A 115,343-nucleotide genomic window follows, 5' to 3' on the forward strand; every position below is an offset into this window, starting at 1 on the left:
TTTGGGATCCGCTTGATGGGGACATCGACCCGGCACAGCTGACGCAGGCGTTGGCGAAAGGGGCACGTGATGCGGGCGGACGGATCGAACGGTTCTGCCCGGCAACAGGCATCGAACGGGATGGTGATGAATGGATCGTCAAGACTGAAAAAGGTGATATCCGTTGTGAATATGTGGCCAACTGCGCCGGATATTATGCACAGCGTGTGGGCGAAATGTTCAAGCCATTTGGCGGACGAACGGTGCCCATGGTCGTGATGAGCCACCAGTATTTCCTAACTGACGAGATTCCAGAACTGGCCGAGTGGACCAAGGAAAAGGGCCACAAGATGCCGATGATCCGCGACGTGGACATCAGTTATTACCTGCGGCAGGATAAAAACGGCCTGAATCTTGGCCCTTATGAGCGCAATTGTAAGGCGCATTGGGTGACGCCTGAAGATCCGATGCCCGACGATTTCTCCTTCCAGCTTTACCCAGATGATCTAGAGCGCCTCGAGTTCTACATTGAAGACGCCATGGAGCGCGTTCCTGCTCTGGGCACCGCCGGAGTTGGTCGCAACATCAACGGACCTATTCCATACGCGCCTGACGGGTTACCGATGGTCGGCCCGATGCCCGGTGTGAAAAACGCCTTTGAGGCGCATTCGTTCACTTTCGGCATTGCCCAAGGCGGCGGTGCGGGCAAATGTCTCAGCGAATGGATCATGCATGGTGAGACCGAACTGGATATGTGGGCCGTCGATCCGCGCCGTTATACCGATTATGCGGATCACGACTATTGCCTGAGCAAGGCTATGGAAACTTATGGCCATGAATATGCGATGCATTTCCCATATCACGAGTGGCCCGCAGGACGGGACAAGAAACACTCGCCCAATCACGGCGCCTTGATCGCCGCGGGCGGCCAGATGGGGGCTTACAACGGGTGGGAACGCGCCAATTGGTTCGCCAAACCCGGTGATGATACTTCAGAAGCTGCGACAGAAACATGGGAACGTCAGGGACCGTGGACGCAGCGGGTCAAAGAAGAGGTTGAAGCCGTGCGTGATCGGGCTGGTGTTCTCGATCTGCCCGGTTTTTCAAGGTTTAAGATACGGGGTGCCGGGGCGGACGAATGGCTGCGCGGCCTCGTGACGGGTGCCCTGCCGAAGATCGGACGCGTCGGTTTGGTGTATTTCTCCAATGAACGCGGTCGGATCGTTACCGAAATGTCGATTACCCGTGAGGGCGAAGACAGTTTTGTTCTGGTGACAGCCGCACCGGCACAATGGCATGATCGAGAATTTCTCGAAGGGCATATGCCCGCTGAGTGCGCCTTTACTATTGAAGACTGGACCGATCGGATGTCGACCCTGATCGTGACGGGGCCGCAGTCGCGCGCGATGCTGTCTGGAATATGTGGTGCCGACCTCTCCTTGCCGTGGCTCAGCTTTCAGGAAACTGAGATTGCAGGCGGTTGGGTGGCCCTGCTGCGTGTGTCCTTTGCGGGAGAATTGGGGTGGGAAATTCATGCAATGAACGCCGATATCCCTGCAATCTACGATGCAGTCCTCTCTGCGGGGGCGACGCCCTTCGGTATGTATGCGTTGAATTCATTGCGGATCGAAAAAGGATATCGCACCTGGAAGGGAGATCTGTCGACAGATTACACTTTGCTTGAGGGTGGACTGGAGCGTTTCATTCGCTTTGGTAAGCCGCAAGACTTCCCGGGCAAAGCGGCCTTGCTTAACGAAAAGCAGAAAGGCTGCAAAAAGCAATTCGTCACGCTGGTTGTGGACGCCGGGGATCAGGACGCGCCTTACATGTCTCCGTTGTTTCACAATGGCGAGGTCGTTGGGGAAACGACATCAGGGGATTGGGGTTACCGGATCAATAAATCGGTCGCGCTTGGCATGTTGCGGATGGATCTGACAACGCCGGGGACCGAAGTAGAGGTCGAGATCTATGGAAAGCGGTGCAAGGCCACAGTTCAACCCGACGAGCCCCTGTGGGATCCCGACAACGAAAGACTCCGCGCATGAGCCAGATCACTCTTCTTGACGGGGGCATGGGACAGGAACTGATTCACCGCGCCGGGGACCGGCCCACACCCTTGTGGTCGACACAGGTGATGATTGATCATCCTGGTATGGTGCAGGGTGTGCATGCAGACTTCTTTGCCGCAGGCGCTACAATTGCCACGGCCAATACATATGCCATCCATCATGACAGGTTGGAAGGTACTGGTATGGAAGGACAGTTTGATCTGCTGCATCGCACAGCGCTTTCGGAAGCTAAAGCCGCGCAATCGGCACACGGATCAGGGCGGATCGCAGGCGCAATCGGCCCACTGGGTGCAAGCTATCAGCCTGATTTGCATCCTGCATCCGACGTGTCGGTGCCACTTTTTAAGGAAATCGCGCAAAATCTGGCTGATGATTGCGATCTGCTGATCCTTGAAACCGTTGCTTCGGTGGCGCACGCGCGGGATTCACTGGCGGCAACTCTAGAAACGAATTTACCGGTCTGGCTGTCGCTTACCGTGTCCGACACGGATGGTGCCCGTCTGCGCTCGGACGAACCACTGGAAGACGTGCTGGAAATCGCCGCACAGGCGGATGCGGTATTGATCAACTGTTCGGCACCGGAAGCGGTGACGCTGGGCCTGCCGATTATAGCACAGGCGGGCAAACCCTTTGGTGGATACGCAAATGCCTTCGAGTTGATCACCGAGGATTTTCTGAAAGAAAAGGCTACAGTAGACGTGCTCAAGGCCCGGCGCGACATGGGCCCCCGCGCTTACGCCGGATACGTCATGGAATGGGTTGGGCTGGGTGCCACAATCGTGGGGGGGTGCTGCGAAGTCAGCCCAAGCCACATCTCTGAAATCGCACACCGACTCGAAGCAGCCGGTCACACAATCGTTTGAAGGAAGACTGATATGGCTGTGCCACCGTCTCATGCGCGCGTCGTCATCATCGGGGGCGGCGTTATTGGCTGTTCCGTTGCGTACCACCTGACCAAACTGGGTTGGAAAGACGTTGTTTTGCTGGAACGCAAGCAATTGACGTCAGGCACCACATGGCATGCGGCGGGGCTGATCGCGCAGCTGCGCGCAACGGCCAATATGACCAAACTGGCAAAGTACAGTCAGGAGCTGTACGGCAACCTTGAGACCGAAACCGGTGTGGCAACGGGTTTCAAACGCTGTGGTTCGATCACCGTTGCCCTGACCGAGGAACGGCGCGAAGAAATTCTGCGTCAGGCCGCCATGGCACGCGCCTTTGGAGTGGATGTCGAAGAAATCTCGCCCTCAGAGGTCAAGACCCGGTATGAACATCTGAACATCGACGGGGTGACTGGTGCGGTTTATCTGGACAAGGATGGGCAGGGCGACCCGGCGAACATCGCACTGGCCTTGGCCAAAGGCGCGCGGCAACGCGGGGCACAAGTGCTGGAACGCACCAAAGTCACGCGAATCGTGCGAGACGGAAGTCGTGTGACAGGTGTGGATTGGGAGCAGGACGGCGACAGCGGTCACATCACGGCGGACATGGTGGTGAATTGTGGCGGCATGTGGGGTCATGAAGTGGGCCGCATGGCTGGCGTGAATGTGCCGCTGCATGCTTGCGAACATTTCTATATCGTGACCGAGGCCATCGCAGGTTTGAAACAATTGCCGGTTTTGCGCGTGCCCGATGAATGCGCGTATTACAAGGAAGACGCCGGGAAGATGTTGCTTGGGGCGTTTGAACCCAATGCCAAACCCTGGGGTATGAACGGTATTTCGCCCGACTTTGAATTTGACCAATTGCCCGAAGATTTCGATCACTTTGAGCCCATTCTGGAGGCCGCTGTCGAGCGGATGCCGATGCTCGCCGAAGCGGGCATTCATACGTTTTTCAATGGACCTGAATCATTCACGCCGGACGATGCTTATCATCTGGGGCTGGCGCCGGAGTTGGATAACTTCTGGGTCGCTGCGGGCTTTAACTCCATCGGTATCCAATCTGCGGGTGGGGCCGGTATGGCCTTGGCGCAATGGATGGAAGACGGGGAAAAGCCTTTCGACTTGGGTGATGTTGATATCAGCCGGATGCAACCGTTTCAGGGTAACAAAAAATACTTGTTTGAACGCTCCACGGAATCTTTGGGCCTGCTTTATGCCGATCACTTTCCATTCCGTCAGAAGGAAACTGCACGTGGTGTCAGACGCTCGCCTTTCCATCAGCACCTGATCAACAATGGTGCTGTGATGGGCGAACTTGCAGGCTGGGAACGCGCAAATTGGATCGCGAAACCGACGCAGACGGCGGAATATGAATACACATGGAAGCGCCAAAACTTCTTTGACAACGTTGCTGATGAAGTGTCAGCGATCCGCAACAATGTGGGCATGTATGACATGTCCTCTTTCGGTAAAATCCGGGTTGAGGGTCGCGATGCGGTGGCCTTTATGAACTATGTGGGCGGCGGGCAATATGATGTGCCCGCTGGCAAGATTGTTTATACTCAGTTTCTGAACGCGCGCGGTGGGATCGAGGCGGATGTGACCGTGACGCGGCTCACTGAAACGGCGTTTTTGGTGGTGACACCTGCGGCAACAAGGCTGGCGGATCAAACCTGGATGATGCGCCATGTGGGTGATTTTAACGTAGTGATCACCGATATGACCGCGGGCGAGGGTGTTTTGGCTGTTATGGGTCCACGTTCTCGCGAACTTCTGCAATTGGTGTCGCCCAATGATTTTGGCAATGATGTCAATCCGTTTGGGACCTCTCAGGAGATCGAATTGGGCATGGGCCTCGCGCGGGTACACCGAGTGACCTATGTCGGCGAACTTGGTTGGGAAATCTATGTCAGCAGCGATATGGCAGGTCATGCTTTCGAGACACTCATGGAGGCAGGGCAGACGTTAGATCTGAAGCTATGCGGCATGCATATGATGGATTGCGCGCGGATGGAAAAAGGGTTCCGCCACTTCGGTCATGATATCACCTGTGAAGATCACGTATTGGAAGCAGGACTTGGATTTGCGGTCAAGACAGACAAGCTGGATTTCATTGGGCGGGATGCAGTCCTACGCAAAAAAGAAGAGGGTCTCAAGAACCGGCTTTTACAGTTTAAGCTGAAGGATGCGGAGCCATTACTCTATCACAATGAACCGGTCATGCGGAATGGTGAATTGGTCGGGTATCTTGCCTCCGGGGCTTACGGTCATACGCTGGGCGGCGCGATGGGGCTTGGCTATGTGCCTTGCGCAGGAGAGACGGCAGCAGACGTATTGGCCTCGCAATATCATATCGACGTTGCAGGTACATTGGTGGAGGCGGAGGCCTCGTTGAGGCCGATGTATGATCCAAAATCAGAGCGCGTGAAGGTTTGAACCGGGGTGGCCTGAAGCCCACCCTACCTGCAATCGGGTAAGGTGGGCTTCAGGCCACCTTTGTTGTCGGGAGGCGAAAGGGTTGCGTATAGCCCCCTGTTCTGCGAGCAGATGGGATGAGTTCAAATTACTGCCCGCCTCAGGATCCAATCTCCGTATTGCATGAAGACGCAGAAGTCTTGCTGGTTGATAAACCTGCGGGGTTGTTGTCGGTGCCGGGTAAGGGACCAGATTTGGTGGATTGTTTGCTTGCGCGGGTGCAGAGTGCATTCCCGGACGCACTTCTTGTACATCGGTTGGATCGCGACACGTCCGGGGTGATGATCTTTGCACTTACACCACACGCGCAACGGCATCTGGGCTTGCAGTTCGAAAAACGCATGACCAAGAAGACCTATGTCGCGCGGGTTTGGGGCGTGCCCGCCGAAAAAACCGGTACTGTGGATTTACCACTGATTGTGGATTGGCCCAATCGCCCTAAACAGATGGTGTGCCATGATACTGGAAAGCCCGCGCAGACAGACTGGCGTGTGCTCAAAGACGAGGGTCAGACAGCGCGTGTGAGGCTGCAACCACATACAGGACGCAGCCACCAGTTACGTGTTCATATGCTGAGCCTTGGTCATCCCATTCTTGGTGATCCGTTTTATGCAACCGGCCCTGCGCGCGATTATGAGCGCCTGATGCTGCATAGCCAGGAACTGCGTTTCAATCACCCACAGGGTGGAAAATCTACCAAGGTCCGCGCACCGCTGCCATTCTAATTCCTCCACCAACATCGCTGTGAAAGATGCTTGACATGATACCATTTGGTTTCGTAAAAGAGATACCAATTAGTATCATAAAGGAGGACACATGGCCCTGCCACAATCGACATTTCGCGCATTGGCTGACCCTACGCGGCGCGACATTCTGGTGATGTTGCGCGGTCGCGATCTGACAATTGCACAAGTTGCCGACAATTTCGACATGACCCGTGCAGCAGTCAAAAAACACCTGACCGTTCTGTCTGATGGCGGATTGATTAGCGTCCGGACCAGTGGTCGCGAACGTATTAATACGATCAACCCTGATGGGATTGCGCCCGTCATCCAGTGGCTCAGGTACTTCGATGTCTTCTGGGATGATCGCCTCTCCAATCTTAAGACAGCAATAGAAAAGGACAAAAAATGACCGACCCCATTTTGCACAAAACCATCTTCTTAAAGGCCTCCCGCTCTGAGGTTTGGGCCTTTTTGACAGAGCCAGACAAGCTCGCCAAATGGTTCCACGCGCCTAAGCAGACGCTGGTGGCAGGCGGAAAACTTGAAATGTTTGGCACAACCAGCGGAGATCTATTGATCTGGGGAGAGGTCAAAGTGGCCCGCGCGCCAGAATATCTTGAACACACGTTTACTGTGAAACCGATGGGAGATGCCGTCAGCCTGGTTAAATGGACGCTTGTCGAGGTTCCAGGCGGCACGCAATTGTCATTGGAGCATTCGGGCCTGCCCGCCGCCGCAGAGGCTTTCGATCTGGTCCTGGCGCTCGACAACGGATGGGACAAACACTTCATGCAGATGCGCGAAGCGCTTCATGAACCGGTTCCCGCCTAAATCTCACTTGCGCCTTTCAAGAGACCCTGAGCTTTGACTGCGCCGCTTACACAAGCGGCGCGGTCGTCACCTCAAGTCAGGTAGCGGCGTAGTTTCGGTAGGCGAGACAGAAACAAAATATCCACTGCAAGCACCGTCAGCAAAGCAAGCCCAGCCATTGGAAAAGCCATCGAAACAGCGAGCCCAACCAGTACAGCGCCTTGCCACAAGGGTAATTCTTTGGGCATCGGGGGGGCAGCAAGGCGGGGCGTGTTCACCGGGCGTCGTTTCCACCAGAGCACAACCGAACTGACGCATAAAAACAGAACCGACAAGCAAACCACCGTATTTGCCAGGACGCTCCACAAACCCAAGGTACCCATGTGCAAGGCAATGCCAACAGCCATCGCTTTGCCAGCAAGTGAATAGTCCTCATACCGGACGTCTGCCAGAATGTTCCCGGTGTGTTGATCAACATGCACGGTGCGGTCGGACATCGGATCCGTGCTGTCGGTACTCATGGAATCGCGACTCAACGTCCACACGCCCGTCACAGATTGTGGTAGATTGAGTTGGTAACGTGCATCAAAACCGATTTCTCGCGCAAAGGCATCTATTGTATCTATTGTTACGGCAGTCCCGCTGACACCAGCAGTGCCTGAGGTGCTTCCAGAGGCGGGCATTGACGTTTGCTCCAATGCCCAGGGCACTTCGCGACGCTCGTGATTCATGCTGGCGTGGGTTTCATCGGACAAGGGCACATTATCCCATTTCTCGGCGGGAAACTGGCTCCAGGCCTGCACGATCTTGCCGCCCCAAATACCAGCCCAGGCCAGTCCGGAAATCAGGAAGAACACAAGGAACAGCGACATCCAAATGCCGACAACACCGTGCAGTGACTTCCACATTGCACGTCCACGCCCAAAACCTGGGATCAATGCCGCGCGCCAACCTGCCTCACCGGGCCACCACATATAGAGACCTGTGGCGACCAGTACGAGTGTCAGTGAGGCTGCTGTTTCCAACAGTCGATCACCTGTGACGCCAAGCATCAGTTCACTGTGCAAGTTGTCGGCAAAATCATACCATCCGCTGCGTCGGGGAAAGATCTCAATCACCTGAGCGGTGTAGGGATCAACCGCGACCATTGTTGCGTCTTCGCCATCATCCACGCGAAACAATGCAGCGACGTCCTCGGTGCGCGGCGCGACATATTGCATGAGTGTCCCGTCGGGAACTGCGGCAAGGGCCGCCTCGGCCTGCTGGGAAATAGGGGCGACCACTTCTTGGGGACTGACGCCGGTGCGCTCCCCATCACGCCCGTCGATCCATGCAATCCAGAGCATCGATGCCCCGGTGATTGCGAGGATCGCCAGAAAGGGGATGACGAACAGTCCCGCGTAAAAATGCCAGCGCCATGCTGCAAAGTAGAGTTTATTGGCGCCGCCATTGGGCTGCGCAGAAATATCAATTGATGTCATGTGTGGGCTCCAAGCCTTATTGACCGGCGACACAGCCGGGCATTGGTAAAAATTCAAATTGTTTGAATTCAGGCTGCTGGAGGCGCGCGCGAGAGGCGTGCGGAATCAAGCCCTTGGCTTTGAAGCAGAAGCTTGGCGACAAAGGAAAGAATGCGGGTTTTTTCGGACAGATCGAGCGGTCTGCCAAGGGGGTTGTGGGGCATCAGTGCTGCGCTAAGGAGCAAACAGGCTTCGCAGGTTTGACGCGACGTGCCATCTTGGTCCTCTGCGCCACCACAGATGTCGGTGAGAGAGCCTCCTGCGGCCAAATAGGCCGCCATTTCAGGCGTTGGTATCTTGCTGAAACCTATATGGGCAAAGCCAATTGTCGCCATCGCAAAGAGTAGCGAGAGGCTCACCAAAAAGCGCGAAACTGAGGCAAATACGACAGGCATTTTCAACCTTTACGGGATTTCTTGACGCAAAACCAGTTTCTGTGTGTCGCGTCCTGAGAACTATGCTGCGGCGATGGCGAATTTTTGCTTATGCGAAATCCCACGGTGATCGTTTGATGGTTGGTCAAAAGGCGGAAACCCATGTCGTATCTGACCTCCGCCTCTAGTAGTTGGTCAACGTTATTCAGCCGCCCATCCGGAAACAGCTTTGACTTCCAGAAATTCTTCGAGCCCAAAGGTACCGCCTTCGCGCCCATTCCCCGATTGCTTATAGCCCCCAAAAGGCGAGCCTTGTGCAAACCCTTGGCCATTGGTTTCAACCATCCCTGACCGCAAGCGACGCGCCACGGAGCGGCGTTTCTCGTCGTCTTCGGTCTGGATGTAGTTGGTCAGGCCGTAAGGGGTGTCATTGGCAATGGCGATCGCCTCTTCATCACTTTCAAACGGAATGATTGACAGGACCGGCCCAAAGATCTCTTCGCGCGCAATGGTCATTTGGTTTGTCACGTCAGCGAACACCGTTGGCTTGACGAAATATCCGCGGTTCAACCCATCAGGGCGTCCCAGACCGCCAGCAACCAGCCGCGCCTCGCCCATGCCTGTTTCGATCAGCTTCTGGATCTTGTTGAATTGCGCTTCGGACACAACCGGTCCGATGTGTTTTCCTTCTTCAGATGCAGGGCCCACATGCGTGTTGATCGCAACATCAGCCGCCATTTCAACCGCTTCGTCATAGCGCGATTTATGCACCAACATGCGGGTCGGCGCGTTACAGGATTGCCCGGTATTGCGGAAACAACGGACGGCACCGGATTTGGCTGCTTTGGGGTGCGCGTCCTCAAAAATGATGTTCGCCCCTTTGCCGCCCAACTCGAGGCTGACGCGTTTCAACGTATCAGCGGCGGCTTTGGAGATGGCGATGCCAGCGCGGGTCGAGCCGGTAAAGCTGACCATGTCCACTTCAGGATGGGCGGAAAGCTGGCTGCCGACGCCGACGCCGTCCCCGTTGACCATGTTGAACACGCCCGCCGGGAAGCCCGCCTCATGCACGAATTCCGCAAAGAGCAGCCCAGACAAAGGCGCAATTTCCGATGGCTTCAACACCATTGTGCAGCCTGTGGCCAATGCAGGAACAGCCTTCAGGACAATCTGGTTCATTGGCCAGTTCCAAGGTGTGATCAATGCGCAGACGCCGATGGGTTCCAAAAGGGTTTTTTCGGTCGACGTGAAATCACGCTCAAAGCTGAAATGCTCAAAGGCATTCAGGAAGCCTTCCAGGTGCCAACTACCCGCGCCAACCTGCTGTGCGCGGCTCAATGCCATAGGCGCGCCCATTTCCATCGACATCGCCTGCGCCATTTCTTCGGAACGCGCGTTGTAAATTTCGAGCAACCGGCGCAGCAATGCAGTGCGCTCTTCCTTGCTGGTTTGGGACCATCCCTCAAACGCGGCACGCGCAGCGGCAACGGCCGCATCAGTATCGGCTTGGCCGCCAAGTGAGATGACTGCGCATTGCTCTTCGGTGGACGGATCGATCACTGCAAAATCGTTCGGCATTGCGGGGGCAACCCACTGACCGTTGATGTAGAAATCACGTTTTTCCAACATGGTGTCTCTCCTGTTTTGGGGGTGCATTGCTTCGAATGACACCTGTAATTTTCGGCACTCTGTCACTGCGCGGGACCCTCCGCAAGAGAGGGGATGTAAGATGCAACAGAACACATTAAGTAAGCTAAACGAGTTACGCTTAGCATTGCACCGGAGGACACCATGGGCTTGCGCATCAACGACACTGTTCCGAATTTAAAGGTCGAAACGGATCAGGGAACCATAGAACTTCACGATTGGATCGGCGACAGCTGGGCGATTTTGTTTTCCCATCCAAAGGATTTTACGCCCGTCTGCACCACGGAGTTCGGTGCGGTTGCGCAATTAGCTGATGAATGGGCCAAGCGGGGCACAAAGGTGATTGGCGTTTCGGTTGATGGCGTGGAAGATCATAAGAAATGGAAAGGTGACATTGAAACCTTCGGTGGCGCCAAGGCCGGTTTCCCCATCATTGCTGATGACGCGCTGGAGGTTTCCAAAGCTTTCGACATGTTACCCGCTGAAGCCTATTTGCCCGATGGCCGCACGCCCGCGGACAGCGCGACGGTGCGTTCGGTCTTTATCATTGGGCCGGACAAGCAACTGAAATTGTCGATGACCTATCCGATGACGGTGGGGCGTAATTTTGCAGAAGTTCTGCGTGCGCTGGACGGTTTGCAGATGTCCACGGGCAAGGGTGTTGCAACGCCAGCCAACTGGAATGTGGGTGATGATGTGATCATTCCTGCGACGGTTTCTGACGAAGACGCCAAGGCAAAGTTTGGTGATTTCAAAAAGATACTGCCCTATCTGCGCACAACGAAAGCACCTGAATAGGTTTGTTTCATCACCTGTAAGTTGGGTAGTTCAGACGGCCATGTCTGCTTAAAGCGCATGCTTTTCCACGCGTTACGTTCGTGTGGAAAAGCAATTTTTCTTTGTGCTAAGCTTGGCGTGCCGCCTTGCGCTTTGCCACGACGGCAAAGCCGCCAAGACCTAACAGGATGAGCGGCAAGCCTGCGGGCAAAGGCACCGGTGCAGGCAATTGTGCATCGAGCGATGCGATGACACGCCGACCAAATTCTTCCTGCACAAATCCAGCTGGATGAACGCTGTCGCCAAAAAAGAAGTTTTCGGCGTTTTTAGGGTTCAACCCGATGATGTTGCCGTCAGGATCGGTTTCGTACACGCAACTGATGCCAGTGTCCGTGGTGAAAGAAGGTGTGCACGGTTCAAAAATGTTCTTCCCGTTGAGCAAGGAAGTCGCGGCGAAGTCCTCGAGGAACTCGTCCTGTTTGAAGATGCTGACGTGAAGGCTGTCATCCAGATCCGCAATCGCCATCTCAAGTGCTGCGTTGAACGCGAGTGATGCGGCACCCGCAAGTGTGTCGGGAAGAGCAGGATTAAGAGCGGAAGGTGCGAAAGTCAAAAAAGCCAATTGTGCTTCTGCCGCTGCGATTTGCGCAGCAAGTTCGGGCGAGGGCGTTGCACCGGGCGGTATGGATCCCTGCAATGCGGCCAATTGTTGTGTCGCAACCCCGATACCCCAGGGGCCAAAGGCGGGCGTCGAGCTGATATCGGGCAGATTCACAACCAGAAAATCGTCATATGCACTGTTGTTCGTGTTCAATTGGGTAATGCCGCCGACAATGCTGGCCACTGTGTTGTTGGCCAGAGTGTTGATGCCGGTTGTCAAACGTGCGGGGATGTCGCCCACATTTGTTGTGCTGACCGCATCTGCAAAAACGCCGGGCAATTGCTGGAAAATATCATTCGCGCCAAACAGGACGGACACGAGCGGATTGGTACCCGGATCGGGAACTGTGGCCGAAGCGATCTGCACCTGCCCATCAAATGTCGAAAGAGCCTGCAACTGTGCGAGCTGTGCGTCTTGCACGGGCGTACGAGGTGCCGGGAAAAACCCTTCGTAATTCGTGGTGTTGGTGCTGCCCGCAGTTGCGCCGCCAAGTGCATAATTGGCTGTCTGTTTGCCTGCTGCGGTGAAGACATCTGCGAGGTATTCCGTCCACACGCGTCCCGAAGAGAAACGACCGTCAAGGCTGGGGGGCGCCAGTTGTGGCAGCTTGTCGTCCTGGCTCAGGCTGTCGCCAAAGGCAAAATAACTTGTGTATGGGCTTGCCACCGGCCCGGCGGATGCAAATGACGCCATGCTGATGCTTATGGCCACGACTGCGGGTCTGATCATGTGATTATTCCTCCCTCAAAGAATCGGTTAACGATAGGCGCAACACGACACTCTTGCACGGGTTGACGTAAGGGAGCCGTAGTTTGACGTCACGTCGAGGGTGCTAAACACACAAAAAGGGCCCCGATTTTTCAACCGAGGCCCATATTTGGCAGATAGCGCAGCAGATTATTCGCCTGCGGGCGCTTCTTCTTTTTTGACTTCTTCGCCCGTTTCCTGATCGACAACTTTCATCGACAGGCGGACTTTACCACGGTCGTCAAAGCCGAGAAGTTTCACTTTCACTTCCTGACCTTCTTTCAGAACATCTGATGGATGGTTCAGGCGGCGGTTTTCGATCTGCGATACATGCACAAGGCCGTCGCGTTTCCCAAAGAAGTTCACGAAAGCACCAAAGTCGACGATTTTCACGACGGTACCAGTGTAGACCATGCCTTCTTCTGGCTCGGCCACGATGGAGTGGATCATGTCGTAAGCTTTCTTGATCGAATCGCCATTCGGGGATGCAATCTTGATGGTGCCTTCGTCGTTGATGTCGACCTTCGCGCCCGACACTTCCACGATCTCGCGGATGACTTTACCACCCGAACCGATCACTTCGCGGATTTTATCCGTTGGGATCTGCATTGTTTCGATGCGTGGAGCGTGAACGGAGAATTCCTGAGCGCCAGTGATGGCTTTGGCCATCTCGCCCAGAATGTGGATACGGCCTGCTTTGGCCTGATCGAGCGCTTTCTCCATGATCTCTGGCGTGATGCCTGCGATCTTGATGTCCATCTGCAAGGAAGTGATCCCGGCTTCTGTCCCGGCCACTTTGAAATCCATATCCCCGAGGTGGTCTTCGTCACCCAGGATGTCGGACAGGATCGCATAGGAGCCGTCTTCTTCAAGGATCAGACCCATCGCAACACCGGCAACCGGCGCTTTCAAAGGCACACCTGCGTCCATCATGGACAAGGAACCGCCACAGACCGACGCCATCGAGCTTGAGCCGTTGGATTCAGTGATCTCGGAGACCACACGTACCGTGTAGGGGAAGTCGGTTGCCGCTGGCAGAACCGCCTGCAACGCGCGCCATGCCAGTTTACCGTGACCGATTTCACGACGCCCGGGAGGGCCCACGCGACCCGCTTCACCAACCGAATAGGGTGGGAAGTTATAGTGCAGCAGGAAATTCGATTTGAAGTTACCATGCAGCGCGTCGATGAATTGCTCATCATCGCCGGTTCCCAATGTGGTCACAACCAGACCTTGAGTCTCACCGCGTGTGAACAAGGCCGAACCGTGCGTCCGGGGCAAAAGACCCGTTTGCGAAACGATGTCACGGATTTCATCGGTTTGACGACCGTCAATCCGCTTGCCTGTTTTCACAACGTCGCCGCGCAGAATGGAGCCTTCAAGACCCTTCATTGCGGAACCGAGATTTGGATCTTCTTTCTGCTCATCGCTGAGAGCAGCCATAATGGTGTCACGCGCGGCGGAAACGGCCGTGGTGCGTTCCTGTTTGTCCGAAATCGCAAAAGCGGCGCGCATTTCTTTCTCACCAGCCGCTGCGACTGCTTTGGACAGGTCAGAGTAATCAGCAGGCTGGAAATCAAACGGCTCTTTGGCTGCATCTTCGGCCAGATCAATGATCAGGTCGATGACGGGTTGGATCTGCTCATGGGCAAACTTCACCGCGCCGAGCATCTCTGCCTCGGACAGTTCGTAGGCTTCGGATTCGACCATCATGACGGCTTCTTTTGTGCCGGCGACAACCAGATCAAGACGTTGATCCGGGTTCAGGCGCAGATCTTGCATGTCATCCACGGTTGGGTTCAGGATGTATTCACCATCCTCAAAACCAACGCGGGCACCAGCGATCGGGCCACGGAATGGCGCGCCGGAAATGGTCAGCGCAGCAGAGGCCGCGATCATCGCGACCATGTCGGGATCGTTGACTAGGTCGTGGGAAAGAACGGTACACATCACCAAAACTTCGTTTTTGAAGCCGGGGACAAACAACGGACGCAAGGGGCGGTCAATCAGACGTGCTGTCAGCGTTTCTTTTTCAGTCGGGCGCGCTTCGCGCTTGAAGAAACCACCGGGGACCTTGCCCGCCGCGTAGTATTTTTCTTGATAATGCACGGTCAGCGGAAAGAAATCCTGACCGGGTTTTTGTTTCTTGGCAAAGGTGACGTTTGCCATAACGCTGGTTTCGCCCAACGTTGCAATCACCGAACCATCCGCCTGACGGGCCACTTTTCCTGTTTCCAGTGTCAGCGTCTCTTCGCCCCACTGTATGGATTTTTTCGTTTCGTTAAACATCTACGTTTCCTGTGTTGGCCCTTGGGCCATTGCATAGGGGGCGAATTCCCCCTGACCTCGGTATCTTATTTTGGCGGCGCTGAGGTCCGGGCGCCGGCTTTCAGATTGCGCGGTGTTACACGAGAATTGGCGTATTGAAAAGAGAGGCTTTAAAGGCTGTTCATGGTGTCAAATGCGGTCTTGTCGGGCATGATCAGAAAACAAGATGGATTGTTCCTGACCAGGGTATTGTCAGGGTGCATCGACAAGCCGCAAAATCGCGTGCGGTACATAATTGTAGAACCCCGCTAGAGGTTTTTTTCCTGCAAAATGCGCGAAAAAACCCCGACCAGGAACGCGGTTGTCATCCCGAACATGACCAGACCGGTTACTGAAATCATGGCTCCAAAAATGCGAAAAGCCGGCATCAGTACAACATCGCCGTATCCAAGGGCGGTGTACGTCACCAGTGTAAAATAGATGGGTTCTTCATAGCCCGGTAAGGCGCCCAGGAGCCAGAGCATGATGGCCCAGAGGTAGATTTGAATTGTATGGGAGCCCAGCAACACAATGAATAAGGCAGCGACAGCAAAAATCTGGTGTTTTGCCGACCGCTCTGAAGAAAAATGGCTGGACATATGTAACTTCAGGATAATCCGCGAAATGACAAATATATGAATAAAAGCGCAGAGAATCAGAATGAAACTGCCAAGAAATATCTGGAAAAGAACGCTCATTTTGGTGTTGTCCGGCCGGTTGTAGGAATAAACTAACGTTTAGGCTTTGTGCTTGGCCAAGTGCAACCGATTCAAACCTGCGAAAAAGCCGCAAGCGCGACAACGGACATCATGGAAAGCGCCATTGCGATGTTCACAGCACGTTGTGTTCGATGCGGCAAGTTCATGCGTTGCAAGGTAATTCCGAGCGCGAGCCAGGCCAAGTGTATTGGTATCCAAATGGCATTTGCGATCACAAGTTTGATGGTGATTTCCAGCATCAGGTTTTCAGGCATGAAGCCAAAGCCGGAAAAAAGCGCTGTATTCACCGCATAGGCTTTGGGATTGATAAACTGGAGGGTGATACCGCCCAACAGGCCGGGGGGTGCCGCGCGCTCAATAAAGGCGATTTTACTGCCTGCAAAAGCGATGCGAAGCGCCAGATAGCTTAAATAGCCAATCGAGGCGATAAAGAGGACCAATCTCAGGCGCTCATCCGCCAGAAGCGCCGCAGTGAGGCCGCTTACCACTGCGAAGAGCACTATATTGGAGCCGATGAACAGCCCGGTCACATATCTGAGGCCCGCCTGTTTGCCAAACGCAGCACCTACACCAGCCGTGGACAAAACGCCTGGGCCAGGTGTGATGATCAGGAAGAAAACAGCAGCGGCGAAGGTTAGCATTTTGCGATCATATATCGGGCTATCCAGGAGCGTAAAGCCCCGTCAAAAAGGAGAAAAACCGCACTTGGAAAGGCGCGGTTTTTACAATGTCACATGACAAAAAGTCAAATGTTGGGATCGGCATGCCATCGCAGTCGTCGATGGCCTCTCCGGGCGCGTTTGACTTAGCGGCGCAGACCCAAACGTTTGATCAGGTCCTGATAGCGCGCTTCGTCTTTGGCTTTGGTGTAATCCAAAAGCTTACGACGTGTCGCCACCATTTTCAGCAAGCCACGGCGACCATGGTTGTCTTTTTTATGTGTTTTGAAGTGCTCTGTGAGCGTTGCGATGCGCGAGGAAAGGATAGCAACCTGAACTTCGGGCGAACCTGTGTCACCTTCTTTGGTTGCGAAATCTTTCATGACGCGTGCTTTTTCTTCAGCAGTAATCGACATCGGGGTCTCCTTTTCAAAAGAGTTTCAGGAATGGCGCAGGCCGGGATGTCGTCCAGCTCAGGCCCATGGAGGGATCGTCAAGGCACATAAGAATCTCAACGATGATGCGGGCGTATAAGCAGCCCATGCAAAAATAGCAAACACTGAATCGCATCTCCCTAGGCAGGGTGCGATTAAAGAAAGCCTGTTATGTCTCAGCGGTCCACGGCTCAGGCATTTTGGCATAGGGCAAGTATAGCGGGTGGCGCGGATGTCCTTCTTTGGAAAGGCCCAAGTGGTGTAAAGGGATTCTTGCACCGCGCAACAGTGTTTCGACCTGCTTGCCTCGGGTCAGATGGGCGCCGTGCACGCCCCAAGCGACGATCACCTGATCCGCCCAAAGACCGGCCTGCACCAAGAAATCGTCGTTGTTCGGGCCCACCGGCGCCGGAGCACGGCGCATTTGATGCGGGTCGGTATCGCGCCAGGCGAAAATATTGGTCACCTGAAAGGCGCCAAACCCTAAATGTCGTGCACGGGCTTCGCACCGCGCAACGGTTGGATCGTTTTTGATTTCATCCGCTTTGGATGGGTTCAGCATCACGAAATTTACACGCTTGGCCGCTTCGTCCCATATGCGCGTCAGGCTGTAGCGATAGTTTTCACAGTTTGAGTAGGCCGCCTCAGACCAGGTAGTATCGGATTGATGAGTACGGATCAGCATGCCAGCCTCATGCCAGTGCGTCGGAGTATGAACAAGCAATCAGACGGAAAAAAGGCCGCTGGTTGCGCAGCGGCCCTTTGACGTTTTCAGGGGTGTTCTTAGCCGACTGCTAACATCCGTTTACGTGGCAATTCGAAAGTTTCGCCGCGCAATTCCAGAACCGCCGCCGCGACCAATGCGTAAACGATGTGCCCCCAGAGTGCGACCCAGGTGATGCCGGTGAAGCCCAGGAATGGTTTCATGCCAGCGACCAGATGCGCCATGCCGTAAAGTGCGAAGACCCAAAGGGCGATGCCGTAAACTGTGGCGGTGATGCTCCAATGCAGCTTTGGCAGCACTGCACGCTGGATTGGGCGGGCAATGGCATAATACCCGATGACGTAAAATATCAGACCAGTCAGCGTGTGCAGCAAGTGCGCGGCACCGGACGGCGCAGCGCCAAAGACTGACTTCAATGTGGCGCCTGCAAGCCCGACCGGGGCCAGTTTAGCATAGCCAAAGAGGGGGCTGAGTGCTTGTCCGAAAGCATCAAACGCGATGGTGGCAAAGGCGCCGGCGGTCAGTATCGTGAATATTGTACGTTGCATGTCAGTGTCTCCATGTTGGATCAGGTTTGTGCGTCTGACATCGATATGGCAGCCCAATTGCCCGTTGTGCAGGTGCCTCACACAAGGCTTACCGAAATGCGGATTTTCGTAACAATTTCTGTAACAAATCGCTGGTATCGCTGACATCGACGAGAGGATTGCGACAGATTGAAATATTTGGAACCGATCAGTTCTTAATGTTCAGAACCCGGGTCGGATGCAATTCACCTGATTTGTAGCGACCAATGGCGATCACCTGCCCGTCATAGGACGCCCAACACTCATCGCCGTACTCAATACCCTGCGCGATCACCATGCCAGGATTGCCGTTGCGCAGGCGTGTTGCCCCCTCTTGGGTCGCTTTAACTTCTGGCAAAGCGATGAAAGCTTCCTCAACCGGGCGCAGGTGGGTGTCGAGTTCTTCGCTGCGTGCCATCTCCTCGATTTGTGCCAGCATCAGGCCATGATCGGCCTCAAACGGACCGGACCAGATGCGACGCAATTCGCGCACATGGCCATAACAGCCCAACGCGGTACCTAGATCACGCGCGATGGAGCGCACATAGCCACCCTTGCCACAGACCATTTCCAGCGTGACGTGATCAACATCAGGGCGGTCGATCAGCAGCAGGCTGTCGACAAACAGCGGGCGTGCGGCAATATCCATGGTTTCGCCATCTCGAGCGCGTTTGTAAGCGCGTTCCCCGTCGATCTTCACGGCGGAAAACTGCGGCGGGACCTGTTCAATGTCACCGATGAAGGCGCTTAGGGCTTCTTTGATCTCATCATCACCAGGGCGCAAATCGCTGGTCGCAAGGATCTGACCTTCGGCATCGTCCGTATTCGTTGCCTGCCCCAGACGAACGGTGAATTCATATGCTTTCAGGGCGTCCGTCACATAGGGAACTGTTTTGGTCGCCTCGCCCAAGGCCACAGCCAATACACCGGTTGCGTCAGGATCAAGGGTGCCCGCATGGCCAGCTTTTTTGGCATCAAGCGCCCAACGGACTTTGTTAACCACTGCTGTGGAGGTCAGTCCGGCAGGTTTGTCGACAATCATCCAGCCTGAAATCTCTCTGCCGTTGCGTCTGCGTCCCATGATGTCCTCGTGTTTCGGTGCGACGGGTGCCATATCGAGTCCACCTCAGCACCGCCAGTCTTTTTTACGGAAACCGTTTCAGGCGACGGCGCATATCCCGGGCTCAATCAGCCGGCGCAACGACGCCAACGATTGGACCAAGCCGGAAACCGAAATCATTCCGGTTCAGATCAGGTGCGTAAAGACGAGAGATATTGCCATCAAAGTAGAGGGCGTTCGGCGTTTTTAGAACATCGCGGAACAGGAGCCCGAAGTCGTAAAAATTCACAGGCTCATCGGAGATGGCAAAAAATACACGCAGCCCATTATCCGATGTGCCCACACCATTGCGAATATACTTAGATGTCCCATCTTCCAAAAACCGGGGGTGCAACGCGCCATCGATGACGAGCATCGGGCCTGATTGGGTCGCGTCGTTGCATGGCGGAGCCTCGCGTACAAAGTCGGATGTCTCAAAGACGTCGGCGCGGTTCGAGCGGATGCAAAACACGCCGTTGGGCAGCAATCCGAAATTCCCCGGGCCTGCAGTCTCGATGACGCGCATGATTTCTTCGCCATCTTCCAGGTAATGCCCGACGGGCGCGCGGTCCTCATGGTACATACCCGCGTTCATTGCGAAGCTGAGTTGCTTGCCTTCTGCCGCCAGATTGCGATCGATCGTAAAGAACTGTCCGAGCAGAGTGTCGTCATCGTCATACAAGAACAGCTGTAAATCTTCTTGGGACGCATCCACTTCGCACACGGTATAAGGTGTGTCCGTATACTCCAGCGTCACACAATCCACGGCGGACGCACTCTGCGCCATACCCATAAGCAGTGCGGCCAGAGGGATCGCTCGCATCATTCCGAACCCTGTTCCTCAGGCGTATCAGATGCCGTGTCCCGGCGGACTTCATCCCGGCTGAGCATTTCACGGGTTTCATCCATGCGATCAAAGGTTTCATCCAATTGAAAACGCAGATCCGGCGCGAATTTTAGCGCCAGTTTCTTGGACACCATGCGGCGCAACTCGCCCTTGTTACGAGCCAAAAGCGCAATCACCTCGTCGCGCCCCTGACCGCCGAGCGGCAGCACATAGGCGGTTGCAATTCGTAAATCGGGTGACGTGCGCACTTCGCCAACGGTGATGGACAGACGGTTGAGATCCGGATCATGAACATCCCCGCGCGCCAAAACCTCTGAGAGTGCACGGCGAATGAGTTCCCCAACCCGGAGTTGTCGTTGTGACGGGCCAGCGCCCTCGTGAAATTTGTTCTTTCCCATGGATCCCATTTAAGCGGTCATCTGGGCTTTGCCAAGCAACTGCTGTCGCGATAAGCAGGGCGCGACGCAGCGCGGAATGGAGAACGCCATGGACAAGTCGATGGGAATTGTGGTGACCGGTGTTTCCGGTCGCATGGGTCAAATGCTCGTCGAGACCATCGCGGCCTCGGATCGGGCTCACCTCGTGGGTGCTGTTGAACGGGCGGGCCATGCTTGGCTGGGGCAGGATCTGGGTAGCGCCAGTGGCACAGCCCAAACCGGCATTATCGTGTCAGATGATATTACCAGTGCATTGCAAGGCGCGGATGTCGTCATTGACTTCACAGCACCTGCGGCGACCATCGCTTTTGCGCGCGCGGCAGCTCAATCCGATGTTGCGCATGTGATTGGCACAACGGGGATGACCGGTGATGAAATCGGCCAACTGCCGGATCCGGCTGAAGGCGCTTTGATCGTGCGCGCGGGCAACATGAGCCTTGGCGTCAATCTGCTGGTTCAATTGACCAAGAAAGTCGCAGCGGCGCTGGATGAGGATTATGACATCGAAGTCATCGAGGCGCATCATAACCAAAAGGTAGATGCCCCCTCAGGCACCGCTCTGATGCTGGGAGAAGCTGCCGCAGAAGGCCGGGGGGTTGCGCTGGACGATGTATCTGATCGCGGACGGGACGGTATAACAGGTGCCCGCGCTCGCGGGCACATTGGGTTTGCAGCGATACGAGGCGGAGATATTATCGGAGAACACGATGTGTTATTTGCAGCCAATGGCGAACGTATCACCCTGCGCCATGTAGCATCGGATCGATCCGTCTTTGCGCGTGGCGCACTAAAAGCTGCTTTGTGGACAGCGGGAAAAAGGCCGGGGCACTATGATATGCTCGACGTGCTCGGCCTGTCTGAACCAGCGATTAACCAAAATGTGTACTGATAGTGAACCGATAAGGCGGTTTCCGCGTATATAGAAGAAATGTCACTGTGGAGATTTCGGCCAATGCGTCCAGCTTTTGCGATTATCGCGACCATGTCCTTGATAGGTGCTACACCAGCAGCTGCCGAGTTCGCCAAGGTTGATAGCCAGAACGAATTCCTTTCCCTGATCTCCGGTAAAGAACTGAGGCGTCCGTTTGTGAGGCTAGAGGTTTCACCGCAGGGCGATATCTCTGGCATGGGTGCGGCGTGGGCAGTGTCAGGAAACTGGACCTGGCGCGAGGGATATTTTTGTCGGGAGTTGTTTTGGGGCGGGGACGCATTGGGATACAACTGTCAAGAAGTACAGGCACACGAAAATCGCATTCGCTTCACATCAGACCGCGGCGCAGGTGATTCAGCCGAATTTCGCATGAAGTAAGCGGGTGGCTTTGACCTGAATGGTCGGGCGTAATCTTTCGATGAATCTCCAGAACGACCGAATAGTAGTCGCGAGACTGCTAGAAATCGATGGCAAGGCCCTTTTTTTCCCAATCACCGTAGCGCACAGGTTCCGGTCCGTCTCGGCCTCCCAGTTCAGTTGGAAGATCAAGAGCCTTGGCTTTGGCGCGTCGTTCTTCTGCTTCTGCCAAAGCGCGTTGAGCGGCAGGGGGTAAGCCCTTCGCGTCGTGTGATTTGTCGGAGTCGTCAGTCATAGGTCGTTTCCCGGCTGTATCTGCCCTTGATATACGCCACTCTTTGGCGCAGACAACCCGCCAGCAACAATGGAGCTTGTCAGATGCCCGATACCGGCGTGCCAGCGCGTAGAAGTGCGGTTTACCTGCTTGATGAGATACTGGACGAGGGGCGGTTAATGTCTGAGTTGCTCGGGGCCGGAGTTCTCGACAAACTGCCGGTAGATGATCGCGCACGTGCCGCGCGTCTGGCGCAGGACACCTTGCGCGGATTAGAACGCGCTGATCGCATTTTGCAGAAACATCTGAAAAAATATCCGCCGACCACCGTACGGAATGCTCTGCGGGTCGGAACAATTGAACTGTGCCAGGGGGCCGCGGCTCATGGTGTGGTGAATGCGATGGTCGAACTGATATCGCGCCACAATCGGTATGCACACCTCAAAGGCCTCACAAATGCCGTGTTGCGCAAGGTCACAGCCGACGGGCCAGAAACATGGAATACCCTGCGCGTGCCACGATTGCCAAAGTGGCTGCGGGTGCCGCTAGTGCAAGCATGGGGGCCTGAGGCGATGGTTGCCATGGAAGCTGCACATTTCGCAGGCGCACCGCTTGATCTAACGGCCAAAACGGACGCGGATGCGGTGGCCAAGGCGACGGGTGGAACGCTGCTGCCATCGGGATCGATACGCATTGTTGACGCAGGGCAGGTCTCGGCAATGCCCGGTTTCGCAACGGGCGATTGGTGGGTGCAAGACGCCGCGGCTGCCTTGCCGGTTCAAGTGCTCGCACCGCGACTGGGCGAAAAGATCCTTGATCTCTGTGCCGCGCCGGGTGGCAAAACCATGCAGCTTGCGGCAGCGGGGGCGGAGGTCACGGCCGTGGACGACTCAGCGGGCAGAATGGCGCGGGTCAAAGAAAACCTGGCCAGAACCGGTCTCAGAGCGCGGCTGATCGTAGAAGACGCGTTGGAAACGACTGGTGAATATGACGCGATTCTACTGGACGCGCCATGTTCGGCGACGGGCACGATACGTCGCCATCCTGATTTGCCGTACGCTAAGGATGGGTCAGAGTTTGGCGCATTGATCGAACTGCAGGAGCAGTTGATTGATCACGCCTGGTCGCTGTTGAAACCGGGCGGGCGCATGGTCTTTTGCACCTGTTCATTGTTGCCCGATGAGGGTGAGGTCCAGGTGGACGAGGCGCTTTTGCGGCACTCCGACATGCAGGTGGATGAGGCCGCACTCGATTTGCCCGGCCTCAATGCAAATTGGCGTACCGTTGAGGGGGGCCTTCGCTTGCGGCCCGATTTTTGGTCGGAGCGCGGTGGTATGGACGGATTTTACATGGCTTGCCTGCGCAAGGCCGCATAAGTTTCATTGAGACAAATAGCGCATGCAGGCGTCGCCAATTAATCCGGTGACTCATCTGCTCGGTCGCGCTAACATGGCACAAAGCGCCGTCAGAGCGTCCTCAGGCAGAGTTTCCTATGTCCCAATCCAAGAATTTTGCGACCCGCAAGGTGCAGTTTCTCAATCGTTGGCATGCCATGCGCGCGGGCCGGATGCGCGCGCAGGCAGTCGGGTTTGTGTCCTCGCCAGAACCACGAACGATCGGTAGTTTTGCCAAGGGACGACAGCTATTAGCCGGTAACTTTATCTTCGCGGGCCATCTTTTGGAGCACAAAGACACGGACCTATGGGACTTGCCTGCCCCTAACGCAGATTATGAACAGGAAATTCAAGGGTTTGCGTGGCTTGACGATTTGGCGGCTGTCGGGGACGTGCCAGCAAGAAATGCCGCACAACGCTGGTTGTGGAGCTGGATAGATCAATATGGACGCGGGCGCGGTCCGGGATGGACGCCGGATTTGACCGGGCGGCGTCTGATCCGCTGGATCAACCACGCGCTCTTTGTGCTGCGCGGCAATGAAGCACCAGACAGCGATGCTTTTTATCGCAGCCTGCTGCAACAAACCCGGTTTTTAGCCAAACGCTGGCATGGGGCGGCCAGTGGTTTGCCCCGTTTTGAGGCGCTGACGGGCTTGATATATGCGGGTCTGTCTTTGGAGGGGATGGAGAGCGTCGCTATGCCAGCCGTTAAGGCGCTGGCTCGGGAATGTCGCACGCAGATCGACGATCAGGGGGGGCTACCGACGCGAAACCCCGAGGAGTTGTTGGAGGTCTTCACGTTGCTCACATGGGCGGCGGCGGCGCTGTCAGATGCGGGCCATGCCATTCCTGAGGAGCATCTGGAAGCCATCGAAAGGATCGCGCCGACCTTGCGCACGCTGCGCCATGCGGATGGATCGCTTGCACGGTTTCATGGCGGCGGGCGCGGGGCCGAAGGTTGGCTGGATCACGCTTTGGCGCAGGCGCAAGTCAAGACCCGACAACCCGATGGCTTGTCCATGGGGTTTGCCCGTCTGTCAGCGGGGCGCACCAGCGTCGTCGTTGACGCCAGCAAACCTCCAAAGGGACGCGCGTCTTATAATGCACATGCTTCTACCTTGGCGATGGAATTGACGTCCGGGCGCAGACCCTTGATCGTCAATTGCGGATCTGGGCGGTCATTCGGGCCGGAATGGCGGCGTGCCGGGCGCGCAACCCCGTCCCATTCGACCTTGTCATTGGATGGTTATTCCAGCGCACGGCTCGGAGAAGCCAATCGCGAAACCGGGCGTGAGCAACTGATTGAGGGTCCCACGAAAGTACCAATTGAAATTGGTCACGTCAGTGATGGATTGCGTTTTCAGGGCGGACACGATGGATTTGTAGCCACGCATGGTTTAACCCATGCGCGGACCCTGGAGATGACGTTTGACGGGCGTGCGATCGCGGGCGAAGACATGTTGCTGGCGCTGGATGACTCCGAAAAGCGGCGCTTTGATCTGGCGCTTGATGCGACGCAGTTGCAGGGCGTGTCCTATGACATCCGATTTCACCTGCATCCGGAAGTGGACGCGACGCTGGATCTGGGCGGGGCTGCCATTTCCATGGCGCTCAAGAGTGGCGAGATTTGGGTGTTTCGCCATGATGGTGGCCAGAATCTGACGCTGCAACCGTCAGTTTACCTTGAAACCGGAAGATTAAAGCCGCGCGGTGCAAATCAGATTGTCCTTTCGGGCAAGGCTATGTCATACGCCACGCGTATCCGCTGGTCCTTGTCCAAGGCGCAGGAAACTGCGATTGGCGTGCGGGACCTGAGTCAGGATGCGCTTGATCTGACTGAATAGCCTCAAAGGACCCTTATCCATGACCGACCTCGCCCCGCTGCGCCGCGCACTTCTTTCCGTGTCCGACAAGACAGGGCTGGTAGAACTGGGACAGGCACTCGCTATGCGTGGCATTGAATTGCTCTCAACAGGGGGAACGGCCAAAGCCTTGCGCGCCGCCGGGCTTGAGGTGCGCGATGTGGCCGATGCCACGGGGTTTCCGGAAATGATGGATGGCCGGGTAAAGACGCTGCACCCGGTTGTGCATGGCGGTCTTTTGGCCTTGCGAGACAATGATGAACACGTGGCGTCCATGCAGGCGCATGACATTGGTGCGATCGATCTGGTGGTAGTGAACCTTTATCCGTTTGAGGAAACAGTCGCCAAAGGCGCGCCATATGCGGAAGTCATTGAGAACATAGACATTGGCGGCCCTGCCATGATCCGGTCTGCTGCCAAGAACTATGGTTTTGTGACAGTAGTGGTGGATGTTGAAGATTATGCGACGGTGCTGGACGCACTGGCGGCAAACGACGGTCAGACGACATATGCTTTGCGTCAGCGACTGGCTCAGACGGCCTATGCCCGGACCGCAGCATACGACACTGCCGTCAGCACATGGATGGCGGCGCAAGTCGGTGAAACCCCGCGCCGTCGCACCTTTGGCGGCACGTTGGCTCAGACGTTGCGTTACGGTGAAAATCCACATCAATCTGCAGCTTTTTATACCGACGGATCAGCCCGCCCCGGCGTTGCTACGGCAACGCAGCATCAAGGCAAAGAGCTGAGCTACAATAACATCAATGACACTGATGCGGCATTTGAATTGGTAAGTGAGTTTGACCCCGCAGACGGTCCCGCCTGCGCCATCATCAAACACGCAAATCCTTGCGGAGTTGCGCGCGGAGCGACGTTGGCAGAGGCTTACAGTCGAGCTTTTGACTGTGATCGTACGTCGGCTTTTGGCGGCATCATTGCATTGAACCATCCGTTGGACGAAGCAACAGCACGTGAGATTGCTGGAATTTTTACTGAAGTTGTCATTGCGCCCGGCGCAGGTGATGCGGCCTTGAGTATTTTTGGCCAAAAGAAAAACCTGCGTCTTCTCACGACAACGGGCCTCGCAAATGCGCTGTCAGGCGGCGTCGCCCTGCGTCAAGTTTCTGGCGGGTATCTTGTGCAAGACAAAGACGTGGGGCGTGTGTCATTGGACGATCTGAAGGTCGTCACCAAACGTCAGCCTTCTGAACAGGAAATGGCGGATCTGTTGTTCGCGTGGACGGTGGCTAAACATGTGAAATCCAACGCGATCATCTATGTCAAGGACGGTGCGACGGTTGGGGTTGGTGCGGGCCAGATGAGCCGCGTGGACAGTACGCGTATAGCGGCACGAAAGGCGCAAGATATGGCTGAGGCGCTGGGTTTGCCCGCGCCTTTGACCCAAGGGTCGGTTGTTGCGTCAGACGCTTTTTTCCCTTTTGCGGACGGATTGGTCACGGCAGCGGAGGCTGGTGCCACAGCTCTTATTCAACCCGGTGGATCCATGCGCGATGAGGAGTTGATTGCCGCCGCAGATGATGCCGGATTGGCGATGGTTTTCACCGGCATGCGTCATTTCCGACACTGAGAAAGGACGCAAAATGCGCGCGCTCAGCCTCGCCGCTCTGGTGGCATTCATCATAGACCAGATCAGCAAGTATCTGGTGATCCATGTGATGGAATTGTGGCGCGTTCGTTCCATTGATGTGCTGCCGCCTGTGCTGAATTTCAGATACGGCGAAAACCGGGGGATCAATTTTGGGCTTTTCAGCGACGGGTCGGACGCAAGCCGTTGGATTCTGATCGCTCTTGCCGTGGTGATATGTGTCGCGATTGTGATCTGGGCCCGGCGTCAAGCGCTTGGGCTTTGGGCACAGATCGGGGCCGGAGTTTTGATCGGTGGTGCGCTGGCCAATGTGCTGGATCGATTGATTTATGGCTATGTGCTTGATTTTCTGAACATGTCTTGCTGCTATATCAACAACCCCTTTGTCTTCAATCTGGCGGATGTTTTCATATTTGCGGGTGCTATTGCCCTTGTGTTTCTGGCACCTGACCCCAAAAAACAGCCCAAAAAAGGCCAGTGACATTGCCCGCATGCATGGCGTATTAACACAGTGGACGCGAGGAGATCTGATATGAGCCGCATTTTGGCCCTCATTTTGATAACGGCAAGCCTGAGTGCCTGTGCCAATCAGGGACTGCGTGATCTGCGTTCAAATTCACGTGGACCAGATGAGTTCATTGTTGAGCCAAAAGCGGAATTACAGACACCAAGCGATCTGAGCGCATTGCCAACGCCAACGCCCGGTCAGGGTAACCTGACGGACATAAACCCGGTAAATGAGGCTGCAGTGGCATTAGGCGGTCGACCATCCAGCGGTACCGCCATTCCGGCCTCTGACGGCGCGTTAGTGACAGCAGCCAGTCGATTTGGTGTCACACCCAGCATACGCCAGAACCTTGCACAGGAAGACGCGGAGTTCCGCCGAGGGAAATCGCGATTTACGCAATACCGCATTTTCCGCGAAGACCTTTATGATCAGGCTTATCGGTCTGAAAGGCTGAATGCGGAAGCAACGGCGGAAAACTGGCGGCGCGCCGGAGCTAAGACACCGAGTTACCCGCCGCTGAATTAGCAGTTTATCAATATGCTGACCTCACATTTGTGACAGCGCACTTGAACCGAACGCCCCGGGGCGTATCTGTTCGCCAACGCTTCGTTAAAAATGACGCAAAGGATGGCTCATGATCCGACTTTCTGCTCTCGCCGCACTCATCGCATTTTTTCCCGGCCTTTTGCTGGCGCAAGAAGAGGCGGTTACCACTTTTGAGCTTGAAAATGGCATGCAAGTCGTTGTTGTCGAAGATCACCGCGCACCCGTCGTTCAACACATGGTGTGGTACAAGGCCGGGTCTGCAGACGAACCAAAAGGATCTTCTGGTGTCGCACATTTTCTGGAGCACTTGCTGTTCAAGGCGACTGACACGCTGGAAGCGGGCGAACTGTCCGCGACCGTCGCGCGCAACGGGGGGCGCGACAATGCTTTTACCTCTTATGATTATACCGCATATTTCCAACGCGTCGCCGCCGATCGCCTTGAGTTAATGATGCAGATGGAGTCGGACCGGATGAAAAATATCCGACTGACCGAAGAAAACATCGACACCGAGCGTGACGTAATCATCGAGGAACGAAACCAACGCACCGAGAATAGCGCCAGTGCGCTTTTTGGTGAACAGTTGAGTGCTGCGCAATTTCTGAACCACCGTTATGGCGTGCCAATCATCGGTTGGATGCATGAAATGGAAACTTTGGACATGGAAGATGCGCTTGGGTTTTACGACATCTACTATTCGCCAAACAATGCCATTCTTGTGGTGTCGGGCGATGTGACCCCTGAAGAGGTCCGCACACTGGCTGAAAAACACTATGGCGTGATTCCGGCCAATCCCGATTTGCCTGACAGGCTGCGCACGGAAGAGCCACCTCAAACAGCGGAACGTCGATTGATTTTCCGTGATGCGCGCGTGGCCCAGCCCTATGTCAGGCGGTCCTATTTGGCGCCGGAACGGGATGCTGGCGCGCAGGAGGCCGCAGCGGCGTTGACATTCTTGTCCGAGATACTGGGGGGCGGCACCACATCCTATCTGGCGGAAGCGCTGCAATTTGATACGCAGGTCGCCACATATTCCGCTGCATTTTACAGCGGTGTTCGACTGGATGACACGACGTTCAATGTCATCGTCGTGCCACGCCCGGGTGTTAGCCTGCAAGAGGCCGAAGACGCAATGGACGCAGCGCTGGATCAGTTCATGATCGACGGTGTTGATCCGGAACAGTTGGAGCGGATCAAGCTGCAAATCCGCGCTGACCAGATCTATGCACGGGATGATGTAGACCGGATTGCCAACCGTTATGGGCAGGCGTTGACCTCCGGTTTGACCGTCGAAGACGTCAAGGCATGGCCTGATATTTTACAGGCCGTTACGGCAGAGGACATCATGCAGGCCGCGCGAGATGTTTTTGACATGAGGGCCTCTGTGACGGGCTGGTTGATGCGCGAAGAGGTGACACAATGATCCGTTTTGTCTTGTCTTTGTGTGCCGTTTTTGCGTGGACGCTCCCCGCGAGTGCTGAGGTCGACATCAAGGAGGTTACCTCTGAGTCGGGTTTGACCGCTTGGTTGGTCGAGGACCATGCGATCCCTTTTGTGGCGCTGGAGATCCGTTTTCGTGGTGGTGCATCGCTGGATGCGCCGGGCAAACGGGGCGCCATCAATTTGATGACAGGGCTGCTTGAAGAAGGGGCCGCTGACATGGATGCACGTGATTTCGCGCGCGCCACAGAGGCGCTCGCCACGTCATTTGGTTTTGACGTAAGTGACGACTCTGTTTCTGTGTCCGCGCGTTTCCTGACGGAAAATCGCGACGCGTCGGTCGAATTATTGCGCGCTGCACTTGTTGAACCCCGGTTTGATGAGGATGCCATAGAGCGTGTGCGCGATCAGGTCCTGTCTGGTATCCGATCGGAAGCCAAGGACCCAAACGATATTGCGGGACGTGCCTTTGACGAGATTGTGTTTGGTGATCACCCTTATGCCACGTCTCTAAGTGGAACTGAGGAAAGCGTTGCTGCATTGACGCGCGAAGATTTGTTGGCGGCGCATCGGGCAGTGCTTGCGCGAGACAGGATCTATATCGGAGCCGTCGGTGATATCACGCCAGAAGAACTGTCAGCGATGATGGATGAGTTGTTGCGTGCGCTGCCGGCAGAGGGCGCACCTATGCCGCCTATGGCCGAAATCACCATTCCAGGTGGTGTGACGGTTGTTCCTTTTGAAACACCCCAATCGGTCGCTCTTTTCGGACAAAGAGGCATTACTCTGGAAAACCCGGACTACTTTACAGCGATTTTACTCAATCAGGTGCTGGGTGGCGGATCCTTTGAGAGCCGGCTTATGGATGAAGTGCGCGAAAAACGTGGGCTCACCTATGGCGTCTATTCCTATTTGGTTCCGAAAGATCTGGCAGCGACTTACTTGGGATCGGTCAGTTCGGCAAATGATCGCATTGCCGAAGCCATCGCCGTGATCCGCGATGAGTGGTCCCGGGCGGCGTCAGAAGGCGTCACGCAGGCCGAACTGGATGACGCCAAGACGTTTATGACAGGGGCCTATCCGCTTCGGTTTGATGGAAACGGACCGATTGCAAAAATCATGGTGGGCATGCAGATGTCAGGCTTGCCCATTGATTACATCCCCTCACGGAACGATCGGGTTGAAGCGGTGACGCTGGAGGATGTCAAACGGGTTGCGGGTGAGTTGTTGGATCCTGAAGGATTGCATTTCGTCGTCGTTGGACAGCCTGTAGGACTTGAAAGCACGCCTGCCAATTAGTCTTGTGTCTTGCTAAAAGGGGGCGCTGACGCGCCGCGCTATACCCTCGGCCCGATTGGGCCGAGTGCGGGTTACTGTATCAGAGGTTATTCGCCGTAAGGAACCCAGATGTTCTTGATTTCTGTTGAGGCTTCGAGGAATTCCTTGCCTTGGCCTGCGCTGCCCATCCAGTTGCGGAACATGCCATTGTTGACCCAAGTACGTTTGAGGTTGCCGGCACTGGCCTGTTCGATTGGCCCGCTCAGAGGTTGATCGCTGAAAGACCAAGCGGAATCGATGTCCATATGTGCGGCCATATGCGACGCAATATCCGCATGTGGTCCGGTTAAGATATTGACGACACCGGCTGGAACATCCGAAGTTTCCAATATTTGAATGAAGTCTGTCGCAGCGAGCGGGAAAGTCTCGGATGCAACAAGGATGATCCGATTTCCCATGGCCATAGCCGGTGCCATGCAGGAGATCAAACCAAGTAGGGGGGCTTCGTTTGGGCATATGGCTGCGATCACGCCAACGGGTTCTTTCATTGCCAAAGCGACGCCGCGCATGGGCACGCCGTGGATGTGGCCGTCATATTTGTCGGCCCAAGCTGCATAGCTGAAAAGTCGGTGAATTGTGGCTTCGACTTCCTTGTCGCCTTGTTTGCCGCCCGTCATATTGTTCAACCGTTTTGCAAATTCATCCGCGCGGGCCGAAAGGTTTTCCGCCAAGTAGTAGAGGATTTGGGCACGCAGATGTCCGGTGGTTCTGGACCATCCTTTGGCGGCTTGTGCAGCCTCAACTGCGTTCCGCAGATCCTTGCGATTGGCCAATGAAACATGGCCAAGCAAGTCGCCCGATTTACCCCAAACAGGGGCAGAGTAACCGCCATCGGGACGGGACTGTTTTCCGCCAACGTAAAGTTTTGCAGTCCTGTCTATTGGGTTCGCGATCATGCTTTTGCCCGAAAACGGTTTGAGAGGCTTCAGTGGTTTTTTCACACCCTTGCGACGTGTATATCCCGCAAGCCCTTCCCATCCGCCTTCACGCCCAAAGCCGCTCTCACGCACGCCGCCGAAACCCGCTGCGGCATCCATCAGATTGGTGCCGTTGATCCATACAATACCGCTGGCGAGCTTTGGGGCGATATCGAGGGCAAGGTTGATGTTTTCGCTCCAGACAGTGGCGGCAAGCCCGTAGCGGGTGTTGTTGGCTAATGCGACTGCATCGCTCGGTGTGCGGAACGTGGTTGACACTAACACAGGGCCGAAAATCTCTTCTTGCATCAGCCGATCTGCGGGGTTCAGGCCAGTGATCAGCGTGGGCGGGTAAAAGCTACCTTCAACGGGTAAATCCGTAGCCGCCACGTAGGTGGTGCCAGCGGTGTTTGAGGCCACTATATCGGAAATCGTCTTGAGTTGTGCGGGATCTACGATTGCACCGACATCTATGCTCTTGTCCAGTGGATCACCTATACGCAGTTTGTCCATCCGCGCGCGTAGTTTGGCGTAAAAAACCTCCGCAATGGGTTCATGTACCAATAGCCGTGATCCGGCACAGCAGACCTGACCCTGATTGAACCAGATCGCATCGACGAGCCCTTCTACGGCGCTGTCCAGATCCGCATCATCAAAAACGATATAGGGCGACTTTCCACCCAGTTCGAGCGTCAAGGCTTTGCCGCTGCCAGCAGTAGCTTCACGTATGCGACGACCTACTGCGGTTGAGCCGGTGAAGGCCAGTTTATCCACCTCGGCAGCAACGATCATTTCACCGACAGCACCATCACCGGTGACAATATTCACTACCCCTTTTGGCAAACCCGCCTGACGGCAGATGTCCGCAAAAAGCAAAGCTGTAAGAGATGTGTATTCAGCGGGTTTCAGTACAACTGTATTGCCCATCGCGAGGGCGGGCGCGATTTTCCAAGCCAGCATCAAAAGTGGAAAATTCCATGGGATAATCTGTCCGCAGACCCCAAGCGCTTCGCGGTCTGGCAGTTCTTCTTCCATCAGCTGGGCCATCCCTGCGTGAAAGTAGAAATGCCGTTGTGCCAGCGGGATATCAATGTCTCGGGCTTCACGGATCGGTTTGCCATTATCGAGCGTTTCCAGCACGGCAAAGAGACGGCTGTGTTTTTGCAAAAGACGGGCAATTGCGTAAAGATAGCGTGCCCTGCCGTGGCCTTTCAGGCCTTCCCATTTGGATTGTGCGCGCCGGGCTGCGTCGACTGCGGCGTCGACATCCGCCTGTGTGGCTTGCGAGAGTGTTGCGAGCACGTCGCCTGTGGCTGGATTGCGGCTCTCAAAGCCCTGTCCGGGGGCAGTGTGGCTACCGTCAATAAAATGACCAAATTGCCCGTCCTGATCTGCGATCCAATTTCGGGCCTCTGTCGCGCTTTCTGGTGCGACGCCATAGTCCATCGTTTCAAATATCTCGGAGACGGTCATGGCCAAGGGCCCTTTCAATCATATCAGCTGGTCGGATGACGGTAGCTTGCGGAATAGTTTCCGGTGACGTGATGTTCCAATTGGCGTTCAATGTCATTCAAGAGAGATGAGGCCCCGAAACGGAACAGATCTGGTCGCAACCAGCGGTCGCCCAATTCTTCCTTCATCATGGCGAGGTACGTGATCGCGTCCTTGGCTTTGGAAATGCCGCCCGCCGGTTTATACCCTACGCGAAATCCAGTGTGCTCATAATAGTCTCGGATGGCGCGGAGCATCACCAAAGTAACTGGGAGGGTCGCGTTCACGCTTTCCTTGCCGGTGGAGGTTTTGATGAAATCCGCCCCGGCCATCATGCAGATCATCGATGCGCGCGCCACGTTACGCAAAGATCCCAATTCGCCAGTGGCAAGGATGGCTTTTACATGTGCCTCCCCGCAAGCGCGGCGAAACGCGCACATCTCATCATAAAGGGCCTGCCAATTGCCCGACAAGACATGGCGGCGGGAAATCACAATGTCGATTTCGGCGGCACCGGCTTTGACGCTTTCCTCGATCTCGGCAATGCGCAGATGCAGGGGAGAAAGACCCGCCGGGAAACCGGTGCTCACGGCTGCAACGGGGATGCCGGATCCCTCCAGCGCGCGCAACGCCGCCGGGATCATATCGTGATAAACGCAGACTGCCCCTGTGGTAATCGGCCCCATGTCCAAGGCGTCCAGCAATGGCTGCGTCACAGGTTGGCGCGCTTTTGCACAGAGCCTTGCGACCCGATCTTCGGTGTCATCGCCCGACAAGGTTGTCAGGTCAATACAAGTCACAGCGCGCAACAGCCATGCGGCCTGATTCTGCTTTTTGACCGACCGTCGGGCGGGGAGATTGGCGGCACGCCGTTCAATGGCCGAGGTGTTTGCTTGCAGCGCACGCACCCAATCCATGTCCAAAGCCATACCGGGGTTTCTGGGTTCGGTCACTTGCGGCACAGGATGGCTGGTCACGGGCGAGAGCGGTTTATGGGTTTGGCTGAGCATTGCGGCATCCTTGGGGAGCATCTGGTCAAATTCGCATGGGTTGTGCGTCATGGCAAGCGCATAGCCGGAGGAGGATGCAGCGCATTTTGCACGTCTACTATGATAAAAAACCCATGCGTTTCTCTGTGTTTTGAGATGTGTCGCGGGGTCTCAGCGATGATTTTTCAGGCAAAAATATCAAATAGCGCTTTGCTTTTGCGAATTAGTCGCATTTGGCTTGACTTCTTGCGAATGGTTCTCATATTCGTTAATATGGATAAACCAAACTCTTCTTTTTATGTGACGCGACGCAGCCTGTTTGCCGGGCTCAGCGCGTCCGCGCTTTTGATCGGCCAACCGGCCTTGGCACAAACCACGGGACAAACCAGTGTTGTCGCAACCACCGGTATGATCGCGGATGCGGTACGGCGCGTTGGCGGTGATCTGGTATCGGTGAAGGCCTTGATGGGCGCGGGCGTTGATCCGCACGCCTATCGGCAGACGCGCAGCGACATTGTTGCCATGACGCGCGCTGATCTGGTGTTCTGGCACGGGCTCTACCTGGAAGCGCAGATGGAGAGCTTTTTTGAAGACCTGAGTCGCAAGGGTCGTGTTGTGCCCATCGCCGAGGGGTTGCCAAAGGACCAATTGTTGTCGCATGCGGACTATGACGGGCGATATGATCCGCACGTCTGGATGGATCCGGTCCTGTGGCGTGAAGTTGTCACTGCCGTTACCAGCGAGTTGAGCGTTTTGCGTCCCGGGGATGCCAAAGCATTTCGCGCCAATTCACAGGCGTTTGCATCTGAACTTGATGATTTGGCGGAATATGCTCGGACGTCTCTTGCCAAGGTTCCCAAGGAAAAGCGTGTTTTGCTGACAGCACATGATGCCTTCAGCTACTTCGGTCGCGCGTATGATTTCGAAGTGATCGGCATTCAGGGGATCTCAACCGAAAGTGAGGCGGGGCTGAACCGCATTTCAGAGCTTGTCGACGTTCTGGTGTCCCGCGACATCGGTGCCGTGTTTGTCGAAACCTCCGTGTCTGACCGCAACATGCGCGCTTTGATCGAAGGAGCTGCTGCACAGGGCCACATGGTAAGCATCGGGGGGGCTTTGTTCAGCGATGCGATGGGTGCCGATGGCACTTACGAGGGGACGTATCTGGGCATGATTGATCACAACGTCACGACGATTGCGCGCGCGCTCGGAGCAGATGTCCCAGAGGGCGGTCGTCTGGGCAAGCTGGCGGCAGGGAGCTGATATGAACATTGCACTGGCAACAAGCGACGGCGCGATAACCGCAGAAAACATCCATCTGTCGAACCCATTGGAGGTTCGCGGCCTGACCGTATCCTATGGGCAAAAACCCGCAGTTTTTTCGGTGGATATGACCATTGTCACCGGCTCCATGACCGCGATCATCGGGCCGAACGGTGCCGGCAAGTCGACATTGCTAAAAGCTGTTCTTGGGATCATCGACCCCCTAGCGGGTCAGACGACCGTGTTTGGCAGGCCCGTCGCACAGAGCCGCGATCGGATTGCATACGTACCGCAGCGCGCCAGTGTAGATTGGGATTTTCCGACGCGTGTGATCGATGTCGTCTTGATGGGTTTGTATCGTGAACTTGGTCTTCTAGGTCGCGTGACTTCCGCGCATCGTGACAAGGCAAGGGATTGTCTTGTGCGCGTCGGCATGGAGGGTTTCGCAACACGACAGATCGGCCAGCTTTCGGGCGGTCAACAGCAGCGTGTTTTCCTTGCGCGTGCTCTGGCGCAGGACGCAGACCTTTATTTGCTCGATGAACCCTTTGCGGGAGTTGATGCCGCCACTGAAAAAGCGATTATTGCGGTGCTGAAGTCGCTGCGCGATGCGGGCAAAACAGTTGTGGCCGTGCATCATGATCTGAGCACAGTGCATGAGTATTTCGACCATGTTTTCCTGATCAACAAGCGCCGCGTCGCCGAAGGACCAGTGCAAAGCACCTTCACCGAGGAAAATCTGCAATCCACCTATGGAGGTCGCCTCGCGGGCGCACAGGTGGATCAATTGAGTGGAACGCTGGGCTAAGCCGTGCTTCTTGACGCCGTGTTACTTCAACTTGGGTACAACGCGACCCTTGTGACACTGGGTGCGATGCTGTTGGGCATGGCCGCCGGCGTAGGGGGTACATTTCTTTTCTTGCGCAAGCGCGCACTTGTCAGTGACGCGATTGCGCATGCGACGCTTCCAGGCGTGGCATGCGCCTTCATGGTGATGGTGGGATTGGGCTGGGATGGGCGAAACCTGATTGGATTGCTGATCGGCGCTGGCGCTTCCGCCGCCATCGGGCTTTTGTGTGTCAGTTGGCTCAGTACAAAAACCCGCCTCGCCGAGGACGCAGCGATCGGCGCGGTATTGTCTGTATTCTTTGGGATGGGGATCGTCGGCCTGACGATTATTCAATCCATGACATCGGGCCAACAGGCTGGGCTCGAAGGGTTCCTGCTTGGATCAACGGCGGGCATGTTGCGCAGTGATGCTCTGATTATCGCTGTTTCGGCCGGATTGACCCTTACATTGGTCATGCTCTTGCGCCGCCCCCTGACGCTAGCGTCCTTTGATCCGGAATACGCGTCTGCGGCAGGACAGAATGTGGCGCGTACGGATTTAGCGATGATGGCTATTGTGCTGGCGGTGACAGTTGTCGGCCTTAAAATCGTGGGCCTGATCCTGATCGTCGCATTGCTCATTATCCCACCGGTGACGGCGCGTTTCTGGACAGAGCGCACGGATCATGTTGTGTTGATATCTGGTCTGTTGGGCGGTCTGTCAGCTTACATCGGGGCGTCGTTTTCTGCAGCATTGCCTGACCTCCCCACGGGACCGATCATTGTTCTGGTCGGGTTCGCCTTCTTCATGCTTTCCCTGATGCTAGCGCCGAAGCGCGGTGTGCTGGCTGCTGTTCTGAAACATCGCAAATTCCAGCATCGTGTGCATCTGCGCCAGGGTCTGTTGGCTCTGGCGCAAGGCCAACCAATTTATGAAAAACTGACATTGCGCTTGCTGAGAAGGGCCGGGTGGGCATTGCCGGACGGAGTGCCCACGGCTGAAGGGCGCGGGCGCGCAGGTAAGGCGCTGTTGGATGAAACGCGGTGGCAACTGATCCGGCGTGACCCGAGTTTTGAGGCTGCTGCAGCCCATTATGACGGGCTGACACCAATTGAGACTGTCCTGACCCCGGATCAGATCCATGAGATCGACCGGCGTATTCCCGCACCACAGGGCTTGCGCGGATGAGCGGTTCGGAATTTGTACCTCTGTCCCTGACGCCTTTGCTTATTGGGATCTGTGTGGCCATTGCCTGTGCCTTGCCGGGCAACTTTCTGGTGCTGCGTCGTCAGGCCCTGATTGGTGATGCGATCAGCCATGTCGTACTGCCGGGGATCGTGGTTGCATTTTTGATTACCGGGGTGATTGCCGCCTGGCCCATGCTGCTGGGCGCTGCGGGCGCGGCTCTCGTGGCGGTTGCCGCGATTGAGGCAATCCGGCGTTTGGGCAAGATTGAGCCGGGGGCGGCGATGGGCGTTGTCTTCACGACCATGTTTGCGGGCGGTGTTCTGCTGCTGGAACAGTCCGATACGTCCTCTGTGCATCTTGATGTGGAACACGCCCTTTTTGGCAACCTTGAAAGCCTGATCTGGTTGGATGCCTCTGGTTGGGGCTCCCTCCTGGATCCTGAAGCCTTGAGGGGGTTGCCGGTTGAATTGCCCCGTATGATGGCCGCCTTGGTTGCCGTGGCGTTGTTTGTTTTCGTGTTTTGGCGACCTCTGAAAATCTCAACCTTTGACGAAGGCTTTGCACAGACAATCGGCATGCGGACGCAGCCGCTTGGTCTGGGGCTGGTTGTTATTTCGGCGGTTTCGGCAGTTGCTGCATTTGATGCCGTCGGCAGTATCATTGTGATCGCGATGTTCATCTGTCCGCCCGCCGCCGCGCGTCTGATGACCAACCAACTGGAGCACCAGGTGGCCTGGTCCGTGGGTTTTGCGACGATGGCGGCCGTGCTGGGGTATGTCGCGGCGGGATATGGGCCGATCTGGCTTGGGTTTGCATCGTCCGTTTCCGCGGCGGGGATGATTGCGAGTGTGTCCGGCATTATTTTGGCCGCCACTGCGATCTTCGGGCCATACCGAAAACAAGGTGGCAGCACGCAGAAATTTTGAGGCGCGAAAGATACGAATTGAAACCCGTGACACGACGGTAGAGAGTAGTAACGATTTGCCATAGGAGAACCCTAGTGAACCGTTACCCTCGTGATTTTTCAGGCTATGGTGCCCACCCACCCGACGCCAAATGGCCAAATGACGCGCGCATCGCGGTTCAGTTCGTCGTGAACTATGAAGAAGGCGGGGAGAACTGCCTGTTGCATGGCGATGATGCCTCTGAGGCGTTTCTATCCGAAGTGATTGGCGCGCAGCCTTGGCCGGGTCAACGGAATTGGAACATGGAGTCAATGTACGATTACGGTGCGCGTGCCGGATTCTGGCGCCTGCATCGACTGTTTACGAGCGCGAATATCCCGGTCACGGTTTACGGCGTTGCAGCTGCTCTGGCACGCGCGCCCGAGCAGGTCAAAGGCATGCAATCGGCAGGCTGGGAAATAGCGAGCCACGGGTTGAAATGGATCGACTACAAGGAACATACCGAGGCAGAGGAAGGCGCGGACATGATGGAAGCGATACGCTTGCATGGTGAAGTGACGGGGGAAAGTCCGCGTGGATGGTACACCGGGAGGTGTTCGATGAATACCGTGGCGCTTGCGGCTGAGACGGGCCAGTTTGAATACATATCCGACACTTACGATGATGATTTGCCCTATTGGCGCAAGTTTGGACGCCGCAACCAACTGATCATTCCGTATACTTTGGATTGCAATGACATGCGTTTTGCAACCGCTCAAGGGTTCAATGCGGGCGATCAATTCTTCACCTATTTGCGGGATGCTTTCGACGCGCTTTATGCTGAAGGCATTGCAGGTGCGGGCAAGATGATGTCCGTAGGCCTGCATTGCCGCTTGATCGGCCGCCCGGGGCGGATACAGGCGCTGCGCCGGTTCATTGACTATATCCAAAGTTTTGAAGGGGTATGGTGCCCGCGTCGTATCGATATTGCTGAACATTGGCGCAAGGTGCACCCGCCAAAAAACCGCCCGCGCCCGTCGACGCTCAAGAAGCCAGATTTCATTGAGAAATTCGGAAACATCTTCGAGCATTCGGAGTGGCTTGCCGAGCGCGCATTCGACCTTGAGCTTGGTCCCGCCCATGATACTGCCACCGGGTTGCATTCCGCGATGGCGCGCATGTTTCGCAGCGCCACGCTGGAAGAACGCATGGACGTTTTACGCGCACACCCTGATTTGGCGGGCAAGCTTGCGGTGGCGAAGCGATTGACTGCTGAAAGTTCGGGCGAACAGGCCAGTGCTGGATTGGATGGGCTTACGGACGACGAAAATGCCACATTTGAAAAACTCAATACCTCTTATATGCAAAAACACGGGTTCCCTTTCATCATAGCTGTGAAAGATCACAACAAAGCAGGTATCTTACGCGCCTTTAAGAGACGGCTGGCGCAGGAGACTGATGCAGAATTTGATGAAGCCTGTAGACAAGTTGAGCGTATTGCAGAGATTAGGCTGGAAGCTGTTCTATGACTTGCGTGAGTAACCGCGACCCAATGGGAAACTGGTGCCGATCTCCATCTTGCCCGCAAAGCTCTGCTTATGAAAACCACGGAGGTTACAGTACCTTGCCGTTAAAATCGACATGGCGGTTCAGGATAGATCTCTGAATTTTCCGGATTCTATCAATAAGGTCCTGCTTGGAGCCGTACCCGTACATAGAAACAGCGCAGGTAACGGACGGTTTTTCAACGGTATGGCGGACTCTTTCCGTGCCGCGGGGCCATTACCTCGCCGTAGGGGGAGCTTTAAGCCAACTCTCTCGGAAATCAGGTTTCAGAATCGCGCACAAGCATGCTACTAGTTGTGGTATGAACTCTATCACCCCCAAGATAAGCCAATCACGGCCCGTTATTCGCCAACTGGATGAAGGCGCAGTCAATCGGATTGCGGCTGGCGAAGTGGTTGAAAGACCAGCCTCGGCGATCAAGGAACTGGTCGAAAATGCACTCGATGCCGGCGCGCGATGCATTGCAATTGACTACAGCGATGGCGGCAAGACCCTGATCCGGGTCACGGATGATGGCTGCGGCATGACAAAGGAGGACTTGCCGCTTGCTCTGTCACGGCATGCGACCTCAAAAATTGATGGGTCCGATCTTTTGAACATCCACACCTTCGGGTTTCGTGGCGAGGCGTTGCCTTCACTCGGCGCAGTTGGAAGGCTTACCATCGCCAGTCGGGCGGACGGCTCAGACGGGTTTGAAATTTCCGTGGACGGTGGGGTTAGCAAAGCTCTCAAACCTGCCGCTTTGAAAACTGGCACAACCGTGACTCTGAGCGATCTGTTTTATGCAACGCCAGCACGATTGAAATTTTTGCGCACGGATCGCGCGGAAGCGCAGGCAATCAGCGATGTGATCAAGCGTCTTGCGATGGCCGAACCCTTTGTCGAGTTTGTGTTGCGCGACGTTTCTGGCGAACGGAAAGATCGTGAAATCTTTCGTGCACCTTCCGAACAGGGTGATCTGTTCAGTGCGCTTCATGGCCGCCTGTCCCGCGTGATGGGGCGCGAATTTGCTGAAAACGCCTTGGCGATTGATGCTCAACGCGAAGGCTTGCATCTGACGGGATATGCGGCCCTGCCGACTTATTCGCGCGGCTCGGCTATTGCACAATATCTCTTTGTGAACGGTCGTCCGGTGCGCGACAAGCTGTTGATAGGCGCGTTGCGCGGGGCCTATTCAGATTTTCTGAGCCGTGACCGTCACCCGGCAGCGGCACTGTTTATTGATTGCGACCCGGCGCTTGTCGATGTGAACGTCCATCCCGCGAAATCTGAAGTACGCTTTCGTGATCCGGGTCTTGTGCGTGGATTGATTGTATCCGCCCTGAAGCACTCTTTGGCGGAGGCCGGGCATCGCGCGTCTTCTACTGTCGCGGACGCCACGCTGGGGGCCATGCTGCCTGAAGCGGTGGGCGCGCGCATCTATCAAATGGACAGACGCCCGGCACCAACCATGTCATCGCCAAGCTTTCAGGAAACGGCGCCGGTCTGGGGACGTGTGGAGAGCACTAAACCCTTGCAGGGGGACAAGGATGATGAAACGCCCGGCTATCCTTTGGGTACGGCGCGGGGACAAGTCCATGAGAATTACATCATCGCGCAGACAGAAAATGGCATGATCATTGTTGACCAGCACGCTGCTCATGAACGTCTGGTATACGAGAAACTGAAAAGACAAATGTCTGAGAATGGTGTGGCGCGTCAGGCCCTGTTGATCCCGGAAATTGTTGAACTTTCAGTCAATGACTGCGCGCGCCTGATAGAGATTGCAGACCAGCTTGAGAAATTTGGTTTAGTCATTGAACCATTCGGAGGCTCCGCCCTTGCAGTGCGTGAAACACCCGCGATATTGGGTCAGGTAGATGCGAAAGCGATCATATCGGATATTCTTGACGAATTGTCCGACCAGAATTGCTCCAACACCTTGCAAGTGCGTATTGAAGCGATCCTCAGCCGTATTGCTTGCCATGGCTCGATACGCTCAGGGCGCTGGATGCGCGCCGAAGAAATGAACGCGCTGTTGCGCGACATGGAGGCAACGCCGCATTCAGGTCAGTGCAACCATGGGCGTCCAACTTATGTGGAACTAAAGCTGAGTGATATAGAAAGACTGTTTGGTCGGACATGATCGAGATTGCAGGACAGGTTTTCGCGTTGGATGATCCGTTGGTCATCGCGGCTGCGGCGGGCGCAAGTGTTGTGCTTCTGTTCTTTGTATTGCTGATCATGGCCGTACGTGCGGCAGGTCAAAGTGCGAAAATGTCGGCGCCGCTCACCCAACAATTAGGTGTCTTAGGGCAGCACGTCCAACAACTTGGCGCAGGTCAGGAACAGTTGCGCGGCGGATTGCAAACCGTTTCGGACACGCAGGCCAACGCGCAAACTCAGGTCATCCAAACGGTCGAAGCGCGACTGGCTACAGTCCAGCAGCAGATGCAGGATCGCCTTGCAGACAATGCACTGCGCTCGGCACGTTCGCTTTCGGAGATGCAGGAACGTATGAAAGAGGCCCTTCATGGGTCCTCCAAGCAAACCACCACTTCTCTGACGCAATTGCAGGAACGCCTGGCTGCTATTGATAAGGCACAAGATAACATCACCAAACTGTCGGGGGATGTTTTGTCGCTGCAGGACATCCTAAGCAACAAACAGACACGCGGGGCATTTGGTGAAATTCAGCTGCACGATATAGTCTCAAAAGCGCTGCCAAAGGACAGCTTTTCGCTGCAGCATACCCTGAGCAATGGTCGGCGAGCGGACTGCTTGATCCATTTGCCGAATCCGCCCGGACCGATTGTGATTGATAGCAAATTCCCGCTGGAGGCCTATGAAGCGCTGCGAGCGGCCGAGACTGATTGGGATCTCAAAGAAGCTATGGCCAAGATGAAGGTCGCAGTGACAAAGCATATCTTGGATATTTCAAACAAATACATCCTCGAGGGTGAAACGGCGGATGGCGCATTGATGTTTCTTCCGTCCGAGGCGGTTTATGCGGAACTGCACGCGAATTTCCCAGATTTGGTGCGTAAAGGCTTTGATGCTCGTGTCTGGATTGTGTCGCCGACAACCTGCATGGCCACGCTCAATACCATGCGTGCAATTCTCAAGGATGCCCGGATGCGAGAACAGGCGGGTGCAATACGTTCTGAGTTGGCCAAGCTCGTGGCAGATGTAGACAGGTTGGGCACCCGTGTCGGTAACCTGGACCGTCATTTTTCCCAAGCTTCCAAGGATATAGAAGAGATCAAGATCAGTTCCGACAAAGCCGGTAAGCGCGCGCACCGGTTGGACAACTTTGATTTCGAGGAATTGTCCGCAGAAGAGGGCGCAAATATTGTGCCATTGACCAAATCCGAGCTTTAGGGACAGGCAATTGGAATGTGGGGTACGCGGGTCATGATCTGGCAACCTCCGGGACCTTAGGTCTGGTTGGCCTGACAATGCCTGTTGATGGTGGCAACCGGAACGCATGCGCTCTGATAACAGAGCTGTCACGGATCTTATCAAACACCAGAAAAACGTGAGGCTTTTGTTTTCGCCTGTCAGCGTGGTCTTTTATGCATCCAGACTAGTGGTTAAACTGTCATTTTGACCAATTCCGTGTGACAAACCACGTTCAAGATGTCGCCGCACACCAGTCATTTTGATGTGGGCTAGGCTCAAAGCGTCCCTGATGGTGAGATTGCCATACAATCGCGCTCAGGCCATTTGGCTCTCAACCATTTCATAGGAAACTCTGGGTTCATTGTTTAAGAAACTGAACGCTCGAAAAGCACTGCTCCTGGAATTGGAAACTTTGCCAAATGGGCATTGCACGCCCATAGGCAGCAAAACCTCAATCACTCTTGGCCACGCCCGCGCATAGGGCAGTTGGGAGAAGGAGAACGGACAAAAAAACGCGCACTAATTTTGCGAGCCAAAGTGTTACGCTTTTTGGCATTGGGCCAGAGTGCAATTTAATAGTTGCGCGAAGTATCTAAAATTACCATCGACGATGTTGGAGGGCAGCAACCGCTCTCATTTTCGCTTCATGGTTGCCATCCTTCAAAGAGAGGGTGGGTGTCGCCAAGCGGTAGGTCGACACGTTGACCACTGCGCGCGGCATCATAAATCGCCGTAACCAATTCGATGGATGCAGCCCCGTCATCGAACGAAACCGCTTTGTTCTTGCGCCCGCTCAAAGCCATTGCAATTTCATGGAAAAAGCCTTCGAAACCTGCAAGTTCGGCCGGTAAACTGCTCAGAACCGCGTCAAATTTTGCCTGCTCCATGGGGTCTCGCGCCACAAAGGACCAAGGCGCCGCCCCGGGCGCATAGGGATCAGATGCAGACGTGGCAGTCAGCGTTTCGAAGACGAACCGCATACGTGTTTCATCGCGTGCGGCACCAAGCGTAATGCTGCTTGTAGCAAGAGCGCCATTGGTCATTTTAAAGCTAACGGCGGCGCAGTCTTCGGTCTCTATCGGGTTCACGCGGGTAGCGGTCAGCGCGAAAACCGATGCGACGGGCCCCATGAAATGCGTCATCAGATCATGATTGTGAATGGCATGACCCAAAACTGCACCGCCTTGCTCGCCCCCCCAAGTGCCGCGCCATGGTACAGCATAGTAATCACTGCCACGCGACCAGTGAGTCTCAATTGCCGCGACCTGCGGCTTGCCCACCAAGCCCGCAGAAACCAGGCCGCGCAACTGAGCAAGCGATGGCCCCCATCGATATTGAAAAACCGGGAAAATGGATTTTCCATTGTCGTGCATAGCGGCGCGGAGCCTTTCAATATCTGCCAGGGAAGTTGCAAGGGGTTTTTCGCAGATAACGTGCTTGCCGGCTTTGAGCGCGCGCAAAGACACGCAAACGTGCAAATGAGGTGGTAGACAGATATCAATCACGTCAATTGCAGCGTCATCGAAAGAGGCTTGCAAATCGGTTTTGACTGTAAACTTGTCATCACTGCGCAGGCTTTCTGCGCGTGCGGGATCTTGATCGACGATCATTGCCACTTCGAATTCATCTGGCAATTTGCGAAAGGCGGCCAGGTGTTCGCGTCCTATGCCTGCTCCAAGTATTGCCACTCTGATCATCGGGCGGTTTCCATTGCCGGAAAACTCAAGTCCTTCGTGCTTTGTAATTGTTGCAGCGTCATTGTGGCCTCGGTACTGATTTGATCCATGCCAGAGTTGTTCATCTTAGATCAACCGCGTGTCGCACGCACAGACTCTTTTGATATATTGATTTGCATTGCGAAGCCCTGGAAATCTGACGCCACCAACATTTGGGTGGGCGTCTAACAATTGCGGCACCTCGCAGAAGCCGGTGAGACTTCAACATAATCGTTGCCGCTTTCTAACCGTTTCGCAAAGCTTCTTGTGGTGTTCAATTTCTTGTTGACCTGATGTGGACCGGTTGGGACATCAGCTGTCCGGCGTTGGCTTCAAACGGTCCTGGTTTAATCGCAACGACCAGGTCGCAGCGATAGTTCACCCGTGCACCCTGTGTAAGATGTTCTACTTTGAATAGACGAATTATTTTGTCGCTTCGCCTCTTAAAACCGGTCACTTCTGGCAAGTCTCGCGCTGGTCACGCGACAGGTGCAAGATTGGAAAATAGTGCTATCGTCCCTCTGAAAACGATCAAAGGGAGCGTAATAAGTGCATGAATTAAAAGGAACAGCGGGAAAAATCTACGAAGGCATTCGCGACTTGGCGATTGTGTCCCCGCATGGGCATTGCGATCCTGCATGGTTTGCGGTGAATGCACCGTTTCCTGACCCCGCAACGCTTTTGGTTGTCCCGGATCATTATGTTTTTCGAATGCTTTACTCACAAGGAGTCTCATTGGCGGATTTGGGCGTCGGAGCACCAGGAAAAGATGCGAACCCGCGCGATATCTTTCGTTTGTTTGCAAAGAATTGGCATTTGTTCTTAGGAACCCCCTCACGATTTTGGATGCAGTATGTGCTGACTCAAACCCTTGGCATTAGCACGGGTTTATCCGAAGATAACGCAGACCATATTTATGATCAGATTGCGGAAAAACTGGCGCTGCCTGATTTCCGTCCACGTGCGCTTTTTGATCGTTTTGACATCGAGGTTCTGGCCACAACGGATGGCGCGCTGGATGATCTGAGCCATCACAGCGCCATTCGCGACAGCGGTTGGTCTGGACGTGTTGTACCGACATTCCGCCCGGATAGTGTTCTGGATCCGAGTGATCCGCAGTTTGCTGAAAACGTCGCGCAGTTGGGGGTCGCAACAGATGAAGACACCAGTACCTTTGCCGGGTACTTGAACGCGCTGCGAAAACGCCGGCAGTTTTTCAAGGCAATGGGGGCCACGGCCACCGATCATGCGATTGAGTATATTCATACAGAATGGCAGGCGAACCCTGATGCCTTGTTTCAACGTGTCCGCACAGCGGCCAATTCGCCGCAGGATGCTCAGGCGTTTTACGGCCATATGCTGATAGAAATGGCCCAGATGTCGGTGGAAGACGGATTGGTTATGCAAATCCACGGGGGTAGCCGACGCAACACCAATCATCGCGTCCTTGCAGAATTTGGACGAGATAAGGGTGCAGATATACCCATTGCGGTGGATTGGGTGAAAGGTCTTGAGGGGTTGCTCAACCGTGTCGGCAACAGTCCTCAGTTTAAGTTGCTTTTGTTCACTTTGGACGAAACAACATATGCCCGCGAATTGGCTCCCATGGCGGGGCATTGGCCTTGTTTGCGCATTGGCCCGCCTTGGTGGTTCCATGACAGTGCTGCAGGGATCGCGCGATATTTCGATCAGGTAGTTGAAACAGCCGGGTACTTTAATCTGGCAGGTTTCAATGATGACACACGGGCGTTCCTGTCGATCCCGGCACGGCATGATTTATGGCGGCGCGGCGTAGCCGTGCATCTCGCGCAGCAGATTGATCGCGGTGTTTTTGACATGAAGAATGCGCGGGAACTTGCGCCTCTGCTGGCCAATGAATTGGCGCGCAAAGCCTACAGGTTGCAGTCATGAACCGGATTTTACATTTCGGTGTTGGAAATTTTTGCCGTGCGCATTTGGCGGATTACACGCAGGATGCAGGCGGTTGGACGATCACCGGCGTCAGTTTGCGATCCGCGTCGATCCGCGACGGGCTGAAAGCGCAGGGATATGATTACACCCTTGCGATCCAAGGGAAGGCCTCCAAGAAAATAACCGTATTCAATGATGTTTTCGTCGCGCCTGAAGATCCCGCAACTGTCTTGGAACAGATCGCGATGCCGGACGTTCACATCATTTCAGTCACCGTGACAGAGAAAGGGTATCATCTGAAACCGGACAACACGTTGGATTTTGATGATCCTTTGATCCAGTCGGATTTGACGGATGCCGCGCCCCGTTCAGTGATTGGTTTTTTGGCACGTGGACTCGCTGCGCGAGAAACGTCCGTGACAGTTCTAAGCTGTGACAATCGCGTGTCGAATGGGGACGTGCTTTGCAGGGCAGTGATGGATTTTGCAGCGCGTGCAGGATTGGCGTTGAACCCGGATCAGGCAACTTTCCCCAATAGCATGGTGGACCGGATCACACCTGCAACCTCACCGGAGTTGCGCGCAACGACTGGTGACGCGATGGCGGTGCCGACCGAGCCGTTTCGAGAATGGGTCATTGAGGACCGTTTTGCGGGACCACGACCGGATTGGCCGGATGTGTTGTTTACGAATGACGTGGCGCCGCACGAAATTCGTAAATTGCGGATGTTGAATGGTGCCCATTCGATGCTGGCCTATGCGGGCGTTTCTGCAGGATACACCTACGTACACGAAGCTATTGGCGACCCTGATTTGCGCCGCAGGACACGCGCTTTGATGCAGGAGGCGGCCCTAACGTTGACGCCGGACATGCAAGAAATTGCCCCGGATTATGCGGATGCCTTGATCGCACGTTTCGACAATCCGTACATTAATCACAGTTTGCGCCAGATCGCGATGGATGGGACGCAAAAGCTTCCTTACCGGATGTTGGACAGTCTCCGCGCATTTATTGCAATCGACAAACCTGCGCCTGCTTTGAAGGCTGGTGTTCGTGCCTGGATCACCTTTTGTCGCGAGCAGGTCGCGAATGATCAGATCATACAAGACCCGCTTGGCAACCAAATCGAACAGATCATTTCAGCAGACGGCACAGACACGGACCTTCTGAAACTGATTGGGGCCGAAGATCTGGCGGGCATCATTTTGGAATGATAGCCCCGCGATGTTGGACAACCCGGGCCGCACAATCGTGGCCCGCCATCAAAGCGTCCTTTTGTGATCGACCAGACAGAAATGCGCCGAGGTATCCGCCGTTAAAACTATCTCCGGCAGCTGTGGTATCGACAACGTTTGGCGCGGATGAATAAGATTGCTCAATGGTTTCGCCCAGCGACAGTGGGCCCATGTCGCCGCGCTTGAGTGCGCCTTTTGTTGTACCTGTCGCAAAGCGGGCGGCCACCGTATCCTCGCTTTCATCAAAAAGCGCCATTTCATCGTCGATAGATGGCAAGGCGATGTCAGCCACAGACCAGAACGCGCGGGTGATTTTTTGGGCCGTTGCCGGGTTTTCCCAAAGTTTGGGGCGGTAATTGCTGTCATAGGCCACGCGCGCGTCCGTGGTTTTGATCCACTCAATCAAGGCAAGGCGCACGTCCTGTGGCAAGATCGCAAGGGTGATCCCCGAGAGATACACAACGTCATACTCTGCCAGCACCGAAAAATCATAGGCTTCGTTTTGTTGGAACATCAAACGGGCCGCAGAGGCATTGCGCCAATAGGTAAAGGCGCGCTCACCCTGCTCATTTGTTGTGATTGCGTAAAGGCCCGGCGATTTGCCATCGATCGTGCGAATGTTGCCGCAACCGATATCTTGTGCTGCGATGAAATCCGAGATTTGCGCCGAAAACGGGTCATCGCCAAGGCAAGTAATGTAATCCACCGTCAAATCGGGTGCTGCGCGTTTGAGATAGATGGCAGTGTTGAGCGTATCGCCCGCCACGCCTACCTGCGCGGTTTGCCCTTTCATTGAAAGTTCGATCATGGCTTCGCCAACACAGGCAACACGCATTATTTTTGTTCCCTTTTCCAGATGATCAAGCCCGAAATGACGATGATCATCGCTCCTATGATCGTCCAGTGATCTGGTACGTGACTAAAGACCAGATAGCTGAGGATCGAGAGGTAAATCATGAACGAATAGGTATATGGCATCAAAGTATTCGCTGTGCCAAATCGATGCGCATTTGTCAGCAACTGATGGCCGGCCCAGCCGAAAACACCTAGGCTTATCAATACGACCCAGTCCAATAGGTTATCAGGCCATTGCCACGCCCAAACGGCCATTGGGAGCATGACTGCGGTGCCCAAAGCGCCCATGTAAAATTGCATGGTTTCGGTCGCAACCACACCTGCGAGTTTGCGAGTCATGATCGAATAGAGCGCAAGGCTCAGCGAATTGAACAGCGGCAGCAGCATGGCAATATGGAATGCTTCGCCAAAGGGACGGATGACGACCAAAACACCCGCGAACCCCAAAAGGATTGCGAACCAACGCCATGGTCCGACACGTTCCCCCAGCAATGGACCGGAAAGGGCGCAGACGATCACCGGGCTGGAGAACATGATTGCAGCGGTCACCGTCAGGGGCAGAAAGTTCAGCGCGTAGAAATTGGACAGGGTGGCCGCGACCAGTAGCAACGCGCGGCTGAGAACTTGCCAGATATGTCCGGTTTGAAACCGGTCGCGGGTCAAACCACCTTTGGCGATCACCGCGACCGAAATCACAAAATGCCCGGCATAGCGCATGAACGCCAATTGGAACGCGGAAAAACCCGCGATTACCAACCATTTTGCACCGGTATCCACCAGCGAAAACAGAAACCATGCACCCAGCATCAAGACGATGCCGAAATGGGGGCGGTCCTCTAATAGGCCCGCGGTGACAGCCATGTTACTTACTCATTTTCTGAGCGTAAAAATCGACCATTTCGCTTACCATCTTGTCACCGCGACCGGTATCCGTGGCCTCGCGCAGCGCAGACAAGGCGCATTTGGACATGATGCTTTCGACGCCTGCTTCATCGGCCATGCGGGCATAGTATCCGACGTCCTTGGCGGCATTCTTGATCGCAAATGCCAGTTGATTTGGGTCGCCGTCCACGCCGTAGCCTTTGACAAAATCCATCATCCCCGAATGCAGGGGACCTGCTGCCATCACGTCGTACACTTGTTTGCGATCAATACCGGCGACATCCGCCATGGCGAAAGCTTCGGCCACCGCATTTGCAATCGTCATGCCGACAAAGTTGTTCATCAGCTTGATCGTGTGACCGGAGCCTGACGCACCAAGGTGGAATACGTTTTCGCCAAGATCCTTAAGGACAGGTTCGACAGTATCAAACGCATTTCTGTCACCGGCCGCCATGATGTTCAGCATCCCGTCTTTAGCGTGGGATGGCGTGCGCCCCAGTGGTGCATCAAGATATTGGCCCCCGGCGGCAGCGACTTCTTCGCTCAGCGCGCGGGTGCTTCCCGGAAGCGACGTGCCAAAGTCGATGACTGTGGCCCCGTTGCGCAGTCCTGCGATCACGCCATCATCTCCGCGCATCCGACTTTCAACGCTATCGCTGGTATCCATGCAGAGCATCACGATATCGCTTGCACTTGCCACATCGCGGGCGGTGGCAACTTCCACGGCGCCCCGCGCCACGGCTGCATCGACATTGGGGCGCGAACGGTTGGCTGTGACCGTCACAGCGTATCCCTTGTCCTGAAGCCGTCCGACCATTGCTGCACCCATGAGGCCAAGGCCGATAAATCCGATTGTCGGTTGTGTCATGTTCTGTCCCTCTCGCTTGCGCGGTTATTTGATTGTGTCAAAGGCCCGTTTCTTCAGGCCTTTCTGGATTTCGTAAATTGAGATCGGCACATCTGGCTGTGGTTGTGGAATGCGCACGGGAATATTTTTTAGACGCGGGTTCAGGGTGCTGTCACCGCAGAGCATCCGGGTGTCGTAGTCTTTTATGCCGTCCCATTTAGTCATGGAACCCATGATCGGAAAAGCATCTGCCGCCATCATTTCATAAAACAGGATACGCCGTGCCCGGTCGGAGGTATTGAGCGCCGATCCATGCACAATACGTCCGTGATGAATACTGATCGACCCTGCAGGTCCGGTCAGTGCCACCGCATCCTTTGGGTCCAATCCATTTTCTTCCGGAAGCATGGCACCGGCGAATACGCCATCGACATGGTGATCGTACACGGGACCTTTGTGTGATCCGGGGTAGACCATCAGCGGACCGTTCTGGGGTGCCATGTCATCAATCAGAACACCAATTGCGAGGATGTCGTCATTGGTGTGCGGATAAAACGCATAGTCCTGATGCCATTCCACGGCAGCGCCGTATCCGGCTGATTTCATGTTGAGTTTTGTGGTGTGCAGGCGCAAATCCGGTCCGATCAGATCGCGAGCTGGCGCGAGAATGTGGTCGGAATACATCAGATCGCGCATCACATCCGAGGTGGTATGAGGCAGTTTGATGCGGCGCAGACGGGGGGCGTCAGGTTGGTGGCTGTCCTCCAGATCAAGACGGTCGTTGCTTGCGGTCATCCCGCGTGCTTCGTCTTCAAACCGGGCGATTTCGGCGTGTATTCGCGCCATCCATGCGTCCGGTATTCGGTTTTCCAGCACCATATACCCTTGTTCCTTGTAGAGTGTGACTTGTTCCGACGTGAGTGTTTCAAACATGCGCAACCTCTCGTAATCGCGGCGACAGCTGTGTCTCAATTTCCAACGTTGTAGATAGCGTTTGCATCGCGTCTGCCACATCAATCAACGGGCGCGCTCCGTCGATAACTTCAAGGAAATGATCCAGCTGTGCAGCCAGCGGCGGTTTGATGTTGACGTCGATTTCTAATTCTTTGCGCTCAGCAGCGCGGTCCCATTGCGTGCCAGACCAGAGCGTCATCGACGGGAAGCTCACCGCCCCCTCTGTCCCCATGATCCACATCATGTCCTGTCCCGTGGTGCCAATATTTGGGTTTTCGCCAGTGGCCGCTTCGAAACCCCAAGGACTAGGGGAGGTATCTGCAAAGCTGATGGTGCCCGTTGCGCCATTCGCAAAGGCGAGGGCCACCGCGCCGCTTTCAATGCGAGCGCCATCGCGCAAGCCGGTGCCGCGCAGGCCGGTGGTCGCCACAATATCACCCATGATAAATCGCAGCGTATCAATATCATGCACCAGATTGATCATGACCGGACTGCCGCCCGCAGTCCGCCAGTTCTGTTCGAAATAGGCGTCGGGTTTACGCATCGCCCAAATCAGATTGGCGCATACCGGTTTGCCAATGCGTCCCTCTGCAATCAGTCGTTTTAGCTGCCGAACAGGCGCGTGATACCTGCGGTGATGCCCGACCAGTGACCCGACGCCTGATTGTGCAATCGCTTGCGCAAGTTTCTGCGCCTCGGCCATATCAGAGGTCACCGGTTTTTCGATCAACATGGGCCAGCCGCGACTGGCCGTATAAATACCGTGTTGCGCGTGCAACCCGGTGGGCGTTGCAATGATGACGCCATCCACTGGACCCGTGACGTCAATCATATCGGCGTACCGCGCAAGGTGCGGCTCAATCGATTGATCAGGATCAACCAAACCAACCAAAGTGCACTTGGGATGGGCCTCCACCGCTTCCACATGGCGGATGCCGATCAGCCCGCCGCCAACAACAAGGATGCGTTTCACATCACCGCCCCGATTTGCCACGGTACGAATTCATAATCGCCCAAACCCTGCGCCTCGGATTTTGTTGCCTCGCCACTTGCCACGCGCAGGAACGTTTCGTAGATTTCGCGCCCCTTTTCCTCGACGCTGACGCTTTCGGTCAGGATGGTGCCCGCATCAATGTCCATATCCTCGACCATGCGCTTGGCCATGGCTGAATTGGTGGCGACCTTGATGGTCGGGCTGGGCTTTGACCCAAAGGCCGAACCACGACCCGTTGTAAAGCACACAAGGTTGCACCCGCCCGCGATTTGTCCTGTCACACTGGCGGGATCATAACCGGGGCTGTCCATGAAGGTGAAACCCCGCGCGCGCACGGGTTCGGCGTATTTGTAAACACCGTTCAATGGGCTGGTGCCGCCCTTGGCCGCCGCACCCAGCGATTTTTCGAGGATCGTGGTCAACCCGCCCGCCTTGTTGCCCGGTGAGGGGTTGTTGTCCATCGAGCCTTTGTTGCGCGCGGTGTAATCCTCCCACCACTTGATCAAACCCACCAGACGGTCGCCGGTTTCCTGATCCGCAGCGCGTCGGGTCAACAAGTGTTCGGCACCATAAATCTCGGGCGTTTCGGCCAGAACGCCTGTGCCGCCTTGTGCGGCCAGCAGATCACAGGCATAACCCAAAGCTGGGTTGGCGGTGATCCCGGACCACGCGTCCGAGCCACCACATTGCAAGGCGACCATCAACTCAGAAGCCGGGCAAGGGGTGCGCGTCGCCTCATTTGCAATTGGCAACATCGCTTCGATCTTTGCGATTCCCAGTTCAACTGTTTTGCGCAGGCCGGCGACGGATTGGATGTTCATTACCTGAAAGGTATCGCCCTGCTTGAGATCGTAAGCCTCCAAAAGCCAGTCGATCTGATTCATTTCGCAGCCCAGACCGACCATCAAAACGCCGGCATGGTTGGGATGACGTGCGTACCCCCACATCACCCGCTGCAATGCCTCAAAGCCGTCACCATCCCCCGCCATGCCACAGCCAGTGCCATGCACAAATGCCGCAACGCCATCGACGTTTGGATATTCCGCGAGGATTTCGGGCGTAAAGTGATTGGCGATCATACGCGCGGCGGTGGCCGAACAATTGACCGATGTCACAATGGCGATGTAGTTCCGCGTCCCGACCTGTCCGTTTTCACGCCGGTATCCCATGAAGGTGTCGCGATCCGCTTCTGTCACAGGCACAACCGGCCGTAGGTCGGTAGAGTAATCATAGGCCGCTTCAGTGTTGCGGAACTCGACGTTTTGGGTGTGAACGTGATCCCCTGCCGCGATGCCCGTGGCGGCATACCCAATAATCTGTGCGTATTTGCGGATGGGCTCGCCTTGGGCGATATCGGATGTTGCGATTTTATGGCCGGACGGGATCAGAGCCTGTGTCGTCGTATTTTCAACTGCAACGCCGACCTCTAGAGCACGGGTTGCGGTGACGACATTATCGATGGGATCAAGACGTACAGTGTCCATAATGTTTCCTCAGGCGCAAAAAGGCGCATCACTTTGCCAGCGATGAATAGGAATATGTGGCTGGCGCGCAAGTTCTTTGCGGGCCTCTTCCCACTTTTGCCGCCAGAGGCGCCAATCTGTCAGGACCGTATCCGGGGCTTCTGCACTGCGGGCGACAAACTCTGGAAAATGCGCGCGACCCGTTGGCTGGCCTGTCACATTGTAGCGCAGATCAAAGGACCAGCGAAAACCCTCAGTACCATTGGGCAATGATGCATGTGGTGTTAGTGGATGCAGTATCACCACGCCACCTGCGCCTACGGGCAAAGATACAGCGCGGGTATCGTCAATGAAGTCATCCGCAATCGCGGTTTGCGTTTTTGGGCAATGCGGCAGCATTTGATCATGAGCGCGTGGTTGAACTTGCAGACACCCATTGTCTTCGGTGGCATCAGTCATGGCGATCCAAACCGTGATCATATCGGTCTCGTCGGCTTCTTCCAGCCCGACCCCACGGTCTTGGTGCCAGTCGGTCTGCGTAATATGAGCGCGGATTTCACCATCTCTTAACGCAGGCGCAGGAGGCTTGATGCGGATATGCTGAATCGGATTGGACGTGATTTCCGGGCCAATCAGGCTCTGGACGATGTCCAGAATTTGCGCTGAAGTCACCAGATCAAACACCGCGGGTCCGAAATGCATTGGGGTGTCTGCGTGGATTGTCTCGCCAGGCAGTGAGATATCCATGGGCTGGAACCAATCGCACTCAGCCTCATAGGCGACGCGCAGTTTGCGCCAGAAATTCATCTCATGAGAGGGGGGAGGTAGCAGGCCTTTGGACACCCAGCCGGCATAGAGCCTATCCAGCACATCTTCGTATTCGTCCTCGATACGCAGCCGCAGGTCCGCTGGAACCACGTCTTCCAATACGAGAAACCCATTGGAGTTGAACGCGGTAACCTGAGCGGCGCTGAGCATGGTGTGTCCCTTTGATTAAGGCAGAAGAATCGAGACAATGGGCGGATAAATCAGCAGTACGGACAAAGCACATAGCTGAATGCCGATAAAGGGCAGAAAGCCTTTGAAAATGTCGGTCAGGCTGATGTGTGGAGGGGCAACTGATTTCAGATAGAACGCCGCCGGACCAAAAGGCGGTGACAGGAAGCTGACCTGCATGTTCATACAGAACACAACGCCAAACCAGATGGCTACATGCCGCGGGTTCAATTCGCCAAACATCCCGATCTCTTCAATCGGCAAGCGCTGGACGATGGGCAGGAAGACAGGAATGATCAACAAAACAATCCCGACCCAATCCATAAATGCGCCCATGAACAGCAAAATCAACATCATCGCGAGGATAATGCCCATGGTTGGCAGGTCTGAGCCCACAATGAAGTCCGCCACGTAAACCGGGCCCCCTGCAATCGTGTAAGCACCGGCCAATGCGGCGGCACCAATGGTTACCCAGATGATCGTACCAGTGGATTTGAGGGTGCGCATGAGGCTTTCCCAAACCAGATCAAAGGAGGCTTCACCGCGCAGGATCGCAATCACAAGCACTGCGAGCGCGCCCATGCCGGCGGCTTCGGTGATGCCTGTGATGCCGCCATAGATGGACCCCATGACGACGCCGATTACGACAATTGGCGGTACGAGGCCTTTGCCCATGGACCAGCCTGTAGCAGTACGCGCGCGACCCAAAACAGCAAACATCATCACAAAGGACAGGGCGACTGCACCGCCAAACCACGGCAGCCAATCCGCCGTGCCATAGGCAATGGCCGCTCCAGTATTGGAGGCGTTCTGACCCGAAAGTTCAAAGAAGAGAGCGCGCAAAAACAGGGCTGTGCCAAATCCAGCGATCAGCACGAATAGGAAGGCCAGGAAAAGCTTGAGCTTTTCCATGCCATAGGGTTCGCCTTCAACGGGTTCGGGCAGGGGCGCATCCTGTGGGCGCAATTGTGTGCGCACAATAATGTAGAGGATGATGAAGGAAGCCAGCATGAAGCCGGGAAGGAAAGAGGCAGTGAAGAGTGCTTTGATCGAGGTTTCAGTGATCAGGCCATAGATGATCAGAACAATCGAGGGTGGGATCATCGTGCCAAGCGACCCTGACGCACAGATCGTGCCGATGGCAAGGTTTTGACTATACCCCAGGCGCAACATTTGCGGCAGTGCAATCAAACCCAACAGTACGACTTCGCCGCCGATGATGCCTGACATTGCCGCCATGATGACGGCCATGATGGAGGTCACAATCGCGATCCCGCCGCGCGTGCGGTTGAGCCAGATGTTCAATGAGGAATACATGTCCTTGGCAATGCCCGAACGTTCGAGCAGGGCGGCCATGAAAATGAACAGCGGAATGGATATCAGGACATAGTCTGTTAAGAGCCCGTAAATCTTTTGGGCTAGAATATTGAGCGGCCCCGACCCAGGCCTGCCGGTTAAAATACCGTCGCCAAAGCTGAAGGGGTTCATCAACAGCATGGGCTCGAATTTCATCACCAGCACAAGCACGGCGAGAATGGCTGAGGCAAAACCTAAAGGCATGCCAATGGCCAGAAGCAGGACAAGGCCAAGCATCAGGACCAGAGAAATTGTTCCGATATCCATTAGCTTTTCCTTGGCGTGTTGGATTGTTTTGCGCCGCTTGGGACGTCCAGATCGTCTGCGCCCACTGTGGCTTTGAGGCGTTCGATCTCGTCCGGATCGATATCGTCGGCGGCGGAGTGGATAACCGGTTCGGCGTTCCAGTCAGAGACCAGATTGACTACCGCTTGAAAGGCAACGAGCACCATGACCAAAAGCACCATGGGTTTCAGCGTTGCCGGGATGGGCGGGTCAAAGGCCGTGCCAAAGGTTTCCCACCTGTAAAACTTGTCAAACGCTTCGCCATATCCGCCATAGATCAGGAAGAAGGCAAAGGTGACGATCAGCCCCGTGGAAATGCAATCACATGTGCGTTGCAACCCGCGTGGCAACATATCATAGAGCAGGAAAATGCGGATGTGACTGCGCTGTTGCATGGCGTAGAGCCCGGCACAGAGAAACACAAAACCGGCCAGCCATAGCGAAAGTTCGTTGGCCCAGAGTGTCGGCGCTTCGAAGACATAGCGTAGTATTACTTCGTAAATCATCACACAGCAAAGCAGTACGATGAGCATCATGGTTAGGCGGCCAATGAAAACGGCCAGGCGGTCGAGTGGTTTCCAGCTTTCAAACTCCATCGGCGCCCGGCGCACGGTGCGCACACCCAGATAGCCAAAAACAGGCAGCAAGATCAGAGCGATCCAGTCGGCTGCATCGGCATAGCCACCAAACAGGCCACCCATATTGGGTGTCACGTCGATCCGTCCAAACAACGCGCTGAGTTTGTCATACTGCGACGTGTCTTCTGGCGGGAACCACGACAGCGTGAAAGCGGGTAGATGCCAGGTAAGCCATGCCGCGCAGGCAATAAATGAAAGCGGTACGAGCCACTCGATAAGGCTTCCGGATTTTTCCTGCATGATGTCCCCCAACCACAGTGGCCGATTTTCAGGTTTGTCCCGGCCAGAGACAAAAAAGACCCCGCCGAATGGCCGGCGGGGTCTGGGTTCAGGTCAGATTACTGCTTGAGACCGAGCTGTTCGAGATAGGCCAGATGGCTGTCAACCAGCGCTTTGGCTTCCGGCGTATCGGCAAACTCAGGCCATGTGGCTTGAGCTGCGGCACGGAATTTCGCAAGCTCTTCTGGAGCCCACTGGGACAGTGTCACACCTTGCTCACGCAGTTGAGCAGCAGCTTCGGCGTTCTTTTTCTCAAACGTCAAAGCGGTGCGCAGCGCCAGCGCTTCCATTGCAACTTTCATGATCTTCTGGTGATGCGCAGGCATCGCGTCAAACACGGCCTTGTTGCACGCCAGATGATCCGAAGGCATCGAATGGAAGCCCGGGAAGTTTGCGTATTTTACGATGTCATAGAGGCCCAACCCAACGTTGTTGGCGAGACCGGATGCGTCGGCACCGTCAATGATACCTGTTTCCAACGCGGTAAAGATCTCGGTGAAATCCATCACGATGGGCGAGGCACCCAGTTTTTCAAAGATCTTTGTTTCCATGCCGGGGGGGGAACGGAATTTCCAGTCTTTGAAGTCTTCGACTTTGGCGATTGGTTTGGATGACGCGAAGGATTCCTGTCCGTAAACCCACCAGCCGATCAACTCCATGCCGTATTTGTTGTAAAGTGGCGCGGCTGCTTCACGCCCGCCACCGAAATACAACCAGCTGAGCTGTTGGTAAGGCGTGTCATAGCCGCCCATGATATCGCCGACGAACTGGAACGCCGAGTTTTTGCCGGTCTGGTATCCGCCACCGGTCATGTCGCAATCAAGAATGCCAGTGGATGCAGCGTCAAAAGTCTCAACTGATTTGACGACGGATGATGAATAGAACATTTCAACGACGATTTCGCCATTGGACATGTCCTGAATGTCTTGCATGTATTGCGCGGCAAGTTTCCCGGAAACGGTTTCGGGCGCATAGTGTGTTTGGATCCGAAGGTTCGTTGTTTCGGCTGACGCGGTGAACGCGGTCGTGGCTGCAAGGGCAGCAACTGCGGCGACCGAAGCCGCCTTTTTGATGATTTTCATTATGTCCTCCCAGACGTTGAGCGCACTGATGGGTCGGGCTTCAGGGGCCCGGTCGTATTTACGCTGACAAAACGTTAGGCTGACCAAGGTGGATCAAGCAAGAAAATATTTTATTTTTCCAAAATTTCGATATTTTAATTGATTTTCGAAATTTTGGGCGTAACGCTGAGGGCGTGGTGGGAGACCTGATATGGCTGCGCAGGATGCTGACATTTTCGACGACATGCGGCACCGTCTGATCACAGGCGAATTCGGATACGGTACCAAACTGCGTGCGGAAAAGCTACGCCAAGATTACAATTGCTCAGCCAGTACAGTGCGCGAAGTATTGTTTCGGTTGTCGACTGTCGGGTTGGTGGATTTTCAAGAACAGCGTGGATTCAAGTCGCCTTTTCAATCGATTAAGCGACAGCACGAGTTAACTCAGATGCGCATCCTTCTCGAAAGCGAGGGAGCTTGTCTTTCTATCCGTCTGGGTGGCGTTGATTGGGAATCCCGGCTGTCCGCCGCGCATCACAAATTGTCTCATATTGAGACGCGAGTGCGATCCTCTGGTGATATGATTCCTTTACTTGGGCTGTGGAGCCGGGCTGAGCAGGAGTTTCACGAAACGCTTATTGATGCCTGCGGTTCTGATTTATTGAAGGTCACACATAGAGTCATCTACGAACAATTTCGCCAGCAACTCGTTTCAGCGGAAACAAATTACGGGTATTTCCCCGAAAACATCCGGGAGCATCAGGCGATTCTCGACGCAGCGCTTGAACGCAACGAAGATTTGATGCGTGTCACTGTCAACGATCATCTGGCGCGCAATCTCACCCGCCCGCTCCCTCAAAAGCATCACGGCGCGGCGTTGGGCAAATCCTCCGTGATGTAGGTTCGGATAATCTCGTCAAAAGTAGTTTCTGCCTTGAAGCCCAACGAAATTGCGCGTTCAGGATTGAAATTTCGCGGCCATCCGTCGACGATTTTGATGATTGCGGGATCATGTTGCACCTTGATGAGATCCACGGCGTCCTGGCCTGCGATCCGCCTCAAAGCTTCTATTTGTTCTTCAACAGTGCAACTGAGGCCGGGCAGATTGAGCGCACGCCTGCCCTTCAAGAGCATCGTATCCAGACCGGCAGCATGGATCAGAAATTCCGCAGCGGCGCGCGGTGACGCGTGCCAGTGACGCACCGAAGGCTTCACCGGCAAGATCGCTTCCTTGCCACTGAGCGGCTCACGAATGATGCCGGAAAAAAAGGAAGACGCTGCCAGATTAGCTTTTCCTGGGCGTACGCAAATTGTCGGAAACCGCAAGGACAGACCGTCCACAAAACCCTTTCGGCTGAAGTCGGAAAGCATCAGTTCGCTGATGGCTTTTTGCGCTCCATAACTGGTTTGCGGTGCTGAAAGGAATTCATCATCAATCTTATCTGGGAACGGTCCACCAAACACCGCGATAGACGAAGTAAAAACCACTTTTGGTAGGTAGGTCCCGCCCGAGGCTTCGTATGCGTTGCGAAATGCTTCGAGGAGATGCCACATGGACATCATATTTACGTCCCAACCCTTGGTGAAATTCGTTTCGGACTCGCCTGAAACGATCGCGGCCAAATGAAATACGATATCCGGATGTTCCGAAACAAGATCTTTGGCAACGCCTGTCGAGGACAGATTCCCGGTTTTGCACTTTACCCCTGCAACGCCATTCGGCGGGAACGCAACATCAAAGAGTGTGATGTCCAATTCGGGATGCCCGGGCATCCCTTCGGCCACAAGACGCGCGGCCAGTTTCTGGCCCACCATACCGCCGCCGCCGATGATCAGAACGCGGGTCATAGCGTCAGCCCATTGCGTGCTTTGAGTTCAAGATAGAGACCGGAGTGATCTCTTTCGCCGCCGTCCATCGCGTCTATGAAATGCTGAAACCTGTCGCGTACGTTTTTGGTCGCGGGCAGTTCAAGCCCAAGGCTGGCGGCTTCATCCAATGTATTGTTCAGATCTTTCACTTGAAATTTTGTCAGGCCACCGGGGTCGAAATTACCTTCCGTCATGCGTTCTCCGTGTTGTTGCAGGATCACGCTATCGGCGAACCCACCTTTGAGCGCTGCGCGTACTGCAGCGGGATCTGCACCGCCCTGCTCGACCAGCAACATGGCTTCGGCTACGGCGGAAATGGTGACCGCCACGATTGTCTGATTGGCCAGTTTCGACAATTGTCCTGCGCCGGACGGACCGACATGAACCGGACGGCCCATCGCTTCAAAAACGGAGCGTGCTCTTGAAAAAGTTTCTGCTTGTCCCCCTACCATAATGGCAAGCGTCCCCGCTTCAGCCCCTTTGGTTCCGCCCGATACTGGGGCGTCCAGATGGCCGAACCCCAAACTTTCAAGTGTCTCGGCTTGTTGGCGCGCGTGTTCTGGCTTTGCGCTGGACATATCGATCCAAATCGCCCCCTTGGATAGAGATTTTTGCACATCCGGGTTTTCGATCAGCGCGCCGGAGGCAAATCCATCCGACAACATGGTGATAACGATCTCGGCACCTGTGACCGCATCAATTTCATTCTCGGCAATGCGCGCGCCGTCTTGGGCGAGAGGTTCTGCGCGTGCGCGCGTTCTGTTCCATACGGTGAGCTGGTGGCCCGCTTTGAGCAGATTGCGTGACATGGGCACTCCCATCAGCCCGGTTCCGATCAGCGTGACCTTGCGCGTTTGTGTCATTGTCTAAGGTGCCCCATGAATTCTGGTTTCAAAGCAGTAGCCAAAGCTTGGCTCGTGTCATACGCTAACGAAAACGAGCCGTTGGACCAGCCCGTCGAATGGTTTTTTAGTGAAGTCAGCAATATTGATGCACTTCTTTGATTGGTCAGCGTCGGACCAGCAGAGAAAGTGGGCGCTGGCCAAGGGGGAGAATAATATGTCAGGGCAAAGACTTAAGGGTAAGCGCGCGCTTGTAACCGCAGCAGGTCAAGGGATTGGGCGCGCCAGTGCGATTGCCATGGCCGAGCAAGGCGCAGAGGTTTATGCAACCGACATTAACATGGACGCGCTTTCCACGATTCGGGAGGCGAATCACGAAAATATCCAAATTTTCGAACTAAATGCACTGGACGATGCCAGCGTCAAAGAGGGCGTGGCGAAGGCGCAGCCAGACGTTTTGTTCAATTGCGCGGGGTTTGTGCATCACGGCTCGGTACTGGAGGCAACGGATGACGAGTGGGATTTTGCATTCAATCTGAATGTACGCTCCATGCTGCGTACGATCCGCGCAACACTGCCGGGAATGCTGGAGCGCGGGCAGGGTTCCATCATCAACATGTCCTCGGCCTGTTCGTCTGTGATTGGTGCGCCAAACCGGTTCATCTATGGAACGACCAAGGCGGCGGTCATCGGGTTGACCAAATCCGTGGCTGTGGACTATGTGGCCAAAGGCATACGGTGCAATGCAATTTGTCCCGGCACCGTTGAAAGTCCAAGCTGGCATGATCGTGTCGACGCCTTGGGTGAGCAACTGGGCAGCAAAGAAGAAGCCATGACCCAATTTGTATCGCGCCAACCCATGGGGCGCGTTGCCACGGCCGAAGAAATCGCGGCGCTCGTTGTTTATCTCGCCAGCGACGAGAGTGGTTTCACAACAGGGCATCCACACATCATTGACGGAGGGTGGTCAGGCCAATGACCAAGAAAATCGACATCGAAGATCTGCGATCCCGCAAGTGGTTCATGAACCCGGACAATCCGGAAATGACCGCACTCTATCTGGAGCGGTACCTGAACTATGGGCTGACGCGCGAGGAGCTACAGTCAGGCAAGCCGATCATTGGGATTGCCCAAACCGGCAGCGATCTGAGCCCTTGCAACCGGCATCACCTGGAACTGACCAAGCGCGTGCGCGACGGCATCATCGCCGCAGGCGGGACCTGTATCGAAGTGCCCGTCCATCCGATTCAGGAAACTGGCAAACGGCCCACGGCCATGTTGGACCGGAACCTTGCCTATCTGTCGCTGGTTGAAACGCTTTTTGGCTATCCGCTGGACGGTGTTGTGTTGAACATCGGCTGTGACAAAACAACGCCCGCGCTTTTGATGGCGGCGGCAACGGTGAATATTCCTGCAGTGGCGCTGTCAGTTGGACCAATGTTGAACGGTTGGTTCCGCGGTGAACGCACCGGGTCCGGCACCATCGTGTGGAAAGCGCGCGAAATGCTGGCCGCAGGTGAAATTGACGATGATGGTTTCATGGAGCTGGTGGCATCTTCTGCACCATCCGTTGGCTATTGCAACACAATGGGCACGGCCACGACGATGAATTCACTTGCCGAGGCTTTGGGTATGCAATTGCCGGGGTCGGCGGCGATTCCAGCGCCTTACCGGGAGCGCGGTCAAATCAGTTACGAAACCGGTCGTCGGATCGTCGAGATGGTCTGGGAAGACTTGCGCCCCTCTGACATCATGACACGCGAGGCGTTTGAGAACGCGATCGTTATCAACTCCGCGATTGGCGGATCGACAAATGCGCCGATCCATCTGAACGGCATTGCGCGGCATCTGGATGTGCCCTTGGATAACAATGACTGGCAGAAAATTGGCCATGACGTTCCGCTCCTGGTGAATTTGCAGCCAGCGGGTGAATACCTTGGCGAGGATTATCAACACGCGGGCGGCGTGCCGGCGGTTGTGGGGGAATTGATCGAGGCGGGGCTTTTGCCGCACCCGGATGCGATGACCGCCAACGGTAAAACCATGGGCGAAAACTGTGCCGCACAGCGCAGTGAAGATACTAAGGTCATCAAACCGGTCTCGGATCCGCTGAAACCACAGGCCGGGTTCATCAACCTGACGGGCAATCTGTTTGACAGCGCCATTATGAAGACCAGCGTGATCAGCCCGAATTTCCGTGCCAAATATCTGTCGAACCCCGATGATATGCACGCTTTTGAAGGACGCGCGGTGGTGTTTGACGGACCGGAAGATTTCCATCACCGGATTGATGATCCTGCCGAGAACATCGACGAAAGCTGTGTGTTGTTCATGCGTGGTGCCGGGCCCAAAGGCTATCCGGGGGGCGCGGAAGTCGTAAACATGCGACCGCCCTCCTATCTGTTGAAAAAAGGGGTTGAGGCATTGCCCTGTGTTGGGGATGGCCGGCAATCCGGGACCTCTGGCAGCCCGTCGATCCTGAATGCGTCGCCTGAGGCTGCCGCAGGTGGCGGTCTGGCTCTGTTGCAAACGGGTGATACTGTTCGGATTGATCTGAACAAATGCACGGCGGATATGTTGGTGCCGTTGGATGTTCTGGCCGAACGTGCCCGCGTATTTGAAGCGGCGGGTGGTTATGACGCCCCGGAAAGCCAGTCACCCTGGCAACAGTATTTCCGTGAAAAGGTAGGCCGGTTCGATCAGGGAATGATCCTTGAAGATGCCGATAAATATCAAGACATCGCGCGCAAATATATGCCGCGTGACAACCACTGAGGGAAGAAAGATGAAACTAGTACGTTATGGTGCCACAGGTGCTGAGAAACCCGGGATGCTGGACGCAGAAGGTACGTTGCGCGATTTGTCGTCCCATGTCAGTGACATCGCGGGCGACGCATTGTCGGACGCGGGTCTGGCCAAACTACGCGCGCTTGATCCTGACACATTACCCGCAGTAGATGGATCGCCTCGTATCGGGGCTTGCGTCGGCAGCATAGGCAAATTTCTCTGCATTGGTTTGAACTATTCCGATCACGCGGCGGAAACCGGTGCGGAAATCCCCAAGCACCCCATTTTGTTCTTCAAAGCCAATTCTGCGATCGTCGGTCCAAATGATGACGTGTCGATGCCGCGCGGGTCAACGAACACGGATTGGGAAGTCGAGTTGGGGGTCGTGATTGGCACCAAAGCCAAATACGTGAGCAAAGAAAACGCGTTGGATCACGTGGCGGGGTATTGTGTGATCAATGACGTGTCCGAACGAAATTTCCAGACGCAACTGACAGGCCAGTGGACCAAGGGCAAGTCCTGCGACACCTTTGGGCCAACAGGTCCTTGGTTGGTGACGCGCGACGAAGTCGCTGACCCGCAGAACTTGGCGATGAGTCTCGATGTGAACGGCAAGCGGATGCAGACAGGCAACACATCGACCATGATTTTCACCGTGGCTGAAATCATCGAGCATTTGTCCGGGTTGATGACCTTGCACCCCGGCGATGTGATCACGACCGGCACACCGCCTGGCGTTGGCATGGGGATGAAGCCAAACCCCGTCTACCTGAAGAAGGGCGATGTGATGGAATTGTCCATCGAAGGTCTTGGCCAGCAGCGCCAGACTGTGACGGAGGACGCATAAATGGGCGAGCTCTTTTTGATTGGCGGTGCAACGGACGTTATGTTGGAACGCCTTGGTGAGAAATTTACAATCCACAAAGCCAAGGATATGGATGATCCGGAGGCGTGGCTGGCCGAACACGGCGCCAAAATAACCCATGTTGCTACAAATGGTCATGACGGCGTGAAACCGGCCTATATGTCGGCGTTACCGAACCTTAAGGCGATCAGCTGTTATGGTGTTGGCTATGACGCTATCGACACGGATGCGGCAATAGCCAAGGGTGTCGTGGTCACACATACACCCAATGTTCTGAACGCAGAGGTTGCAACCACGGCGGTTTTGTTGATGCTCTCTTGTTACCGTGAGGTCTTGCGTGACGATGCCTATGTGCGGTCGGGGCGCTGGGAGACTGAAGGGAATGCACCGTTGACCCGATCAGCGGATAATCAAACGGTTGGCATTCTGGGGCTGGGTCGGATTGGCCAGGCGATAGCAGACAAGTTGGCCCCTTTCGGCACGACAATCGTTTACCACACGCGCAGCAAAAAGGATGTGGACTACAAATACTATGACACTCTCAACGATATGGCGCGCGCTGTAGATACGCTGATCTGCATTACGCCGGGTGGGGCGTCGACCAACAAGATCGTCAACCGCGAAGTCATGGATGCGTTGGGTCCGCGAGGTACGCTGATTAATGTCAGTCGTGGATCTGTTGTGGATGAAGGCGAAATGATTTCAGCATTGCAGGACGGACGGCTGGGTTGGGCCGGGTTGGATGTTTTCGAGGCCGAACCCAAAGTGCCGGAAGCGTTGCGCGCCCTTAGCAACGTCGTGCTATTGCCTCATGTCGGCAGTGGGACGCATGAAACACGCGCCGCGATGGGCGCTCTGACGGTCGACAATCTGTTGCAGCACCTTGAAAACGGTACGGTCATCAGCCCGGTTCCAGAATGCGCGGATATGTAAACCAGTGACCAGGATCACAACCGTTCAGGCGCGCTTGTTCAACATCCCGCTGGATGAGGTTTTGGTGGATGCCAAACACGGAAGTCACAGCCATTTTCATCTGATCACGGCGACGGTGACATTGGAGGACGGGCGTGTTGCCACCGGTTACACTTATAATGGGGGACGTGGTGGGCATGCGACGGCAGCGGTGATCCGCCACGATCTTGCTCCCTTTCTGGTGGGGCAGGACTGCGAGGATATTGAGACCCTCAATGACGCGATGCAGTGGCATATGCATTACGTCGGGCGCGGCGGCATCCTGAGTTTTGCAATTTCTGCCGTAGACATCGCTTTGTGGGATTTTCGATGTAAGGCGATGCGTAAACCCCTTTGGCACATGGCTGGCGGTGCGGGCAAGACCTGCAAGGCCTATGGCGGCGGGATTGATCTGGCCTATCCTCTGCCGAAATTGCTGACACATGTTCAGGGGTATCTGGATGCCGGGCTGAATGGTGTGAAAATCAAGATTGGCCAACCGAGTGAAGCCGAAGACGTGGCGCGCATCCGGGCAGTGCGCGAACAGATTGGCCCTGATGTGGCTTTCATGATTGATGCGAATTATTCCATGACCGTCCCGCAAGCGATCTCATTGGCGCAGGCCGTGAAAGACCAGAACATCCTATGGTTTGAAGAGCCCATCATCCCAGATAACTACGCAGGGTACGCCCAGATCGGACAGGCCACAGGCATGGCTGTTGCGCAGGGAGAGAATCTACACACCATGCACGAATTTGAAGTGGCATTGGCGCAGGGTGAACTTGCATTTATCCAGCCGGACGCGTCCAATTGCGGCGGCATTACGGGTTGGCTGCAGGTCGCCGACTTGGCAAAGCACGCGGATGTTCCGATTTGCAGTCATGGGATGCAGGAGTTGCACGTGAGCTTACTTGCGTCACAAAAGCATGCGGGTTGGATGGAAGTGCACAGCTTCCCGATTGATCGCTATACGACGCGACCACTGGTCATAGAGGACCACCAAGCTGTAGCGCCTGATGATCCTGGGATCGGAGTTGAGTTCGTTTGGTTAAAAATAGAACCGTTTGAAGAGCAGTTTTGAGCGCTCAAATCCGCAGGAAGCGTTGCGCTATCTTGGGGATCAATCCATCAAATTGCAGCGGCGCGTCGGTCACCGCGAGGCAAATACAGTCTTCGTGAATATCGGCGACCGGGGTATGGTGTGTATCACTGTCTGCACTGTCTACATCACCACGCGCGAAATAATCATCCTCGTCCTGGAAAGCGCCCTTGAGCACCATGGTCATTTCCGTACCGTGATGGCCGTGGTCAGGCATAGCCGCCCCCGCCGGGATAAAAAGCAGGCGCGCAGAAGCGTCTTTTGACGTCGAAAGAATCGCCTGCTTCACGCCCATACCTACTGGCTTCCAGCGGATCGCGTCCAAATCACCACCGACGTAATCGCGCAGGGGCTTGGGCAATACAGAGCACTTTTTCTCAACCGATGCCGGTTTTTCAATCTCACCACCTGCGATCAACGCAAGGGTTGCCTCAAAGCTGTTGGGGTTTACAGGCATTGCCGCCTGCATCTGGTTCAGAACCTCTCCGCCAACCGCATCAAAGCTTTCAGCCTGCGCACGGCAAGTGTCACATAAGGACAGATGTGTTGCGACCATCAAGTTGAAAGCCTCTGGCAGTGTTCCTGCGGAGTAACCCATCAGAATTGAGTCACTCAAATGATGTTTAATTGTCTCAGTCATTTCACTATTCACTTCATTGTGTGGCGCAAGCGTTCCAGCGCCAACCGAATTCTAGATTTGATCGTGCCGAGCGGCAGACCGGTTTGAGCGGCGATTTCGCTATGGGTCAGATCCCCGAAATACGCTTTTTCGATCAACTCCCTCTGGGCTTGCGGCAATTCAGCGAGCGCAGTTCCCAATATTTTCGTTTCTTGTTGCAGCGTCAGAATATCCGCCTGATCTGGTTCTTCTTCCGGACCCCATGTCAGGTCTTCTGGTTCTGGTCTGCGCTGTTTGCGCAGAATATCTATCTTGCGGTTTCGAGCGATGGTAAAAATCCATGTCGCGACTGAGGCGCGCGCCGGATCAAACTGGTGCGCTTTGTGCCACAACGCCGCCATTACGTCCTGTGAGCATTCTTCGGCCAGTGACGCATCGGCTCCCGACTTGATCAGAAAACCCTTCACGCGCGGGGCGAAATGCGCGAACAGTTCGGCGAAGGCTTCGGTATCCTTATGATCCCTGATCCGCACGACGTGGTCGATCCACAAAAGTCTTTTGGAGTCACTCTTTAAGTTCACTGAATATTGCCTAGCCCTTTCAGCACGCTGCCTGGATGCCATAGAATGGCCAACAACACCAACGGGTGCAGCGGTCTGTGTGTCTTGGTCAAGCAGCGTAATCATACATCCGTTACGGTGTGGCGGCGCGATCGGATCAAAAAAACATTGTTTTGGCACTGATACATCCACTTTAGATCGTAACCCGTATACACTTCACAAATACCAAGAAGTTCGGAATACGATTTATGCCCTTCGACGCGTTGACCACACGCTCACCCTTATCTCGCAAAACCCTCCCCCACTCGCAAAAGATTGCCGTTATTGGCGGTGGCATATCAGGCATGGGCGCTGCATATATGTTGAGCAAAGAGCATAGCGTGACTGTGTTTGAATCTGAAACCCAATTGGGCGGTCACGCCAGAACCGTCATGGCCGGCAAAAATGGTGATCAGCCGGTGGATACCGGGTTTATCGTTTTCAATCACGAGAACTACCCCTTCATGTCTGCCCTGTTCGCGCAGTTGGATGTGCCCGTGGTCAAATCCAACATGAGTTTCGGTGCATCCATTGATGGCGGCCGGTTGGAATATGCGCTGACCTCGCTGGACGCCCTGTTTGCACAGAGGCGCAATGCGGTTACACCGGCATTTCTGGGCATGGTGCGCGATATTCTGCGTTTCAATAAGAACGCGTTACAGGTGGCGCAGGACCGCGATCTCAGTCTGGGTGCGTTTTTGGAAAAGCTAGGCACTGGAAACTGGTTCCGCGATTACTACCTGTTGCCACTGTCCGGCGCGATCTGGTCTACACCGACGCAAAAGATCATGGACTTTCCCGCTCACGCCATGATCCAGTTTTTCAAGAACCATGCCTTGCTCGGCGTTCACGGCCAGCACCAATGGTACACCGTTCAGGGTGGTTCAAGACAATACGTAAACCGGCTCGAAACGGCTTTGCGTCAGATCGGTGTCGATCTGAGATTGGGCACTTCGGTACAATCGGTCAAGCGGCAACCGGGTCAGGTCGTTGTGCGTGCTCATGGGGGCATGCCGGAGGTATTCGATCAGGTGGTATTTGCAACGCATTCCGATGTTTCACTGCGCTTGTTGGCGGATGCTTCCCCGCAGGAAAAAACGGCGTTGGGCGCGATTGCCTATCAACCGAACGACATCGTTTTGCATTGCGATACAAACATTATGCCCAAAAGCCGCAAAACATGGGCAAGCTGGGTTTACACCGAAGATAAATCAGCCAAATCGGACCGTATTGATCTGACGTATTGGATGAATTCGCTTCAGCCGATCCCGCAGGACGATCTGCATTTCGTGACGTTGAACACAAAACGAACCATTCGCGAAGAATGCATCTATGATGCGGTCACGCTGCGGCATCCCGTCTATGACTTGCCGGCACTGGATGCACAGAAAACGATCAAATCGTTCAATGGGACCCGGAACACATGGTTTTGTGGTGCATGGATGAAGAATGGATTTCACGAGGACGGTTTGAGCAGTGCAGTCGATGTCGTTCAGGCAATGCGGAGTGTAGAGCAGGACCGGGTCGCAGCCGAATGAGCGTGGGCGTGGATCATATCGCAGGTCAGACCTTTCATGGTCGCAAGGGATCGGTTGAAAACGCATTTCGCTATTCTGTGGATTACGTATTGCTCGATGCAGAAGCTGACGTGCAGGCTCCGCGCTTGTTTGCGCGCAATGGTCGTGGCCTGACATCCTTGCATGATGTTGATCACGGCGGTGCACCGAAACAGGGACGCGGCGCGAAATGGGTGCGGGATGTGCTGGAACAGCACCAGATTACCGGCGTTGACAAGATCGAACTCCTTGCCCAACCCCGCATGCTGGGCCATGTGTTCAACCCTGTCAGTTTCTGGCTGTGTCGTTGCGCTGATGGCGAATTGATTGCCGTGATCGCAGAGGTGAGCAATACGTTTGGTGATCGCCACAGCTATCTGTGCCACCACGCTGACCTGCGCCCGATTGCGCCCAGCGACACTCTGGACGCCGCCAAAATTTTTCATGTATCGCCGTTCCAGCCTGTCGGCGGCGGCTATAGGTTCCGTTTTGATATTTGTAAGGCGCGTATCGGGATCTGGATAGACTATACACGCGCTGACGGCGGGTTGATCGCGACATTGACGGGTAAGCGCAGACCGCTCAGCAATCGGTCAATCCTTGGTTTCGCCTTCAAGCGCCCGTTTGGCGCGCGCCGGGTCTTGGCGCTGATCCACTGGCAAGCTTTGAAGCTCTGGTTCAAGGGAGCCAGCTATCGTGCGCGCCCCGCGCCGCCCAATGAAGAGGTGTCCCGGTGACACTGAAAAGCGAGCGTTTGCCCGCCTATTCTCTATTTGCGGCTCTGCTGGCCGCTGCCGGATTGCCGATCTACATACATGCGCCGAAATTTTATCTGGATGAATATGGCGTTTCTCTAGCTGCCTTGGGAGCAGTATTGTTCGGGCTGCGCCTGATCGATGTTGTGCAGGATCCCTTGTTGGGGAAACTGTCAGAACGGCTGCGCAATCATCGCGCCGTTGCAGTCGCTATTGGATGCGCTGTTATTGCCATCGCCATGTTTGGCCTTTTTGCGGTGCCCCCCCTGTTGCCGCCGCTGATCTGGTTCGCCTTAACGCTGACGCTGGTATTTTCCGCTTTTAGCTTCCTGACGATAAACTTTTACGCTCAAGGCGTTATGAAGGGTGCACAGCTTTCCGGTCAGGGTCACTTGCGTTTGGCGCGGTGGCGCGAAAGCGGTGCCTTGCTGGGCGTCTGTGTCGCTTCGGTTGCGCCAGTTGCGCTTGGCGCACTGATGTCTGCACCTTTTGCCGGGTTTGCCGTCGGTTTTGTGTTGCTGTCACTCGCGGCTGCTTTTGCGATGCGTGATGAGTGGGGCACCAAGGGATTGGCCTCTGCCACCGGCTTCGGAGTCGTGTTCAAGGATCCGCTTGCCCGCCGCTTGCTTTTGATTGCCTTGATCAATGCTGCACCGGTGGCAGTAAGCTCGACACTGTTCCTGTTTTTCGTAGAGAGCCGCCTGGAAGCGCCAGGTTTTGAAGGGCCTCTATTGCTTTTGTTCTTTCTTTCAGCCGCAGTGGCCGCGCCTTTCTGGAGCAAGATGGCCGAACGATTTGGGGCCAAGGATGTATTGATTGTCGCCATGGTGCTCGCCATTTGCGCATTCGGGCTTACCTTAACCCTGGGGCCGGGGGATTGGGTGTTATTCGCCCTGATCTGTCTGGCGTCAGGCGCGACATTGGGCGCGGATCTGACATTGCTGCCGGCGATGTTCGCCAGTCGTATGGCGCAAATCTCGCCTTCGGCGGCAGAGGGTTTTGGCCTTTGGTCGTTTGTGTCAAAGCTCACGCTCGCCTTTGCCGCTGCGGGTTTGTTGCCTGTCCTTGAGCGCGCAGGGTTTGTAAGCGGTCCCGCTGGCGAAAACGCGCCCGAAGCCTTGGCATTGCTGGCCTTTTTATACGCTGCCGTGCCTTGTGTGCTGAAAATTGTGGCCATCGCCTTGCTTGCGGTGACAAATCTGAGAGAGGTCTGAAGAGATGAGTGCTTGGATATTTTTGTTTGTTGGATTTGCCATTGGGCTTTTTGTGGTTTGGATGCTGCGCAAAAAGCTGGGGTTCACCGCACAAAACCCATCAGATTACGAAGACGCGATGCCGGAATTTGATGTGCGTAAGCATTTGAACGGCCCAATTACCTGTGAGGGTGTGATCTTCGGTCCATTTGGCCGCGTCAGCAGCCGGTTTGTGGCAGATTTTGAAGGATCATGGGACGGCGAAAACGGCTCGTTGAAAGAAGCATTTACCTATGACGATGGCAGTTCGCAAAATCGCGAATGGCATCTGTCCTTGGGGGAGGATGGCTCTTTGCTTGCAATGGCAGATGACGTTGTCGGTCAAGGAACCGGTTGTCAGACCGGATCCACCGTACAGTTGAAATACAGGATCAAGCTGCCAGAGGCCTCTGGTGGTCATGTGTTGGACACGGTGGATTGGATGTATTTGACGCCAAACGGCACGATCATAAACCGGTCGCAGTTTCGAAAATTCGGGTTCAAAGTGGCTGAACTGGTTGCGACCATGCGACCGAAAGATGCCGCATGAAGAATTGGACGGGCAAAAGATACTGGCTTGTTGGGGCCAGCGATGGTTTGGGCGCAGCACTTGCGCAGAAACTAAGTCGGGCTGGCGCATATGTGATTGTATCCGCGCGATCCGAGGCCAAGTTGAAAGACTTGGTTCAAAGCCTGCCCGGAGAAGCATCCTTTCAGACGGTTGATGTATCGGATGATCAGAGCGTCAAGGATGCCAAAGAGGCAATCGGGCCGGTAGATGGTGTGGTGTTTCTGGCCGGTGTCTATTGGCCCTTTGCGGCGCAGGAATGGGATTTTGGGCAGGCCAATGCCATGGCCGATATCAATTTTACAGGCCTGATGCGGATTATGGGGGTCGTGGTGCCGAGCATGGTGCGACGTGATGCGGGCCACATTGTCATCACCGGCAGTCTCAGCGGGTTTCGCGGTCTTCCCGGTTCAATAGGTTATACGGCGTCAAAAGCAGGTACGATGTCATTGGCGGAATGTATGTATGCGGACCTGCGCAAAACGGGCGTGCAGGTGCAAGTGTCCAACCCCGGGTTCATCAAGACTCAACTGACCGACAAAAACGATTTCAAAATGCCCTTCATCATGACGCCGGAAGAGGCTGCGGAACAGATGTTCAAACAAATGAACACTGACCGTTTCAAGGTCAGTTTCCCGCGTGTGTTTTCCTGGGTTTTCCGGGGCAGTCAGTTCCTGCCTGACTGGTTATACTACCGCATTTTCTCCTAAAGCCGGTCGACATGTTCGCGAAAAATCGCTTCCGCGCGGACCCATACGGGTGCGTCTGGTTCAGCGAGCGATTTCAAAACAGGCAAGAGTTGTTCTGCATAGTCCTCGCTGCTCTCCAGCGGAAGCATCGAAGGCAGGTTGTCAATTGCGGTAACATCAAGCACTGGGTTTTCGTGCACGCGCAAGGCTGGGGTCGCCCAAGTCGTTGTGCGGTCATACACCTTGATCGGAGAGAAATCGCTGTCCGGATCGCAGGCGATATCGGCGATGACGCTGAGGCCACGGTCCCTTGTGAGCGCATCGGCGGGAACAAAAACAGGCGTTCCAGGCCGTGCAAGGACACAGTTGAAAAAGAGGTCGTGCGCCAAAACCTGTGGGAATGGTCCCCCGTTTGAGGTTTCCGCCATGTCCCATTTGGTGGTCGCAACACCCATCGCTGTGCACAGATCTGCAACGCCATTGCCGACACGCCCCAAGGCCCCAATGATCAGCGCGTTGGGGCGGTGACTGCCGGTTGCAACGAGGTCGGTTTGTAAGTCGGCCAGAAGATGGGGCGAACTGTCATAGGCGCTGATTGGCCCCACAATCCTATTTTTTTGCTGCGCGGCCCAGCATTTCAGGGCAACCGCGGCCCCGGCATAGCCCGCCCAATACCCAAAGGCGGCCAATCTACGCCCGCTGTCATCTGTGAGGTATTCCAGATCAAGGAGCGCGCCTGACCCGGCCTTGAAGCGATGCAACAGACGCAGGCCGGCAGGTTGCCCCTTGAAGGCATGGCCAAACATAATGTGTCGATGGGGCAGGGGTGTGTCATCTTCTGGCAATTCCTTGAGCCCAAAAATAATCGCGTCACGGGGCGCGTCAGGCCAGGAGTGGCTTTGCACCATGGTGCATCCAGCTTCGGCATAGGCGCTATCAGGGATCACGCGCGTCGGGGAGGCTTCGACGCTAACCTGCATGCCCAAAGCTAGAAGTTCAACAGCGCCTTTGGGGGTGAGTCCCACACGGGTTTCATTATCGCGCTGCTCCGCGCGGAGCCAGATATGGGTCACTTTCAGAGCATCCCCTGCGCAATGGCGGATTGGACCGAAGCACGCGCCTTCATCCGCGCCATATACGCTTCAATCTCTGGGAAGCCGTCCAGAACGACGCCGTCCCCTTCGAGCCAACTGCACAGCATATACGCGTGCGCATCGGCCACCGAAAGCTGATCACCCAGCACGAAGTCTCCGCTGAGGCACTCATTAGTGAAAAATCGCGCACTCTCGGTCATGGTCTGGGCTACTTTGGCGGTCATGTCGTCAAAACTGGATTGCTGGTCGGCCCAGCGATGACCGCGCATTTTATGGGCGTGGTTCACATGCATCGTCGCGGCGAGAAAATACATCACGCTGCGCATTTGCGCGGCCTGCACCGGATCAGCCGGCACAAGTTCTGCATCAGGTGCGAGGCCGGCCACATACTCGAGGATTGCGCCGGTTTCGGTCAGCAATACGCCATCGTCTGTTTCCAGCGTAGGCACTCGGCCCTTGGGATTTAGCGCCAGATAGGCAGGCTTCGTCTGCTCTGCAGACGCGAAATCGACACGGATCGGGTCGTAAGGCAATCCTGCCTCTTCAAGTGCGATGACAACGGCGATGGAAATGGTGCGGGGGGCATAGTAGAGGCGCATGAAAGGGACCTTTTAAACATGGGTCTGGGCGTAGTGACGATCTGGATCTTCTAGATGTGGAATAGCATTGAACATCGTGGGCGAAAGCGCCCCTCCGATCGGAAACAAACGATGCTGAGAGGTGTTGTAGATTGCCAGAGCCATTTGCGCCATGGCGGCAATATCAAGCCTCAGCACATGGCGCATTGCCATGGAAATCAACCCACCTGAAGTGACCACAAGAGCAGGGCCATCACCCGCCGCGATCTCGCAGAGCACATCCCAGACGCGTTTTTCGAAATCGGCAAACCGTTCTGGTGCACCTGCGATTTCATCGCGCTGCCAGGCTGCAAAAACCTGTGGCAAATGTGTGGTAAATGCGGCCTGTCCTTGAGGAAAGGGTATATTGTGTTCCGCTTCAAGCGCGCGCGCCAAAGTCAGGTATTCTAACTCGTTGAGGCGGGCGTCGCGTATTGGATCAAGCCCCGTCTCCATGGACTGGGCAGTCTCGACATGACGTTTCAGGGTACCGGTGTACAGCCGCGTGTGATGTTGATTCTGGACCTTCAAATGCGCGCCGAGCCAAGCCGATTGCTGATGACCCAAAGCGCTCAACTTGTCATAGCTGGCTTCGTCTTGTGCGCCCGAATTGGCCTGACCGTGTCGTATGAGGGTGATGTGAGACATATCTGCTTTCGATTGCTTGATGCCTTATTAGGGCAGCCGCGTGTCGGTTGGAAGAGGTCAGGCTCCGACGGCCAAACCTTTATGAAGCAGGACCCGGATGCGCGACGCTGCGTTCCCATGGGAAACATATCTGGCGGAAATTCGGCCAGATATGTCGGGATTGGGGTCCTTCAAAACCGTTCTGGCCCCTATAGTCATGCGAGAATCTGGGGAGGCCTGCGGCATGTCTGACAAAATTACCTTTACAATGGACGGTCAGGACGTTCAGGCCGAGGCTGGCATGACGATCTGGGAAGTCGCAAATGGCCGTGGTCTTGTGATCCCGCATTTGTGTCACAAGCCGGCTCCCGGGTATCGCCCGGATGGGAATTGCCGCGCCTGCATGGTGGAAATTGAGGGCGAGCGTGTCTTGGCAGCCTCCTGCATTCGCGAACCCGCTGAAGGTATGGTTGTTACCACCAATTCGGCCCGTGCGGAAAATGCCCGCAAGATGGTTGTTGAAATGCTTCTGTCGGATCAGCCGGGGCAAGACGTATCGCATGATAAATCCAGCCATCTGTGGGATATGGCGGCGCTGAATGGCGTGGAGGCAAGCCGTTTTCCGAAACTCGAAGAGGGGCGCATTCCGCTTTTAGACGACAGCCATGTGGCGATGAGTGTCAACCTCGATGCCTGTATCCAATGCGGCCTGTGCGTGCGCGCCTGTCGCGAAGTGCAGGTCAATGATGTGATCGGAATGTCCGGGCGTGGACATGACTCATACCCGACCTTCGATATGGCCGATCCCATGGGCGACAGCACCTGCGTGGCTTGTGGTGAGTGCGTTCAGGCCTGCCCGACCGGCGCCTTGATGCCTGCCACCGTCGTGGATGAAAACCAGGTGGGGGACAGCGCGGATTTTGACAGCGAAGTCGAGAGCATCTGCCCATTCTGCGGGGTTGGGTGTCAGGTGTCGCTCAAGGTCAAGGACGGCAAAGTCAAATATGTGGACGGGATCAACGGCCCGGCGAATGAGGGGCGTCTTTGCGTGAAAGGGCGCTTTGGGTTTGATTATATTCATCATCCACATCGCCTGACCAAGCCCTTGATCCGCCGCGAAGATGCACCTGCCAAAGGATTGAATGTCGATCCGGGCAATTGGCAAGCCCACTTCCGCGAGGCAACCTGGGATGAGGCGCTGGATTTCGCAGCGGCGGGCATGAAGGGTCGTGGTCGCGAAATCGCGGGTTTTGGATCGGCCAAATGCACCAATGAAGAAGCCTATTTGTTCCAGAAGATGATCCGTCAGGGATTTGGGCACAACAATGTCGATCACTGCACGCGACTGTGCCATGCGTCCTCTGTCGCGGCCTTGATGGAAAATGTCGGATCGGGCGCTGTGACGGCCACGTTCAATGAAATTGAAAACGCCGATGTGGCCATTGCGATTGGCTGTAACCCGATCGAAAACCACCCCGTTGCTGCGACATTTTTCAAGCAATTCACCAAGCGCGGTGGCAAATTGATCGTGATGGACCCGCGCGGACAAGCCTTGAAACGGTTCGCCAGCCATATGTTGCAATTCCGTCCGGGTGCCGATGTGTCCATGCTAAACGCGATCATGCATACGATCGTCAAAGAAGGCCTCTACGATCAACAGTATATCGACGCCTACACCGAGAACTGGGAAGCGGAAAAAGCCCATCTGGCTGATTTCTCACCAGAAGCCATGGCGCCGATCTGCGGTATTGAACCGGATGTATTGCGCGACGTCGCGCGGACCTTTGCAGGCGCTAAGTCTGCGATGATTTTCTGGGGCATGGGCATTAGTCAGCACATCCACGGCACCGATAATTCACGCTGCCTGATCAGCCTTGCGTTGATGACGGGGCAAGTAGGGCGCCCGGGTTCTGGTCTGCACCCGCTGCGCGGGCAAAACAACGTTCAGGGCGCGTCTGATGCGGGGCTTATTCCGATGTTCCTGCCGGACTATCAACCCGTAACCGATGATGGCGTGCGTTCGGCCTTTACCAAAGTCTGGGGCTCAGCTGATTTTTCCAATGAACGCGGTTTGACGGTCACGGAAATCATGGACGCGGTGCATGAGGGCAAGATCAAAGGGATGTATGTGCTTGGTGAAAATCCGGCCATGTCGGACCCGGACGTCGAACATGCGCGGGACGCTTTGGCCAAGCTTGATCATTTGGTGGTGCAGGATATTTTCATCACCGAAACTGCAAACTACGCTGATGTGATCCTGCCTGCCAGCGCGTTTGCCGAGAAGTCCGGCACTGTGACGAACACGAACCGGCAGGTCCAGATGGGGCGCCCAGCGGTGGCACCCCCCGGTGACGCGCGCGAGGATTGGTGGATTGAGGTCGAACTGGCCAAACGTTTGGGTCTCGGGTGGACTTACGAAAGTCCCGCAGATGTATTCGCCGAGATGAAACAGAACATGCGTTCTTTGGAAAACATCACATGGGATCGATTGGCAGAGCAGAACGCGGTCACCTATCCCTCGCTGAGCCCCGAAGATCCCGGTCAGGCGATTGTGTTCGGCGAAGGGTTCCCGCGCCCGGATGGGCGTGCGAAATTCACCCCGGCCAGCGTTATTGCACCCGATGATGTCCCGGATGAAGAATACCCTATGGTGCTGACCACCGGTCGACAATTGGAGCATTGGCATACGGGGTCGATGACCCGGCGTTCCATGGTACTTGACGGTTTGGAACCTGAGGCCAATTGCTCGCTGCACCCGTCGACTTTGCGCAAACTGGGCGTTGCCCCGGGGGAGCATGTCCAACTCACTACCAAACGCGGTACGATCTCGATCATGGCCCGCGAAGACCGTGCTGTATCGCCGGACATGGTTTTTGTCCCCTTCGCCTATGTTGAGGCGGCGGCAAACATCCTGACCAACCCGGCGGTGGACCCCTATGGCAAAATCCCGGAGTTCAAGTTTTCGGCTGTCAGGGTGGAAAAAGCGGAGCGGGTTGCGGCCGAGTAACAACGCACGCGCGACGTAAGCTAATTGTTTAACAATGCACCTTATTGCCGAATGGAGATTATCGGCAAAAGGACCATTCGGCGTGAAATATTTGTTGTGCGCGATTGCGCTTTTGAACCCGGTATCGGCGCAAGCGGCAGAACAATATTGGAACTACGGTGACTGGACAGTATTTGTCCAAAGCTATGATACCGGACAAGATTTCCGTGTCGTTTGTACCGCGTCTACGGGTGGGGATGGCGATCCCATACTGTCGATTTCCCTATCGAACGGCGATGCAGCACCGCCCTACTATTACCCCGAACCAACGGTCTATGAATATGCGCCACGTGGTTATGGCACCGTCATGCAGGATGGCGCTCGGGTTCTTTTTGAGTTTGACGTTGATTGGCGCACCGAAGCTTTTGTCACGGCTGGATTTGACGAAGAGGGATTTGCCAAGGCTGCTGCGCGGGCGCATCCAGGAGACAGTTTGGGGCTTTTGCAAACAATGCGTCATGCAAGTACGCTTTGGGTGACACTGGACGGCGCTGTCGTCTATGCCGCATCTCTTGCCGGTTTTACCGCAGCTTATGGTAAGATGGCAGAGCAATGCGGTTTCCCCACCACGGGTGTGATCGACTGACACTGTTCTTAACGTAATCTGCGCGTCATAATGAAGGCGGAACCAAAACCGGGAAAGCCTCATGACAAACCCTGACCGCTTTTTAGCTGACTTGCACCATTTGCGCAGTTTTGGCGCATCCGGTGTGGGCAAGGGTGTCATTCGACCGGCCTATTCTGATGCCGATGTTGCGGCACGGCGATGGCTGTCGGGTCAAATGCGGGACGCTGGCCTGCGGGTGGAAATCGATCCCATGGGTAACCTTTTCGGACTTGCCGAGGGGCCGTCTATTCTACTTGGGTCGCACAGCGACAGCCAGCCCGAGGGCGGGTGGCTAGATGGTGCACTCGGCGTTATTGCTGCATTGGAAATTGCGCGGACATCCGTTGAAACCGGGGGGCCGCCCGTTTCTGTTGTTGCCTTTCAAGATGAAGAAGGGCGATTTGGCGTCACAACTGGCAGTGCTGTCTGGTCGGGGCAAATGACACAAGCGGAAGCGGACAAGTTATATGATCATGCTGGAGTAACTCTTGCTGATGCACGTTTAAGTATGGCCGAAATGACAACTGGCCCCGTCTGTTCATCGCAATTCACTGGTTTTGTCGAAATGCATATCGAACAAGGTCCGACCTTGTTTGAGGCAGGTGAAAAGATTGGCGTCGTCACGGATATTGTTGGCATCCGCGATATGAAGATCACCTTTGAAGGGCAACAAAACCACGCTGGTACCACACCGATGCACCTGCGCCTTGATGCATTTCAGGCGGTTTCGACCTTCAACATGATGTTGAAAGACCGCTTGCAAAATGTCGTGACGCCGCAAACTGTCTGGACCATCGGGCATCTATCGCTGCATCCGAACGCATCTTCTATCGTGCCAGGTCGCGCGGTTTTTTCGATGCAATGGCGCGATAGCGATGTGGATCGGCTAACGCGAATGGAAACGATCATTCGGGAAACCGCCGCTGAAGTTGCTGAAAACCTTGGAATGACTCTGTCCTTTGGTGCTCTTTTGGGACTTGAACCCGTCGCGATGGATCCAAGCTTGCAGTCTGCCCTATGCAACGCAGCTCAACAAACGGTACCGGGTCAATGGCGCAAAATGCCTTCTGGCGCGCTACATGATGCAACAAACGTGGCGTCCCTGATGTCCGTCGCCATGCTTTTTGTCCCCTCCATCAATGGGATCAGCCATGCCTTTGAGGAAGACACTGACGAAGCGGACCTGCTATGCGGTTTGCAGGTTTTATCTCAGGCGATAATAAACACGCCGTAGGGTGGGCTTCAGGCCACCTTCAGGCCCGCCTCATTGCCACGACACATCGCTCATGAAGATGTATCCGGCACCATAAATCGTTTTGATCAACTGTGGATTCTTTGGGTCTTCATGCAATTTGGTGCGCAAACGGGAAATGCGGACATCCATCGCACGATCAAAACTCTCGCTTGCAGCGCCTCCAAGGCTGTCTTGCATCTGGGCACGGCTGATCAGCCGTTTGGGGTTTTCCAGAAACAGACGCAACACCTCTCCTTCTGCATGAGAAAACGGGATATTCTCGCCAGAAGCATCCTCGATAAAATACTGGTTGAAATGTACCGTCCTCCCCGCAAAAACCGCAACCTGGCTGGTCGATTTTGCCGGTTTTGCCGCGCGCAGCCGTGCGCGGATGCGCGCCACGACTTCGGCGGGATCAAATGGCTTGATAATGTAGTCATCCGCACCCAGTTCCAGCCCGGTCACCCTGTCCTGAACCAGAGCGCGTCCGGAAATAATGATCACGATCGCGCCCTTTTCCAAAGCCAGTTTGTGCACCAAGGTCAACCCGTCCGTGTCGGGCAATGATAAATCGACCAGACAAACGTCAGGTGTCTGATGGGCCAAAGCCGCCGTAAATGCCTGCGCACGCCCAAAACTAATGGTGCGAAATCCGGCCTCTTCCAACGCTTCCTGAAGCATTTCTCGAATGGCCGGTTCGTCATCCAGAATGGAAATTAGTGGGGCGGTCATTTTGCAGGGGCCGTTGCGGGGTCAGATGCAAAAAGCGCGGCGAGATCCCCAGGATCAAAAGGTTTTTGCAAAACAGGCGCAGTTTTTTGTGCTGTCAGGTAGAGTGGATCATCGACAGGCAACGATGTCATCAGGACCACGGGCAGATTGCCATTCACTCTGCCGACCAGGTCTATGCCATTACATTCACCCGCCAGTTGAACGTCTGACAGAACAAACGCGATGTCGGGAACGTCCGCCATCAACGCGCTTGCTTCATCCGCACTGACAGCCTCAACAACTGAATGACCCAGATCGGTCAACATCCCGCGATAGAGGGTACGCAGATCATCCCGATCTTCCACCAACAAAACCAACCCGCTGTTTGCCTGCGCGGCAGGCCGGTAGGGCAGGCGTAACGTAACCCGCGCTCCGTCGTGGTGGTTTTCCAGACGTAAATCGCCCCCGGCAAGCTTGGTCATGTCATATACCATAGGTAATCCCAGTCCGGACCCTTCCGCCCCTTTCGTGGTAAAAAACGGATCAAATCCGCGGCTGAGAGCGGTCTGGGAGAATCCGGAACCGGTATCGCCAATCTGCCATTCGATCCAGGTATCATGCACAAGCGCGACCTTGACGGAAATTTCACCTGATCGTCCGCACGCATCACGCGCGTTCAGAACGAGGTTCAGCAGGCTGTCTGTGGCCATGCCTGCATCCAGCATCACGGGCGTTTCCGGCGTTTCCGTCTCAATTTTCAACACCACCCCCTTTGGCAAAGTAGGCGCGGCGAGTGTTTCAAAATTTCGCATCAAGGCATGAATGTCAGTTACCTCCGGTCTCAATGCGCGCTGTGCCGTCATGCCAGCGATGCTGCTCAGCAGACTGCCGCCGCGCCGCGCTGCGGACAGCGTTCCGTCAATAAGGCCTGCTGCATTCTTCGGCATCCCATCCAGACGCATCAGTTTCGATTGCAATCCCAGAATGATCGTCAGCAAGTTCGAAAAATCATGTGTCAGCCCGGAAACCATCTGCGATGCCAACGCGCGCCGCCGCGTTTGTTGCAAAGCGACGCGGGTCTGCATTTCAAGAGTCACATCCATGGATAGGATATAAACCCCGCCGCGGCCGTCCGGCGTAAAGGCTGCGCGGATGCGTCGGGTGCTTCCATCATCCGTAAACTCAAAGACCGATGGACGACCTGCATAGGCGGTCTCAAGATGCGGCGCCACGCGGATGTATGCCGAGGGTCCCAAAGCATCCGCAATATGCATGCCAAGTATCTCGGAAGGGCGACCGGGAATCACTGTGCTCAGTTGACGATTTGAATACGTATATCGCCCGCGTGCATCCACATGTGCAATATGGGCTGGCATCATTTCCGTCGTCAGGCGTGTGCGCGCTTCGATTTCAGTCAGCTCGCGTTTGGTCTCTTCAAGTGCTGCGTTCATGGCCGAGAGCTCGCGGTTGGTCATCGAGAGTTCCTTGGCATAACTGTTAAGCTGATCAGAGAGTTCCTCGGATCGGCTTTGCAAGAGCGCTTCCTGTTTCTTGGCATGCGTGATGTCCGTGTAAACGGTCACCCACCCGCCGCCTTGTGGCAAGGGTGCGCCTTCAACGCTGATGATCCGCCCATTGGCTCGGGTGCGTTCCATGTAATGCGGTTCAAAAGCGCGCGCTTGCTTCACGCGTTCTGCCACAAAGGTTTCGATGTCCGCCACAACGCCGTATTCCCCGCGCAAGGCAAGATGGCGGATCGTATCGGCAAAACCGGCACCTGGCGTGACAAGAGCCTCGGGCAGATCAAACATGCGCTTGAACGGCACATTGCACACGACCAGTTCAAGTTCGGAATCATAAATGGTCAGCGACTGGCCGATCAGGTTGAGACCCGCAGCGGTCAGGTCTTGTGTATGGGTTTGAGACAGGGCCACAGGGCGCTCCAGACGTCGAAATCATGTTAGCTTCCACGTCCGATCTTATCATCAATTGCGCTGACGAAAATCAGGTTTGTATGCTCATACCGGCACCGCGCAGTTTGTAACAATTCGTTAGGATTGAGAAATCATGACGAAAAAGTTGACCTCAAGACTAAAAACAACATTGTATTTGGTACGACGGTCAAAAAAGAGCCGCGCTTGCCTGCAAATGGGCAAGGTCTGGGAGGACAACGGTTGAACAATCGCATAGAGCGCGCCAGCGGAGAGCAATCCGTTCCGGCGCTATTGTATCGTAACGCGACAGAATTTGCGGACGCGCCTGCGTATCGCGAAAAGGAATACGGAATCTGGCAGTCCTGGACTTGGCAGGAAACGCTTGAAGAGATCGAAGCGCTGGCGATTGGACTGCTTGATCTTGGGGTTGCCGAGGGGGATTTCGTTGCGGTGATCGGGCGCAATCGCCCCAAGCTCTATTGGTCCATGGTCGCTGCTGAAATGGTCGGGGCGATCCCGGTGCCGCTTTATCAGGACGCGGTGGCCGAAGAGATGGCTTATGTGATGGGCCATTGTGGGGCGCGTTTCGTGATCGTCGGCGATCAGGAGCAGGTCGATAAGGTCATTGAAATTCAGGAAGATTTGCCCAGTTGCGAGCAGATCATCTATCTGGATCCAAGGGGTTTGCGCAAATACGACCACGCGCATTTGCACCAGTATTCCCATGTACAGGACGTAGGGCGTGCAAAACGCGAAGAGTTGATGGGCGAGCTGAACGCACGCCAGCAAAAGCTGGATTACGACAGTACCTGCGTGATGCTTTATACATCGGGCACGACGGGAAAGCCCAAAGGCGTGGTGTTGAGCAACCGCAATGTGATCGAGACCTCCAAGTCTTCATCGGAATTCGACGATCTGCGTCAGACGGATGATATTCTGGCCTATCTGCCAATGGCATGGGTGGGTGATTTTATCTTTTCCGTCGGGCAGGCGATGTGGACGGGGTTTTGCACCAATTGCCCCGAAAGCGCGGATACAATGCACACCGACCTGCGCGAAATCGGGCCGACCTACTATTTTGCGCCACCGCGTGTGTTTGAAACACAGCTGACCAATGTGATGATCCGGATGGAAGATGCCGGGCGGTTCAAAAAGTGGCTTTTTGACCTGTGTATGGCACACGCGCGCAAGGTTGGCCCCGCCATTTTGGACGGGCAACCGGTGAGCCAATGGGATCGATTCAAATACAATCTGGGTGAGCTTTTCATCTATGGCCCTCTAAAAAACACGCTTGGGTTTAGCCGTGTCCGGGTCGGCTATACGGCGGGAGAGGCGATCGGGCCGGAAATCTTTGATTTTTACCGCGCGCTCGGGATCAATTTGAAACAGCTCTATGGTCAGACGGAGGCCACGGTCTTCATCACCGCGCAGCCAGATGGCGAAGTGCGCAGCGACACGGTGGGCGTTTGCTGTCCGGGTGTGGAGTTGAAAATTGCCGAGAACGGCGAGGTGTTTTACCGCTCACCAGGCGTCTTCGTGGAATACTACAAGAACCCGGAAAGCACCGCGGATACCAAGGACGCCGAAGGGTGGGTGGCGACAGGGGATGCGGGTTTCATTGAGGAAAACACCGGGCACCTGCGCATCATTGACCGCGCCAAGGACGTGGGTCAAATGGCGAGTGGCGCACTATTTGCGCCGAAATATGTGGAGAACAAGCTCAAGTTTTTCCCGAATATTCTGGAGGTTGTCGTTTTTGGCAATGGCCGCGATGAATGTACGGCTTTTGTGAACATTGACCTCACGGCCGTAGGGAACTGGGCGGAACGCAACAACATCGGCTATGCCTCCTATCAAGAACTGGCGCGCCACCCGCAGGTGATGGACACGATCCAGAGCCACGTCGAAGAGGTCAATAAATCCGTCGCGCAGGATGAGATGCTATCTGGCTGTCAGATCCACCGGTTTGTGGTGCTGCACAAAGAACTCGATGCGGATGACGGCGAGTTGACCCGCACCCGCAAAGTACGCCGCCGGATCATTGAAGAGAAATACGCGGATATCATCGCCGCACTTTATGATGGCTCGACGTCGGTGAGCACTGTGACCGAAGTCACCTATGAAGATGGGCGCAAAGGCTCGATCGCGGCCACGCTGGAAGTGCGCGCGGCAAGCGTCGTCCCGGCGGGGACAAGGATGGCGGCGGAATGAAGTGGATTACTATTTACGTATTAACTGTGGCTTTAAGTCTTGTTTTAGCACTAACTTTTTCGCTGAGGTACTCGCAGGCTACTCTGTTTTTTGGCGCGTTAGCGCTTTTGCTCGCGTATCCCGTCATGCATAGGATACCGCAATTAAATCTGACTATGGGCTTGTTTGCAGGGCTGGTAGTCGTCGCAAGCTTCCCGTTCAGAAAGTTTTTTCAACTCGATGATTTTTTGCCTTCAACGATCGTCATGTGCGTCTACGCCGGAATTCTGTTCGTCGCCGGTCTCGGCTGGAAAAGGTCTTGGAAATGAAAGATATCGCAGAAGGATACACCACCGCCGATGGCCGCCAGATTGGGCCGGTGGTGATGGAGATGAAGAACATTACTCTGCGCTTTGGCGGTGTGGAGGCGATCAAGGACATCTCTTTTGACATCCGCGAGGGCGAAATTCGCGCGATCATCGGGCCGAACGGGGCCGGTAAGTCTTCGATGTTGAACGTTATTTCCGGGTTTTACGTACCCCAGGAAGGCCAGGTCTTTTACAAAGGCGCGCCGCGTCCCTCCATGAAACCCTATCAGGTCGCGCGGCAAGGGATTGCGCGGACGTTCCAGAACATCGCGCTTTTTGAGGGTATGTCAGTGCTGGACAACGTCATGACCGGGCGGCTGACCCATATGAAAACGGGCATGTTTTCGCAATCCTTCTGGATGGGGAAGGCCGAGAAAGAGGAAACAGAAAACCGTGAAGTCGCTGAAAAGATTATTGATTTTCTAGAGATTCAGGCGATCCGCAAGACCCCTGTGTCACGCCTGCCTTATGGGTTGAAGAAACGCGTGGAACTGGCGCGGGCGTTGGCGGCGGAACCGTCGCTTTTGTTGCTGGATGAGCCGATGGCGGGCATGAACGTGGAGGAGAAAGAGGACATGAGCCGCTTTATTCTCGATGTGAATGACGAATTTGGCACGACCATCGCCCTGATTGAGCACGACATGGGCGTGGTCATGGACCTATCCGACCGGGTGGTTGTGATGGATTACGGCAAGAAGATCGGTGACGGCACACCGAGCGAGGTGCGCAACAATCAAGCCGTCATCGACGCCTATCTGGGGGTCAGCCATGATTGAAAACCGCGGTGCACAAGCTGTACACAACCTGTACACAGGCTGTACACCGATCCCGTGCATCGGCGGGAAGGTATCGGTGGCCTGCCATGGATGACAAAAAACGTATGGCCTTTTTCTTGGGTGGCGGCACTTTTGTGGGACTGGCGCTGGGCGGGTTGCTGTACGCGCCCGGTCAGGCATCAGTCATTCCCACCAATATCCCGCAGGCTGTGGTCGCCTTGATCGAAGACCGCTGCCTCCCCTTTCTGAAGACGGTTGTTCTTCCACCGCGTCGTTTTGACGGACGCGGTCTTACGCCGGTCTTTTCTGGGTATGAACATATCGAACGATACACCGTTTTGGATGGCAAGATTACTGTCGACCCCAAGAAAACCCAAGAAGGTCCGATCTGTTCGGTTTCCAACGAATTCTCCGCTTGGGGCAGGTCCGATATCGAAAGCGTTGTCCAATACGCCATGACCCTCGGCTCTGAGTGGTCAGGCCAAGACGCCATCAGATTGGACGTGTCCTCCAATGAAGTTCCATTTCAGATCGTTTTCCGCCCCTCCGCGGGCCACGGGAAATTCCTGACGCTTTTTACCGCTCCGGTAGAAGGGAATCGAAGTTATGTGAATGTCACAATTGGATGGTCTGATTTTGAGGAGCATGTAGATGCCTGAACAACTCGCCTTTACCATCGAAGTCTTCCTCAACGGGCTTATGGCCGGGGTGCTTTACGCTCTGGTCGCGCTGGGCTTTGTGCTGATTTACAAAGCCTCTGGGATCTTCAACTTTGCCCAAGGGGTCATGGCGCTTTTTGCGGCGATGACGCTTTATGGGATCATGAACGGGTTGGTGCCTTTTGCCCACCTGATCAACGCGATTTTCGGCACGGATGTGCATCACTTTGGATGGAATATTCCAGCCTTTGCCGCGATCATTCTGACCATCGGGGTGATGATCCTGCTGGCCTATCTGGTGCAGCGGTTCATCTTTCGCTACCTCGTGGGGCAAGAGCCGATCATCCTCTTTATGGCCACCATTGGTCTTGCCTATTTCCTCGAAGGGGTGGGGGACCTCATGTGGGGGTCGGACATCAAGACGCTGAGCGTGGGTCTGCCACAGGGCATCAACGAGACCATCGATGTGACCACATTCGAGTGGTTCGGTTATGGGTTTTTCATCGACAATCTGGATATCGTGGCCTCGGTCGTGGCGATTGTGCTGGTCGCCGCCTTGGTGATGTTTGCGCAATACACCAAACAGGGCCGCGCCATGCGCGCCGTGGCGGATGATCATCAGGCCGCCCTTTCGGTCGGTGTGTCGCTGAATTTCATCTGGATATTGGTGTGGTCGCTGGCGGGGTTTGTTGCCCTCGTGGCGGGCATCATGTGGGGCGCAAAATCGGGCGTGCAGTTTTCCCTGTCTCTGATCGCGCTCAAGGCGTTGCCCGTGCTGATGCTGGGCGGCTTTACCTCCATTCCGGGCGCCATTGTGGGCGGGTTGATCATCGGGGTCGGCGAGAAACTGTTCGAATTCCTGATTGGCGCGCCCTTCCTTGGCGGCGCGACAGAGAATTGGTTCGCCTATATGCTGGCGCTGCTGTTTCTGGTGTTCCGCCCGCAAGGTCTGTTCGGGGAGAAGATCATTGAACGGGTTTGAGCAGATCATCTTGAAACGGTCCGCGGGACCGTTTGATCTGCTTAAAGGGCGGAGCCCCGGATGGCGGCGTTTTGCAAAGGGTCAGGTGGATCTTTTGAACGGGTCGGTCGAGGCCATGCCGCAGCGCTTTGATTATTCTTCAAGACTGCGCAGCAATGCAATGCTCAGGGCGGCCAACACCGTCACACCAAGTGTCAGTGCCAGATTGAAGTCTGCAAATGTCAGCATGGCGAGGCACAGGCACACGCCAACAACGCCCAGACAGATGACAATGCCCAGGGTCCAGGACATGAATCCGGTTTTCTGTGGCGTGACGTGCTGGCCGCGGGTCGGCGTTCCGACAAATTCGGGTTCAACAACGTCGACGCTGTCAATCAAGGCAGCGCGCTGTGCCTGGTATTCGGCATCGGAAATATCTTCCCGCGCCAATCTTTCGTCCAAAGTGCGCAGCTCCCTGAGGATTGCCGTCATTAGCTCCACTCCTACTCATGGCAGGCAAGGTGCCGGATCAATTGGGGCAGAATGGGGCGAAATTGGGAAAAATTGTGGCATGGTTAAAAACGGCTCCGCAAGTCGCCGCACAAAGGGGGACGGTGCAGATGGCGCTCTCTGAAAGCATGCGGTTGTCCTGCCATTGTGGCGCCTGCGAAATGCGGGTGCGCCTTGGCGAGCCCTTAACAGCGGCGCGGCGCTGTGATTGTTCATTCTGCCGGCGCAGGGGGGCCATGAACGTGACCGTAAATGACGGTGATTTGCAGGTTCTGAAGGGGGATGCCTTGTCGCTCTACCAATTTGGCACCTTTGGTGCGGAGCATTACTTCTGTCGCATTTGCGGCTGTTATACGCATCATCGACGCAGATCGAACACCTCCGAGTTCGGAGTCAATGTCGGGGGATTGGAAGGTGTCAATCCGCGCGATATTGATCCGGTGCCTTGGTTGGATGGCGTTAACTACAACCCCGTGAAACAAGGGAGCGTCTAGATGCTTTACCGTGAAGCCGGTGATTTCAGCACCACATATCCGCAGGACAGCCAGACGTTCCCGATCAAATTTGATCGCTGGCGGTACTATGCGGTGCTGTTTGTGGCGATCTTTATCATCCCGTTTCTGGTGAATGATTATTGGGTGAACTCGATTTTCATGCCGTTTCTGATCTATGCCATTGCGGCGATCGGGTTGAACATTCTGGTGGGCTATTGTGGTCAGGTGTCTTTGGGCACGGGCGGTTTCATGGCCGTCGGGGCCTATGCCTGCTATAAACTCATGACGTCTTTTCCCGAGGTCAGCATGTTCATCCACGTGCTGCTGGCGGGGGGCATTACGGCCATGGTGGGCGTGCTGTTTGGGCTTCCCAGTTTGCGGATCAAGGGATTCTATCTGGCCGTGGCGACGCTGGCCGCGCAGTTCTTTCTGGTCTGGTTGTTCAACCGCGTGTCGTGGTTTTACAACTATTCTGCGAGCGGACAAATCAATGCGCCGGAACGCGACACATTCGGCATCCTGATCACGGGACCCAATACCGAGGCCTGGGCGACCTATCTGTTCTGCCTGATCTTCACGATCTTTTCGGCGGTGATGGCGCGCAACCTGACGCGCGGCTCCGTCGGCCGGCAATGGATGGCAATCCGCGATATGGACATTGCGGCTGAAATCATCGGGGTGAACCCGCTGCGCGCCAAACTCACGGCCTTCGCGGTAAGTTCGTTTTTCGTCGGCATCAGCGGAGCGCTGTTCTTTGCGGTCTATCTGGGCGCGGTCGAGGTGGGCGAAGTTTTCGGCATCACCAAGTCATTCCTCGTGCTCTTCATGATCATCATCGGCGGGCTGGGGTCGATCTTTGGCTCCTTTGCGGGCGCGGCCTTTCTGGTGCTGCTGCCAGTGCTTTTGAAGATTGTCGGCGTGGATTGGCTGGGATGGCCGACGGATATCGTGGCGCACCTCAATCTGGTGATCGTCGGTGGGTTGATCGTGGTCTTCCTGATCGCCGAACCCCACGGTCTGGCGCAACTGTGGCGCGTGGCCAAGGAGAAATTGAGATTGTGGCCTTTCCCACACTAGGGCGGGTCACAGAATAACGGCGGGCAAAACCGCCCGACAAAACCCGGGCAACCGGGACATCGGACAAAAACCAAGGGAGGTATCACCGATGAGGTATAAACTAGGAACAATGGCCGTGGCAGGTCTGATGGCGGCAAGCCCTGTGATGGCGGATCTTGTCTTTCCATCGCTGAGCTACCGTACGGGTCCCTATGCGGCGGGTGGTATTCCATTTGCGGATGGGTACGCGGATTATTTCACCTTGCTTAACGAACGTGATGGCGGCATCGGCGGAGTGGCCGCGCGCGTGTTGGAGTGTGAAACCGGGTACAACACCGAAAAGGGTGTGGAGTGTTATGAGAGCACAAAAGGAGAAGGCGCGTTGGTCTATCAACCGCTCTCCACCGGGATCACCTATCAGTTGATCCCCAAAGCCACGGCAGATGACATCCCGATCCACTCCATGGGGTACGGTCGGACGTCGGCCGCCAATGGCGATGTGTTCAGCCATGTATTCAACTATCCGGCCAACTACTGGAACGGTGCGTCTGCTGCGGTCAACCACATATTGGAACAGAACGGTGGCGACATTTCCGGCAAGAAAATCGCGCTGGTTTATCACAACTCCGCTTATGGCAAGGAGCCTATCCGCACGCTTGAAGTGCTGGCCGAAAAGCATGGGTTCGAGTTGAGCCTGCTGGCGGTTGATCACCCCGGACAGGAGCAAAAGTCACAGTGGCTGCAGATCCGCCGTGAAAAGCCCGACAATGTAATCATGTACGGCTGGGGCGTGATGAATCAGGTCGCGGTTCAGGAAGCAGCCAACATCCGTTTCCCGATGGAAAACTTCATCGGCATCTGGTGGTCTGGCGCTGAGATCGACGTGGAGCCAGCGGGAGACAAGGCCGATGGGTTCAAGGCGCTTGCGTTGACGGCTGTGGGCGATGATTTCCCATTGTTCGATGACATCCAGAAATACGTCGTGGACGGTGGTAAAGCAGCGGGCGCGGGCGATCAGATCGGCACGGTGCCCTACAACCGCGGCATTTATGCGGCGATGCTTGCAGCCGAGGCCGTGAAGAAGGCGCAGGAAATCCACGGTACAGCCGACATTACCTCCGGCATGATGCGCGATGGAATGGAAGCGCTGGAAATCACCGAAGAGGTGATGACCGCCAATGGCTTGCCGGGCTTTGGCCCGTCGTTCTCGGTCTCGTGCCAGAACCACGGTGGCGAAGGTATGGTTGCGGTGACGCAGTGGAATGCCAGCGCAGGCGAGTTCGTGAAGATCGCGGATTTCGCTTCGACGGATATGAGCGTTATTCAGCCCCTGATTGACGAGGATTCCGCCGCATATAAGGCGGAAAACAACATTCCGTCCAACTGCAACTAAGATACTTTGCCCCGGCGGGACAGACCGCCGGGGTATTTTTCGACTAAATTGAGGTTATCGCCCCATGCTGGACGCCGCCAAAGAACAGGACACAAGTGCCGATACGGTGCTCGAGGTCAACAATATCGAGGTGATCTACAACCACGTGATCCTTGTGCTGAAAGGGGTGAGCCTGAATGTGCCCAAGGGCGGGATCACGGCACTTCTGGGCGGCAACGGGGCGGGCAAGACGACAACGCTCAAGGCGATCTCGGGGCTTTTGGCCTCGGAACGCGGCGAGGTCACCAAAGGCTCGATCCGCTATCATGGCGCGGTGATCCAACATCAGGATCCAGCCGAAACGGTGAAACAGGGCGTGGTGCAGGTGATGGAAGGGCGTCACTGCTTTGAACATCTGACCGTTGAGGAGAATCTGCTCACGGGGGCCTATACCCGGCGCGACGGCAAGGGGGCCATCGCTGCGGATCTGGAACTGGTCTACAATTATTTCCCACGTCTGAAGGAGCGCCGCAAATCTCAGGCCGGCTATACTTCGGGCGGTGAACAGCAAATGACGGCGATTGGCCGCGCGCTGATGTCCAAGCCCGAGACCATCCTGCTGGATGAACCCTCCATGGGTCTCGCGCCGCAACTGGTGGAACAGATTTTCGAGATCGTGAAATCGATCAACGAGGAGCAGGGCGTGACGATCCTGCTGGCTGAGCAGAACACCAATGTGGCGCTGCGTTTTGCGCATTACGGCTATATTCTGGAGTCCGGGCGCGTCGTGATGGACGGCCCGGCGGCAGAACTGCGCGAAAACCCGGACGTCAAGGAATTCTATCTGGGCATGTCTGAGGAGGGCCGCAAGTCCTTTCGCGACGTGCGCAGCTATCGTCGCCGTAAAAGGTGGCTGTCTTGAAAACTGGAGGAAATACGATGAGACGTCTGGTCCTGGCTTTTGTAGCTGCCACGTTGGCGACCCCTCTGTGGGCAGAGGAATTGGTGCAACGCACGGTATTGAATGAACAACCCTTGAGCGGTGCGGAGGGGACCATTGTTCTGGTCTCAAACCTCAAGGTCATGCCGGGCGGGCGCATCCCTCTGCACACACATCCCGGTGATGAGCATGCAGTGATCCTGACAGGGGGGCTCGCGTTGATGCCGAACGGCAAAGAGGTGCAGTTTGCCGATGGCACGCCGATGTTTTTCCCGGCTGGGCAGGTGCATGGCGGCGTGACCAACCTGGGTGATGCGCCCATCGTGATCATGACCACTCATATCGTCGAGGCGGATGCGCCGTTTCAGACCGCGGCGGAATAAGATGACAATGCATTTCGACGATCTGGAGACGCGCAGCGCAGATGCGCGCGAGGCGGCGCAATTGGCTGCATTGCAGGCCAATATCGACCGGATTGCGACCGCACCGGAGGCCTGTCGTATCGAGGCAGGCGCGGTGCAGGACATCGGCGATCTGGCGCGTTTGCCGGTTTTGCGCAAATCTGATCTGGCGCAGTGGCAGGCTGATAAACCGCCCTTTGGCGGCATCCCCGTTAGCAATGTGGCGCATGTGTTCCAGTCGCCGGGGCCGATCTATGAACCCGGTGGCGTGACCCATGATTGGTGGCGCATGGGGCGTTTTCTACATGCGGCGGGTATTGGCGCGTCGGATGTGGTGCATAATTGTTTCGGCTATCACCTGACCCCGGCGGGCATGATTTTCGAAAGCGGCGCGCGGGCGGTCGGGGCGACGGTTTTGCCCGCAGGCACAGGCCAGACCGAATTACAGGTGCAGGCGGCGCAGGCTGTGGGATCCACCGCCTATGCGGGCACGCCGGATTACCTGAAGGTGATCCTCGACAAGGCGGCCGAGATGGGTGTGGCGTTGGGGATCACACGGGCGGCTGTGGGCGGCGGGGCCTTGTTTCCCGCGCTGCGCCAGGAATACGCGGATCGCGGCATTTCATGCCTGCAATGCTATGCGACGGCCGATCTGGGCAATATCGCTTACGAAAGCCCGGCCATGGAAGGCATGATCGTTGATGAGGGTGTGATCGTGGAGATCGTCACCCCCGGCACCGGCGATCCCGTGGCCGAAGGTGAGGTGGGCGAGGTGATCGTGACATCGCTGAACCCGGATTATCCGCTGGTGCGGTTCGCCACGGGCGATCTGAGCGCGGTGATGGCTGGGCAAAGCCCCTGCGGGCGCAGCAACATGCGCATCAAGGGCTGGATGGGGCGTGCGGATCAGACCACCAAGATCAAAGGCATGTTCGTGCGTCCTGAACAGGTGGCAGCGCTTGTCGCGCATCACGATGCGATCCACAAGGCGCGGGTGATTGCCAGCCGGGAGGGTGCGCAGGACGCGATGACGGTGCAGGTCGAGGCCACAGGCGTTTCACCCGATGATCTGGCGGGTTCGGTGATTGCGACCCTCAAGCTGAAAGGCGCCATCGAGATTGTCGCGCCGGGCAGCTTGCCCAAGGATGGGATGGTGATCGAGGATCAACGGACTTACGACTAGACGGGTGTGCATCCGGGGGACACGATAGTGCAGGCACCGGCCAACCCCCGCATGTCAGAGCTTGGTAGCGTGGCTGCTCACAGCGAAAGCCCCGGGGTTCATAGCGGCATAGGGGTTTGCGGATCCCGGCGGTGTAGCATTCTGTTCTCACCGCAGCGTGGGCACGGTAATCCGTTGAAAAGCGGCGGGTATCCCTCTGGTCATTCCGACAAAAAGCGTCGAGAATAGGGCCCATGTCTGATGCGCCGCCTCTGTCCGCCCATGATTCCGACCGCGCATCGCCCCATGTGCGCGATGGGTCGCGTGTGCTGTCGGGCCTCTCGGTTTTTGTGGCCTGTACCTGCGCGCTGCCGATGCTGGCAGTCGCTCTGGCGGCTCTGAGCGGTGGCACCGACACGATAGCCCATCTGATGCAGACGGTCTTGCCACGCTACGGCGCAACAACGCTCTGGTTGGTCCTGCTGGTCTCCGTCGGCACCTTTGCCCTGGGTGTCGGGGCCGCCTGGCTGGTTACCATGACCCGATTTCCCGGCGTGCGGTTTTTTGAGATCGCGCTGGTGCTGCCATTGGCTTTTCCAGCCTACGTATTGGCCTATGCCTATACCCATGTGCTGGACCATCCGGGCGTGGTGCAGACCCTGTTGCGGGCCCTGACGGGCTGGGGGCCGCGTGATTACTGGTTCCCGGAAATCCGATCCGTCGGGGGCGCAGCGAGCATGCTGATCCTTGTGCTTTACCCCTATGTTTACCTGCTGGCCCGCGCCGCGTTTTTGCAACAAAGCGCGACGACCTTTCTGGCCGCCCGCGCTTTGGGTGCCTCCGCGTGGTCCGCGTTCTTCAAGATCAGCCTGCCGCTGGCCAGACCGGCGATTGCAGGGGGCGTCTTGCTCGCCGTCATGGAAACCATCGCGGATTTCGGCACCGTTGCCTATTTCGGCGTCCAGACTTTCGCCACGGGGATTTACACCAGTTGGTTTTCACTGGCGGATCGGGCCGGGGCGGCGCAACTGGCGCTGTGCCTGCTGAGCTTTGCATTGCTGTTGGCCATGCTGGAACGCGCCCAGCGCGGCGGGGCAAAATACCATGACCCGTCGCGGCGCCAGCAGCGCATGGAGCCTGCGCAGCTCAGCGGGTACCGCGCGTTCATTGCCTTTGCGCTGTGTTGTGTGCCGGTGCTGTTGGGCGCGGTGTTGCCGGTGCTGGTGCTGTTCTCGATGGGGCTGGGATCTGAACAAAACCTGCTGAGCGCGCGCTATCTGGGCTTTATCCAGAACTCGGTCACACTGGCCTCGGTGGCCGCCGTGTGTACCGTCGGAGCCGCCGTGGCTGTCGGCTTTTTCCAACGCCTGCGCCCCGGTCGCACCTCCCATGGCGCGGCCTATATCGCACGCCTGGGATATGCGGTGCCCGGCGGCGTGATCGCCGTTGGCCTGCTGGTGCCTTTCGCGGCCTTCGACAATGCGCTGGACGGTTTCATGCGCGCCCGGTTTGATGTCTCCACCGGCTTGTTGATCACCGGTTCCATCTGGTTGCTGGTGACAGCTTACGTTGTCCGGTTTCTCGCCGCAGCGCTGGGCGCTTATGAAGGTGGACAGGCGATGGTACCGGCCAATATGGACGCCGCCGCGCGGTCTCTGGGCCAGACGCCCACGGGGACTCTGCGCCGCGTGCATCTGCCGATCCTTGCCCCGAGCCTGCTGACAGCTCTGCTCATCGTTTTTGTCGATGTCATGAAAGAATTACCCGCGACCCTGATCATGCGGCCCTTCAACTACGACACGCTTGCGGTGCAGGCCTACCGCCTCGCCTCAGATGAGCGGCTGGAAGGCGCGGCTGTGCCGAGCCTGGTCATCGTCGCCATTGGTCTTCTGCCGGTGATCCTGATCTGTCGTCAAGTCGGGCGACGCAGCCCGTAGGGTGGGCCTTGGGCCACCGCTGGTGCCACGGCGGCCCGTGCACTTAGACCTCTTCGCCGATTTTATCCTGCGTTTGCGTCTCAAAATCGCCCGCATCATGACGCTCATGCAACTGCATCTCCGGTTCCCCAAACGTACGGTTCACCATGCGTCCGCGTTGTACGGCGGGGCGCGCATCAATGGTCTTGGCCCATCGCATGACGTTTTCATAGCTGTCCACATCCAAAAATTCTGCCGCGCTGTAAAGGCGCCCCAGCACAAGTTGCCCGTACCACGACCAGATCGCGATATCCGCAATCGTGTAGGCGTCCCCTGCAATATAGGCGTGATCCGCCAATTGACGGTCCAACACGTCCAATTGGCGCTTGGCCTCCATCGAAAACCGATTGATGGGATATTCGAATTTCTCCGGGGCATAGGCATAGAAATGACCAAATCCACCCCCGAGATATGGCGCAGACCCCATCTGCCAGAACAACCAGGACAACATCTCCGCCCGCGCGGATGGATCTGTGGGGATGAACTTCCCGAACCGCTCGGCCAGATGCAGCAAAATCGCACCGGATTCAAAGACGCGCACGGGCTCTTCTCCCGAGTGATCCATCAGTGCCGGAATTTTCGAGTTTGGATTGGCTTTGACAAAGCCGCTGCCAAACTGATCGCCATCGCCAATTTTGATCAGCCAGGCATCATATTCGGCTTCCTTGATGCCGAGAGCCAGCAGCTCCTCCAACAGGACTGTCACCTTCACACCATTGGGCGTCGCGAGCGAATATAGCTGAAAGGGATGCTTGCCAACCGGCAGATCCTTGTCGTGGGTCGGCCCGGCTATGGGCCGGTTGATGTTTGCAAACTGGCCACCGCTTTCGGACTCCCATGTCCAGACGGAAGGCGGGGTATAGGCGGACGTGTCGGTCATGGTGATCTCTCTTTTACGCGGCATGAAAGTTGAATCTATGATCCGGCGGCTCTGACACAAGTGCTGATAACGAAACACGGCGGTCTGATCGACACTTTCATCCCGGACAGGGTGTTTTTCCTGTCCAATTTCTTTCTTTGCGGGCTGCAGGGCATAAAGACTTGCATTCCATGCGATACTTTGAGTTGATTATGTGACATGGCGCACTCCTTGAAGACGACCCTGACCGAACTCTACACCGGATCGCAAAAACGCTCCCAAAGGTTCCGCCTGGGCCTGATTGCGTTTGATGCCATCACCATCATCCTGTTCATTGCCCTTGCACCCTTTGAGCCTTCACCGCGCATGGAACTGTTTGGGTTCGGGATCGGATTGGTCATTTTGATGGATTTCTCTGCGCGTCTGTGGATCGCGCAGGATCGACGGGCGATGTTGCTCAAAATATATACGCTTGCGGATATTGTGGTGATCTTGTCCCTGCTGATATCCCCCTTCATTCACGCCAATCTGGCCTTCCTGCGTGTTTTGAGAGGGCTGCGGATCATCCATTCCTACCACCTGCTGCGCGATTTGCGCCATACAAGCGCGTTTTTCGCCAAGCATGAAGATGCGGTGATTGCGGCGGTCAATCTCTTTGTCTTCATCTTTTTCACCACGTCCATTGTGTTTGCGCTGTTTGCCGAGCGCTCAGCCGGCGTCCGTGGCTATATCGATGCGCTCTACTTTACGGTCACAACCCTGACGACCACGGGGTATGGTGACATCACCCCCACGACGACGGGCGGCAAACTGTTGGCGGTTGTGATCATGGTGGTCGGTGTGGCGCTGTTTGTGCAATTGGCCCGCGCGATCATTCAGCCCTCGAAAGTCAGCCATAAATGCGGCTCCTGTGGTCTGATGAAACACGACCATGATGCGGTCCACTGCAAACATTGCGGAGAAGTGATCCGAATTGAAACGCAGGGATGGGTATAACGGCCCTTTTCGGGCGGATTCGTGTTATGATCTGCTCTCAGTGGTGTAAAGCGGAGACGCCTGTGATGGTTGTCAGGATATGGTGGATGTTCTTTTGGTGGGTGCCGCTGGCGGGGTTTGCCGCCGGCCCAGACGCAGCGGATACCCCATCCGGGCTGATGTGGAACCGCACGGGATTGCCCGCCGTGTTTCCGCTGCAGGTGAAAACCCCGGTTGGTCAGAATTACCTTCTGACGCTGACGGATGCGAAAACGGGTGATGGCGCGCTGGCGGCCTTCATCGAGGGGGGCGCGTTTTTCAAGGTTCTGGTGCCGCCGGGCACCTATGATGTACATTTTGCCCATGGTGACACTTGGATCAGTGAAGAAGAGTTGTTTGGTGCGGGGGATAAAACGCAGAATTTCGAGATCGCGGAACCGCTCACCTTTGCGATCCGGGATTTCAGCACAAAGGCGGGTCATCTGATCGACGTCGCCTTCTCCGGCCCGACCGAAGGAGCACAGATTACGGTGACGGCGCAGTATCTCTGTCAGGGTATGCGCCTGACGGCCATTCCCCGATTGCAGCCGTCGTTTGATGATGTGGATTCGTTTCGGTATCGCATTCCCGATGAGGGCGAGTTGATGCGCTTCCCATCGCGTTTTTCCGAGGAGCGCCTGTTGGACAGCGGTGATGAACCCACTTTTCCCACCCGCTATGCGCCGTATTTTTCCCAACCCGAATATGAGGTGCGCGCGAGCCTTTGTTGAGCTCTGCTGGCATGAAAAAAGCCGCCCCGGAAAGAGAGCGGCCCTTTAAGATCGTGATGCTGTCGCGTCTCAGCCCTGACGGGCTTTGAAGCGACGCTGGGTTTTATTGATGACGTAAACGCGGCCTTTGCGTCGCACAACACGGCAGTCGCGGTGCCGATTCTTGAGCGAGCGGAGCGAATTGCGAACCTTCATGGTCTCTCTCCTCTAATCTTCTTCTCAGTCGGCGCGCGGACCAGCGCCGGGGTTGCGGGCGATCCGGGGTATCCGGACCAGTGAAACAGGTGGTGGGCGATACTGGGATCGAACCAGTGACCCCTTCGATGTCAACGAAGTGCTCTACCGCTGAGCTAATCACCCCCTATGTAACGCGAATTCCTTAACCCCAAACAAAAATGGGGCGCGAAAACACGCGCTGGTAGGCGGGTCTATAAAAGGAGTCGTCAGAGGGATCAAGGGCTTTTGGTTTTTGCTTTTTCTGCGCTATGGTCGCGCCAAGAGGATTGTCCATGAACAAGTCGGCGTTTGAAGTCTGTTACCCTGATCGCAACAAATCCTGCGTGGTTTTTGCCTCGCCCCATAGCGGGCGTGACTACCCGTGGTCGCTGTTGCGCACGACTGTGCTGGATGATCACGCGATCCGTTCCTCCGAAGACGCCTTTGTGGATCAGTTGTTTGACTGTGCGACGGAATTTGGTGCGACCTTCATCAAAGCGGGTGCGCCCCGCGCGTTTGTCGACCTCAACCGCAGCCCCGAAGAGCTTGACCCGGCCTTGATCGAGGGCGTGCGTCGTCAGGGTCATAACCCGCGTGTGGCTTCGGGCCTTGGTGTGATTCCCCGCGTGGTCGCCAATGGACGCGCGATTTATCGCGGCAAGCTGACCATGATTGAAGCGCGCCAACGCCTGAACAGCTATTGGCATCCCTATCACAATCAGCTGCAGGCCCTGCTGGATGACGCGGTGCAATGTCACGGGCAGGCCGTTTTGGTTGACTGTCACTCGATGCCGCATGAAGCGGTCGAGGGCATCGCACGGCGCGGCGCAAAACGCCCGCAAATCGTTCTGGGCGACCGGTTTGGCGCGGCAGCCGCCGCAGAAGTCGTTGACCGGATCGAGGCGGCATTCTCCTCCGCCGGCTTTGTGGTATCGCGCAATGCGCCGTTTGCCGGGGCTTACGTGACGCAGGCCTATGGTCGCCCGACGCGTGGGCAACATACGGTTCAGGTCGAAATCGACCGCGCCATCTATATGGACGAAAAAGCAATCAAGCCGTCATCTGATTTCGCTGACGTGCAACGCACCCTGCGCGGGGTGATTGCCGAAATTGCCCAGATCGGTCAGCAAAGCATACCGCTCGCGGCGGAGTGACCCTTAGCGCAATGCGCGGCCTTTCAGGATAGCATCCGTGCCGAAACGTGCGCGAATCTCATCGGTCGCACGTTCCGCATCGCCCCGTTTCTTGGCCTGCGGGTCTAATAGATCCCCTGAGCGGTCTGCGCCGGTGGCATCCATCAAGTCGGATATACCGCAACCCAACAGGCGATAGGGGCCTTGTTCGCCTACCTGATCAAACAGCGCGCGCGCGGTACGATATATTGTATCGGCCATTTGCGTCGAATCGCGCAGGCTGATCCGTTTGGACAGGAGCGAGTGATCCGAGCGTTTCAGTTTGAGCGTGACCACACGTCCCGCGAGATCCTTGGCCTTGGCCCGGTCCGAAACCTTTTCCGCCATGCGCCACAGATGCCCATCCAGCAGATCAGGATCATTGGTGTCCTCGTGAAACGTGGTTTCGTTCGATATGGATTTCATCGGCGTGTGGGCCGATATGCGCCGCGCGTCCTGCCCGCGCGCCAGATGCCACAAGCGATCCCCCATGGAGCCGAAACGCGCGATCAATTCGGTGCGCTCCCACCGGAGCAGATCCGAAAAGGTGCGAATGCCCGCCTTGTCAAACGCGGCCTGCGCCGCTGGCCCCACGCCCCAGATCATCCGCACGGGTTTATCACGCAGAAAGTCATCCGTTTCCGCCGCGCCAATGATGGAAAACCCGTGTGGTTTGTTGAGATCAGACGCCACCTTGGCCAGAAATTTGTTGTGGCTGAGACCTATGGATCCTGTCAGCCCCAGTTCCGTGCGCATGCGTTTGATGAGGCGCGCCAGCATCACCGCCGGGGGACGTCCATGCAGGCGCGCGGTGCCCGACAGATCCATGAAGGCCTCATCCAGCGACAGGGGTTCGATATCGGGCGTCATTTCCGACATCATGTCCCGGATCGCGCGGGAGGCCTCCACATAGGCGTCCATGCGCGGTTTGATGATCACCGCTTCGGGGCACAGTTTGAGCGCCTGAAACATCGGCATGGCAGAGCGCACGCCGCGAATGCGCGCGACATAACACGCGGTTGAGACCACACCGCGCCGCCCGCCGCCAATGATCACAGGCTTGTCCTGCAGGCTCGGGTCGTCGCGTTTTTCCACCGAGGCATAAAACGCGTCGCAATCCATATGCGCGATGGAGAGCGCAAACAGTTCCGGATGTGCGACAATGCGCGGGCTGCCGCAGGTCGGGCAGCGGCGTCCGGCGTCAAATTCGGTCAGGCAATCGCGGCAAAGAGCGGGCATTTGCAGGTCGTTCGTCTATAATGGACACATGCAGCAACCCTATGCCAGCACGGTCGAAATGAACATGCCCTTTACCGGCGCGAAAATCGTGCTTTTGATGGGGGATCAGCTGATCACGATCCTGCGCGATGATCGCCCTGATATCCCCTATCCAAACCATTGGGATTTGCCCGGTGGCGGGCGTGAAGGGCGGGAAACACCATTGCACTGTGCGCTGCGTGAGACGCGCGAGGAGTTGGGCCTGACCGTGCCGCCCGGGTCCATTGTCTGGGGGCGGCGGTTCTGTGCCCCGGATCAGGTGAACTGGTTTTTCGTGGCCTATGTGCCGACAGGGTTCGAGCAGCAGATCGTTTTTGGGGACGAAGGCCAGCGCTGGAGCACCATGGATGTGACGCAATTTCTGCGCCATCCCAAAGCCGTGCCGCAGTTTCAGAACCGCCTGAAGATATTCCTGAAGGAGAGGTCGGAAACGAAAAACCCCCCGCTGTTGTGAGCGGGGGGAGGTAACGAACCTCAGGAAGACGCGGTTCGTCGGGGAGTATCACCTAGGGTCAACTTACCACCTATGGGAGAATACACCTAACCCGCGATGACCGATTTTCACCAGATAGAGTAGTATGTTGTGCATTAGCCACAGTCTCTTGCGTTGCTCATCGACGCAAGAGCCACCAAAGTAACCTGTGGATAATTAACCTTTTGCGATAATTATCAGTAATTTGACCTGTGAGTCTGTCAGGCGTTCAGTTCCGCCAGAATCGCCTCCGCAGCGATTTTGGGATTTGGCGATTTCCACACCGGACGTCCGACAACAATGTGATCTGCACCATCTGCAATGGCGCGGGCTGGCGTTGCCACACGTTTCTGGTCCCCCAGATCTGCCCCTGCAGGGCGCACGCCGGGGGTCACGATCAAGCGACCTGGTGCCGTGGGCAGAGCCCGGATCATGGCCGCCTCCTTGGGTGAGGCGATCACCCCGTCTGCCCCCGCTTCAAACGCACGGGTGGCACGGGCGGCGACAAGTTCGGCGATATCGCCCTCGCGGATCTGGCACCCATCCAGATCGCTGCGATCCAGCGAGGTCAAGATCGTGACTGCGAGGATTTTCATGTTCGACCCACCGGCGCCTTCCTTGGCGGCGGCAACCACATGCGGATCGCCGTGCACAGTCAAGAAATCGAGATCAAATTGCGCCAATCCGCGTACCGCAGCCTCGATCGTGGCGCTGATGTCAAAGAGCTTCATGTCGAGGAAAATGCGCTTGCCGCGTTCCTGCTTGAGCTCATTTGCCAGCGCCAAACCGCCCCCGGTCAGCATCCCCAGTCCGATTTTGTAGAAATTCACCGCATCACCCAGTTGGGTGGCAAGTTGTTCGCCCGCCAGGGCGTTCGGCACATCCAGCGCCACAATCAACCGGTCATCCATCTTGGTCCGCTCCCTTTTGATGTCGCGTTTCCATATGCTGTGAAACCGCTGCTGTCTATCGGACCGGCGCAATTACACAAAAAGGCCCGGAAAACGCGGTCTTCATGCGTTCCGGGCCAGGTGCGTTACGTCGTTTTTCGGGCTGTGTCGCGTGGCCGGGCTCCGGGGGAGTGGAGCGGTCCGCGAGCATTTCACCCGAAAAACCGTTGTCCCGCCTGAGGCAGTGGAGTTGTGAGGTCAGGCGGAACAACTGGAACTGGCAGAACATGCCAACTTTTTACGATACTCAGTGACTGGCAGAATACGGGGCGAACCGTTTTCTTGCCCTTGTCTGAACGTTTAAATAGGGATGTTCGGTCCCGGGTTAACGGGGAAATTATCCGCGGCATTCCCATCCGCGGTCATTTGATCCATGTCAGGGCAAAACGCATGGTTTTTTGTATATCCTTTCGACGGAGCGTGCGGACCACTTGAAGGTGACACCCGCGGGCCCCAAATGAAAGACAAGGTCCTACCACGCTGTCGTGCCGCCAAGTCGGGCGCAGCAATCCGGGACGCTTTAGAAAAAGGAGAATACCCATGGACTTGAGCAAGTTCACGGAGCGGTCGCGCGGTTTTATTCAGGCTGCACAGACCATTGCGACACGCGAAAGCCATCAGCGGCTTGCGCCTGAACATATTCTGAAATCACTTATGGATGACGATCAGGGGTTGGCCAGCAACCTCATCTCTGCGGCGGGGGGTGATCCCGCGCAGGTTGTACAGTCACTGGAATTGGCCTTGTCAAAAATGCCAAAGGTCAGCGGCGATGCCGCGCAAGTGTATCTGGACAACACCACGCAGAAAGTGCTGGCCGAAGCTGAAGCGCTGGCCAAGAAAGCCGGGGACAGTTTTGTCCCGGTCGAGCGCATATTGATGGCGCTTTGCATGGTGAAATCTGCGGCCAAGGCTGCGTTGGATGCCGGTGGCGTCACAGCGCAGGGGCTGAATACGGCGATCAATGACATCCGCAAAGGGCGCACAGCCGACACGGCGAATGCCGAAGAGGGTTATGACGCGCTGAAGAAATACGCGCTGGATCTGACGGAGCGCGCCGAGGCGGGCAAAATCGATCCGATCATTGGCCGTGATGAGGAAATCCGCCGCGCCATGCAGGTGCTGAGCCGCCGGACCAAAAACAACCCGGTTCTGATCGGTGAACCCGGCGTGGGTAAAACCGCGATTGCCGAAGGCCTCGCGCTGCGGATCGTGAATGGTGATGTGCCTGAGTCTTTGCGCAACAAGAAACTGCTGGCACTGGACATGGGCGCGTTGATTGCCGGTGCAAAGTATCGCGGTGAGTTTGAGGAGCGCCTGAAGGCTGTTCTGACTGAGGTCACCGAGGCCGCGGGCGAAATCATTCTGTTCATTGACGAGATGCACACGCTGGTAGGCGCGGGCAAGGCGGATGGCGCGATGGATGCGGCCAACCTGATCAAACCTGCCCTTGCACGGGGTGAATTGCATTGTGTCGGGGCGACGACGCTCGATGAATACCGCAAGTATGTGGAGAAAGACGCAGCCCTTGCGCGCCGTTTCCAGCCTGTGATGATTCTGGAGCCAACGGTGGAGGACACGGTCTCCATTCTGCGCGGCATCAAAGAGAAATACGAGCTGCACCACGGTGTGCGGATTTCCGATAGTGCGTTGGTGGCGGCCTCCACGCTGAGCCATCGCTACATCACGGATCGGTTTTTGCCCGATAAGGCGATCGATTTGATGGACGAGGCGGCAAGCCGGTTGCGCATGGAAGTGGACAGCAAACCCGAAGAGCTGGACGCGCTGGACCGGTCGATTTTGCAGATGCAGATCGAAGCAGAAGCTTTGCGCGCGGAAGATGATGCGGCAAGCAAGGATCGGTTGGAAACGCTTGAGAAAGACCTGGCCGACTTGCAGGAGCGTAGCGATGAGTTGACCGCGCAATGGCAAGCGGAGCGCGACAAGCTATCGGGCGCGCGCGACATCAAGGAGAAGCTGGAACAGGCGCGTGCCGAGTTGGAGATCGCCAAACGCGAGGGCAATCTCGCCAAAGCCGGGGAGCTATCCTATGGTGTGATCCCGCAATTGGAAAAACAATTGGGCGATGCCGAGGGGCGCGATGAGGGCGATATGCTGGTCGAAGAAGCTGTGCGCCCCGAACAGATCGCCAGTGTGGTTGAGCGTTGGACTGGGATCCCGGCGGGCAAAATGCTCGAAGGGGAGCGCGACAAGTTGTTGCGCATGGAAGACCAGCTGCACAACAGGGTGATAGGACAAAACGCTGCCGTCAAAGCGTTGTCCAATGCGGTGCGTCGTGCGCGTGCGGGCCTAAACGATGAAAACCGTCCGCTGGGGTCATTCCTGTTTCTGGGGCCGACCGGCGTGGGTAAAACCGAACTGACCAAGGCCGTCGCGGAGTTCCTATTTGATGACGACAACGCCATGGTGCGTATCGACATGTCGGAATTCATGGAAAAACACGCGGTTGCGCGTCTGATCGGCGCCCCTCCCGGATATGTCGGATATGACGAAGGCGGCGTTTTGACCGAAGCGGTGCGGCGCAGACCCTATCAGGTTGTGCTGTTTGACGAGGTCGAAAAGGCGCATCCGGATGTGTTCAACGTGCTTTTGCAGGTGCTCGATGACGGGGTGCTGACCGATGGTCAGGGCCGGACGGTCGATTTCAAACAGACGCTGATCATTCTGACGTCGAACCTTGGGGCGCAGGCGTTGAGCCAATTGCCTGACGGGGCCGATGCAAGCGACGCCAAACGTGATGTGATGGACGCGGTGCGCGCACATTTCCGTCCTGAGTTCCTGAACCGTCTGGATGAGACGATCATCTTTGACCGGTTGGGGCGCGAGGATATGGGCGGGATCGTCGATATTCAGATGGCGCGTTTGCTGAAACGGTTGGCGGCACGCAAGATCACGCTGGATCTGGATGCCGGGGCGCATAAATGGCTCGCTGACGAAGGGTATGACCCCGTCTTCGGCGCGCGGCCCCTAAAGCGTGTGATCCAACGTGCGTTGCAGGACCCGCTGGCGGAAATGCTTTTGGCCGGCGACGTGAAAGACGGTGATGTGCTGAGCATCTCTGCGGGCGCTGAAGGGTTGATCATCGGGGACCGCGTTGCGGCCACCAATCGACCCAAACCGGATGATGCGGTCGTGCATTAAAGTATGGGAGTGCCGTGGAGCCTTGCATTGGCTGCGGGCCCTGAAAAGCGTCAATTGAAGAACGCCGAGTCGCTTCATCAATTGACGCCGCCCCAAATATAGGATCACAAAGGCCGGGCATATGACCCGGCCTTTTTCATGATATTCCCACCCGAACTGGTGATTTTCGACTGCGACGGCGTGCTGGTGGACAGCGAGCCGTTGAGCAATCTGGTCATTCGGGACAATCTGGCGCACCACGGCCTAGACCTGTCACTCGATCAGATTGTGGATTTGTTTGTGGGTGGCACGATGGCGGGTGTGATGCGTACGGCGCGTGACATGGGAGCTGTGCTGCCCGAAGATTGGCTCGACAGTATTTATGACGATATCTTTGACGTGCTTGGTCGCGAGGTTGAATTGATTCCCGGCGTGGTGAGCGTGCTGGATGCACTTGACGCAGCTGAGATTCCCTATGCGGTTGGTTCCAACGGGCCACATCGCAAGATGGAAATCACGCTGGGGCGCACGGGCCTGATTGACCGCCTGCAGGGTCGGATCTTTTCGCGCGAAGACGTGCCCAATCCTAAACCGGCCCCGGACGTTTATCTGAAGGCGGCGCGCGAAGCAGGCATTTCGCCCGAGCGTTGTGTTGTGGTGGAGGATAGTGTCAGCGGCGCGCGCGCGGGCAAGGCGGCCGGCATGTTTACCTGTGGGTATACGGCTGAAAGCGGCCCTGAGCGGCTTGCCCCCATTTGCGACGCATTGTTTGACGCGATGGAAGATTTGCCGCCTTTGTTGCAAATATAGAATAGGCAAAAAACGGCCCGGCAGGGGGGTCCAACCGGGCCTGACTGTAATCCGCTGGAAAACGGAGGGTTACTCAGGAAGGATTACAGTGTCGACAACATGAATGACGCCATTTGATGTCTCGACATCAGCAGCTGTGACGCTGGCGGTATTGATTTTCACGCCTTCACCCAGATCCACGGTCAGATCTCCGCCCTGCACGGTTGTGGCTGTCATCCCATCGGAAAGGTCCGTGGACATGACTTTGCCCGGCACGACGTGATAAGTCAGAATGGCAACGAGTTGCTCCTTGTTCTCTTCAAGCAACAGAGATTCGACAGTGCCTTCGGGCAGTGCTGCAAAGGCCTCATCTGTTGGCGCAAACACGGTGAAGGGCCCATCCCCTTTCAGCGTATCGACCAGACCGGCGGCCTGAACGGCAGCCACCAAGGTTGTGAAGGAGCCCGCATCAACAGCGGTGTCGACGATGTCCATTGATGGATCGCCCGCAAAAGCAGTGGTGCTCAGCAAGGCGGTGGCTGCGGTGAGGCTCAAAAAATGACGACGAAACATATTGGTCTCCTTAGGTTCAGTGTGCAGAATGCCCACGGTGATAACTGTGGGATAAACGCGGTGGGTGAGGATTTGGATCATCGGGGTTTTTTGCCGATGCGATTTGACTAACAGCCAAACGGACTAAGCCACTGGGTTTGTTGGTTTCCACTCACAAAAATGTCAGAAAATGGGGCGAAATCTCTCGGATTGATCCGCCGATTGCAGGCAAAAGGTTACAGTTTGTTGTCCCAATCGTGAGAGGAAATCGTTTGGAGGCCTGCGGACTGTCTCCTACATAGGGCACGACGCAGAGAACTGGAGCAATTGATGGCCTATCGTTGGAACAATACCTTGACGCATGAAGATGTGACGCCGGAAGCGGCTTTTCTGAGCCGGCGCCAGTTGATGATGGGTGCTGCCGCGGGCATGGGACTTGCGGGCATGGGCACCGGGCTCAGCGCAGAAGAGGCCCTGGAACCCAATTCCTGGGAAGACATCACACAATATAATAACTTCTATGAATTCGGCACTGGGAAAACCGATCCTGTGACATACGCCGATGCGCTGACCACGGATCCATGGACGGTGACGATTGATGGTTTGGTCGACAGACCCGGGGATTATGATTTCAAAGACATCATGGCTGAGATGACCGTTGAGGAACGCATCTACCGCTTCCGCTGTGTGGAGGCCTGGTCGATGGTGATTCCGTGGAACGGGTTTGAGTTGGCAGATCTGTTGGCCATGGCAGGTGTGAAGCCTGATGCGAAATACGTTCGCTTTGAAACGTTGTACCGGCCTGAGGAGATGCGCGGGCAGAAATCCCGCTCGATTGACTGGCCGTATATCGAGGGGCTGCGGCTGGATGAGGCCTTGCATCCGCTGACGATCATGGCGACCGGGATATATGGCAAGACGATCCCTAACCAGAACGGCGCGCCGATGCGGTTAGTCGTGCCTTGGAAGTATGGTTTCAAGTCGATCAAATCCATCGTGAAAATTACCCTGACCGATGAACAGCCCGTCAATACATGGAAAGCCTTGCAGGCGAGCGAATACGGGTTCTTTGCAAATGTGAACCCGACGGTTGATCACCCGCGCTGGACGCAAGCCACAGAACGCAAGATCGGCGGCGGGCTGTTTTCAAAGCGCATCCCGACCTTGATGTTCAATGGCTATGAGGAAGAGGTCGCGAGCCTTTATGAAGGTATGGACCTGACACGGTTCTATTGAGCGGGCGCTCAGGGACCGAAAACCACCAGATGCATGTCGCGGCCGGGCAGTAAAGTGAAGGCCCCGGCCCCGATGAGGGCAATATAAAAGATCTGCCGCATGGTGCTGCGGTGTTGGGGTATATCTCCACGTTGCGCCGCGCGGATCCCGAAAACGAGGCCGAAAAGTGTATACACAGATAATGCGTGGATCAGGCTGAACGGCCCGAACTGGCGTATGTCGTGGATCCAGAAGCTGGACAGCGCAACCAAACCGAGGAGCGATACCCATATATACCCTACAACCCGGTGACCAGTAGTGCCCTTTGCCAATAGAAGCTGTGCCGCGCCCAAGCCCAACGCGGCAAGAGCCGCAAAAGCATGTGCTGTTACGATGAGCCCGGACTGATAGAGTGGAGCGAATGAAATGGGATACTTCCTTAGACTGCAGCAAGAGCAAAACGCCCCTATGACGTCGACAGCTAAAAAGACCCTGGTTGAACGTGTCAACAATGCGCTGCGCGGGGTGCCGACATGGGTACTATATATACTGTGTCTTCTGCCGGTGCCCTATCTGCTCTATCTGGCGCAAACCGGGGGGTTGGGACGCGAACCTATCAAGGCGCTGGAACATGAGCTGGGCGAGATCGCCTTGCAGCTTTTGATCGCCGGACTGGCCGTTACACCCCTGCGCCGCTACGCCGGTCTGAACCTGCTGAAATTCCGCCGCGCGATTGGTCTGCTTGCCTTTATATATGTAGCTCTGCATTTGCTGGTCTGGCTGGTGCTTGATGTGGGCATCCTGAGCCAGATCTGGGCAGACATTATAAAGCGACCCTACATCACCATTGGCATGGCGGCTTTTGTCCTGCTGATACCTCTGGCGGCAACGTCCAACAATTGGTCCCTGCGCAAATTGGGGATGAAATGGCACAAGCTTCACAAGCTTGCATATATGGCCGCGATTCTGGGCGGCCTGCATTATGTCATGCTCACTAAAGTCTGGGCGATGGAGCCAATGGCCTATTTGGCAGTGATTTTGGCGCTTCTCGCGCTCAGACTTCCCAAAGCGCGCCGCAAACAGGCGGTCTGAAGATCAATTGCTCTAAAAACGGGCAAAGTGCGAAGAGTGTGAGTCGCGAGCGCATGAGGAATCCTCGCGATTCCTGCGGTTTTTTTTGACCATCTGGACGAATCTAACGCTGGCCGGGAGTGAATCAGCCCCGATTCACCAGATTCCACCCGCGACTCGTGTCTGATTTGCCGGATGACTCGGGGAGTCTTGGGGATAGCTCTGTGGATAACGCTATATATAGGGTTTGGCGGCCCGTGGTTTATCTCCAGTAAACGAAAGAAAGCTGCTGAAACCACCGGATTTCTGAAATATTTGACAAGCAACAGGCTGTTTTTAAAGAGAAAAGCAGAAAGATGTAAAAAAAATGATGTTTCCTTAAAAAAGGGGTTGCGGGTCTCAGCCACTAACTCTAGAACCCCCCTTACCGAAAGGGCAGCGATGCTCTAACGGGGCGCCAGACGGGCCAGACGGAACGGAAACGAACCAGACGGAAACGAGGCGGAACGATAAAATCAGAGGTAAACGAGGCGGGGCGCGCCAAAGAAGTTAGGGCGCATCCAGTCACATTTGTCTCTACGCTCTTTGAAATTGATGAATATCTGAAGAGATATGTGGGCGGTTTGGTTCATTCGATGGATCAACCTCTTCATATCGCGCTCTTAGGGTTCGCCCGATTATAGAGTGTCAGCTTCACTGTTTGGACGGCTTCCAGTTATCTTTGATAACTGAAGCACAACAAACAGAAAAGACGCCTGTACCTTTCAGTAAGGGGTGCAGGTCGATGTGCAGAGGTTCGAACGTCAAGGACAAGCATGTAAATGCTTTTCAACTTGAGAGTTTGATCCTGGCTCAGAACGAACGCTGGCGGCAGGCCTAACACATGCAAGTCGAGCGCACCTTCGGGTGAGCGGCGGACGGGTTAGTAACGCGTGGGAACATACCCTTCTCTACGGAATAGCCTCGGGAAACTGAGAGTAATACCGTATACGCCCTTCGGGGGAAAGATTTATCGGAGATGGATTGGCCCGCGTTAGATTAGATAGTTGGTGGGGTAATGGCCTACCAAGTCTACGATCTATAGCTGGTTTTAGAGGACGATCAGCAACACTGGGACTGAGACACGGCCCAGACTCCTACGGGAGGCAGCAGTGGGGAATCTTAGACAATGGGCGAAAGCCTGATCTAGCCATGCCGCGTGAGTGATGAAGGCCCTAGGGTCGTAAAGCTCTTTCGCCAGGGATGATAATGACAGTACCTGGTAAAGAAACCCCGGCTAACTCCGTGCCAGCAGCCGCGGTAATACGGAGGGGGTTAGCGTTGTTCGGAATTACTGGGCGTAAAGCGCACGTAGGCGGATCAGAAAGTATAGGGTGAAATCCCAGGGCTCAACCCTGGAACTGCCTTATAAACTCCTGGTCTTGAGTTCGAGAGAGGTGAGTGGAATTCCAAGTGTAGAGGTGAAATTCGTAGATATTTGGAGGAACACCAGTGGCGAAGGCGGCTCACTGGCTCGATACTGACGCTGAGGTGCGAAAGTGTGGGGAGCAAACAGGATTAGATACCCTGGTAGTCCACACCGTAAACGATGAATGCCAGTCGTCGGGCAGTATACTGTTCGGTGACACACCTAACGGATTAAGCATTCCGCCTGGGGAGTACGGTCGCAAGATTAAAACTCAAAGGAATTGACGGGGGCCCGCACAAGCGGTGGAGCATGTGGTTTAATTCGAAGCAACGCGCAGAACCTTACCAACCCTTGACATCCTGTGCTAACCCGAGAGATCGGGCGTTCACTTCGGTGACGCAGTGACAGGTGCTGCATGGCTGTCGTCAGCTCGTGTCGTGAGATGTTCGGTTAAGTCCGGCAACGAGCGCAACCCACATCTTTAGTTGCCAGCAGTTCGGCTGGGCACTCTAAAGAAACTGCCCGTGATAAGCGGGAGGAAGGTGTGGATGACGTCAAGTCCTCATGGCCCTTACGGGTTGGGCTACACACGTGCTACAATGGCAGTGACAATGGGTTAATCCCCAAAAGCTGTCTCAGTTCGGATTGGGGTCTGCAACTCGACCCCATGAAGTCGGAATCGCTAGTAATCGCGTAACAGCATGACGCGGTGAATACGTTCCCGGGCCTTGTACACACCGCCCGTCACACCATGGGAGTTGGTTCTACCCGACGACGCTGCGCTAACCTTCGGGGGGCAGGCGGCCACGGTAGGATCAGCGACTGGGGTGAAGTCGTAACAAGGTAGCCGTAGGGGAACCTGCGGCTGGATCACCTCCTTTCTAAGGATGTTCCTAGCCATTGATGTTCGCATCAATCATGGAACACTTAGCAAGATCAGCAAACAAAGCTGGTCAAAACATCGGACCGAGCCGTCCTCATATCTCTTCAGAAAAAAGTAACCCATCGGGGTTATGAAAATTGCCGATCTTGCTAAGTGCAACTGGCCCTCTCGGCAGATTTGCTTGCAAATCGAATGCCGAGCGATGCCGATCCCGCATAGCGTGATCAGCTGGGTCGGTAGCTCAGGTGGTTAGAGCGCACGCCTGATAAGCGTGAGGTCGGAGGTTCAAGTCCTCCTCGACCCACCATATCCTTCGGGATTAATTGGGGCCTTAGCTCAGATGGGAGAGCGCCTGATTTGCATTCAGGAGGTCAGCGGTTCGATCCCGCTAGGCTCCACCATTACCAAGTGGAACACATCTTCAAGCATTCAATGAATGTTTGAACGTCTGTTCTACAGACGCGCTGTATGCTTCTTCGGAAGTCGCAGCATTGACATCGTATAGAGAGATACAATTACAACACTGTTTGATCCCGCCGAGTAAGGCGACGATCTCAGGTTTGTGCCGATCCCTTCGGGGTGAGGCAAGCGATTGTGCGGCTGTTTCCTCGGCCAATCCTTCGTATGCAGCCTGAAATGAACAGAGTTGTCCAAGTCAAGTACACTAACCCGAACAATGACGCTGATCTCCTGCACGGACGATCAGCTATACGCATTGTTCATTGTCTAGCTCTACGGAGCTAGGCGGGAAAAAGTATGCTTTTGGTTCAGAATAAAGGGTTTCTTTTAGTTACCAGCTGAGAGGCCCGCGATTGACGCAAGTCTTTCTTTTTCTGGATCAAATCAAGCGCGAAAAGGGCGTTTGGTGAATGCCTTGGCAGTAAGAGGCGATGAAAGACGTGATACTCTGCGATAAGCCATGGGGAGGTGAGAATAACCTTTGATCCATGGATTTCTGAATGGGGCAACCCACCTGATACTTTGTTATTATTGCTCTCCGGAGCAGCTAATAATGAGGTAAAACAGGTATTTATAGACTGAATACATAGGTTTATAAAAGCAAACCCGGGGAACTGAAACATCTAAGTACCCGGAGGAAAGGAAATCAATTGATACTCCCCTAGTAGCGGCGAGCGAACGGGGACCAGCCGAGCCATGAGTGTGGTTAGAATGCGTTGGAATGCGCAACCAGAGTGGGTGATAGTCCCGTATAAGAAGCATGATTGGACGTATTAAGTAGGGCGGAACACGTGAAATTCTGTCTGAAGATCGGAGGACCACCTTCGAAGGCTAAGTACTCCTTACTGACCGATAGTGAACCAGTACCGTGAGGGAAAGGTGAAAAGCACCCCGACGAGGGGAGTGAAACAGTACCTGAAACCGAACGCCTACAATCAGTCGGAGCTTGACTGGAGTTCAATTTGGATGTCATTGGGAACTATGAAAATTATAGCTTCCATACTGACCTTCATCCTGAGTGCATCAACCGTATTCGCTGACGAATTCGTCATCGGCCTCGGTGTAGATGATGTCTTGGACCAAACTGACACAACAACCGGTGCGCTCATCATTGAATATCATGCTGATCCGTTTTTTGCGGGTCGAAAGGCAGCGTATTCGTTTGCAGCAGCTGGCCAAGTTGATGGAGATAGCGATATCTTCCTCGGTCTTGGTGTTTATGCCATTTGGTCTTTAGGAGAAGGTCCTTGGTTCATAGAAGGCAGTTTTATGCCTGGTTATTATGATCAAGGAAGCGGTGGCAGTCCATTGGATGGAAACTTGCAATTCAGAACCCTTCTGGGTGTTGGCTACAAGCTGACAGACAGCAGTCGGATCTCAATCGCATTTGACCACAAATCCAACGCAGATATTGAGGATACTAACCCCGGCAGTGAAACGCTGGCGGTGCGGTACACCTTCACTTTCTGATGTCCAAATTGATCTCCAGTCTTGTGACGGCGTACCTTTTGTATAATGGGTCATCGACTTGGTCTCACGAGCAAGCTTAAGCCGTTAGGTGTAGGCGTAGCGAAAGCGAGTCTTAATAGGGCGTTGAGTTCGTGGGATCAGACCCGAAACCGAGTGATCTAGGCATGACCAGGTTGAAGGTTAGGTAACACTAACTGGAGGACCGAACCCACATCTGTTGAAAAAGATCGGGATGAGTTGTGCCTAGGGGTGAAAGGCCAATCAAACTCGGAGATAGCTGGTTCTCTGCGAAATCTATTTAGGTAGAGCGTCATCCGAATACCCTCGGGGGTAGAGCACTGGATGGGTAATGGGGCCTTACCGGCTTACTGATCCTAACCAAACTCCGAATACCGAGGAGTACTAGATGGCAGACACACGGCGAATGCTAACGTCCGTCGTGAAGAGGGAAACAACCCTGACCTCCAGCTAAGGCCCCTAATTCATGGCTAAGTGGGAAAGCAGGTGAGACGACCAAAACAACCAGGAGGTTGGCTTAGAAGCAGCCATCCTTTAAAGATAGCGTAACAGCTCACTGGTCTAAATAAGTTGTCTTGCGGCGAAGATGTAACGGGGCTCAAGCCATGAGCCGAAGCTGAGGATGCATTTATTGCATGGTAGCAGAGCGTAGTGTGACATAACTCCATGTGTCCTTACTCCCTTCGGGGATATTGGACACGCGGAGTTTTCTGTGAAGCCGGCGCGTGAGCGATCCGGTGGAGAGATCACTAGTGAGAATGATGACATGAGTAGCGACAAACAGTGTGAGAGACACTGTCGCCGAAAGTCCAAGGGTTCCTGCTTAAAGCTAATCTGAGCAGGGTAAGCCGACCCCTAAGGCGAGGCCGAAAGGCGTAGTCGATGGGAACCAGGTTAATATTCCTGGGCCAGATGGAAGTGACGGATCTCGAGGGTAGTTCATCCTTATTGGATTGAATGGGCTGCTTAGAGGTTCCTGGAAATAGCTCCATCGCTAGATCGTACCCTAAACCGACACAGGTGGACTGGTAGAGAATACCAAGGCGCTTGAGAGAACTATGTTGAAGGAACTCGGCAAAATACCTCCGTAAGTTCGCGAGAAGGAGGCCCAGTTTCTACGCAAGTATTGGCTGGGGGCACAAACCAGGGGGTGGCGACTGTTTATTAAAAACACAGGGCTCTGCGAAGTCGCAAGACGACGTATAGGGTCTGACGCCTGCCCGGTGCCTGAAGGTTAAAAGGAGGGGTGAGAGCTCTGAATTGAAGCCCAGGTAAACGGCGGCCGTAACTATAACGGTCCTAAGGTAGCGAAATTCCTTGTCGGGTAAGTTCCGACCTGCACGAATGGCGTAACGACTTCCCCGCTGTCTCCAACATAGACTCAGCGAAATTGAATTACCTGTCAAGATGCAGGTTTCCCGCGGTTAGACGGAAAGACCCCGTGCACCTTTACTACAACTTCACACTGGCATTAGGCCGAACATGTGCAGGATAGGTGGTGGGCTTTGAAGCGTGAACGCTAGTTTGCGTGGAGCCACCCTTGAGATACCACCCTTGTTCTGCTTGATGTCTAACCGCGGTCCGTTATCCGGATCCGGGACCCTGTGTGGTGGGTAGTTTGACTGGGGCGGTCGCCTCCTAAAGCGTAACGGAGGCGCGCGAAGGTTGGCTCAGAGCGGTCGGAAATCGCTCGTTGAGTGCAATGGCAGAAGCCAGCCTGACTGCGAGACTGACAAGTCGAGCAGAGTCGAAAGACGGCCATAGTGATCCGGTGGTCCCGAGTGGAA

Annotated in this window: 101 protein-coding genes, 3 tRNA genes, 2 rRNA genes and 1 pseudogene (2 of these 107 cut by a window edge); 63 read left to right on the forward strand and 44 right to left on the reverse strand. The window is 55.6% G+C overall.

The genetic code is table 11. From position 1 onward, the window contains the following. The 6 genes from R8G34_14410 to R8G34_14435 form a co-directional block, all read left to right on the forward strand. On the forward strand, positions 1-2,024 hold the 3' portion of the coding sequence (locus R8G34_14410) for an FAD-dependent oxidoreductase (GenBank protein MDW3224055.1). The gene continues 427 nt to the left of window position 1, outside the view; the window shows 2,024 of its 2,451 coding nt (coding positions 428-2,451); its start codon lies off the left edge, out of view; it ends in the stop codon at positions 2,022-2,024. Beyond that, positions 2,021-2,911 carry a homocysteine S-methyltransferase family protein gene (locus R8G34_14415; protein MDW3224056.1) on the forward strand — a complete coding sequence of 297 codons (891 nt, stop codon included), beginning with the start codon at positions 2,021-2,023 and terminating at the stop codon, positions 2,909-2,911. The genes R8G34_14410 and R8G34_14415 overlap by 4 nt, the downstream gene beginning before the upstream one ends. A gap of 12 nt (positions 2,912-2,923) precedes the next feature. Next, a complete protein-coding gene (locus R8G34_14420; GenBank protein MDW3224057.1) occupies positions 2,924-5,368 on the forward strand; it encodes an FAD-dependent oxidoreductase in 2,445 nt (814 codons plus the stop codon). Positions 5,369-5,484: 116 nt separating this feature from the next. Next, the gene (locus R8G34_14425; GenBank protein MDW3224058.1) at positions 5,485-6,132 is read left to right on the forward strand and encodes an RluA family pseudouridine synthase; all 648 of its coding nucleotides are present in this window, start codon (positions 5,485-5,487) and stop codon (positions 6,130-6,132) included. A 91-nt stretch (positions 6,133-6,223) separates the two neighbouring features. After that, entirely contained in the window at positions 6,224-6,541 is a 318-nt protein-coding gene (locus R8G34_14430; protein ID MDW3224059.1) for a metalloregulator ArsR/SmtB family transcription factor, read from the forward strand. Further along, positions 6,538-6,963 carry an SRPBCC domain-containing protein gene (locus R8G34_14435; GenBank protein ID MDW3224060.1) on the forward strand — a complete coding sequence of 142 codons (426 nt, stop codon included), beginning with the start codon at positions 6,538-6,540 and terminating at the stop codon, positions 6,961-6,963. Before R8G34_14430 ends, R8G34_14435 begins: the two co-directional genes overlap by 4 nt. Positions 6,964-7,034: 71 nt before the next feature. On the opposite strand, the gene R8G34_14440 is transcribed toward R8G34_14435, so the two are convergent. The 3 genes from R8G34_14440 to R8G34_14450 form a co-directional block, all read right to left on the reverse strand. Further along, entirely contained in the window at positions 7,035-8,423 is a 1,389-nt protein-coding gene (locus tag R8G34_14440) for a PepSY domain-containing protein (GenBank protein MDW3224061.1), read from the reverse strand. A 68-nt stretch (positions 8,424-8,491) separates the two neighbouring features. Then, positions 8,492-8,857, reverse strand: a complete 366-nt coding sequence (locus tag R8G34_14445) for a hypothetical protein (GenBank protein ID MDW3224062.1) — start codon at positions 8,855-8,857, stop codon at positions 8,492-8,494. A 180-nt stretch (positions 8,858-9,037) separates the two neighbouring features. Further along, positions 9,038-10,465: an aldehyde dehydrogenase family protein gene (locus R8G34_14450; GenBank protein ID MDW3224063.1), complete on the reverse strand. Its 1,428-nt coding sequence runs from the start codon at positions 10,463-10,465 to the stop codon at positions 9,038-9,040. A 162-nt stretch (positions 10,466-10,627) separates the two neighbouring features. On the opposite strand from R8G34_14450, the gene R8G34_14455 reads away from it, so the two are divergent. Next, the gene (locus tag R8G34_14455) at positions 10,628-11,281 is read left to right on the forward strand and encodes a peroxiredoxin (protein ID MDW3224064.1); all 654 of its coding nucleotides are present in this window, start codon (positions 10,628-10,630) and stop codon (positions 11,279-11,281) included. Between the two features lie 106 nt (positions 11,282-11,387). Here R8G34_14455 and R8G34_14460 read toward each other — a convergent pair whose 3' ends face one another. The 10 genes from R8G34_14460 to rbfA all read right to left on the reverse strand — a co-directional run bounded on the left by R8G34_14460 (position 11,388) and on the right by rbfA (position 20,421). Beyond that, the gene (locus tag R8G34_14460; protein ID MDW3224065.1) at positions 11,388-12,650 is read right to left on the reverse strand and encodes an SGNH/GDSL hydrolase family protein; all 1,263 of its coding nucleotides are present in this window, start codon (positions 12,648-12,650) and stop codon (positions 11,388-11,390) included. Positions 12,651-12,818: 168 nt separating this feature from the next. Then, the gene (pnp, locus tag R8G34_14465) at positions 12,819-14,957 is read right to left on the reverse strand and encodes a polyribonucleotide nucleotidyltransferase (protein MDW3224066.1); all 2,139 of its coding nucleotides are present in this window, start codon (positions 14,955-14,957) and stop codon (positions 12,819-12,821) included. A gap of 287 nt (positions 14,958-15,244) precedes the next feature. Continuing rightward, positions 15,245-15,673 (reverse strand): ion channel, encoded by a 429-nt coding sequence (locus R8G34_14470; protein ID MDW3224067.1) that lies wholly within the window; start codon positions 15,671-15,673, stop codon positions 15,245-15,247. 71 nt (positions 15,674-15,744) lie between these two features. Further along, a complete protein-coding gene (locus tag R8G34_14475; GenBank protein MDW3224068.1) occupies positions 15,745-16,335 on the reverse strand; it encodes a LysE family transporter in 591 nt (196 codons plus the stop codon). Between the two features lie 164 nt (positions 16,336-16,499). Then, positions 16,500-16,769 carry a 30S ribosomal protein S15 gene (gene rpsO / locus R8G34_14480; protein ID MDW3224069.1) on the reverse strand — a complete coding sequence of 90 codons (270 nt, stop codon included), beginning with the start codon at positions 16,767-16,769 and terminating at the stop codon, positions 16,500-16,502. A 187-nt stretch (positions 16,770-16,956) separates the two neighbouring features. Further along, positions 16,957-17,472 (reverse strand): DUF1643 domain-containing protein, encoded by a 516-nt coding sequence (locus R8G34_14485; protein ID MDW3224070.1) that lies wholly within the window; start codon positions 17,470-17,472, stop codon positions 16,957-16,959. 98 nt (positions 17,473-17,570) lie between these two features. Further along, a complete protein-coding gene (locus tag R8G34_14490) occupies positions 17,571-18,059 on the reverse strand; it encodes a hypothetical protein (GenBank protein MDW3224071.1) in 489 nt (162 codons plus the stop codon). A 187-nt stretch (positions 18,060-18,246) separates the two neighbouring features. Beyond that, the gene (gene truB / locus R8G34_14495; protein MDW3224072.1) at positions 18,247-19,158 is read right to left on the reverse strand and encodes a tRNA pseudouridine(55) synthase TruB; all 912 of its coding nucleotides are present in this window, start codon (positions 19,156-19,158) and stop codon (positions 18,247-18,249) included. Between the two features lie 103 nt (positions 19,159-19,261). Continuing rightward, positions 19,262-20,002: a phosphodiester glycosidase family protein gene (locus R8G34_14500; GenBank protein MDW3224073.1), complete on the reverse strand. Its 741-nt coding sequence runs from the start codon at positions 20,000-20,002 to the stop codon at positions 19,262-19,264. Beyond that, a complete protein-coding gene (rbfA, locus tag R8G34_14505) occupies positions 19,999-20,421 on the reverse strand; it encodes a 30S ribosome-binding factor RbfA (protein ID MDW3224074.1) in 423 nt (140 codons plus the stop codon). Before rbfA ends, R8G34_14500 begins: the two co-directional genes overlap by 4 nt. Positions 20,422-20,509: 88 nt before the next feature. Between rbfA and dapB the strand changes: the two genes are divergently transcribed. Together dapB and R8G34_14515 are read left to right on the forward strand one after the other, a co-directional pair. After that, positions 20,510-21,349 (forward strand): 4-hydroxy-tetrahydrodipicolinate reductase, encoded by an 840-nt coding sequence (gene dapB, locus R8G34_14510; protein MDW3224075.1) that lies wholly within the window; start codon positions 20,510-20,512, stop codon positions 21,347-21,349. 93 nt (positions 21,350-21,442) lie between these two features. Continuing rightward, the gene (locus R8G34_14515) at positions 21,443-21,769 is read left to right on the forward strand and encodes a dihydrodipicolinate reductase (GenBank protein MDW3224076.1); all 327 of its coding nucleotides are present in this window, start codon (positions 21,443-21,445) and stop codon (positions 21,767-21,769) included. Positions 21,770-21,848: 79 nt separating this feature from the next. On the opposite strand, the gene R8G34_14520 is transcribed toward R8G34_14515, so the two are convergent. Then, complete coding sequence (locus R8G34_14520) at positions 21,849-22,043, reverse strand: DUF1674 domain-containing protein (protein ID MDW3224077.1); 195 nt, start codon at positions 22,041-22,043, stop codon at positions 21,849-21,851. 83 nt (positions 22,044-22,126) lie between these two features. Between R8G34_14520 and R8G34_14525 the strand changes: the two genes are divergently transcribed. From R8G34_14525 to R8G34_14555, 7 genes are all read left to right on the forward strand, one after another. After that, complete coding sequence (locus tag R8G34_14525) at positions 22,127-23,398, forward strand: transcription antitermination factor NusB (GenBank protein MDW3224078.1); 1,272 nt, start codon at positions 22,127-22,129, stop codon at positions 23,396-23,398. A gap of 116 nt (positions 23,399-23,514) precedes the next feature. Further along, positions 23,515-25,260 (forward strand): heparinase II/III family protein, encoded by a 1,746-nt coding sequence (locus R8G34_14530; GenBank protein ID MDW3224079.1) that lies wholly within the window; start codon positions 23,515-23,517, stop codon positions 25,258-25,260. Between the two features lie 19 nt (positions 25,261-25,279). Next, the gene (gene purH / locus R8G34_14535; protein MDW3224080.1) at positions 25,280-26,866 is read left to right on the forward strand and encodes a bifunctional phosphoribosylaminoimidazolecarboxamide formyltransferase/IMP cyclohydrolase; all 1,587 of its coding nucleotides are present in this window, start codon (positions 25,280-25,282) and stop codon (positions 26,864-26,866) included. A 13-nt stretch (positions 26,867-26,879) separates the two neighbouring features. Then, the gene (lspA, locus tag R8G34_14540) at positions 26,880-27,365 is read left to right on the forward strand and encodes a signal peptidase II (protein ID MDW3224081.1); all 486 of its coding nucleotides are present in this window, start codon (positions 26,880-26,882) and stop codon (positions 27,363-27,365) included. A gap of 51 nt (positions 27,366-27,416) precedes the next feature. Beyond that, positions 27,417-27,917: a DUF3035 domain-containing protein gene (locus tag R8G34_14545; GenBank protein ID MDW3224082.1), complete on the forward strand. Its 501-nt coding sequence runs from the start codon at positions 27,417-27,419 to the stop codon at positions 27,915-27,917. 109 nt (positions 27,918-28,026) lie between these two features. Continuing rightward, a complete protein-coding gene (locus tag R8G34_14550; GenBank protein MDW3224083.1) occupies positions 28,027-29,361 on the forward strand; it encodes a pitrilysin family protein in 1,335 nt (444 codons plus the stop codon). After that, positions 29,358-30,677 carry a pitrilysin family protein gene (locus tag R8G34_14555; protein MDW3224084.1) on the forward strand — a complete coding sequence of 440 codons (1,320 nt, stop codon included), beginning with the start codon at positions 29,358-29,360 and terminating at the stop codon, positions 30,675-30,677. Before R8G34_14550 ends, R8G34_14555 begins: the two co-directional genes overlap by 4 nt. 86 nt (positions 30,678-30,763) lie before the next feature. Here R8G34_14555 and R8G34_14560 read toward each other — a convergent pair whose 3' ends face one another. Next, complete coding sequence (locus tag R8G34_14560; protein ID MDW3224085.1) at positions 30,764-33,106, reverse strand: aldehyde dehydrogenase family protein; 2,343 nt, start codon at positions 33,104-33,106, stop codon at positions 30,764-30,766. Positions 33,107-33,129: 23 nt separating this feature from the next. Then, positions 33,130-34,053 carry a deoxyribose-phosphate aldolase gene (gene deoC / locus R8G34_14565; GenBank protein MDW3224086.1) on the reverse strand — a complete coding sequence of 308 codons (924 nt, stop codon included), beginning with the start codon at positions 34,051-34,053 and terminating at the stop codon, positions 33,130-33,132. Between the two features lie 333 nt (positions 34,054-34,386). Here deoC and R8G34_14570 point away from each other — a divergent pair, with 333 nt between their 5' ends. From R8G34_14570 to rmuC, 7 genes are all read left to right on the forward strand, one after another. Next, positions 34,387-35,376 carry a zinc ABC transporter substrate-binding protein gene (locus R8G34_14570; protein MDW3224087.1) on the forward strand — a complete coding sequence of 330 codons (990 nt, stop codon included), beginning with the start codon at positions 34,387-34,389 and terminating at the stop codon, positions 35,374-35,376. A gap of 1 nt (position 35,377) precedes the next feature. Next, a complete protein-coding gene (locus R8G34_14575; protein MDW3224088.1) occupies positions 35,378-36,184 on the forward strand; it encodes a metal ABC transporter ATP-binding protein in 807 nt (268 codons plus the stop codon). Positions 36,185-36,187: 3 nt separating this feature from the next. After that, positions 36,188-37,393: a metal ABC transporter permease gene (locus R8G34_14580; GenBank protein ID MDW3224089.1), complete on the forward strand. Its 1,206-nt coding sequence runs from the start codon at positions 36,188-36,190 to the stop codon at positions 37,391-37,393. Next, complete coding sequence (locus R8G34_14585) at positions 37,390-38,319, forward strand: metal ABC transporter permease (protein ID MDW3224090.1); 930 nt, start codon at positions 37,390-37,392, stop codon at positions 38,317-38,319. The genes R8G34_14580 and R8G34_14585 overlap by 4 nt, the downstream gene beginning before the upstream one ends. A gap of 74 nt (positions 38,320-38,393) precedes the next feature. Further along, positions 38,394-39,806: an allantoinase PuuE gene (gene puuE, locus R8G34_14590; GenBank protein ID MDW3224091.1), complete on the forward strand. Its 1,413-nt coding sequence runs from the start codon at positions 38,394-38,396 to the stop codon at positions 39,804-39,806. A 338-nt stretch (positions 39,807-40,144) separates the two neighbouring features. Next, on the forward strand, positions 40,145-41,968 hold the full coding sequence (mutL, locus tag R8G34_14595) for a DNA mismatch repair endonuclease MutL (protein MDW3224092.1): 1,824 nt from the start codon (positions 40,145-40,147) through the stop codon (positions 41,966-41,968). Beyond that, the gene (gene rmuC, locus R8G34_14600; GenBank protein ID MDW3224093.1) at positions 41,965-43,203 is read left to right on the forward strand and encodes a DNA recombination protein RmuC; all 1,239 of its coding nucleotides are present in this window, start codon (positions 41,965-41,967) and stop codon (positions 43,201-43,203) included. The genes mutL and rmuC overlap by 4 nt, the downstream gene beginning before the upstream one ends. Positions 43,204-43,868: 665 nt before the next feature. Here rmuC and R8G34_14605 read toward each other — a convergent pair. Then, positions 43,869-44,921, reverse strand: coding sequence for a Gfo/Idh/MocA family oxidoreductase (locus R8G34_14605; protein ID MDW3224094.1), 1,053 nt, complete (start codon positions 44,919-44,921; stop codon positions 43,869-43,871). Positions 44,922-45,488: 567 nt separating this feature from the next. Here R8G34_14605 and uxaC point away from each other — a divergent pair. Continuing rightward, positions 45,489-46,850, forward strand: a complete 1,362-nt coding sequence (uxaC, locus tag R8G34_14610; protein ID MDW3224095.1) for a glucuronate isomerase — start codon at positions 45,489-45,491, stop codon at positions 46,848-46,850. Further along, positions 46,847-48,064, forward strand: a complete 1,218-nt coding sequence (locus R8G34_14615; GenBank protein ID MDW3224096.1) for a mannitol dehydrogenase family protein — start codon at positions 46,847-46,849, stop codon at positions 48,062-48,064. The genes uxaC and R8G34_14615 overlap by 4 nt, the downstream gene beginning before the upstream one ends. Here the strand turns inward: R8G34_14615 and R8G34_14620 are convergent. The 10 genes and pseudogenes from R8G34_14620 to R8G34_14665 all read right to left on the reverse strand — a co-directional run bounded on the left by R8G34_14620 (position 48,051) and on the right by R8G34_14665 (position 58,716). Further along, positions 48,051-48,920, reverse strand: a complete 870-nt coding sequence (locus R8G34_14620; protein MDW3224097.1) for a sugar kinase — start codon at positions 48,918-48,920, stop codon at positions 48,051-48,053. The two genes, R8G34_14615 and R8G34_14620, sit on opposite strands and share 14 nt — an antisense overlap. Continuing rightward, positions 48,920-49,801: a DMT family transporter gene (locus R8G34_14625; protein ID MDW3224098.1), complete on the reverse strand. Its 882-nt coding sequence runs from the start codon at positions 49,799-49,801 to the stop codon at positions 48,920-48,922. Before R8G34_14625 ends, R8G34_14620 begins: the two co-directional genes overlap by 1 nt. 1 nt (position 49,802) lies before the next feature. Continuing rightward, a pseudogene (locus R8G34_14630) lies at positions 49,803-50,696 on the reverse strand (NAD(P)-dependent oxidoreductase). An 18-nt stretch (positions 50,697-50,714) separates the two neighbouring features. Next, complete coding sequence (locus tag R8G34_14635) at positions 50,715-51,602, reverse strand: phytanoyl-CoA dioxygenase family protein (protein ID MDW3224099.1); 888 nt, start codon at positions 51,600-51,602, stop codon at positions 50,715-50,717. Beyond that, a complete protein-coding gene (locus tag R8G34_14640) occupies positions 51,595-52,596 on the reverse strand; it encodes a Gfo/Idh/MocA family oxidoreductase (GenBank protein MDW3224100.1) in 1,002 nt (333 codons plus the stop codon). Before R8G34_14640 ends, R8G34_14635 begins: the two co-directional genes overlap by 8 nt. After that, a complete protein-coding gene (locus tag R8G34_14645; protein ID MDW3224101.1) occupies positions 52,593-54,101 on the reverse strand; it encodes an altronate dehydratase family protein in 1,509 nt (502 codons plus the stop codon). The genes R8G34_14640 and R8G34_14645 overlap by 4 nt, the downstream gene beginning before the upstream one ends. Positions 54,102-54,110: 9 nt before the next feature. Continuing rightward, positions 54,111-55,058, reverse strand: coding sequence for a phytanoyl-CoA dioxygenase family protein (locus R8G34_14650; protein ID MDW3224102.1), 948 nt, complete (start codon positions 55,056-55,058; stop codon positions 54,111-54,113). 15 nt (positions 55,059-55,073) lie between these two features. Beyond that, complete coding sequence (locus R8G34_14655) at positions 55,074-56,699, reverse strand: TRAP transporter large permease subunit (GenBank protein MDW3224103.1); 1,626 nt, start codon at positions 56,697-56,699, stop codon at positions 55,074-55,076. Continuing rightward, positions 56,699-57,595: a TRAP transporter small permease gene (locus tag R8G34_14660; GenBank protein MDW3224104.1), complete on the reverse strand. Its 897-nt coding sequence runs from the start codon at positions 57,593-57,595 to the stop codon at positions 56,699-56,701. The genes R8G34_14655 and R8G34_14660 overlap by 1 nt, the downstream gene beginning before the upstream one ends. A 98-nt stretch (positions 57,596-57,693) precedes the next feature. Further along, positions 57,694-58,716, reverse strand: a complete 1,023-nt coding sequence (locus R8G34_14665) for a TRAP transporter substrate-binding protein (protein MDW3224105.1) — start codon at positions 58,714-58,716, stop codon at positions 57,694-57,696. Between the two features lie 190 nt (positions 58,717-58,906). Between R8G34_14665 and R8G34_14670 the strand changes: the two genes are divergently transcribed. Continuing rightward, a complete protein-coding gene (locus R8G34_14670) occupies positions 58,907-59,596 on the forward strand; it encodes a GntR family transcriptional regulator (protein ID MDW3224106.1) in 690 nt (229 codons plus the stop codon). Here the strand turns inward: R8G34_14670 and denD are convergent. After that, positions 59,560-60,543: a D-erythronate dehydrogenase gene (denD, locus tag R8G34_14675; protein MDW3224107.1), complete on the reverse strand. Its 984-nt coding sequence runs from the start codon at positions 60,541-60,543 to the stop codon at positions 59,560-59,562. The two genes, R8G34_14670 and denD, sit on opposite strands and share 37 nt — an antisense overlap. Further along, positions 60,540-61,427 carry an NAD(P)-dependent oxidoreductase gene (locus R8G34_14680; protein ID MDW3224108.1) on the reverse strand — a complete coding sequence of 296 codons (888 nt, stop codon included), beginning with the start codon at positions 61,425-61,427 and terminating at the stop codon, positions 60,540-60,542. Before R8G34_14680 ends, denD begins: the two co-directional genes overlap by 4 nt. A gap of 196 nt (positions 61,428-61,623) precedes the next feature. Here R8G34_14680 and R8G34_14685 point away from each other — a divergent pair, with 196 nt between their 5' ends. The 5 genes from R8G34_14685 to R8G34_14705 are packed head-to-tail and all read left to right on the forward strand — an operon-like array spanning position 61,624 to position 67,090. After that, a complete protein-coding gene (locus R8G34_14685) occupies positions 61,624-62,385 on the forward strand; it encodes an SDR family oxidoreductase (protein ID MDW3224109.1) in 762 nt (253 codons plus the stop codon). Beyond that, positions 62,382-64,181, forward strand: coding sequence for an IlvD/Edd family dehydratase (locus R8G34_14690; GenBank protein MDW3224110.1), 1,800 nt, complete (start codon positions 62,382-62,384; stop codon positions 64,179-64,181). Before R8G34_14685 ends, R8G34_14690 begins: the two co-directional genes overlap by 4 nt. 10 nt (positions 64,182-64,191) lie before the next feature. After that, the gene (locus R8G34_14695) at positions 64,192-65,040 is read left to right on the forward strand and encodes a fumarylacetoacetate hydrolase family protein (protein ID MDW3224111.1); all 849 of its coding nucleotides are present in this window, start codon (positions 64,192-64,194) and stop codon (positions 65,038-65,040) included. Then, positions 65,041-65,991, forward strand: a complete 951-nt coding sequence (locus tag R8G34_14700; protein ID MDW3224112.1) for a 2-hydroxyacid dehydrogenase — start codon at positions 65,041-65,043, stop codon at positions 65,989-65,991. A gap of 4 nt (positions 65,992-65,995) precedes the next feature. Further along, complete coding sequence (locus tag R8G34_14705) at positions 65,996-67,090, forward strand: mandelate racemase/muconate lactonizing enzyme family protein (GenBank protein MDW3224113.1); 1,095 nt, start codon at positions 65,996-65,998, stop codon at positions 67,088-67,090. Positions 67,091-67,094: 4 nt separating this feature from the next. Here the strand turns inward: R8G34_14705 and R8G34_14710 are convergent, their stop codons facing one another. Both R8G34_14710 and R8G34_14715 read right to left on the reverse strand, forming a co-directional pair. Further along, positions 67,095-67,748 carry a ChrR family anti-sigma-E factor gene (locus R8G34_14710; GenBank protein MDW3224114.1) on the reverse strand — a complete coding sequence of 218 codons (654 nt, stop codon included), beginning with the start codon at positions 67,746-67,748 and terminating at the stop codon, positions 67,095-67,097. An 8-nt stretch (positions 67,749-67,756) separates the two neighbouring features. Further along, positions 67,757-68,278 carry a sigma-70 family RNA polymerase sigma factor gene (locus R8G34_14715; GenBank protein MDW3224115.1) on the reverse strand — a complete coding sequence of 174 codons (522 nt, stop codon included), beginning with the start codon at positions 68,276-68,278 and terminating at the stop codon, positions 67,757-67,759. Positions 68,279-68,535: 257 nt separating this feature from the next. Between R8G34_14715 and R8G34_14720 the strand changes: the two genes are divergently transcribed. Genes R8G34_14720 through R8G34_14740 form a run of 5 tightly spaced genes read left to right on the forward strand, consistent with a single transcriptional unit; the run spans position 68,536 to position 73,147 of the window. Then, on the forward strand, positions 68,536-69,864 hold the full coding sequence (locus R8G34_14720) for an FAD-dependent oxidoreductase (protein MDW3224116.1): 1,329 nt from the start codon (positions 68,536-68,538) through the stop codon (positions 69,862-69,864). Further along, positions 69,861-70,619 (forward strand): DUF1365 domain-containing protein, encoded by a 759-nt coding sequence (locus tag R8G34_14725; GenBank protein ID MDW3224117.1) that lies wholly within the window; start codon positions 69,861-69,863, stop codon positions 70,617-70,619. Before R8G34_14720 ends, R8G34_14725 begins: the two co-directional genes overlap by 4 nt. Further along, positions 70,616-71,851 carry an MFS transporter gene (locus R8G34_14730; GenBank protein MDW3224118.1) on the forward strand — a complete coding sequence of 412 codons (1,236 nt, stop codon included), beginning with the start codon at positions 70,616-70,618 and terminating at the stop codon, positions 71,849-71,851. Before R8G34_14725 ends, R8G34_14730 begins: the two co-directional genes overlap by 4 nt. 4 nt (positions 71,852-71,855) lie before the next feature. After that, a complete protein-coding gene (locus R8G34_14735; GenBank protein ID MDW3224119.1) occupies positions 71,856-72,419 on the forward strand; it encodes a DUF3833 family protein in 564 nt (187 codons plus the stop codon). Further along, positions 72,416-73,147 (forward strand): SDR family NAD(P)-dependent oxidoreductase, encoded by a 732-nt coding sequence (locus R8G34_14740; protein MDW3224120.1) that lies wholly within the window; start codon positions 72,416-72,418, stop codon positions 73,145-73,147. Before R8G34_14735 ends, R8G34_14740 begins: the two co-directional genes overlap by 4 nt. Here R8G34_14740 and R8G34_14745 read toward each other — a convergent pair. The 3 genes from R8G34_14745 to R8G34_14755 are packed head-to-tail and all read right to left on the reverse strand — an operon-like array spanning position 73,144 to position 75,485. Then, entirely contained in the window at positions 73,144-74,199 is a 1,056-nt protein-coding gene (locus R8G34_14745) for a saccharopine dehydrogenase (protein ID MDW3224121.1), read from the reverse strand. The two genes, R8G34_14740 and R8G34_14745, sit on opposite strands and share 4 nt — an antisense overlap. Before the next feature lie 2 nt (positions 74,200-74,201). Then, entirely contained in the window at positions 74,202-74,819 is a 618-nt protein-coding gene (locus tag R8G34_14750; GenBank protein MDW3224122.1) for a glutathione S-transferase family protein, read from the reverse strand. A gap of 12 nt (positions 74,820-74,831) precedes the next feature. Further along, positions 74,832-75,485 (reverse strand): histidine phosphatase family protein, encoded by a 654-nt coding sequence (locus R8G34_14755; GenBank protein MDW3224123.1) that lies wholly within the window; start codon positions 75,483-75,485, stop codon positions 74,832-74,834. Between the two features lie 223 nt (positions 75,486-75,708). Between R8G34_14755 and fdhF the strand changes: the two genes are divergently transcribed. The 3 genes from fdhF (at position 75,709) to R8G34_14770 (ending at position 80,351) form a co-directional block, all read left to right on the forward strand. Continuing rightward, complete coding sequence (gene fdhF / locus R8G34_14760) at positions 75,709-78,471, forward strand: formate dehydrogenase subunit alpha (protein ID MDW3224124.1); 2,763 nt, start codon at positions 75,709-75,711, stop codon at positions 78,469-78,471. Positions 78,472-78,553: 82 nt separating this feature from the next. Continuing rightward, entirely contained in the window at positions 78,554-79,096 is a 543-nt protein-coding gene (locus tag R8G34_14765) for a hypothetical protein (GenBank protein ID MDW3224125.1), read from the forward strand. 61 nt (positions 79,097-79,157) lie between these two features. Next, positions 79,158-80,351 carry a hydantoinase/carbamoylase family amidase gene (locus tag R8G34_14770; GenBank protein ID MDW3224126.1) on the forward strand — a complete coding sequence of 398 codons (1,194 nt, stop codon included), beginning with the start codon at positions 79,158-79,160 and terminating at the stop codon, positions 80,349-80,351. Positions 80,352-80,381: 30 nt separating this feature from the next. On the opposite strand, the gene R8G34_14775 is transcribed toward R8G34_14770, so the two are convergent. Together R8G34_14775 and R8G34_14780 are read right to left on the reverse strand one after the other, a co-directional pair. Next, positions 80,382-81,083: a response regulator transcription factor gene (locus tag R8G34_14775; GenBank protein ID MDW3224127.1), complete on the reverse strand. Its 702-nt coding sequence runs from the start codon at positions 81,081-81,083 to the stop codon at positions 80,382-80,384. After that, positions 81,080-82,996, reverse strand: coding sequence for a PAS-domain containing protein (locus R8G34_14780; GenBank protein MDW3224128.1), 1,917 nt, complete (start codon positions 82,994-82,996; stop codon positions 81,080-81,082). Before R8G34_14780 ends, R8G34_14775 begins: the two co-directional genes overlap by 4 nt. Before the next feature lie 240 nt (positions 82,997-83,236). Between R8G34_14780 and R8G34_14785 the strand changes: the two genes are divergently transcribed. From R8G34_14785 to R8G34_14805, 5 genes are all read left to right on the forward strand, one after another. Further along, on the forward strand, positions 83,237-85,207 hold the full coding sequence (locus R8G34_14785; GenBank protein MDW3224129.1) for an AMP-binding protein: 1,971 nt from the start codon (positions 83,237-83,239) through the stop codon (positions 85,205-85,207). Continuing rightward, positions 85,204-85,515: a hypothetical protein gene (locus R8G34_14790; GenBank protein ID MDW3224130.1), complete on the forward strand. Its 312-nt coding sequence runs from the start codon at positions 85,204-85,206 to the stop codon at positions 85,513-85,515. Before R8G34_14785 ends, R8G34_14790 begins: the two co-directional genes overlap by 4 nt. Beyond that, positions 85,512-86,330 carry an ABC transporter ATP-binding protein gene (locus R8G34_14795; protein ID MDW3224131.1) on the forward strand — a complete coding sequence of 273 codons (819 nt, stop codon included), beginning with the start codon at positions 85,512-85,514 and terminating at the stop codon, positions 86,328-86,330. The genes R8G34_14790 and R8G34_14795 overlap by 4 nt, the downstream gene beginning before the upstream one ends. An 86-nt stretch (positions 86,331-86,416) precedes the next feature. Continuing rightward, the gene (locus tag R8G34_14800) at positions 86,417-86,989 is read left to right on the forward strand and encodes a hypothetical protein (GenBank protein ID MDW3224132.1); all 573 of its coding nucleotides are present in this window, start codon (positions 86,417-86,419) and stop codon (positions 86,987-86,989) included. Next, positions 86,982-87,971 carry a branched-chain amino acid ABC transporter permease gene (locus tag R8G34_14805; GenBank protein ID MDW3224133.1) on the forward strand — a complete coding sequence of 330 codons (990 nt, stop codon included), beginning with the start codon at positions 86,982-86,984 and terminating at the stop codon, positions 87,969-87,971. The genes R8G34_14800 and R8G34_14805 overlap by 8 nt, the downstream gene beginning before the upstream one ends. A 132-nt stretch (positions 87,972-88,103) precedes the next feature. On the opposite strand, the gene R8G34_14810 is transcribed toward R8G34_14805, so the two are convergent. Then, on the reverse strand, positions 88,104-88,442 hold the full coding sequence (locus R8G34_14810; GenBank protein ID MDW3224134.1) for an SHOCT domain-containing protein: 339 nt from the start codon (positions 88,440-88,442) through the stop codon (positions 88,104-88,106). Positions 88,443-88,588: 146 nt separating this feature from the next. On the opposite strand from R8G34_14810, the gene R8G34_14815 reads away from it, so the two are divergent. The 7 genes from R8G34_14815 (at position 88,589) to R8G34_14845 (ending at position 95,822) form a co-directional block, all read left to right on the forward strand. Then, positions 88,589-88,954, forward strand: coding sequence for a GFA family protein (locus R8G34_14815; GenBank protein ID MDW3224135.1), 366 nt, complete (start codon positions 88,589-88,591; stop codon positions 88,952-88,954). Beyond that, on the forward strand, positions 88,955-90,031 hold the full coding sequence (locus R8G34_14820; protein MDW3224136.1) for a branched-chain amino acid ABC transporter permease: 1,077 nt from the start codon (positions 88,955-88,957) through the stop codon (positions 90,029-90,031). It abuts the gene before it with no gap. Positions 90,032-90,119: 88 nt separating this feature from the next. Beyond that, positions 90,120-91,403 (forward strand): ABC transporter substrate-binding protein, encoded by a 1,284-nt coding sequence (locus tag R8G34_14825; GenBank protein ID MDW3224137.1) that lies wholly within the window; start codon positions 90,120-90,122, stop codon positions 91,401-91,403. A gap of 64 nt (positions 91,404-91,467) precedes the next feature. After that, a complete protein-coding gene (locus R8G34_14830) occupies positions 91,468-92,304 on the forward strand; it encodes an ABC transporter ATP-binding protein (protein MDW3224138.1) in 837 nt (278 codons plus the stop codon). 17 nt (positions 92,305-92,321) lie between these two features. Then, positions 92,322-92,705 carry a cupin domain-containing protein gene (locus R8G34_14835; GenBank protein ID MDW3224139.1) on the forward strand — a complete coding sequence of 128 codons (384 nt, stop codon included), beginning with the start codon at positions 92,322-92,324 and terminating at the stop codon, positions 92,703-92,705. 1 nt (position 92,706) lies between these two features. Then, entirely contained in the window at positions 92,707-93,906 is a 1,200-nt protein-coding gene (locus tag R8G34_14840; protein MDW3224140.1) for a phenylacetate--CoA ligase family protein, read from the forward strand. A 233-nt stretch (positions 93,907-94,139) separates the two neighbouring features. Beyond that, positions 94,140-95,822, forward strand: a complete 1,683-nt coding sequence (locus tag R8G34_14845) for an iron ABC transporter permease (GenBank protein MDW3224141.1) — start codon at positions 94,140-94,142, stop codon at positions 95,820-95,822. Between the two features lie 43 nt (positions 95,823-95,865). Here the strand turns inward: R8G34_14845 and yghU are convergent, their stop codons facing one another. Beyond that, on the reverse strand, positions 95,866-96,741 hold the full coding sequence (yghU, locus tag R8G34_14850; GenBank protein MDW3224142.1) for a glutathione-dependent disulfide-bond oxidoreductase: 876 nt from the start codon (positions 96,739-96,741) through the stop codon (positions 95,866-95,868). A 198-nt stretch (positions 96,742-96,939) separates the two neighbouring features. Between yghU and R8G34_14855 the strand changes: the two genes are divergently transcribed. Together R8G34_14855 and R8G34_14860 are read left to right on the forward strand one after the other, a co-directional pair. Then, complete coding sequence (locus tag R8G34_14855; protein MDW3224143.1) at positions 96,940-97,716, forward strand: ion channel; 777 nt, start codon at positions 96,940-96,942, stop codon at positions 97,714-97,716. Between the two features lie 86 nt (positions 97,717-97,802). After that, on the forward strand, positions 97,803-98,465 hold the full coding sequence (locus R8G34_14860; protein ID MDW3224144.1) for a hypothetical protein: 663 nt from the start codon (positions 97,803-97,805) through the stop codon (positions 98,463-98,465). A gap of 69 nt (positions 98,466-98,534) precedes the next feature. Here R8G34_14860 and ykgO read toward each other — a convergent pair whose 3' ends face one another. Both ykgO and R8G34_14870 read right to left on the reverse strand, forming a co-directional pair. After that, positions 98,535-98,660, reverse strand: a complete 126-nt coding sequence (gene ykgO / locus R8G34_14865) for a type B 50S ribosomal protein L36 (GenBank protein ID MDW3224145.1) — start codon at positions 98,658-98,660, stop codon at positions 98,535-98,537. Positions 98,661-98,750: 90 nt separating this feature from the next. After that, a tRNA-Val gene (locus R8G34_14870) sits at positions 98,751-98,825 on the reverse strand. 149 nt (positions 98,826-98,974) lie between these two features. Here R8G34_14870 and R8G34_14875 point away from each other — a divergent pair. Beyond that, positions 98,975-99,835, forward strand: coding sequence for an N-formylglutamate amidohydrolase (locus R8G34_14875; GenBank protein MDW3224146.1), 861 nt, complete (start codon positions 98,975-98,977; stop codon positions 99,833-99,835). A gap of 3 nt (positions 99,836-99,838) precedes the next feature. Here the strand turns inward: R8G34_14875 and R8G34_14880 are convergent, their stop codons facing one another. Beyond that, positions 99,839-101,092: a DNA polymerase IV gene (locus R8G34_14880; protein MDW3224147.1), complete on the reverse strand. Its 1,254-nt coding sequence runs from the start codon at positions 101,090-101,092 to the stop codon at positions 99,839-99,841. Between the two features lie 28 nt (positions 101,093-101,120). Here R8G34_14880 and R8G34_14885 point away from each other — a divergent pair, with 28 nt between their 5' ends. Then, on the forward strand, positions 101,121-101,585 hold the full coding sequence (locus tag R8G34_14885; GenBank protein MDW3224148.1) for an NUDIX hydrolase: 465 nt from the start codon (positions 101,121-101,123) through the stop codon (positions 101,583-101,585). Between the two features lie 239 nt (positions 101,586-101,824). Here R8G34_14885 and pyrF read toward each other — a convergent pair whose 3' ends face one another. Continuing rightward, entirely contained in the window at positions 101,825-102,514 is a 690-nt protein-coding gene (gene pyrF / locus R8G34_14890; GenBank protein ID MDW3224149.1) for an orotidine-5'-phosphate decarboxylase, read from the reverse strand. A 579-nt stretch (positions 102,515-103,093) separates the two neighbouring features. Here pyrF and clpB point away from each other — a divergent pair. Continuing rightward, on the forward strand, positions 103,094-105,712 hold the full coding sequence (clpB, locus tag R8G34_14895; protein MDW3224150.1) for an ATP-dependent chaperone ClpB: 2,619 nt from the start codon (positions 103,094-103,096) through the stop codon (positions 105,710-105,712). Between the two features lie 138 nt (positions 105,713-105,850). Next, entirely contained in the window at positions 105,851-106,501 is a 651-nt protein-coding gene (locus R8G34_14900) for an HAD family phosphatase (GenBank protein MDW3224151.1), read from the forward strand. Positions 106,502-106,570: 69 nt separating this feature from the next. Here R8G34_14900 and R8G34_14905 read toward each other — a convergent pair whose 3' ends face one another. Further along, complete coding sequence (locus R8G34_14905) at positions 106,571-107,053, reverse strand: fasciclin domain-containing protein (GenBank protein ID MDW3224152.1); 483 nt, start codon at positions 107,051-107,053, stop codon at positions 106,571-106,573. Between the two features lie 309 nt (positions 107,054-107,362). On the opposite strand from R8G34_14905, the gene msrP reads away from it, so the two are divergent. Further along, positions 107,363-108,268, forward strand: a complete 906-nt coding sequence (gene msrP, locus R8G34_14910) for a protein-methionine-sulfoxide reductase catalytic subunit MsrP (protein ID MDW3224153.1) — start codon at positions 107,363-107,365, stop codon at positions 108,266-108,268. 8 nt (positions 108,269-108,276) lie between these two features. Here the strand turns inward: msrP and R8G34_14915 are convergent, their stop codons facing one another. Further along, positions 108,277-108,675 (reverse strand): DUF2306 domain-containing protein, encoded by a 399-nt coding sequence (locus tag R8G34_14915; GenBank protein MDW3224154.1) that lies wholly within the window; start codon positions 108,673-108,675, stop codon positions 108,277-108,279. Positions 108,676-108,715: 40 nt separating this feature from the next. Between R8G34_14915 and msrQ the strand changes: the two genes are divergently transcribed. The 5 genes from msrQ to R8G34_14940 form a co-directional block, all read left to right on the forward strand. Then, on the forward strand, positions 108,716-109,339 hold the full coding sequence (gene msrQ, locus R8G34_14920) for a protein-methionine-sulfoxide reductase heme-binding subunit MsrQ (GenBank protein MDW3224155.1): 624 nt from the start codon (positions 108,716-108,718) through the stop codon (positions 109,337-109,339). Positions 109,340-110,147: 808 nt separating this feature from the next. Then, positions 110,148-111,607: ribosomal RNA gene (locus tag R8G34_14925) — 16S ribosomal RNA — on the forward strand. A 232-nt stretch (positions 111,608-111,839) separates the two neighbouring features. Then, positions 111,840-111,916 (forward strand) — tRNA-Ile (locus R8G34_14930). 18 nt (positions 111,917-111,934) lie between these two features. Further along, a tRNA-Ala gene (locus R8G34_14935) sits at positions 111,935-112,010 on the forward strand. 440 nt (positions 112,011-112,450) lie between these two features. After that, positions 112,451-115,343 (forward strand): 23S ribosomal RNA (locus R8G34_14940); it runs 474 nt beyond the window's last position. The 16S and 23S rRNA genes sit together here with 2 tRNA genes alongside, the layout of an rRNA operon.

The organism is Paracoccaceae bacterium (assembly GCA_033344815.1).
In the GTDB taxonomy this organism is placed as follows: domain Bacteria; phylum Pseudomonadota; class Alphaproteobacteria; order Rhodobacterales; family Rhodobacteraceae; genus Roseobacter.

Excerpts from the sequence above, each read along its gene's own strand:
- denD (MDW3224107.1), bottom strand. The coding sequence starts at position 60,543 with ATGACCCGCGTTCTGATCATCGGCGGCGGCGGTATGGTGGGCCAGAAA.
- R8G34_14720 (MDW3224116.1), top strand. The coding sequence starts at position 68,536 with ATGCCCTTCGACGCGTTGACCACACGCTCACCCTTATCTCGCAAAACC.
- R8G34_14620 (MDW3224097.1), bottom strand. The coding sequence starts at position 48,920 with ATGCGTGTTGCCTGTGTTGGCGAAGCCATGATCGAACTTTCAATGAAA.
- R8G34_14475 (MDW3224068.1), bottom strand. The coding sequence starts at position 16,335 with ATGCTAACCTTCGCCGCTGCTGTTTTCTTCCTGATCATCACACCTGGC.
- R8G34_14420 (MDW3224057.1), top strand. The coding sequence starts at position 2,924 with ATGGCTGTGCCACCGTCTCATGCGCGCGTCGTCATCATCGGGGGCGGC.
- R8G34_14790 (MDW3224130.1), top strand. The coding sequence starts at position 85,204 with ATGAAGTGGATTACTATTTACGTATTAACTGTGGCTTTAAGTCTTGTT.
- R8G34_14625 (MDW3224098.1), bottom strand. The coding sequence starts at position 49,801 with ATGGCTGTCACCGCGGGCCTATTAGAGGACCGCCCCCATTTCGGCATC.
- rbfA (MDW3224074.1), bottom strand. The coding sequence starts at position 20,421 with ATGGGAAAGAACAAATTTCACGAGGGCGCTGGCCCGTCACAACGACAA.
- R8G34_14430 (MDW3224059.1), top strand. The coding sequence starts at position 6,224 with ATGGCCCTGCCACAATCGACATTTCGCGCATTGGCTGACCCTACGCGG.
- R8G34_14845 (MDW3224141.1), top strand. The coding sequence starts at position 94,140 with ATGTCTGATGCGCCGCCTCTGTCCGCCCATGATTCCGACCGCGCATCG.
- R8G34_14555 (MDW3224084.1), top strand. The coding sequence starts at position 29,358 with ATGATCCGTTTTGTCTTGTCTTTGTGTGCCGTTTTTGCGTGGACGCTC.
- yghU (MDW3224142.1), bottom strand. The coding sequence starts at position 96,741 with ATGACCGACACGTCCGCCTATACCCCGCCTTCCGTCTGGACATGGGAG.
- R8G34_14415 (MDW3224056.1), top strand. The coding sequence starts at position 2,021 with ATGAGCCAGATCACTCTTCTTGACGGGGGCATGGGACAGGAACTGATT.
- deoC (MDW3224086.1), bottom strand. The coding sequence starts at position 34,053 with ATGGCTTTGGACATGGATTGGGTGCGTGCGCTGCAAGCAAACACCTCG.
- R8G34_14645 (MDW3224101.1), bottom strand. The coding sequence starts at position 54,101 with ATGGACACTGTACGTCTTGATCCCATCGATAATGTCGTCACCGCAACC.
- R8G34_14485 (MDW3224070.1), bottom strand. The coding sequence starts at position 17,472 with ATGCTGATCCGTACTCATCAATCCGATACTACCTGGTCTGAGGCGGCC.
- R8G34_14875 (MDW3224146.1), top strand. The coding sequence starts at position 98,975 with ATGAACAAGTCGGCGTTTGAAGTCTGTTACCCTGATCGCAACAAATCC.
- R8G34_14820 (MDW3224136.1), top strand. The coding sequence starts at position 88,955 with ATGCTTTACCGTGAAGCCGGTGATTTCAGCACCACATATCCGCAGGAC.
- truB (MDW3224072.1), bottom strand. The coding sequence starts at position 19,158 with ATGGGACGCAGACGCAACGGCAGAGAGATTTCAGGCTGGATGATTGTC.
- R8G34_14660 (MDW3224104.1), bottom strand. The coding sequence starts at position 57,595 with ATGCAGGAAAAATCCGGAAGCCTTATCGAGTGGCTCGTACCGCTTTCA.
- R8G34_14500 (MDW3224073.1), bottom strand. The coding sequence starts at position 20,002 with ATGATGCGAGCGATCCCTCTGGCCGCACTGCTTATGGGTATGGCGCAG.
- R8G34_14795 (MDW3224131.1), top strand. The coding sequence starts at position 85,512 with ATGAAAGATATCGCAGAAGGATACACCACCGCCGATGGCCGCCAGATT.
- R8G34_14550 (MDW3224083.1), top strand. The coding sequence starts at position 28,027 with ATGATCCGACTTTCTGCTCTCGCCGCACTCATCGCATTTTTTCCCGGC.
- R8G34_14460 (MDW3224065.1), bottom strand. The coding sequence starts at position 12,650 with ATGATCAGACCCGCAGTCGTGGCCATAAGCATCAGCATGGCGTCATTT.
- R8G34_14885 (MDW3224148.1), top strand. The coding sequence starts at position 101,121 with ATGCAGCAACCCTATGCCAGCACGGTCGAAATGAACATGCCCTTTACC.
- R8G34_14685 (MDW3224109.1), top strand. The coding sequence starts at position 61,624 with ATGTCAGGGCAAAGACTTAAGGGTAAGCGCGCGCTTGTAACCGCAGCA.
- R8G34_14615 (MDW3224096.1), top strand. The coding sequence starts at position 46,847 with ATGAACCGGATTTTACATTTCGGTGTTGGAAATTTTTGCCGTGCGCAT.
- rpsO (MDW3224069.1), bottom strand. The coding sequence starts at position 16,769 with ATGTCGATTACTGCTGAAGAAAAAGCACGCGTCATGAAAGATTTCGCA.
- R8G34_14855 (MDW3224143.1), top strand. The coding sequence starts at position 96,940 with ATGGCGCACTCCTTGAAGACGACCCTGACCGAACTCTACACCGGATCG.
- R8G34_14440 (MDW3224061.1), bottom strand. The coding sequence starts at position 8,423 with ATGACATCAATTGATATTTCTGCGCAGCCCAATGGCGGCGCCAATAAA.
- R8G34_14695 (MDW3224111.1), top strand. The coding sequence starts at position 64,192 with ATGAAACTAGTACGTTATGGTGCCACAGGTGCTGAGAAACCCGGGATG.
- R8G34_14735 (MDW3224119.1), top strand. The coding sequence starts at position 71,856 with ATGAGTGCTTGGATATTTTTGTTTGTTGGATTTGCCATTGGGCTTTTT.
- R8G34_14835 (MDW3224139.1), top strand. The coding sequence starts at position 92,322 with ATGAGACGTCTGGTCCTGGCTTTTGTAGCTGCCACGTTGGCGACCCCT.
- R8G34_14800 (MDW3224132.1), top strand. The coding sequence starts at position 86,417 with ATGGATGACAAAAAACGTATGGCCTTTTTCTTGGGTGGCGGCACTTTT.
- R8G34_14635 (MDW3224099.1), bottom strand. The coding sequence starts at position 51,602 with ATGTTTGAAACACTCACGTCGGAACAAGTCACACTCTACAAGGAACAA.
- R8G34_14900 (MDW3224151.1), top strand. The coding sequence starts at position 105,851 with ATGATATTCCCACCCGAACTGGTGATTTTCGACTGCGACGGCGTGCTG.
- R8G34_14725 (MDW3224117.1), top strand. The coding sequence starts at position 69,861 with ATGAGCGTGGGCGTGGATCATATCGCAGGTCAGACCTTTCATGGTCGC.
- R8G34_14585 (MDW3224090.1), top strand. The coding sequence starts at position 37,390 with ATGAGCGGTTCGGAATTTGTACCTCTGTCCCTGACGCCTTTGCTTATT.
- R8G34_14905 (MDW3224152.1), bottom strand. The coding sequence starts at position 107,053 with ATGTTTCGTCGTCATTTTTTGAGCCTCACCGCAGCCACCGCCTTGCTG.
- R8G34_14770 (MDW3224126.1), top strand. The coding sequence starts at position 79,158 with ATGACAAACCCTGACCGCTTTTTAGCTGACTTGCACCATTTGCGCAGT.
- msrP (MDW3224153.1), top strand. The coding sequence starts at position 107,363 with ATGGCCTATCGTTGGAACAATACCTTGACGCATGAAGATGTGACGCCG.
- R8G34_14680 (MDW3224108.1), bottom strand. The coding sequence starts at position 61,427 with ATGACACAAACGCGCAAGGTCACGCTGATCGGAACCGGGCTGATGGGA.
- R8G34_14710 (MDW3224114.1), bottom strand. The coding sequence starts at position 67,748 with ATGACTGAGACAATTAAACATCATTTGAGTGACTCAATTCTGATGGGT.
- R8G34_14530 (MDW3224079.1), top strand. The coding sequence starts at position 23,515 with ATGTCCCAATCCAAGAATTTTGCGACCCGCAAGGTGCAGTTTCTCAAT.
- R8G34_14670 (MDW3224106.1), top strand. The coding sequence starts at position 58,907 with ATGGCTGCGCAGGATGCTGACATTTTCGACGACATGCGGCACCGTCTG.
- R8G34_14570 (MDW3224087.1), top strand. The coding sequence starts at position 34,387 with ATGGATAAACCAAACTCTTCTTTTTATGTGACGCGACGCAGCCTGTTT.
- mutL (MDW3224092.1), top strand. The coding sequence starts at position 40,145 with ATGAACTCTATCACCCCCAAGATAAGCCAATCACGGCCCGTTATTCGC.
- R8G34_14840 (MDW3224140.1), top strand. The coding sequence starts at position 92,707 with ATGACAATGCATTTCGACGATCTGGAGACGCGCAGCGCAGATGCGCGC.
- R8G34_14575 (MDW3224088.1), top strand. The coding sequence starts at position 35,378 with ATGAACATTGCACTGGCAACAAGCGACGGCGCGATAACCGCAGAAAAC.
- R8G34_14435 (MDW3224060.1), top strand. The coding sequence starts at position 6,538 with ATGACCGACCCCATTTTGCACAAAACCATCTTCTTAAAGGCCTCCCGC.
- R8G34_14805 (MDW3224133.1), top strand. The coding sequence starts at position 86,982 with ATGCCTGAACAACTCGCCTTTACCATCGAAGTCTTCCTCAACGGGCTT.
- dapB (MDW3224075.1), top strand. The coding sequence starts at position 20,510 with ATGGACAAGTCGATGGGAATTGTGGTGACCGGTGTTTCCGGTCGCATG.
- purH (MDW3224080.1), top strand. The coding sequence starts at position 25,280 with ATGACCGACCTCGCCCCGCTGCGCCGCGCACTTCTTTCCGTGTCCGAC.
- R8G34_14450 (MDW3224063.1), bottom strand. The coding sequence starts at position 10,465 with ATGTTGGAAAAACGTGATTTCTACATCAACGGTCAGTGGGTTGCCCCC.
- fdhF (MDW3224124.1), top strand. The coding sequence starts at position 75,709 with ATGTCTGACAAAATTACCTTTACAATGGACGGTCAGGACGTTCAGGCC.
- R8G34_14605 (MDW3224094.1), bottom strand. The coding sequence starts at position 44,921 with ATGATCAGAGTGGCAATACTTGGAGCAGGCATAGGACGCGAACACCTG.
- lspA (MDW3224081.1), top strand. The coding sequence starts at position 26,880 with ATGCGCGCGCTCAGCCTCGCCGCTCTGGTGGCATTCATCATAGACCAG.
- R8G34_14655 (MDW3224103.1), bottom strand. The coding sequence starts at position 56,699 with ATGGATATCGGAACAATTTCTCTGGTCCTGATGCTTGGCCTTGTCCTG.
- pnp (MDW3224066.1), bottom strand. The coding sequence starts at position 14,957 with ATGTTTAACGAAACGAAAAAATCCATACAGTGGGGCGAAGAGACGCTG.
- R8G34_14825 (MDW3224137.1), top strand. The coding sequence starts at position 90,120 with ATGAGGTATAAACTAGGAACAATGGCCGTGGCAGGTCTGATGGCGGCA.
- R8G34_14700 (MDW3224112.1), top strand. The coding sequence starts at position 65,041 with ATGGGCGAGCTCTTTTTGATTGGCGGTGCAACGGACGTTATGTTGGAA.
- R8G34_14560 (MDW3224085.1), bottom strand. The coding sequence starts at position 33,106 with ATGACCGTCTCCGAGATATTTGAAACGATGGACTATGGCGTCGCACCA.
- msrQ (MDW3224155.1), top strand. The coding sequence starts at position 108,716 with ATGACGTCGACAGCTAAAAAGACCCTGGTTGAACGTGTCAACAATGCG.
- R8G34_14860 (MDW3224144.1), top strand. The coding sequence starts at position 97,803 with ATGTTCTTTTGGTGGGTGCCGCTGGCGGGGTTTGCCGCCGGCCCAGAC.
- R8G34_14455 (MDW3224064.1), top strand. The coding sequence starts at position 10,628 with ATGGGCTTGCGCATCAACGACACTGTTCCGAATTTAAAGGTCGAAACG.
- R8G34_14810 (MDW3224134.1), bottom strand. The coding sequence starts at position 88,442 with ATGACGGCAATCCTCAGGGAGCTGCGCACTTTGGACGAAAGATTGGCG.
- R8G34_14520 (MDW3224077.1), bottom strand. The coding sequence starts at position 22,043 with ATGACTGACGACTCCGACAAATCACACGACGCGAAGGGCTTACCCCCT.
- R8G34_14545 (MDW3224082.1), top strand. The coding sequence starts at position 27,417 with ATGAGCCGCATTTTGGCCCTCATTTTGATAACGGCAAGCCTGAGTGCC.
- R8G34_14740 (MDW3224120.1), top strand. The coding sequence starts at position 72,416 with ATGAAGAATTGGACGGGCAAAAGATACTGGCTTGTTGGGGCCAGCGAT.
- rmuC (MDW3224093.1), top strand. The coding sequence starts at position 41,965 with ATGATCGAGATTGCAGGACAGGTTTTCGCGTTGGATGATCCGTTGGTC.
- clpB (MDW3224150.1), top strand. The coding sequence starts at position 103,094 with ATGGACTTGAGCAAGTTCACGGAGCGGTCGCGCGGTTTTATTCAGGCT.
- R8G34_14815 (MDW3224135.1), top strand. The coding sequence starts at position 88,589 with ATGCGGTTGTCCTGCCATTGTGGCGCCTGCGAAATGCGGGTGCGCCTT.
- R8G34_14755 (MDW3224123.1), bottom strand. The coding sequence starts at position 75,485 with ATGTCTCACATCACCCTCATACGACACGGTCAGGCCAATTCGGGCGCA.
- R8G34_14690 (MDW3224110.1), top strand. The coding sequence starts at position 62,382 with ATGACCAAGAAAATCGACATCGAAGATCTGCGATCCCGCAAGTGGTTC.
- R8G34_14775 (MDW3224127.1), bottom strand. The coding sequence starts at position 81,083 with ATGACCGCCCCACTAATTTCCATTCTGGATGACGAACCGGCCATTCGA.
- R8G34_14525 (MDW3224078.1), top strand. The coding sequence starts at position 22,127 with ATGCCCGATACCGGCGTGCCAGCGCGTAGAAGTGCGGTTTACCTGCTT.
- R8G34_14490 (MDW3224071.1), bottom strand. The coding sequence starts at position 18,059 with ATGCAACGTACAATATTCACGATACTGACCGCCGGCGCCTTTGCCACC.
- R8G34_14425 (MDW3224058.1), top strand. The coding sequence starts at position 5,485 with ATGAGTTCAAATTACTGCCCGCCTCAGGATCCAATCTCCGTATTGCAT.
- R8G34_14650 (MDW3224102.1), bottom strand. The coding sequence starts at position 55,058 with ATGCTCAGCGCCGCTCAGGTTACCGCGTTCAACTCCAATGGGTTTCTC.
- R8G34_14750 (MDW3224122.1), bottom strand. The coding sequence starts at position 74,819 with ATGCGCCTCTACTATGCCCCCCGCACCATTTCCATCGCCGTTGTCATC.
- pyrF (MDW3224149.1), bottom strand. The coding sequence starts at position 102,514 with ATGGATGACCGGTTGATTGTGGCGCTGGATGTGCCGAACGCCCTGGCG.
- ykgO (MDW3224145.1), bottom strand. The coding sequence starts at position 98,660 with ATGAAGGTTCGCAATTCGCTCCGCTCGCTCAAGAATCGGCACCGCGAC.
- R8G34_14515 (MDW3224076.1), top strand. The coding sequence starts at position 21,443 with ATGTCCTTGATAGGTGCTACACCAGCAGCTGCCGAGTTCGCCAAGGTT.
- R8G34_14830 (MDW3224138.1), top strand. The coding sequence starts at position 91,468 with ATGCTGGACGCCGCCAAAGAACAGGACACAAGTGCCGATACGGTGCTC.
- R8G34_14665 (MDW3224105.1), bottom strand. The coding sequence starts at position 58,716 with ATGAAAATCATCAAAAAGGCGGCTTCGGTCGCCGCAGTTGCTGCCCTT.
- R8G34_14880 (MDW3224147.1), bottom strand. The coding sequence starts at position 101,092 with ATGCCCGCTCTTTGCCGCGATTGCCTGACCGAATTTGACGCCGGACGC.
- R8G34_14445 (MDW3224062.1), bottom strand. The coding sequence starts at position 8,857 with ATGCCTGTCGTATTTGCCTCAGTTTCGCGCTTTTTGGTGAGCCTCTCG.
- R8G34_14470 (MDW3224067.1), bottom strand. The coding sequence starts at position 15,673 with ATGAGCGTTCTTTTCCAGATATTTCTTGGCAGTTTCATTCTGATTCTC.